The 114,422-nt window shown below is 73.1% G+C and carries 93 protein-coding genes, 1 pseudogene and 1 riboswitch (2 of these 95 only partly in view); of the genes and pseudogenes, 52 read left to right on the forward strand and 42 right to left on the reverse strand.

Annotation, left to right across the window (positions count from 1 at the left end; translation table 11 throughout):
* Window positions 1-97, forward strand: the final stretch of a protein-coding gene (locus tag ACFZBD_RS07840; protein ID WP_391137238.1) for a SpoIIE family protein phosphatase. The gene continues 1,424 nt to the left of window position 1, outside the view; only the last 97 of its 1,521 coding nucleotides appear in the window; the start codon falls outside the window, past its left edge; it ends in the stop codon at window positions 95-97.
* Between the two features lie 241 nt (window positions 98-338).
* On the opposite strand, the gene ACFZBD_RS07845 is transcribed toward ACFZBD_RS07840, so the two are convergent.
* On the reverse strand, window positions 339-1,832 hold the full coding sequence (locus ACFZBD_RS07845) for a hypothetical protein (protein WP_391137241.1): 1,494 nt from the start codon (window positions 1,830-1,832) through the stop codon (window positions 339-341).
* A gap of 234 nt (window positions 1,833-2,066) precedes the next feature.
* On the opposite strand from ACFZBD_RS07845, the gene ACFZBD_RS07850 reads away from it, so the two are divergent.
* The 3 genes from ACFZBD_RS07850 (at window position 2,067) to ACFZBD_RS07860 (ending at window position 7,838) form a co-directional block, all read left to right on the forward strand.
* Complete coding sequence (locus ACFZBD_RS07850; RefSeq protein WP_391137244.1) at window positions 2,067-3,191, forward strand: phosphotransferase; 1,125 nt, start codon at window positions 2,067-2,069, stop codon at window positions 3,189-3,191.
* A gap of 361 nt (window positions 3,192-3,552) precedes the next feature.
* Window positions 3,553-5,490 (forward strand): N-acetylmuramoyl-L-alanine amidase, encoded by a 1,938-nt coding sequence (locus ACFZBD_RS07855; protein WP_391137247.1) that lies wholly within the window; start codon window positions 3,553-3,555, stop codon window positions 5,488-5,490.
* Window positions 5,491-5,648: 158 nt separating this feature from the next.
* Window positions 5,649-7,838: a germacradienol/geosmin synthase gene (locus ACFZBD_RS07860; protein WP_391137249.1), complete on the forward strand. Its 2,190-nt coding sequence runs from the start codon at window positions 5,649-5,651 to the stop codon at window positions 7,836-7,838.
* 67 nt (window positions 7,839-7,905) lie between these two features.
* Here the strand turns inward: ACFZBD_RS07860 and ACFZBD_RS07865 are convergent, their stop codons facing one another.
* From ACFZBD_RS07865 to ACFZBD_RS07900, 8 genes are all read right to left on the reverse strand, one after another.
* Window positions 7,906-8,274, reverse strand: coding sequence for a S4 domain-containing protein (locus ACFZBD_RS07865; protein ID WP_391137252.1), 369 nt, complete (start codon window positions 8,272-8,274; stop codon window positions 7,906-7,908).
* A gap of 17 nt (window positions 8,275-8,291) precedes the next feature.
* Window positions 8,292-8,792, reverse strand: coding sequence for a hypothetical protein (locus ACFZBD_RS07870; RefSeq protein WP_391137255.1), 501 nt, complete (start codon window positions 8,790-8,792; stop codon window positions 8,292-8,294).
* Between the two features lie 718 nt (window positions 8,793-9,510).
* Entirely contained in the window at window positions 9,511-9,921 is a 411-nt protein-coding gene (locus ACFZBD_RS07875) for an ACT domain-containing protein (RefSeq protein ID WP_391137258.1), read from the reverse strand.
* Between the two features lie 48 nt (window positions 9,922-9,969).
* The gene (locus ACFZBD_RS07880; protein WP_391137261.1) at window positions 9,970-10,215 is read right to left on the reverse strand and encodes a DUF397 domain-containing protein; all 246 of its coding nucleotides are present in this window, start codon (window positions 10,213-10,215) and stop codon (window positions 9,970-9,972) included.
* A 73-nt stretch (window positions 10,216-10,288) separates the two neighbouring features.
* A complete protein-coding gene (locus ACFZBD_RS07885) occupies window positions 10,289-11,455 on the reverse strand; it encodes a thiolase domain-containing protein (RefSeq protein WP_391137264.1) in 1,167 nt (388 codons plus the stop codon).
* Window positions 11,448-12,521 (reverse strand): thiolase domain-containing protein, encoded by a 1,074-nt coding sequence (locus tag ACFZBD_RS07890; RefSeq protein WP_391137267.1) that lies wholly within the window; start codon window positions 12,519-12,521, stop codon window positions 11,448-11,450. The genes ACFZBD_RS07885 and ACFZBD_RS07890 overlap by 8 nt, the downstream gene beginning before the upstream one ends.
* On the reverse strand, window positions 12,518-13,558 hold the full coding sequence (locus tag ACFZBD_RS07895; RefSeq protein ID WP_391137270.1) for an OB-fold domain-containing protein: 1,041 nt from the start codon (window positions 13,556-13,558) through the stop codon (window positions 12,518-12,520). The genes ACFZBD_RS07890 and ACFZBD_RS07895 overlap by 4 nt, the downstream gene beginning before the upstream one ends.
* Before the next feature lie 67 nt (window positions 13,559-13,625).
* A complete protein-coding gene (locus tag ACFZBD_RS07900; protein ID WP_391137273.1) occupies window positions 13,626-14,426 on the reverse strand; it encodes a crotonase/enoyl-CoA hydratase family protein in 801 nt (266 codons plus the stop codon).
* A 350-nt stretch (window positions 14,427-14,776) separates the two neighbouring features.
* Between ACFZBD_RS07900 and ACFZBD_RS07905 the strand changes: the two genes are divergently transcribed.
* Window positions 14,777-16,411, forward strand: coding sequence for an AMP-binding protein (locus ACFZBD_RS07905; protein ID WP_391137276.1), 1,635 nt, complete (start codon window positions 14,777-14,779; stop codon window positions 16,409-16,411).
* A gap of 138 nt (window positions 16,412-16,549) precedes the next feature.
* Window positions 16,550-17,359: a pentapeptide repeat-containing protein gene (locus tag ACFZBD_RS07910; RefSeq protein ID WP_391137278.1), complete on the forward strand. Its 810-nt coding sequence runs from the start codon at window positions 16,550-16,552 to the stop codon at window positions 17,357-17,359.
* 30 nt (window positions 17,360-17,389) lie between these two features.
* On the opposite strand, the gene ACFZBD_RS07915 is transcribed toward ACFZBD_RS07910, so the two are convergent.
* Together ACFZBD_RS07915 and ACFZBD_RS07920 are read right to left on the reverse strand one after the other, a co-directional pair.
* Window positions 17,390-17,941: a cupin domain-containing protein gene (locus tag ACFZBD_RS07915; protein ID WP_391137281.1), complete on the reverse strand. Its 552-nt coding sequence runs from the start codon at window positions 17,939-17,941 to the stop codon at window positions 17,390-17,392.
* Window positions 17,942-18,005: 64 nt separating this feature from the next.
* On the reverse strand, window positions 18,006-19,229 hold the full coding sequence (locus ACFZBD_RS07920) for a cytochrome P450 (protein ID WP_391137284.1): 1,224 nt from the start codon (window positions 19,227-19,229) through the stop codon (window positions 18,006-18,008).
* A gap of 301 nt (window positions 19,230-19,530) precedes the next feature.
* On the opposite strand from ACFZBD_RS07920, the gene paaK reads away from it, so the two are divergent.
* Window positions 19,531-20,820, forward strand: coding sequence for a phenylacetate--CoA ligase PaaK (paaK, locus tag ACFZBD_RS07925; protein WP_391137287.1), 1,290 nt, complete (start codon window positions 19,531-19,533; stop codon window positions 20,818-20,820).
* Window positions 20,821-21,011: 191 nt separating this feature from the next.
* On the opposite strand, the gene ACFZBD_RS07930 is transcribed toward paaK, so the two are convergent.
* The 4 genes from ACFZBD_RS07930 to ACFZBD_RS07945 all read right to left on the reverse strand — a co-directional run bounded on the left by ACFZBD_RS07930 (window position 21,012) and on the right by ACFZBD_RS07945 (window position 26,473).
* The gene (locus ACFZBD_RS07930) at window positions 21,012-22,532 is read right to left on the reverse strand and encodes a fatty acyl-CoA synthetase (protein WP_391137290.1); all 1,521 of its coding nucleotides are present in this window, start codon (window positions 22,530-22,532) and stop codon (window positions 21,012-21,014) included.
* Between the two features lie 37 nt (window positions 22,533-22,569).
* Complete coding sequence (locus ACFZBD_RS07935) at window positions 22,570-23,676, reverse strand: calcium:proton antiporter (RefSeq protein WP_391137293.1); 1,107 nt, start codon at window positions 23,674-23,676, stop codon at window positions 22,570-22,572.
* A 140-nt stretch (window positions 23,677-23,816) separates the two neighbouring features.
* Window positions 23,817-25,367, reverse strand: a complete 1,551-nt coding sequence (locus tag ACFZBD_RS07940; RefSeq protein WP_391137296.1) for an AMP-binding protein — start codon at window positions 25,365-25,367, stop codon at window positions 23,817-23,819.
* Window positions 25,367-26,473: a nitronate monooxygenase gene (locus tag ACFZBD_RS07945; RefSeq protein ID WP_391137299.1), complete on the reverse strand. Its 1,107-nt coding sequence runs from the start codon at window positions 26,471-26,473 to the stop codon at window positions 25,367-25,369. The genes ACFZBD_RS07940 and ACFZBD_RS07945 overlap by 1 nt, the downstream gene beginning before the upstream one ends.
* A 171-nt stretch (window positions 26,474-26,644) precedes the next feature.
* On the opposite strand from ACFZBD_RS07945, the gene ACFZBD_RS07950 reads away from it, so the two are divergent.
* Window positions 26,645-28,456, forward strand: coding sequence for a serine hydrolase (locus ACFZBD_RS07950; RefSeq protein WP_391137302.1), 1,812 nt, complete (start codon window positions 26,645-26,647; stop codon window positions 28,454-28,456).
* 22 nt (window positions 28,457-28,478) lie between these two features.
* On the opposite strand, the gene ACFZBD_RS07955 is transcribed toward ACFZBD_RS07950, so the two are convergent.
* From ACFZBD_RS07955 to ACFZBD_RS07980, 6 genes are all read right to left on the reverse strand, one after another.
* Complete coding sequence (locus tag ACFZBD_RS07955; RefSeq protein WP_391137304.1) at window positions 28,479-29,513, reverse strand: proline iminopeptidase-family hydrolase; 1,035 nt, start codon at window positions 29,511-29,513, stop codon at window positions 28,479-28,481.
* A gap of 70 nt (window positions 29,514-29,583) precedes the next feature.
* Window positions 29,584-30,492, reverse strand: coding sequence for a LysR substrate-binding domain-containing protein (locus ACFZBD_RS07960; protein WP_391137308.1), 909 nt, complete (start codon window positions 30,490-30,492; stop codon window positions 29,584-29,586).
* 49 nt (window positions 30,493-30,541) lie between these two features.
* Window positions 30,542-31,741 carry a glycine C-acetyltransferase gene (locus ACFZBD_RS07965; RefSeq protein ID WP_391137309.1) on the reverse strand — a complete coding sequence of 400 codons (1,200 nt, stop codon included), beginning with the start codon at window positions 31,739-31,741 and terminating at the stop codon, window positions 30,542-30,544.
* Between the two features lie 55 nt (window positions 31,742-31,796).
* On the reverse strand, window positions 31,797-32,831 hold the full coding sequence (gene tdh, locus ACFZBD_RS07970; RefSeq protein WP_391137311.1) for an L-threonine 3-dehydrogenase: 1,035 nt from the start codon (window positions 32,829-32,831) through the stop codon (window positions 31,797-31,799).
* Window positions 32,832-33,014: 183 nt separating this feature from the next.
* Window positions 33,015-34,553, reverse strand: coding sequence for an FAD-dependent oxidoreductase (locus ACFZBD_RS07975; protein WP_391137314.1), 1,539 nt, complete (start codon window positions 34,551-34,553; stop codon window positions 33,015-33,017).
* Window positions 34,554-34,758: 205 nt separating this feature from the next.
* Window positions 34,759-37,116, reverse strand: a complete 2,358-nt coding sequence (locus tag ACFZBD_RS07980; RefSeq protein WP_391137317.1) for a tetratricopeptide repeat protein — start codon at window positions 37,114-37,116, stop codon at window positions 34,759-34,761.
* A gap of 325 nt (window positions 37,117-37,441) precedes the next feature.
* On the opposite strand from ACFZBD_RS07980, the gene ACFZBD_RS07985 reads away from it, so the two are divergent.
* Entirely contained in the window at window positions 37,442-37,987 is a 546-nt protein-coding gene (locus tag ACFZBD_RS07985; RefSeq protein WP_391137319.1) for a DUF1707 domain-containing protein, read from the forward strand.
* Window positions 37,988-38,037: 50 nt separating this feature from the next.
* Here ACFZBD_RS07985 and ACFZBD_RS07990 read toward each other — a convergent pair whose 3' ends face one another.
* Window positions 38,038-38,772 (reverse strand): translation initiation factor IF-2, encoded by a 735-nt coding sequence (locus tag ACFZBD_RS07990; RefSeq protein WP_391137322.1) that lies wholly within the window; start codon window positions 38,770-38,772, stop codon window positions 38,038-38,040.
* A 261-nt stretch (window positions 38,773-39,033) separates the two neighbouring features.
* Here ACFZBD_RS07990 and ACFZBD_RS07995 point away from each other — a divergent pair, with 261 nt between their 5' ends.
* From ACFZBD_RS07995 to ACFZBD_RS08005, 3 genes and pseudogenes are all read left to right on the forward strand, one after another.
* Window positions 39,034-39,384, forward strand: a complete 351-nt coding sequence (locus tag ACFZBD_RS07995; protein ID WP_391137325.1) for a hypothetical protein — start codon at window positions 39,034-39,036, stop codon at window positions 39,382-39,384.
* A gap of 437 nt (window positions 39,385-39,821) precedes the next feature.
* A complete protein-coding gene (locus tag ACFZBD_RS08000) occupies window positions 39,822-41,000 on the forward strand; it encodes a Cmx/CmrA family chloramphenicol efflux MFS transporter (RefSeq protein WP_391137328.1) in 1,179 nt (392 codons plus the stop codon).
* 161 nt (window positions 41,001-41,161) lie between these two features.
* Window positions 41,162-41,378: pseudogene (locus ACFZBD_RS08005) on the forward strand (DDE-type integrase/transposase/recombinase); the annotation flags it as partial.
* A gap of 95 nt (window positions 41,379-41,473) precedes the next feature.
* On the opposite strand, the gene ACFZBD_RS08010 reads toward ACFZBD_RS08005, so the two are convergent.
* Window positions 41,474-42,664, reverse strand: coding sequence for an acyl-CoA dehydrogenase family protein (locus ACFZBD_RS08010; RefSeq protein WP_391137331.1), 1,191 nt, complete (start codon window positions 42,662-42,664; stop codon window positions 41,474-41,476).
* Window positions 42,665-42,939: 275 nt separating this feature from the next.
* Window positions 42,940-44,025 (reverse strand): asparaginase domain-containing protein, encoded by a 1,086-nt coding sequence (locus ACFZBD_RS08015; protein WP_391137334.1) that lies wholly within the window; start codon window positions 44,023-44,025, stop codon window positions 42,940-42,942.
* 175 nt (window positions 44,026-44,200) lie between these two features.
* On the opposite strand from ACFZBD_RS08015, the gene ACFZBD_RS08020 reads away from it, so the two are divergent.
* Entirely contained in the window at window positions 44,201-44,656 is a 456-nt protein-coding gene (locus ACFZBD_RS08020) for a winged helix-turn-helix transcriptional regulator (RefSeq protein WP_391137337.1), read from the forward strand.
* Window positions 44,657-44,831: 175 nt separating this feature from the next.
* Here ACFZBD_RS08020 and ACFZBD_RS08025 read toward each other — a convergent pair whose 3' ends face one another.
* Window positions 44,832-45,032: a hypothetical protein gene (locus ACFZBD_RS08025; protein WP_391137340.1), complete on the reverse strand. Its 201-nt coding sequence runs from the start codon at window positions 45,030-45,032 to the stop codon at window positions 44,832-44,834.
* Between the two features lie 206 nt (window positions 45,033-45,238).
* Between ACFZBD_RS08025 and ACFZBD_RS08030 the strand changes: the two genes are divergently transcribed.
* The gene (locus ACFZBD_RS08030) at window positions 45,239-47,317 is read left to right on the forward strand and encodes a SpoIIE family protein phosphatase (protein WP_391137343.1); all 2,079 of its coding nucleotides are present in this window, start codon (window positions 45,239-45,241) and stop codon (window positions 47,315-47,317) included.
* Window positions 47,318-47,422: 105 nt separating this feature from the next.
* Complete coding sequence (locus ACFZBD_RS08035; RefSeq protein WP_391137345.1) at window positions 47,423-48,436, forward strand: PHP domain-containing protein; 1,014 nt, start codon at window positions 47,423-47,425, stop codon at window positions 48,434-48,436.
* Window positions 48,437-48,514: 78 nt separating this feature from the next.
* Here ACFZBD_RS08035 and ACFZBD_RS08040 read toward each other — a convergent pair whose 3' ends face one another.
* The 4 genes from ACFZBD_RS08040 to ACFZBD_RS08055 form a co-directional block, all read right to left on the reverse strand.
* Window positions 48,515-49,906, reverse strand: coding sequence for an NADP-dependent succinic semialdehyde dehydrogenase (locus ACFZBD_RS08040; protein ID WP_391137348.1), 1,392 nt, complete (start codon window positions 49,904-49,906; stop codon window positions 48,515-48,517).
* A gap of 127 nt (window positions 49,907-50,033) precedes the next feature.
* The gene (locus ACFZBD_RS08045) at window positions 50,034-50,702 is read right to left on the reverse strand and encodes a ThuA domain-containing protein (protein WP_391137350.1); all 669 of its coding nucleotides are present in this window, start codon (window positions 50,700-50,702) and stop codon (window positions 50,034-50,036) included.
* 197 nt (window positions 50,703-50,899) lie between these two features.
* Entirely contained in the window at window positions 50,900-51,544 is a 645-nt protein-coding gene (locus ACFZBD_RS08050) for a TetR family transcriptional regulator (RefSeq protein ID WP_391137354.1), read from the reverse strand.
* 409 nt (window positions 51,545-51,953) lie between these two features.
* Window positions 51,954-53,237: a streptophobe family protein gene (locus ACFZBD_RS08055; RefSeq protein ID WP_391137357.1), complete on the reverse strand. Its 1,284-nt coding sequence runs from the start codon at window positions 53,235-53,237 to the stop codon at window positions 51,954-51,956.
* A gap of 345 nt (window positions 53,238-53,582) precedes the next feature.
* Between ACFZBD_RS08055 and ACFZBD_RS08060 the strand changes: the two genes are divergently transcribed.
* The gene (locus tag ACFZBD_RS08060; RefSeq protein WP_391137360.1) at window positions 53,583-54,086 is read left to right on the forward strand and encodes an FBP domain-containing protein; all 504 of its coding nucleotides are present in this window, start codon (window positions 53,583-53,585) and stop codon (window positions 54,084-54,086) included.
* A gap of 37 nt (window positions 54,087-54,123) precedes the next feature.
* Here the strand turns inward: ACFZBD_RS08060 and ACFZBD_RS08065 are convergent, their stop codons facing one another.
* Complete coding sequence (locus ACFZBD_RS08065; RefSeq protein ID WP_391137363.1) at window positions 54,124-55,317, reverse strand: acyl-CoA dehydrogenase family protein; 1,194 nt, start codon at window positions 55,315-55,317, stop codon at window positions 54,124-54,126.
* A gap of 136 nt (window positions 55,318-55,453) precedes the next feature.
* On the opposite strand from ACFZBD_RS08065, the gene ACFZBD_RS08070 reads away from it, so the two are divergent.
* From ACFZBD_RS08070 to ACFZBD_RS08090, 5 genes are all read left to right on the forward strand, one after another.
* Complete coding sequence (locus tag ACFZBD_RS08070) at window positions 55,454-56,659, forward strand: CoA transferase (RefSeq protein ID WP_391137366.1); 1,206 nt, start codon at window positions 55,454-55,456, stop codon at window positions 56,657-56,659.
* A 61-nt stretch (window positions 56,660-56,720) separates the two neighbouring features.
* On the forward strand, window positions 56,721-57,416 hold the full coding sequence (locus ACFZBD_RS08075) for an FCD domain-containing protein (RefSeq protein ID WP_391137369.1): 696 nt from the start codon (window positions 56,721-56,723) through the stop codon (window positions 57,414-57,416).
* Window positions 57,417-57,584: 168 nt separating this feature from the next.
* Entirely contained in the window at window positions 57,585-58,181 is a 597-nt protein-coding gene (locus ACFZBD_RS08080) for an exonuclease domain-containing protein (RefSeq protein WP_391137373.1), read from the forward strand.
* A gap of 255 nt (window positions 58,182-58,436) precedes the next feature.
* Window positions 58,437-59,648, forward strand: a complete 1,212-nt coding sequence (locus ACFZBD_RS08085; RefSeq protein ID WP_391137376.1) for a beta-1,3-glucanase family protein — start codon at window positions 58,437-58,439, stop codon at window positions 59,646-59,648.
* A gap of 198 nt (window positions 59,649-59,846) precedes the next feature.
* Complete coding sequence (locus tag ACFZBD_RS08090; protein WP_391137379.1) at window positions 59,847-60,494, forward strand: CBS domain-containing protein; 648 nt, start codon at window positions 59,847-59,849, stop codon at window positions 60,492-60,494.
* A gap of 183 nt (window positions 60,495-60,677) precedes the next feature.
* Here ACFZBD_RS08090 and ACFZBD_RS08095 read toward each other — a convergent pair whose 3' ends face one another.
* Window positions 60,678-60,977 carry a dsRBD fold-containing protein gene (locus ACFZBD_RS08095; protein ID WP_391137382.1) on the reverse strand — a complete coding sequence of 100 codons (300 nt, stop codon included), beginning with the start codon at window positions 60,975-60,977 and terminating at the stop codon, window positions 60,678-60,680.
* Window positions 60,978-61,354: 377 nt separating this feature from the next.
* On the opposite strand from ACFZBD_RS08095, the gene ACFZBD_RS08100 reads away from it, so the two are divergent.
* Window positions 61,355-62,914: a hypothetical protein gene (locus ACFZBD_RS08100; protein ID WP_391137385.1), complete on the forward strand. Its 1,560-nt coding sequence runs from the start codon at window positions 61,355-61,357 to the stop codon at window positions 62,912-62,914.
* Window positions 62,915-63,038: 124 nt separating this feature from the next.
* Here the strand turns inward: ACFZBD_RS08100 and ACFZBD_RS08105 are convergent, their stop codons facing one another.
* Window positions 63,039-65,762 (reverse strand): FAD/NAD(P)-binding protein, encoded by a 2,724-nt coding sequence (locus ACFZBD_RS08105; protein ID WP_391137388.1) that lies wholly within the window; start codon window positions 65,760-65,762, stop codon window positions 63,039-63,041.
* Window positions 65,763-65,889: 127 nt separating this feature from the next.
* On the opposite strand from ACFZBD_RS08105, the gene ACFZBD_RS08110 reads away from it, so the two are divergent.
* The 7 genes from ACFZBD_RS08110 (at window position 65,890) to ACFZBD_RS08140 (ending at window position 76,746) form a co-directional block, all read left to right on the forward strand.
* On the forward strand, window positions 65,890-66,351 hold the full coding sequence (locus tag ACFZBD_RS08110) for an Rrf2 family transcriptional regulator (protein WP_391137391.1): 462 nt from the start codon (window positions 65,890-65,892) through the stop codon (window positions 66,349-66,351).
* A 534-nt stretch (window positions 66,352-66,885) separates the two neighbouring features.
* Window positions 66,886-67,116: a type A2 lantipeptide gene (locus ACFZBD_RS08115; RefSeq protein WP_391137394.1), complete on the forward strand. Its 231-nt coding sequence runs from the start codon at window positions 66,886-66,888 to the stop codon at window positions 67,114-67,116.
* A 143-nt stretch (window positions 67,117-67,259) separates the two neighbouring features.
* Entirely contained in the window at window positions 67,260-68,069 is an 810-nt protein-coding gene (locus ACFZBD_RS08120) for an HlyD family efflux transporter periplasmic adaptor subunit (protein ID WP_391137397.1), read from the forward strand.
* Window positions 68,066-70,396: an NHLP family bacteriocin export ABC transporter peptidase/permease/ATPase subunit gene (locus ACFZBD_RS08125; RefSeq protein ID WP_391137399.1), complete on the forward strand. Its 2,331-nt coding sequence runs from the start codon at window positions 68,066-68,068 to the stop codon at window positions 70,394-70,396. Before ACFZBD_RS08120 ends, ACFZBD_RS08125 begins: the two co-directional genes overlap by 4 nt.
* A gap of 1 nt (window position 70,397) precedes the next feature.
* Window positions 70,398-73,412 (forward strand): NHLP bacteriocin export ABC transporter permease/ATPase subunit, encoded by a 3,015-nt coding sequence (locus ACFZBD_RS08130; RefSeq protein ID WP_391137402.1) that lies wholly within the window; start codon window positions 70,398-70,400, stop codon window positions 73,410-73,412.
* Window positions 73,413-73,565: 153 nt separating this feature from the next.
* Window positions 73,566-74,816: a S8 family serine peptidase gene (locus ACFZBD_RS08135; protein WP_391137405.1), complete on the forward strand. Its 1,251-nt coding sequence runs from the start codon at window positions 73,566-73,568 to the stop codon at window positions 74,814-74,816.
* Window positions 74,817-74,925: 109 nt separating this feature from the next.
* On the forward strand, window positions 74,926-76,746 hold the full coding sequence (locus ACFZBD_RS08140) for an ATP-binding cassette domain-containing protein (protein WP_391137423.1): 1,821 nt from the start codon (window positions 74,926-74,928) through the stop codon (window positions 76,744-76,746).
* 85 nt (window positions 76,747-76,831) lie between these two features.
* Here ACFZBD_RS08140 and ACFZBD_RS08145 read toward each other — a convergent pair whose 3' ends face one another.
* Window positions 76,832-78,919, reverse strand: a complete 2,088-nt coding sequence (locus ACFZBD_RS08145) for a SpoIIE family protein phosphatase (RefSeq protein WP_391137426.1) — start codon at window positions 78,917-78,919, stop codon at window positions 76,832-76,834.
* A 398-nt stretch (window positions 78,920-79,317) separates the two neighbouring features.
* On the opposite strand from ACFZBD_RS08145, the gene ACFZBD_RS08150 reads away from it, so the two are divergent.
* A complete protein-coding gene (locus ACFZBD_RS08150) occupies window positions 79,318-79,935 on the forward strand; it encodes a LuxR C-terminal-related transcriptional regulator (protein ID WP_391137429.1) in 618 nt (205 codons plus the stop codon).
* Window positions 79,936-79,974: 39 nt separating this feature from the next.
* Here the strand turns inward: ACFZBD_RS08150 and ACFZBD_RS08155 are convergent, their stop codons facing one another.
* The 4 genes from ACFZBD_RS08155 to lanKC form a co-directional block, all read right to left on the reverse strand.
* Window positions 79,975-81,699, reverse strand: coding sequence for an ATP-binding cassette domain-containing protein (locus tag ACFZBD_RS08155; RefSeq protein ID WP_391138531.1), 1,725 nt, complete (start codon window positions 81,697-81,699; stop codon window positions 79,975-79,977).
* Window positions 81,700-81,923: 224 nt separating this feature from the next.
* On the reverse strand, window positions 81,924-83,792 hold the full coding sequence (locus ACFZBD_RS08160) for an ATP-binding cassette domain-containing protein (protein WP_391137432.1): 1,869 nt from the start codon (window positions 83,790-83,792) through the stop codon (window positions 81,924-81,926).
* Between the two features lie 162 nt (window positions 83,793-83,954).
* Window positions 83,955-84,083 (reverse strand): SapB/AmfS family lanthipeptide, encoded by a 129-nt coding sequence (locus ACFZBD_RS08165; protein ID WP_015037662.1) that lies wholly within the window; start codon window positions 84,081-84,083, stop codon window positions 83,955-83,957.
* Window positions 84,080-86,869: a class III lanthionine synthetase LanKC gene (gene lanKC / locus ACFZBD_RS08170; protein ID WP_391137436.1), complete on the reverse strand. Its 2,790-nt coding sequence runs from the start codon at window positions 86,867-86,869 to the stop codon at window positions 84,080-84,082. Before lanKC ends, ACFZBD_RS08165 begins: the two co-directional genes overlap by 4 nt.
* A gap of 343 nt (window positions 86,870-87,212) precedes the next feature.
* On the opposite strand from lanKC, the gene ACFZBD_RS08175 reads away from it, so the two are divergent.
* From ACFZBD_RS08175 to ACFZBD_RS08185, 3 genes are all read left to right on the forward strand, one after another.
* Window positions 87,213-88,031 carry an SDR family oxidoreductase gene (locus tag ACFZBD_RS08175; RefSeq protein WP_391137439.1) on the forward strand — a complete coding sequence of 273 codons (819 nt, stop codon included), beginning with the start codon at window positions 87,213-87,215 and terminating at the stop codon, window positions 88,029-88,031.
* Window positions 88,032-88,289: 258 nt separating this feature from the next.
* Complete coding sequence (locus ACFZBD_RS08180) at window positions 88,290-88,781, forward strand: DUF5709 domain-containing protein (RefSeq protein ID WP_391137442.1); 492 nt, start codon at window positions 88,290-88,292, stop codon at window positions 88,779-88,781.
* Between the two features lie 129 nt (window positions 88,782-88,910).
* A complete protein-coding gene (locus ACFZBD_RS08185) occupies window positions 88,911-89,216 on the forward strand; it encodes a hypothetical protein (RefSeq protein WP_391137445.1) in 306 nt (101 codons plus the stop codon).
* Window positions 89,217-89,234: 18 nt separating this feature from the next.
* On the opposite strand, the gene ACFZBD_RS08190 is transcribed toward ACFZBD_RS08185, so the two are convergent.
* Complete coding sequence (locus ACFZBD_RS08190) at window positions 89,235-89,570, reverse strand: hypothetical protein (protein ID WP_391137448.1); 336 nt, start codon at window positions 89,568-89,570, stop codon at window positions 89,235-89,237.
* A gap of 14 nt (window positions 89,571-89,584) precedes the next feature.
* A complete protein-coding gene (gene ctaD / locus ACFZBD_RS08195) occupies window positions 89,585-91,324 on the reverse strand; it encodes a cytochrome c oxidase subunit I (protein ID WP_391137451.1) in 1,740 nt (579 codons plus the stop codon).
* A gap of 297 nt (window positions 91,325-91,621) precedes the next feature.
* On the opposite strand from ctaD, the gene ACFZBD_RS08200 reads away from it, so the two are divergent.
* The 7 genes from ACFZBD_RS08200 to ACFZBD_RS08230 all read left to right on the forward strand — a co-directional run bounded on the left by ACFZBD_RS08200 (window position 91,622) and on the right by ACFZBD_RS08230 (window position 96,499).
* Entirely contained in the window at window positions 91,622-92,032 is a 411-nt protein-coding gene (locus ACFZBD_RS08200; protein WP_391137454.1) for a VOC family protein, read from the forward strand.
* 140 nt (window positions 92,033-92,172) lie between these two features.
* On the forward strand, window positions 92,173-92,598 hold the full coding sequence (locus tag ACFZBD_RS08205; protein WP_391137457.1) for a helix-turn-helix domain-containing protein: 426 nt from the start codon (window positions 92,173-92,175) through the stop codon (window positions 92,596-92,598).
* 5 nt (window positions 92,599-92,603) lie between these two features.
* Window positions 92,604-93,242, forward strand: a complete 639-nt coding sequence (locus ACFZBD_RS08210; RefSeq protein WP_391137460.1) for a glyoxalase — start codon at window positions 92,604-92,606, stop codon at window positions 93,240-93,242.
* A 57-nt stretch (window positions 93,243-93,299) separates the two neighbouring features.
* Window positions 93,300-93,662 carry a DUF952 domain-containing protein gene (locus tag ACFZBD_RS08215; RefSeq protein ID WP_391137463.1) on the forward strand — a complete coding sequence of 121 codons (363 nt, stop codon included), beginning with the start codon at window positions 93,300-93,302 and terminating at the stop codon, window positions 93,660-93,662.
* Window positions 93,663-93,769: 107 nt separating this feature from the next.
* Window positions 93,770-94,495, forward strand: a complete 726-nt coding sequence (locus ACFZBD_RS08220) for a hypothetical protein (RefSeq protein WP_391137467.1) — start codon at window positions 93,770-93,772, stop codon at window positions 94,493-94,495.
* Window positions 94,496-94,628: 133 nt separating this feature from the next.
* Entirely contained in the window at window positions 94,629-95,144 is a 516-nt protein-coding gene (locus ACFZBD_RS08225) for a toxin-antitoxin system, toxin component (protein ID WP_391137469.1), read from the forward strand.
* 2 nt (window positions 95,145-95,146) lie between these two features.
* On the forward strand, window positions 95,147-96,499 hold the full coding sequence (locus ACFZBD_RS08230; protein ID WP_391137471.1) for a DUF6545 domain-containing protein: 1,353 nt from the start codon (window positions 95,147-95,149) through the stop codon (window positions 96,497-96,499).
* A 43-nt stretch (window positions 96,500-96,542) separates the two neighbouring features.
* Here ACFZBD_RS08230 and ACFZBD_RS08235 read toward each other — a convergent pair whose 3' ends face one another.
* Window positions 96,543-98,372: a trypsin-like serine protease gene (locus tag ACFZBD_RS08235; RefSeq protein WP_391137474.1), complete on the reverse strand. Its 1,830-nt coding sequence runs from the start codon at window positions 98,370-98,372 to the stop codon at window positions 96,543-96,545.
* 115 nt (window positions 98,373-98,487) lie between these two features.
* Complete coding sequence (locus ACFZBD_RS08240; RefSeq protein WP_391137477.1) at window positions 98,488-99,024, reverse strand: hypothetical protein; 537 nt, start codon at window positions 99,022-99,024, stop codon at window positions 98,488-98,490.
* 612 nt (window positions 99,025-99,636) lie between these two features.
* Between ACFZBD_RS08240 and ACFZBD_RS08245 the strand changes: the two genes are divergently transcribed.
* From ACFZBD_RS08245 to ACFZBD_RS08255, 3 genes are all read left to right on the forward strand, one after another.
* Window positions 99,637-103,026, forward strand: coding sequence for an ALF repeat-containing protein (locus tag ACFZBD_RS08245; protein ID WP_391137481.1), 3,390 nt, complete (start codon window positions 99,637-99,639; stop codon window positions 103,024-103,026).
* A 578-nt stretch (window positions 103,027-103,604) separates the two neighbouring features.
* Window positions 103,605-104,783 carry a cytochrome P450 gene (locus tag ACFZBD_RS08250; RefSeq protein ID WP_391137484.1) on the forward strand — a complete coding sequence of 393 codons (1,179 nt, stop codon included), beginning with the start codon at window positions 103,605-103,607 and terminating at the stop codon, window positions 104,781-104,783.
* 292 nt (window positions 104,784-105,075) lie between these two features.
* Window positions 105,076-105,525 (forward strand): nuclear transport factor 2 family protein, encoded by a 450-nt coding sequence (locus tag ACFZBD_RS08255; RefSeq protein ID WP_391137487.1) that lies wholly within the window; start codon window positions 105,076-105,078, stop codon window positions 105,523-105,525.
* Between the two features lie 21 nt (window positions 105,526-105,546).
* Here ACFZBD_RS08255 and ACFZBD_RS08260 read toward each other — a convergent pair whose 3' ends face one another.
* Complete coding sequence (locus ACFZBD_RS08260; RefSeq protein ID WP_391137491.1) at window positions 105,547-106,209, reverse strand: transposase; 663 nt, start codon at window positions 106,207-106,209, stop codon at window positions 105,547-105,549.
* A gap of 245 nt (window positions 106,210-106,454) precedes the next feature.
* Between ACFZBD_RS08260 and dhaK the strand changes: the two genes are divergently transcribed.
* The 9 genes from dhaK to ACFZBD_RS08305 all read left to right on the forward strand — a co-directional run.
* On the forward strand, window positions 106,455-107,447 hold the full coding sequence (gene dhaK, locus ACFZBD_RS08265; protein WP_391137494.1) for a dihydroxyacetone kinase subunit DhaK: 993 nt from the start codon (window positions 106,455-106,457) through the stop codon (window positions 107,445-107,447).
* 158 nt (window positions 107,448-107,605) lie between these two features.
* Complete coding sequence (dhaL, locus tag ACFZBD_RS08270; RefSeq protein ID WP_391138533.1) at window positions 107,606-108,247, forward strand: dihydroxyacetone kinase subunit DhaL; 642 nt, start codon at window positions 107,606-107,608, stop codon at window positions 108,245-108,247.
* A 40-nt stretch (window positions 108,248-108,287) separates the two neighbouring features.
* Entirely contained in the window at window positions 108,288-108,695 is a 408-nt protein-coding gene (locus ACFZBD_RS08275) for a PTS-dependent dihydroxyacetone kinase phosphotransferase subunit DhaM (protein ID WP_391137497.1), read from the forward strand.
* A gap of 72 nt (window positions 108,696-108,767) precedes the next feature.
* Window positions 108,768-108,977: riboswitch (cobalamin riboswitch) on the forward strand.
* A gap of 28 nt (window positions 108,978-109,005) precedes the next feature.
* Window positions 109,006-109,704 (forward strand): energy-coupling factor ABC transporter permease, encoded by a 699-nt coding sequence (locus ACFZBD_RS08280; RefSeq protein WP_391137500.1) that lies wholly within the window; start codon window positions 109,006-109,008, stop codon window positions 109,702-109,704.
* Window positions 109,704-110,054 carry an energy-coupling factor ABC transporter substrate-binding protein gene (locus tag ACFZBD_RS08285; RefSeq protein WP_391137503.1) on the forward strand — a complete coding sequence of 117 codons (351 nt, stop codon included), beginning with the start codon at window positions 109,704-109,706 and terminating at the stop codon, window positions 110,052-110,054. The genes ACFZBD_RS08280 and ACFZBD_RS08285 overlap by 1 nt, the downstream gene beginning before the upstream one ends.
* A gap of 6 nt (window positions 110,055-110,060) precedes the next feature.
* Window positions 110,061-110,810, forward strand: coding sequence for a cobalt ECF transporter T component CbiQ (gene cbiQ, locus ACFZBD_RS08290; RefSeq protein ID WP_391137506.1), 750 nt, complete (start codon window positions 110,061-110,063; stop codon window positions 110,808-110,810).
* Window positions 110,807-111,652 (forward strand): ATP-binding cassette domain-containing protein, encoded by an 846-nt coding sequence (locus ACFZBD_RS08295; RefSeq protein ID WP_391137509.1) that lies wholly within the window; start codon window positions 110,807-110,809, stop codon window positions 111,650-111,652. Before cbiQ ends, ACFZBD_RS08295 begins: the two co-directional genes overlap by 4 nt.
* Window positions 111,653-111,836: 184 nt before the next feature.
* Window positions 111,837-113,861 (forward strand): FAD-dependent oxidoreductase, encoded by a 2,025-nt coding sequence (locus tag ACFZBD_RS08300; RefSeq protein ID WP_391137512.1) that lies wholly within the window; start codon window positions 111,837-111,839, stop codon window positions 113,859-113,861.
* Between the two features lie 30 nt (window positions 113,862-113,891).
* On the forward strand, window positions 113,892-114,422 hold the 5' portion of the coding sequence (locus ACFZBD_RS08305) for a helix-turn-helix transcriptional regulator (protein WP_391137515.1). The gene runs 9 nt beyond the window's last position; 531 of the gene's 540 nt are visible here — the first part of the coding sequence; it begins with the start codon at window positions 113,892-113,894; the stop codon falls past the right edge of the window.

A 114,422-nucleotide genomic window follows, 5' to 3' on the forward strand; every position in this document is an offset into this window, starting at 1 on the left:
GGACGCGCAGGACTGTGTACGGGCGGTGGTCGAGGAGTTCGGCGAGGCGCCTCGCGAGGACGACGCCTGCGTGATGGTGGTCCACGTCGGACGGTAGGACACGGAGGGGGGCGGCCCGGGCCGGCAGGCTCGGTCCGGGTCGGCCGGTGGACCGTATCGGCGGCGTGCGGTCGGTCTCGGTCAGGGGCGCGTGACGGCGCCCTGGAGGGCATACCGGCAGGTCCGGTGTGCCCCTTCTCGTACGTACGGGAAACAGCGAGCGCCGCGGGCGGTGCCCCCGCCCGGTGCGGACGGCCGCCGGTCCTCTGGCGTCGTCGGTCCTCTGGCGTCGTCGGTCCTCAGATGCCGCCGACCCTCGGGCGCCTCGCCGCGGGCTTGGGCAGGGCGAGGGCGATCTCCTCGCGGAGGTCCTCGATCCTGGCGTAGCCCGCGTACTGCCCGGTCAGCCGGTACATCTCGCGCAGCCGGTCCCAGGTGCGGTGCGAGGACGTGTCCCCCATCGACACCAGCGCCAACCGTGCGTAGCGGTCGGCCTGTTCGGGATCGTCGGCGATGAAGCAGGCCGAGGCGAGCGAGATGTAGTCGAAGAGCTTCGAACGGTTGTGGCCACTGCGGCGGAGCTCCAGCGCCAGCTTGGCGTGACGCTGGGCCGGGACCGCGGCGGCCGGATCGTGTTCGGCGAGCGTGCGGTAGGCGAGGGCCTGCATGCCGTGCATGTCCGCCTCGTCGAAGTTCTGCATCCAGCTCGGCGGCTCGACGTTCCTCCGGTCCGAGACGAACAGCTCCTCCGCCTCGCCGAGGGTCCGCCGCATGGCCTGGCCCTTGCCCATCGACGCCTGCGCCCAGGCCTCGATGGTGTGCAGCATCGCCTGGGTGCGGGGCAAGACCTCCTCACCGGAGCCGGACCTGGCGAGCTTCATCAGGTCCAGGGCGTCGTCCGGCCGGCCCAGGTGGACCATCTGCCGGGCGGCGCGGGAGAGCGCCTCGCCGGCGCGGGGCCGGTCGCCGCCCTCGCGCGCCGCGTGCGCGGCGATCACGAAGTACTTCTGCGCGGTGGGTTCCAGGCCCACGTCGTGGGACATCCAGCCGGCGAGGACCGCCAGGTTGGCGGCGACGCCCCACAGGCGCCGCTGAAGGTGGTCGGGGTGGTGGTAGGCGAGCATGCCGCCCACTTCGTTGAGCTGTCCCACCACGGCCTTGCGCTGGAGGCCGCCGCCACGGGAGGCGTCCCAGGCGCGGAACACCTCCACCGAGCGTTCCAGCGCCTCGATCTCCTCCGACCCGATGGGGGCCGCTTCGTAGCGGTCGAACCCGGCGGGTTCGGCGTGGAGGGGATCGGCGGCCCGGGCGGGCCCTTGGTTCCGTGAGGGGTCGGTGTGCAGCCAGTCGTGCATGGCGTTGCTGAGTGCGGAGCCTGCCGCGAGCGCGGCGCCCGCGCCCACCAGGCCGCGTCGGTTGAGCATGAGGTCCATTCCCGTGAATTCGGTGAGGACCGCCGCCGTACGTTCGGGCGCCCAGGGCAGCGCGTCAGGGTTGTCGGTGTTCCTGACGTTCTGCCGTTTCCCGGCACGCCCGCGTCGTACGAACCCGAGGTCCTCGATGGTCACGACACGGCCGAGTCGCTCGGTGAACAGTGCAGCCAGCACCCGGGGGACGGGATCGCGCGGGGTCTCCCCCATGTCGATCCAGCGCCGCACCCGCGAGGTGTCGGTCGCCAGTTGGGGGTGGCCCATGGCCGCCGCCTGCCGGTTCACGAGTCTCGCGAGTTCGCCCTTGGACCAGCCGGTCAGGCCGAAGAGGTCTGCCAGGCGGGTGTTGGTCTGTCCGGTCACGTCAAAGCCCCCAGGTTCTCGGCTGAGTTGACACTAACCCCGTGTCATAGGGCTGGCGACTATTCGCCAGGGTTCGCCAGGGTGCGCCCGATGTTCCGCCACCCGCGCCCCGGTGTCAGGTAGGAAAGCGCCACCCCGCCCCGGCAGCCGGCCCTCATTCCCCAGGGTGCGGCCCGGAGGTCGGGCGGGGCGACGCACGCAACTCGTCGGCGCACGAAGGGATCTGTCTCCTCCATGTACACAGCATCGTCCTCCGTGTCCGCCCCGCCCCGGCCGCAGCACCGCTCCTTGCCGACCGGTGGCGGACCGTACCTCGCCCCCGCGGCCCCGGCGGTCCGGCCACGGCGCTGGGCCGGGGGCGTGACCCCCGCGCCCAGCGGAAGAATCGATCTGTCCGGCCCCCAGGGGGCCCAGGTGCGGATGGCCATCGCCTCCGTCCACCGGATCTGCCCGGAGTTCAACCCCGTGCAGGTGCTGCGGCGCAGCGGCCGTTCGGTCCTCATCGTCGGGACGACGGGACGGACGACGGCGGTCGCGAAGTGTTTACTGGACCACTCCCCGGCCTGGGTCGAGCGGTTCCAGCACGAGATAGCGTCCTACCGCGCCTTCGTCCGGCACCGGCCACCGGTGCGCGCCCCGCGGCTGATCGCCGCGGATCCGGAGAACTGCACGCTGGTCATCGAGCGGACGCCCGGTCGGGCGGCGGCGCTGACCCGCCACCCCGTGGAGGCCCCGCCCCGCGCCGACGTCCGGGCGGCGCTCGGGGCGATCGCCCGGCTGAACGCCTGGCGTCCACCGGCCGGTACCTTCGACGCCCCGCTCGACTACGCCTCGCGGATAGCGCGCTATCACGAACTCGGGCTGTTCACCGACCGTGACCGCGACGACCTGCAGAAGTTGCTCCACGGCCTCGCCCACGCGGGCGGCCGGCAGGGCATGGGCCAGTTCTGCCACGGCGACGCCCTGCTCTCGAACATCCTCCTCTCCCCCACGGGTCCGGTCCTGGTCGACTGGGAGCACGCGGGCTGGTACCTCCCGGGGTACGACCTGGCGACGATGTGGGCGGTGCTCGGGGACGCTCCGCTGGCGCGCCGCCAGATCAGTCAGCTCGCGCAGCAGGCCGGGCCGGCGTCCCGGGACGCCTTCCTGGTGAACCTGATGATCGTGCTGACGCGGGAGATCCGTACGTACGAGACGGCGGTGCAGCGCACCATCAAGGAGGCGCCGCCCGCCGGTTCGGTCCCCGTTCCCTCCGGCGCGGTCTCGCCGGGTGAGGAGCAGCGGCTGCTGCTGCGGCGGCTGCACGACGACTGCGCCATGGCCCGGCGGGCCGTGCGCGCCGCGGTCGGCACGCGCTGAGACGCGCGAGGCCGATCGACGAAACGGGGGAACGCCCCGCCCGCCCGGTGCCGACACACCGGGGCGGGCGGGGCGTCGCCCGTTCCCGGAGCGAGGCCCGCGGGGTGGAGATACGTCGGGGCGCGGGCGCCGCGGGCGACATTGGTCCATTCCACTGACGCGCCGCAGGCCCGCGGCCCGGCGGGACGAAAGCGCGCGGCAGGGCTGCTGACATGGGAAATCCCGTGTCGAGGGGCGTCATTGACGGATCGTCCGGGAGCCGATACCCCTGTACGGGTTCGGCTCCGCACGCACCCTCGTCACCCCGTTCCCGGAGGCTGCCTTGCACCGTTCCGCATCGCGCAGGAGGGTCCCGAGGGCGGTGGGCGCCGTGGCGTCCGCCGCTCTGCTGTTCCCGCTCCTCGGCGCCGTCCCGCCGGCGACCGCCGAAACCCCGGAGGCGGTGGCCGGCGGGGCGGGCGCGCTCCAGCGCCAGTTCGCGGCGGCCGCCGCACGCCACGAGGTGCCGGAGAGCGTGCTGCTCGCCGTGGCGTACCTCCAGTCGCGGTGGGACACGCACGGCGGTGCCCCGAGCGTGACCGGCGGCTACGGCCCCCTGCACCTGACGGACGCGGTGACCGCGCTCGCCGAGGCCCCGCACCACGCGCACGGCACGGAGGACGCGCGCGGCGACGGCTCCCGTAGCCGCAGGACCGCCACGGCCGCGGCCCGTGCGCTGCCGAAGGCGGCCGATCTGCCGGCGCGGCTGCGGACGCTGGACCGGGCGGCCGCGCTGTCCGGGATCTCGGCCGAGGAGCTGCGGACGAGCACGGCGGCGAACATCGAGGGCGGGGCGGCGCTGCTCGCCGCGGCCCAACGCACCTCGGGGCGGCCCGCGAGCGCCGACCCGGCGGACTGGTTCGGGGCGGTGGCGCGCTACTCCGGCGCGGACGACGTCGCGACGGCCAGGACGTACGCCGCCGACGTGTACGACGTCATCCGCGGCGGTGAGAGCCGTACGACGGACAGCGGGCAGGTGGTCAGGCTCCCGGCCGACCCGGACATCGCGCCCGCCACCGAGCAGGTGGAGTCGCTGGGCCTGCGGACCGCGGACCGCGGGCAGACCGAGTGCCCGCGGACCGTGGCCTGCGAGTGGATCCCCGCTCCCTACGAGGAGTTCGGGGACGGCGACTACGGCAACCACGACAAGGCCCAGCGGCCCGCGTCCCAGTCGATCGACTACATCGTCGTGCACGACACCGAGGCCACGTGGGACGTCACGCTGAAGCTGGTCCAGGACCCCACCTACGTCTCCTGGCAGTACTCGCTGCGCTCCTCGGACGGTCACATCGCGCAGCATCTGCCGCTGAAGGACGTCGGCTGGCACGCGGGCAACTGGTTCGTGAACGCCAAGTCGGTCGGTCTGGAGCACGAGGGCTTCCTCGCGGCCCCGGACTCCTGGTACACGGAGGCGATGTACCGGGCGTCGGCGCGTCTGGTGCGCCATCTCGCCCGGCGGTACGGCATCCCGCTGGACCGGCAGCACATCCTCGGCCACGACAACGTCCCGGGAACGCTCGCCTCGACCATCGCGGGGATGCACACGGATCCGGGTCCGTACTGGGACTGGGCGCACTACTTCCGGCTGCTCGGCAGCCCGTTCACACCGACCGCCGGGCCGGACGCGGCGGTGGTGACGATCCGGCCGGACTATCCCGTACACCGGCCGGTGTACACGGGCTGCACGGCGGCAGGTCAGGCGTGCGCCCCGCACGGCAGCGGCGCGGTACGGCTCCACACGGCGCCGGACGACGCGTCCCCCCTGGTGCGGGACATCGGTCTGCGGCCGGGCGGGCAGGACTCGACGACCGGTGTGAACGACACCGGCGCGCGGGCCTCGACGGGCCAGCAGTACGCGGTGGCGGAGCGCCGCGGGGAGTGGACGGCCATCTGGTACCTGGGGCAGAAGGCCTGGTTCCACAACCCGAAGGCGCGGCCCACAGCGGTGAACGCGCGCGGCTGGGTGCTGACCCCGAAGGCGGGAGTCGCGGAGGTCCCGGTGTACGGACGCGCCTATCCGGAGGCATCGGCATACCCGGCCGGCGTACCCGTCCAGGCGGTGTCGCCGCTGCCGTACAGGCTCCTGGCCGGGCAGCGGTACGTGGTGGGGGACCGTACACCGGGCGAGTACTACTTCGCCCCGGTGTTCGATACCACGGGACATCGGGTCGTGCGCGGCCAGGAGGAGTACTACGAGATCCAGTTCGGGCACCGGGTCGCCTTCGTGCGCGCCGCTGACGTGCGGGTTTCCCGCGCCTGAGCGGAGTGGCACGGGAACGGCCGGGGGTGTCGCCGGACAGGAGCTCCGGCGACACCTCTCGGCGTTCATATGACTATTCCGGGCTCTGTGTGGGTCGTACGGGTGAGGGGTAATGCTGGGCCGGATATCGACCGCTTTCACCGAGAGGCCCCGCACGCATGGCTCAGCCCTTCGTTCTGCCGGATTTCTACGTCCCGTATCCGGCGCGGCTCAATCCCCATGTGGAGGTGGCCCGTTCGCACACCCGGGAGTGGGCGCGGGCCATGGGGATGCTGGAGGGCTCCGGCGTCTGGGAGGAGCACGACCTCGAGTCCCACGACTACGCGCTGCTGTGCTCGTACACCCACCCGGACTGCGACGCCGAGGCGCTGTCGCTGGTCACCGACTGGTACACGTGGGTCTTCTTCTTCGACGACCACTTCCTCGAGGTCTTCAAGCGCACCCAGGACCGGCCCGGCGGCAAGGCGTATCTGGACCGTCTGCCGCTGTTCATGCCGATGGACGCGGCGGCTCCGATGCCCGAGCCGACCAACCCCGTCGAGGCCGGCCTCGCGGACCTGTGGACCCGAACGGTCCCGTCCATGTCGACAGCGTGGAGGGAACGGTTCGCCGAGGCCACCGAGCACCTGCTGTACGAATCGTTGTGGGAGCTCGACAACATCAACGAGGGGCGGATCGCCAACCCCGTCGAATACATCGAGATGCGCCGCAAGGTCGGCGGGGCGCCGTGGTCGGCGGGTCTCGTCGAGTACGCGGCGGGCGCCGAGGTGCCGGAGCAGGTGGCGCACTCCCGGCCGCTCTGCGTGCTGCGGGACACGTTCTCGGACGCGGTGCACCTGCGTAACGACCTGTTCTCCTACCAGCGCGAGGTCGAGGACGAGGGGGAGAACAGCAACGGCGTCCTGGTCCTGGAGAAGTTCCTCGGGTGTACGACCCAGGAAGCCGCCGAGGCCGTCAACGACCTGCTGACCTCGCGGCTCCAGCAGTTCGAGAACACGGCGCTCACCGAAGTACCGGGGCTCGCCCTGGAGAAGGGCCTCACACCGGCGGAGTGCGCGGCGGTGGCGGCTTATACGAAGGGCTTGCAGGACTGGCAGTCGGGCGGCCACGAGTGGCACATGCGGTCCAGCCGGTACATGAACGAGGGCGCGGAGACCGGACCGTCGCGGCTCTCGGGGGTGCTCGGCACCTCGGCGCTGGACATCAGGAACGTCTTCGGCCGCCCGGCGGCCGCCCGGCTGCGGAGCCTCACCCATGTCCCCCACCAGAAGGTCGGCCCGTCGATCCTTCCCGCGTTCGACCTGCCCTTTCCCCTGACGCTGAGCCCGCACCACGCGGAGGCGAAGCGGCGGTCCGTGGACTGGGCCGAGCGGATGGGGCTCCTGGGCGACATCTGGGACCGCCCCATGCTGGAGGGGTTCGACCTCGCACTCTGCTCGGCGGGGCTGGATCCGGACGCGACCCTGGAGGAGCTGGAGCTCAACGCGGAGTGGCTGACCTGGGGCACGTTCGGCGACGACTACTACCCGGCGGTGTTCGGCCGGCCGCGTGACCTGCTGGGGGCGAAGGAGTGCACCGAGCGGCTCAAGGCGTGCATGCCGGTGGACGACCCGGCCGCGGGAGCGGCGATCGCCCTCACGACGATGGAGCGGTCCCTCGCCGATCTGTGGATCCGTACGACCGCGCCGATGGGGCCGGGCGCGCGGGCGCAGCTGCGGGAAGCGCTGGACCGGATGCTCGACAGCTGGATGTGGGAGCTGCACAACCAGGCTCAGCACCGAGTCCCCGATCCGGTGGACTACCTGGAGATGCGGCACAACACGTTCGGCTCCGACCTGACGATGATGCTGTGCCGCCTGCGGCACGCCCATGAACTCCCGCGCGGGATCTTCCGGTCGGGGACCGTCAACCGGCTGGAGAAGTCGGCATCGACCTACGCCTGCCTCGTCAACGACCTGTTCTCGTACCAGAAGGAGATCGAGGTCGAGGGAGAGATCCACAACGGCGTCCTCGTGGTGCAGAAGTTCTTCGACATCGACTATCCGACCGCCGTGGGCATGATCGACGACCTCATGCGCGGGCGGCTGAACGAGTTCCTGCACGCCAAGGAGCACGAACTGCCGGTGCTCTACGAGGACTTCGGGCTCGGTGCGCAGGGGCGGGCCGCGATGGAGGCGTACGTACGGGAGCTGGAGGACTGGCTGGCGGGGATCCTCCATTGGCACCGGGAAGTGCGGCGTTACGCCGCGGAGGACGTGCACGCGGGCAGCGGGACGCCGTTGCTGGGCCGGGGCCCGACGGGCATCGGGACCTCGGCCGCGCGGCTGGCGTCGCAGTTCACGCCGTAGGCCGGTGAAGGGGCGCCGGGGAGACCCGGGGCCCCACCCGGGGCCGGACGGTTTCAGGCCGGACGGTTCAGGCCGGGCGGTGGCCGCGCAGCTGGTCGAGCTCGCGGCGTTCGCGCTTGGTCGGACGTCCGGCGCCCCGGTCGCGGACGCCCGCGAGGGCGACGTGCTCGCGCGGGGGCGGCGGCGGGCTGTTGTCGACGTAGGCCGTGGCGGCGACGGGCGGACCGACGCGCTTGGTGAGCAGCTCCTTCACCTCGACGATCCGCTCCCGGCCGCCGTGGAAGAGGCGGACCTCGTCGCCCGGCTTCACCGGCTGGGCGGGCTTGGCCCGCTCGCCGTTCACCTTGACGTGGCCGGCCCGGCAGGCCGCGGCGGCCTGCGAGCGGGTCTTGGTGAGGCGGACCGCCCAGATCCAGCTGTCGACGCGTGCGCTCATCGGCCCCCGCCCCTCCCTCAGCCCTGCTGGAACAGTTCGGCCGGCAGCGGCTTGAGCAGAGCGTACAGGTCGTCCGTGATCGGCCGGTCCCAACTGGCGATCGTGACGAGGACGTTGTCGCTGCGGTCGAACTGCACGCAGGAGATGCGGCTCTCCGAGAGCTTGACGCGGCGGACGATGAGCAGGTTGTCACCCTGCATGACCGGCATGTCCTCGGTCTCCACGACCTCGACCGGCTCGTCGTTCTCCAGCGCCGCGAGGAGCTGGGCGACCTCGAAGGGGATCTGCCCGTCGGCCAGCTCGCGCGCCGGGGAGCCCGCGGGGAGGTTCCCGATGATCATCGCGGGGCCGCGGCCGCCGAAGAGGTCGTAGCGCAGGAAGACGCCCTGGCAGGTGCCGTCGGGGGCGGGGAGCAGACCGGCGCCGAGGTTGCCGGGCCAGTCGCCCGGGTCCATGGCCAGGACATCGAAGTCCGGGCCCGCGGGGGTGGCGGCGCTGCGGCGGCGGAGGAAGGACATACGGCCATGGTACGTGCCCGGGCGCCGGACACGGCGCGCCGGGGCGGGGCCACACCGCAAGCCGACGCGCCCGCTCCCGAGGGGGTCCGGGGGCCTCTCGGGGCGGGCGGGGCGACACGGGTCCGGGGGCTCGGGGGCGGGGTCCCGCGGGGCGACGCGGGTCCGGATGGGCCTCGGCGCGGGGCCGGATGAGGGGCAGGGTCCGGCGGGGCGACGCGGGTCCGGATGGCCTCGGCGCGAGCGGGCGGGACGGGTGGGGGCTGGGGGACACCATGCCCGGCGGGGCCCTGAGCGGCCTCGGCGAGAGGCGGTACTGGGCCGTCCGGGACGGGTCGGGTCAGGTCGGGGAGGTCGCTCGCCCGGCGGAGGAGGGAGCCAGGGGTGGGACATCGCCCCAGCGGCGAACCCGCTCGCTCGGGTCCCGGGCAGGGCCGGACCAGGGCGCGGCCGGACCAGGGCGCGCACGCCGAGCACCGCGCCGGAGGGCCGAACCGAACGCGGGCCGCGCGCACCTCGCCGTACGCCCCCCGGCGGGGCGGCCACCCCCGGCCACGCCGCCGTACGCCCCCCCTCGCCGTCGGGTAGCGCGGCCGCTCCCGGTCTCCCTTCCGGTCCTGCCGGCCCCGCCGGAGACGGGCGCCTGCCCGGGGAAGGCGACCCACACCGGCCACCCGCCGCCGCGCCGCCCTCCGGCTCCCACCGGGCGCCGTACCGCCCCTCAGGCCGCAGAGCGGGACGCGCGTTCCGACAGGGTGTGGAGGACCATCAAGGCCTCCTCCGCGCGGGCGTGTTCGACGAAGAGGTGGTCGTGGTGGAAGCCCGCGACCACGTTGCAGCTCAGGCCCGCCTCGGCGAGTTCGCGGGCGACCGCCGCCGTCAGGCCGACGGCGTCCAGGGCGGAGTGGACCCGCAGGGTGATCCAGCCCGCCACATAGTCGTACGCCAGCGCGGCCGCGTCGGCCTCCTCCTGGCGTACGACCAGGGTGAGCCCTTCCCTCTCGGCGACGGTGGCGACCGGGGCGACGCCCGCCGGAACGGGGCCGGCCACGGTGGCGAAGACGAAGCGGCCGGGGTTCAGCTCCGGCCGCATCCCGGCGACGAGCCGGGTCAGATCACGCTCTGCACTCATGATCACCACCCTAGGCCGGGCGGGACCTCCCGCAGACGTGACGGCGCGTCACGTCAGGTCGAACTCGCCGTCGCGCGCGTTGCCCACGAACGCCCGCCACTCCGCCGGGCTGAAGATCAGCGACGGAGCTTCGGGCCGTCCGCCGTTGCGCATCGCGATGAAGCCTTCGACGAAGGCGATCTGGACGTCTCCCGCGCCCTGGCTCCCCGAGCGCCAGTCGGCGTTGCTGAGGTCGAGTTCCGGCTTGTCCCAGGCCGCGAAGGCGTGCTGGGTGGTGGTGGTGCTGTCCGTCACGTCCGTGCTCCTCCCGCATCCCGCGTCGTCGTCCGGCCTCAGCGTAGCGAGCGGTACGGGCGCCCGACAGACCTCAGGAGGCCGGCGGCCGGTCCCCCACGAGCCACATCGAGAAGAACTGCGCGCCCCCTCCGTACGCGTGTCCGAGCGCCCTGCGCGCGCCTTCCACCTGGTGCTCTCCCGCCTGCCCCCGGACCTGCAGCGCGGCCTCGGCGAAGCGGATCATGCCCGAGGCGCCGATCGGGTTGGTGGAGAGGACTCCGCCGGAGGGGTTCACGGGCAGGTCCCCGTCGAGCTCGGTGACGCCGGCCTCGGTGAGCTTCCAGCCCTCGCCCTCCTCCGCGAAGCCCAGGTTCTCCAGCCACATCGGCTCGTACCAGGAGAAGGGGACGTACATCTCGACCGCGTCGATCTCCCGGCGCGGGTCGGTGACGCCCGCCTGCCGGTAGACGTCGGCGGCGCAGTCCCGGCCCGCCCGCGGCGAGACGAAGTCCTTGCCGGCGAAGAGGGTGGGTTCGCTGCGCATCGCGCCGCCGTGGACCCAGGCGGGCGGATGGGGCGCGCGCTCGGCGCCGGCCCGGTCGGTGAGGATCATCGCGCAGGCGCCGTCGGAGGACGGGCAGGTCTCGGAGTAGCGGATCGGGTCCCAGAGCATCGGGGAGGCCTGGACCTTCTCCAGGGTGATGTCGTGTTCGTGGAGGTGGGCGTAGGGGTTCTTCAGCGCGTTGCGGCGGTCCTTGTACGCGACGAGGGAGCCGACGGTGTCCGGCGCGCCGGTGCGGCGCATGTAGGCGCGCACGTGCGGGGCGAAGAATCCGCCGGCGCCGGCGAGCAGCGGCTGCTGGAAGGGGACGGGCAGGGACAGGCCCCACATGGCGTTGGACTCGGACTGTTTCTCGAAGGCGAGGGTGAGGACCGTGCGGTGGACCCGGGCGGCCACGAGGTTCGCGGCGACGAGGGCGGTGGAGCCGCCGACCGAGCCGGCGGTGTGGACGCGGAGCATGGGCTTGCCGACGGCGCCGAGGGCGTCGGCGAGGTACAGCTCCGGCATCATCACGCCCTCGAAGAAGTCGGGGGCCTTGCCGATGACCACGGCGTCGACGTCCGCCCAGGTCAGCCCGGCGTCCTCCAGGGCGCGGACGGCGGCTTCGCGAACGAGTCCGGCGATCGAGACGTCGCGGCGGGCGGCGACGTGTTTGGTCTGGCCGATCCCGACGACGGCCACGGGCTCCTTAGGCACGTGATTCCCCTTCCAGGACGGCGACCAGGTTCTGCTGCAGGCAGGGGCCGGAGGTGGCGTGGGCGAGGGCGCGGTCGGAGGCGCCGCGGTGGATGCGGGCGGCGGCCTCGCCCAGGCGGACGAGTCCGGCGGCCATGACCGGGTTGGCGGCGAGGGCCCCGCCGGACGGGTTGACCCTGACGCTCTCGTCGAGGTCGAGGGCCTTGCGCAGGACGACCTCCTGCGCGCTGAAGGGCGCGTGGAGTTCGGCGGTGTCGACGGGCCGTTCGAAGGCTCCGGCGCGTTCGGCGGCCAGTCGGGTGGAGGGCGAGTCGGTCAGGTCGCGTACGCCGAGGGAGTGGGCCTCGATGCGGTGGTCCATGCCGCGGATCCAGGCGGGGCGGGCGCACAGTTCGCGGGCCCGGTCCCCGGCGGCCAGGATCACGGCGGCGGCGCCGTCGCCGACGGGCGGGCAGTCGCCGGTGCGCAGGGGCCGGACGAGGTAGTCGCCCTGGGGGCGGGCGCCGGGCAGTTGGGCGTGCGGGTTGGCGGCCGCGTCCTGGCGGTTGCGGGCGGCGATGCCCGCGAGGGCCGGTTCGTCGGTGTCGCCGGCGTCGATGAGCGCCTGGGCCTGGAGGGCGGCGAGGGCGACGGAGTCGGGCCAGAGGGGGGCGAGGTAGTAGGGGTCGAGCTGGCGGGTCAGGACCTCGCGTACGTTGCCGGCCGAGGACTTGCCGTAGGCGTAGACGAGCGCGGTGTCGGCCTCGCCGGTCAGGAGCTTCACCCAGGCCTCGTAGAGGGCCCAGGCGCCGTCCGTCTCGACGTGGGACTCGGAGATCGGCGGCCAGGCGCCGACGCCGTCGAGGGCCATGGTGAAGGAGAAGGCGCGTCCGGCGAGGTAGTCGGAGGAGCCGGAGCAGGTGAAGCCGATGTCGGCGGTCGTCAGGCCGGTCTGGCGCAGCACGTCGTGGAGGACGGGCATGACCATCTCGACCTCGGAGAGTTCGTCCGTGTGCCGCCGGTGGTCGGTCTGGGCGAAGGCGACGATCGCCACCTGCCGCTCGGGCGTGGCTCGCTCGGCGCTCACAGCAGCTCCTTGTACGTCTCGTAGTCGGCGTCGGGTTCGCCGCAGGGGCGGTAGTGGTCGGGGTAGCGGCTGTCGTCGCTCCAGACGGGCTCGACGCGCAGGCCCATGCGGACCTGGTCGTAGGGGATGCCGCCGATCCGGCCGTGCAGGGCGAGCCCGGCGCCGTCGAGGGCGATGTGGGCGTAGACGTAGGGGACTTCGATGTCGAGGTTCTTCGCCTTGATGTTGACGATGCAGAAGGTGGTGACGGTGCCGCGCGGGCCGACCTCGGTCCGGTCGGTGGTGGCGACGCCGCAGGTGGGGCAGGCGCCGCGGGGCGGGACGTAGACCTTGGTGCAGGAGGGGCAGCGTTCGCCGACGGTCCTGCGTTCGGTGAGGGCGTGGAGGTAGCCGGTCTGGGCGCGTCCGGGGCTGTACGTGTAGTCCAGTCGGGCGGGGGCGACGATGCCGGTGACGGGGTCGGGGAAATGCCCGTCGTGGTCACGGACTGCGGTGGCGGGGCGGTCGGCTTCGGTGCCGGGGCGGCCGGCTTCGGTGGCCGAGTGGCCGGCTGCGGTGCCGCGGCGATCGGCTTGCGTGGTGTCGTCCGCGCACGGTTCGAAGCAGGCGATGTCGGTGATGGCGCCGTGCCGGTCCTCCGCCCAGCGGATCCGGACCCGCATGCCGGTGTGGACGGCCTCGGGGCCGGGTGCGTCCAGGGCGTGCAGCAGGGCGGTGTCGGCGCCGTCGAGGCGGACGAGGACCCAGGCGAAGGGAGTCGTCAGCGGCTGTCCGCGGCTCGGTTCGTGGTTCCAGGCCCAGGTGGTGACGGTCCCGGTGGGGGCGACCTCGACGAGAGCGCGCAGTTCGGCGGCGGTCACGGGGTCGTACTCGACGGGCGGAACCAGCACGCGACCGTCACCGGCCCGCACCCCGAGCACGGTCCGCTCGCGCAGCCCGGTCAGGAAGGCGGACTGGACCGGCCCGAGGGAGCGGGTGAAGGGGAACTCGACGACGAGGGGTGCGCGGAGGATGTCCGGTGCGGGGGCGGCGGTCATGGATCGGGGTTCCTTCCGTGAGGTGGGCGGTGCCGCGGGGCAGCGGCCGCTGCTCGGGTCCCGCCGGTCACTCGCGGCGGTACACCGGATCGCGCTTCTCGGCGAAGGCGCGGGCGCCTTCCTTCGCGTCCGCCGTCTCGAAGACCGGCCAGCCCCGCCGGAGTTCGGCCGCGAGTCCTTCGGTCTCGGTCATCTCGGCCGTCTCGTAGACCGACGCCTTGACGGCCTCGACGGCGAGGGGGCCGCAGGCGTTGATCCGCTCGGCGATGTCGAGAGCGGTCTCCAAGGCCCGGCCGTCGGGGACGACCCGGCCGACCAGGCCGATCCGGGCGGCTTCCTCGGCGCTGTAGGGGCGGCCGGTCAGCAGCATTTCCAGGGCGTGGGTGCGGGGGATCTGGCGGGGCAGCCGGACGGTGGACCCGCCGATGGGGAAGAGTCCGCGCCGCACCTCGAAGAGGCCGAAGGTGGCGGAGGCGCCGGCGACCCGGATGTCGGTGCCCTGGAGGATCTCCGTGCCGCCTGCCACGCAGTGGCCCTCGACGGCGGCGATCACCGGTTTGCGGGGGCGGTGGTGGCGCAGCATCGCCTTCCAGTGCAGGTCGGGGTCGGCCTTCATCCGGTCCCGGTACTGCTCGCCTTCCATGCCTTTCCCGGCGAGCGCCTTGAGGTCCATGCCGGCGCAGAACGCTCCCCCGGAGCCGGTCAGGACGACGGAGCGGATGCTGTCGTCGGCGTCGGCCTCCAGCCAGCCGTCGTACAGCCCGACCAGCATGGGAAGTGAGAGCGCGTTCTTGGCCTCCGGCCGGTCGAGTGTGAGCACGAGTGTGGCGCCTTCGCGCCGCACGGTGAGGTGTTCGGTCCCACCCATGACGTCTCCCGTCTCCAGACCTAGGGCGTGTTTCGAAAGTCCCGTCTGGCCGGGAACGCCTGGCACGCGCGCTCGCTGCGTTGTCGGTCGTCGGCGCAGCCCGCTGCGCTCTCCTTCCTCCGCCTTGCGATCGCACGCACCAGACGCCCCCGGCCCCGCCCTGCGGGCGGACGACGCTACTTCCGAAGCACGCCCTAGAACAGGTTGCAGTAGGAGGGGGCCCAGTTCAATAGTTTTCTGACAGTCAGTCAGTTTCTTCTGCGGGACCCCTTCCGCCCTCCGCCGGTCGGCGCTCTAATGACCGCCCGGGTCGGTTCCGGCCGTGACGATCAGCGGGGTCAGGAGGAACGGTGGAGTACAACCTTGCCGACCTGTTCGAGTCGGTCGTCGACGTGGTCCCGGACCGCGAGGCGCTCGTCTACGTCGACCACCCCGGCACCGGCTCCGAGCGCCGGCTCACCTACGCGCAGCTCGACGCGGCCGCCAACCGCGTCGCGCACCATCTGCTCGACTCCGGCATCCGGCCGGGCGAGCACCTGGGTCTGCACCTCTACAACGGGGTCGAGTACCTGCAGACGGTGCTGGCCTGCCTCAAGGCGCGGATCGTCCCGGTCAACGTCAACTACCGCTACGTGGAGGAGGAGCTGGTCTATCTCTACCGGGACGCCGATCTGGCCGCGCTCGTCTTCGACGCGGAGTTCACCGGGCGGGTCGCCGCCGCGCTGCCGCGGACGGAGAAGCTGCGGCACCTCGTGCGGGTGGGGACCCGGCCCGAGGACGAGGCGGCGGCCCCGGCCCTGCGGTGCACGGCCTTCACCGACGCCGAGGCGGCGGGATCTCCGGAGCGGGGCTTTCCCGAGCGGTCGGGCGACGACCTCTTCATCATCTACACCGGTGGGACGACCGGGATGCCGAAGGGGGTCATGTGGCGCCAGGAGGACCTCTTCTTCGCGGGTCTCTTCGGCGGCGAACCGGCGGGCGAGCCGGTGAAGCGACCCGAGGAGCTGGCCGAGCGGGTGGCGGCGCGCGGCTCCGGACTGACCTTCTTCCCGACTCCCCCGCTGATGCACGGAACGTCGACGCTGACCTCGTTCGTCGCCTTCAACTACGGCCAGCGGCTCGTCGTCCACCGCAAGTACGTCCCCGAGGAAGTGCTCCGCACGATCGAGAAGGAGAAGGTCTCCAGCGTGTCCCTGGTGGGCGACGCGATGCTCCGGCCGCTCGTGGACGCGCTGCACGGGCCGCTGAAGGGCACGGACCTCTCGTCGCTGTTCAGCGTCTCCTCGTCCGGGGCGATCATGTCGGACACGGTGCGGGCGCAGTTCCAGGAGCTGGTGCCGAACGTGCTGCTCCTGAACAACTTCGGCTCCTCCGAGTCCGGCTCCAACGGCAAGGCGACGGACGACTCCGGCCCGGAGAAGGGCTTCCGACTGGAGGTCAACGAGCGCACCCGGGTGGTGGACCCGGCCACCTACGAGCCGGTGCCGGTGGGCGGGATCGGGCGCCTGGCCCAGCGGGGGCACGTGCCGCTCGGCTACTACAACGACCCGGCGAAGACGGCGGAGACCTTCTTCCGGAAGGGCGACGAACGCTGGGTCCTCCTGGGGGACATGGCGACCGTGGACGAGGAGGGCATCGTGACCGTCCTCGGCCGGGGCTCGCAGTGCATCAACACCGGCGGCGAGAAGGTCTATCCGGAAGAGGTCGAGCAGGCGCTCAAGTCCCACCCGGACGTCTACGACGCCCTCGTCGCGGGCGTGCCGGACGCGACGTGGGGCAACCGCGTGGCCGCGGTGGTCCAACTGCGCGCCGGGGCGGAGCGGCTCGACCTGGACGCGGTCCAGTCGCACTGCCGCACCCGGCTGGCCGGCTACAAGATCCCCCGGCAGCTGGTGATCACCGACATCATTCAGCGCTCCCCGAGCGGCAAGGCGGACTACCGCTGGGCCCGATCGGTGGCGACGGCCGAGGACGCGAAGAGCTGAGGGGGGCGGGGGCGGCGCAGCTCGCGGGCCCGGGGGTGAGGCCCGCTCCGGCGGGGCGCGATACGGTGGGATGTCCGTCCGGCGGGGCCGCGTGCCCGTGTGGACGTCCGGCCCCCCGTAAGAAGGAAGCGCACCACCATGCCCGAGACCCTGCGCGGTGACTGCGCGAACTGCTTCGGGCTGTGCTGTGTGGCGCTTCCCTTCGCCCGGTCGGCGGACTTCGCGGTGGACAAGGCGCCCGGCGATCCGTGCCGGAACCTGGGGGACGACTTCCGCTGCGGGATCCACACCAGGCTGCGGCCGAGCGGCTTCTCGGGCTGCACGGTGTACGACTGCTTCGGCGCCGGCCAGAAGGTCTCCCAGGTCACCTTCGGCGGCGTCTCCTGGCGAGAGGCGCCGGAGACGGCGGGGCAGATGTACGAGGTCTTTCCCGTGATGCGGCAGCTCCACGAACTGCTGCGCTATCTCACCGAGGTCCTCGCACGGCCCGCCGCCCGCCCCTTGCACGCCGAGGCGCGGAGCCTGCTGGCCCGGGTGGAGGGGCTTACCGAGGGCTCCGCGGACGCGCTGGAGAAGTTGGACGTGGCCGGCGTCCGCGCCGAGGTGAACCCGCTGCTGCTGAAGGCCGGCGCGCTGGTCCGGGCCACGGCCGGCGGCAAGCCGAAGAACCGGCGGGGCGCCGACCTGATCGGCGCCCGGCTCCGCGGGGCGAAGCTGCGGGGCGCGGATCTGCGCGGGGCGCTGCTGATCGCCGCCGACCTGAGCGGCGCCGACCTCTCCCTCGCGGACCTGATCGGTGCCGACCTGCGGGACGCCGACCTCTCCGGCGCGGACCTGACCGGCGCGCTCTTCCTGACCCAGCCCCAGCTGAACGCCGCCCGCGGCGACGCGGCCACGCTCCTCCCCGAGGGCTTCGAGCGCCCCTCGCACTGGGCGGGCCGCTGCTAGGTCGTGTTGCGGTAGCCCCCCCCCCCCCGCTCAGTCCGTCGGCGTCACGTCATGGGCGTGGCGCAGGGGGGTGAGCTGTTCGATGTCGTAGCGGCGGCGCAGTGCCTCCACCGCCGCGTGGTCGACGTCTCCGCCCGAGCCGAGGATGTCCAGCAGCTCCTCGAAGTACCTCTCGTGGTCCGGTGGCGGGGACGCCTGGAACAGCATCCTCGCCGGGTCTCCCGTCGGGTTGGCGAAGGCGTGCGGGCAGCCCGGCGGGACGAGGATGAGGGTGCCGGGCGTGGCCCGGACGACCCGGTCGCCGGCGGCGGACTCCCAGTCCCGCCAGCGGTCGGGGGTGCGCACCAGGGGCTCGAAGGCGAGGACGTCCAGCTCGCCTTCGAGGACGTAGAACAGCTCCTCGCTGTGGCCGTGGGTGTGGGCGCCGACGTCGAAGCCGGGCGGGACCTCGACCTCGAAGGTGGAGGCGGTCGCGCTGTGCTCGCCGGTGACCTTGAAGGTGACCCGCTGCGCCGCGGTGGTGAGGGTCCTGCCGTGGCCGGGCGGCACCACGAGCCCGTCGCGTGTCCGGATCGCCGTCATCGCGCCGTACGTCCTCTCGTGGCCGTCCTGTCGCCGTGCGGCCGGGCCGGGCGGGCCGACCGGGTCACCATGTGACCGGAAGGGTCTCGGGACCCCGGATCAGGGCACCGCGCTGCCACGGGATCTCGTCCTCCGGCACGGCGAGGCGGAGCCCGGGGAAGCGCGTCCAGAGCGAGTCGAGCAGGATCTCGGACTCGATGCGGGCGAGGGCGGAGCCCGGGCAGTAATGGGGTCCGTGACCGAAGGCGACGTGGGGGTTGGGGTCGCGGTCGAAGTCCAGGCGCTCGGGGTCGGGGAAGACCTCCGGGTCGCGGTTGGCCGTCAGGTAGGAGACGTAGACGGGGTCGCCGCGCGGGATGAGGACGCCGCCGACCTCCACGTCCTCCATGGCGATCCGGGAGAGTCCGACGGCGTTGCGGTGCGGGATGTACCGCAGCAGTTCGTCGACGGCGCGGGGCAGCAGAGCGGGTTCGGCCCGCAGCCGGGCGAGGTGCTCGGGGTGGGTGAGGAGGGCGTAGACCATGTTGGCGCTGTTGTTGCGCACGGCGTGCGCGCCGCCGATCTGGATGAGGACGGCGAGGCCGACGGCCTCGTGCTCCTCGAGGGTGGTGTCGTCCACGGCGTCCGCGAGGACGGCGACGAGCGTCTCTTCGCCCGTGCCGTGGCTGCGGGCGATGAGGTCGGTGAAGTACTTCCCCATCTCGTCCTTGGCCTGCTCGCTGGCCTCGCGGCCGGCCGCGGCGGAGATGATCGTGTCGGACCAGTGGGCCGTCAGGGGCTGCTCGTCCTCGGGCACGCCCATCAGTTCGCTGACCATGGCGAGCGGGAAGGGGCGGTTGACCATCGCCATGAGGTCGGCGGGGGCGCCGTGTCGCTCCACCTCGTCGAGGAGGCGGTCCATGGTGGCCTGGGCGTGGTCCCGCAGGGACCCCAGGGCGCGGGCGCTGAAGGCGCGGGCGACGACGCGGCGCATCCGGGTGTGGTCGGGCGGGTCGGCGAAGCCGACGGCACCGTCCATGGGGATGAAGTGGGGGGCGAGCCGGGTCACCTGGCGTCCCCAGACGGCCTGCCGGCTGAAGCGGGGGTCGACGGAGACGAACTTCACGTCCTCGTGGCGGGTGACCAGCCAGGCGTGGCCCTCGCCGTGGGGAAGCCGGACGCGGGTGACCGGGTCCTCGTGGAGCAGCCGAGCGAGCAGGGGATCGAAGTCGAGACCGGTGAGGTCGGGCACGGCCCAGAAGTGGACCTGGGGGGCGTCGGTGGGCTGGGGGATGACGGTCGTGGTCATGGGGCGGCCTTCGAGGGTGCGGGTGCGGGTCCGGTGCTCTCCCTGTCCCCTCCCCCGCTGTCGCACGAAATCGCACGGATGCGGTCAAACACACTCCATCGCGTGATCCCGGCCCCTCTGCCGACACGACCTTCCCCGCGGACCCCCGCACGCGCCCGAATCCGGAAAACCGCGCCCGCCCCCTTGCCAAGGACCGGGTCCCGGCGGATTTACTGAACCGAACGGATCAACCGAATGATCGGTCGCCCGATTTACGTGGGTGGCGGACGGCGGGACGGACGGCGGGACGGGAGTACGGCGCATGACGGACCTGTGGGACAGCGGCGAGCGGCTCGGGCGCGCGGAGCTGGAGACCCTGCAGCTGGAGCGGCTGCGCTCCACCCTGCGGCACGCGTACGAGAACGTGGACTTCTACCGCCGCTCCTTCGACAAGGCCGGAGTGCGCCCCGAGGGCTGCCGCTCGCTCGCCGACCTCGCCCGCTTCCCCTTCACCGCCAAGACCGATCTGCGCGTGCAGTACCCCTTCGGCATGTTCGCCGTCGACCGCTCCCGCGTCCGACGGATCCACGCCTCCAGCGGGACCACCGGCCGGCCGACGGTCGTCGGCTACACCGACCGCGACCTCGACACCTGGGCGGACGTCGTCGCCCGCTCGATCCGCGCGGCCGGCGGACGCCCCGGCCACCGGGTCCACGTGGCGTACGGCTACGGCCTCTTCACCGGGGGGCTCGGCGCGCACTACGGCGCGGAGCGCCTCGGCTGTACGGTCATCCCCGCGTCCGGCGGCATGACGGCCCGCCAGGTCCAGCTGATCCAGGACTTCGAGCCCGAGATCATCATGGTCACGCCCTCGTACATGCTCACGCTGCTCGACGAGTTCGAGCGCCAGGGCGTCGACCCCCGCACCACCTCGCTCAAGGTGGGGATATTCGGCGCGGAGCCGTGGACGGAGGCCATGCGGCGGGAGATCGAGGAACGGTTCGCCATCGACGCCGTGGACATCTACGGACTCTCGGAGGTCATGGGCCCGGGGGTGGCGCAGGAGTGCGTGGAGACCAAGGACGGTCTGCACATCTGGGAGGACCACTTCTACCCCGAGATCGTGGACCCGGTCACGGGTGAGGTGCTGCCGGACGGGGAGGAGGGCGAGCTGGTGTTCACCTCGCTCACCAAGGAGGCCATGCCCGTCGTCCGCTACCGCACGCGGGACCTGACCCGGCTGCTGCCGGGCACGGCGCGGGTGTTCCGGCGGATGGAGAAGGTGACCGGCCGCAGCGACGACATGGTGATCCTGCGCGGAGTGAACCTCTTCCCCACCCAGGTCGAGGAGATCGTGCTGCGGACGGCGGGGGTCGCCCCGCACTTCCAGCTGCGGCTGACCCGCGAAGGGCGGCTCGACGCCCTGACCGTACGGGCCGAGGCGCGCCCGGAGGCGACGCCCGAGCAGCGCTCGGAGGCGGCCCGGTCGATCGCGCAGGCGGTCAAGGACGGGATCGGGGTGTCGGTCGGGGTCGAGGTGGTCGACCCCGAGACGCTGGAGCGGTCCGTGGGCAAGATCAAGCGGATCGTGGACCTGCGCGACGAGCGCTGACCACGGCGACGCGGGGGTCGGGCGCCTGACCGGCCACAGGGGCACCGGGCCGGGGCGGGCGCCTGAGCAGCGTCAGGAGGAGGCGCCGGCCTGGTCGGGCGCCGGAGCGTCAGGAGGGGAAGCCGGCCCGGGCGGGCGCCGGGCCCGCCGGGAAGGCGACGCGGGTGCGGTCCCGGGCGACCCCCGCGGCCTCAGGACGCCGCGAAGCGGTCCCGTAGCTCCCGCTTCAGGATCTTCCCGCTCGCGTTGCGCGGCAGCTCGTCCACGAAGACGACCTTCTTGGGCGCCTTGAAGTGGGGCAGCCTCGCGCGGGCGTGGTCGAGGAGTTCCGCCTCGGTGGCCCCGCCGCGCGGCACGACGATCGCCGTCACCGCCTCGATCCACCGCTCGTCGGGGAGCCCGACGACGGCGACCTCCGCGACGTCCGGATGGGTGTAGAGGACGTCCTCGACCTGCCGGGATGCGATCAGCACGCCGCCGGAGTTGATGACGTCCTTCACCCGGTCCACGATCGTGAAGTAGCCCTCGGCGTCCCGGACGGCGAGGTCACCCGAGCGGAACCAGCCGTGACGGAAGGCCTCCTCGGTCTCCCGCGGCCGGTCCCAGTAGCCGTCGCACAGCTGCGGCGAGCGGTAGACGATCTCGCCGGGCGTGCCGTCGGGGACGTCCCTGCCGTCCTCGTCGACGACCTTGGCCTCGACGAAGCGGACGGGCCGGCCGCAGGAGTCCATCCGCCCCTCGTGCTCGTCGGGGCCGAGCACGGTGGCGAGCGGCCCGATCTCGCTCTGTCCGAAGCAGTTGTAGAAGCGCAGGTCCGGCAGTCGCTGCCGCAGCCGCTCCAGGACGGGGACGGGCATGATCGAGGCGCCGTAGTACGCCTTGCGGAGGGCCGAGAGGTCGCGGGCGGCGAAGTCCGGGTGGTTGCCCAGGCCGATCCAGACGGTCGGCGGGGCGAAGAGGCTGTCGGCGCGCCCGGCTTCGATCAGGTCGAAGAGGACCGCCGGATCGGGTGCGTCGACGAGGGTGTTCTCGGCGCCGACCGCCAGATACGGCAGCAGGAAGACGTGCGTCTGCGCGGAGTGGTAGAGCGGCAGCGCGTGGACGGGCTTGTCGTCCTCGTGGAGGTCCAGCGCCTCGATCGCGCTGGCGTACTCGTGGACCAGCGCGCGGTGGGTCATCGTCGCGCCCTTCGGCAGGGCGGTCGTTCCCGAGGTGTAGAGGAGCTGGACGTACGCGCGGGAGTCGCGGCCGACGTCGTCCGTGACCGGCTGCGTGTCGTACGTGTCCGGCTCGGCGAGGGCCGCGAGGAAGGAGTCGTCCGTGTCCCGGAGCGCCGTCACGGCGAAGCCCTCGGGGATCCGGCCGGCGAGCCCCGGATCGGCGAGGACCAGGGAACTCCCGGACTGCTCCAGGATGTACGCCAGGTCGTCGCCGGTGAGGTGGTGGTTGACGGGCACGTGGATCAGACCGGCGCGCGAGCAGGCCAGGAAGGCGATCAGATAGGCGTCGGAGTTGTGCCCGTAGGTCGCGACGCGGGCGGACTCCGCCAGGCCGTACCGCTCCCGCAGGACGGCGGCGGCGGTGCTCACGGCCGCGTCCAGCTCCGCGTAGGTCCAGGAGCGGTCGGCGTACCGGACGGCGGTCCGTTCGGGGACGCGCCGCGCGCTCGTCCGCAGGACGCCGTCGACGGTGCTGCTCAGGAGTCGTTCCATGGCGCGATCCTCGGCGGGTGCGGGGGGCGGGTCAAGGTCAGGGGCTGAACGAGAGGAAGACGAACGCGGCGAAGATGGAGAGGTGGACGCCGCCCTGGAGGAGCGTGGCCCGGCCGGGCACCACGGTCAGGGCGCTCACCACCGCGGTGAGGACCAGCAGCACCATGTGGAGCGGGCCGAGCCCGAGCACCAGGGGGCCGGACAGCCAGATCGAGGCGAGCGCGATCGCCGGGATCGTCAGGCCGATGCTGGCGATGGCGGAGCCGTACGCGAGGTTGAGGCTGGTCTGCATCCGGTCGCGGCGGGCCGCCCGTACCGCCGCGAGGGTCTCGGGGAGCAGGACCATCAGGGCGATGACCACGCCGACGACGGCCTTGGGCAGGCCCGCGGACTGCACGGCGTCCTCGATGGTCGGCGAGACGAGCTTGGCGTTGCCGACGACGGCGATCAGGGCGAGGACCAGCAGGCCGAGGCTGATCCAGGTCAGCCGGGCGGTCGGCGGTGCGGCGTGGTCGTCCTCCGACAGCGGGGCCTCCCGGCCGTCGGGGGTGACGGGCAGGAAGTAGTCGCGGTGCCGGAAGGTCTGGACGGCGACGAACACGCCGTAGAGGCAGAGGGAGGCGACGGCGGCGAAGGCGAGTTGGGCGCTGGAGAACTCGGGGCCGGGGTGGCTGGTGGTGAACGAGGGCAGGACCAGCGTCATGGTCGCGAGGGTGCAGACGGTGGCGAGCGCGCCGCCGGAGCCCTCGGCGTTGAAGACGGCGACGCGGTTGCGCAGGGCGCCGACGAGGACGGAGAGGCCGACGATGCCGTTGCAGGTGATCATGACGGCCGCGAAGACCGTGTCGCGGGCGTACGTGGAGGTCTTCTCGCCGCCGCCCACCATGAGGCTGACGATCAGTCCGACCTCGATGACCGTGACGGCGACCGCGAGGACGAGCGAGCCGAAGGGTTCGCCGACGCGGTGGGCGACGACCTCGGCGTGGTGCACGGCCGCGAGGACGGCGGCGATCAGGCAGACCGCGATGAGCGCGACGGCGAAGCCGGGTAGGTCCCTGCCCCACGCGAGGCCGAGGGCGACGGCCGCCACGACCGGTCCCCAGGTGGTCCACTGCCGTGCCAGCCCTGCCGCGCTCGAACTCATGATCAGCATACTGCCACAAAGGGTGTGCACACCGGCCATAAGGGTCGGGGGGCCGGGGCGCACGCCCCGGCCCGGCTCACCCGCCCGGCCCGACTGACCGCCCGGCCCGGCTCACCCGCCCGGCCCGGCTCGTCCGCCCGCTACACCGACCGGTCGCGGCCCTCCCAGTACGGCTCGCGCAGCCGTCGCTTGTAGAGCTTGCCGTTGGGGTCGCGGGGCATCGACAGGATGAAGTCCACGGATTTGGGGCGTTTGTAGCCGGCCAGCCGCCGGGCGCAGTGGTCGAGGATGTCGGCGGCGAGGGCGTCGCCGGGCTCGTGTCCTTCGGCCGTCTCGACGACGGCCTTGACCTCCTCGCCCCACTCGGCGTGCGGGATGCCGAAGGCGGCGGCGTCGGCGACCGCGGGGTGGGCGAGGAGGGCGGCCTCGATCTCGGCCGGGTAGATGTTGACCCCGCCCGAGATGATCATGTCGATCTTGCGGTCGCGGAGGAAGAGGTAGCCGTCCTCGTCGAGGACCCCGAGGTCGCCGACGGTGAAGAAGTCGCCGATGCGGCTCTTCGCGGTCTTCGACGCGTCCTTGTGGTAGGTGAATCCGCCGGTGGTCATCTTCATGTAGACGGTGCCGAGTTCGCCGGCGGGGAGGCGGTTGCCGTCGTCGTCGAAGACGGCGAGTTCGCTGATGGGCCAGGCCTTGCCGACCGTGCCCGGCTTCTTGAGCCACTCCTCGGCGGTGGCGAAGGCTCCGCCGCCCTCGCTCGCCGCGTAGTACTCCTCGACGCAGCCGCCCCACCAGTCGATCATGTCCCGTTTCACGTGTTCGGGGCAGGGCGCGGCGCCGTGGATAGCGTGGCGCATGGAGGAGACGTCATAGCGGCCGCGCACCTCCTCGGGGAGGGCGAGCAGGCGGTGGAACTGGGTGGGGACCATGTGGGTGTGGGTGCAGCGGTGGGTGTCGATCAGCCGCAGCATCTCCTCCGGCGTCCACTTGTCCATGAGGACCAGGGGGTGACCGATGTGCAGGGCCGCCGCGGCGAACTGGAGGACGGCGGTGTGGTAGAGCGGTGAGCAGACGAGGTGGGTGTTGCCGTCGAAGGGCCGGATGCCGAAGATGCCGAGGAAGCCGCCGAGATGGGTCTCCTCGGGGAGCTTGCCGGGCAGCGGGCGGCGGATGCCGCGGGGGCGGCCGGTGGTGCCGGAGGTGTAGTTCATGACCCAGCCGAGGGTGCGGTCCTCGGGCGCCGTCGCGGGGAAGCCCGCGAGGAGCTCGCCGTACGGGCGGAAGCCGGGGATCGCGCCGACCGCGTGGCGGCGGCCGGCGGGCAGTCCGGCCTCGTCGGCGGCGGCGGTCGCGGCGGAGGCGAAGCGTTCGTGGGCGATGAGCACCTTGGCGCCGGAGTCGGCGACGATCCAGGCGATCTCCGGGCCCACCAGGTGGTGGTTGACGGGGACGAGGTAGAAACCGGCCTGGGTGGCGGCGAGGTGGGCGGTGAGGAACTCGACGCCGTTGGGGAGGACCACGGCGAAGGCGTCGCCCCGCTCCAGGCCGGCCGCGCGCAGTCCGTGGACGAGCCGGTTGGCGTCGGCGTGGAGGCGTCCGGCGGTCCACTCCGTGCCGTCCGGTGCGACCAGGACGGTACGGGAGGGGTCGGCGGCGGCCTGGGACCAGAATCCGTTGGGCGGCTGGCTCATCACTCGCTCCGTCCTGCGATGCGGTTGACGCGGTCGACGGCCCGCTCGAAGCCGCGGGTGAGCTCGTCGAAGACCTGCTGGACGCTCCGTTCGGAGTTCATCCGGCCGACGATCTGCCCGACGGGTGTGCCGAGCAGGGGGCCGACCTCGTACTTCTGGATACGGGAGACGGCCTCGGCGACGAGGAGGCCCTGGAGGGGCATGGGGAGGGTGCCGGGCCCGTCGGGGTCGTCCCAGGCGTCGGTCCATTCGGTGCGCAGCTGGCGGGCGGGCTTGCCGGTGAGCGCGCGGGAGCGGACGGTGTCCCCTGAGCCGGCGGCGAGGAGCTTGGCGGTCAGGGCTCGGGAGTGGAGTTCGGCCTCGGTGGTGGTGAGCCAGAGCGAGCCGAGCCAGACGCCCTGGGCGCCGAGGGCGAGGCCGGCGGCGATCTGTTCGCCGCTGCCGATGCCGCCCGCGGCGAGGACGGGCAGCGGGGAGACGGCGTCGACGACCTCGGGGGTCAGGACCATGGAGGCGATCTCGCCCGTGTGGCCGCCCGCCTCGTACCCCTGGGCGACGACGATGTCGATCCCGGCGTCGGCGTGGTGGCGGGCGTGCCGTGCGCTGCCGGCGAGGGCGGCGACGAGGACGTCCCGGTCGTGGGCGCGGGCGACGACGTCGGCGGGCGGGGAGCCGAGCGCGTTGGCGAGGAGCTTGATGGGGTAGTCGAAGGCGACGTCGAGCTGGTCGCGGGCGACCTGTTCCATCCAGCCGGTGATGCGCCACCCGGAGGCCTCGCCCTCGGCGAGTTCGGGGACGCCGTGCTTGGCGAGGGTCGTACGGACGAACTTCCGGTGCCCCTCGGGGATCATCGCCTCCACCTCCGCCTCGCTCACCCCCTCGACCTTCTTGGCCGGCATGACGACGTCGAGGCCGTACGGCAGCCCGTCGGTGTGCTCCTGCATCCAGTCGAGGTCGCGGGCGAGCTCGTCGGGGGCGGTGTAGCGGACCGCGCCGAGGACGCCGAATCCGCCGGCTCTGGTGAGGGCGGCGGCCACCGCGGGGAAGGGCGTGAACCCGAAGATGGCGTGCTCGATCCCCAGCTTTTGGCTCAGCTCCGTCTTCATGGGCGGCAGGATGCCGCAGCGGAGCGGACGAGGGAAGAGAGATTCTGATGCCACGTCAGATTCTTTGCGGCACCGACCGCTTCCTTGACGCCCTCCCACCCCGGTAAGAAAGTTTCAGATGTGATGGGTGTTCCCGAAGGATTCTTTCAGTGGCGTGGGAGAGGGTAGGGGATGACGGAGGAAGCGACAGCGGGCGCGCCGGGCCGGGGCGTCGGCCGCCGGGTGTTCGGCGGCGGGCTGCTGGCCCTGGGAGGTGCGGTGATGGTCGGCTCGATTCCGGGGGCCGCCGCCGCCTCCGGGGCCGCCCGTGCGGGGCGGCCCGGCCCGGCCGGCAGGACCACGCTGCGGTACGGCTCCGCGGCACGCGCCGGGCTGCTTCCCGGGCCGCTCGACCGGCTCGTCGCCGAAGCCGAGACGTACCTCGGCCCCTCCCCCGTCCACCCCTGGTACGCGGGCGCGGTGCTGCTCGCCGGGCGGGGCGGAACGGTCGCGCTGCACCGGGCCATCGGCTCGGCCGTACGGTACGCGCGCTACGACGAGAAGACGGACACCGGCGTCGAACTCCCCGAGGAGCGGCGGATCGCGATGGCCGAGGACACGGTCTTCGACCTCGCGTCCGTCTCCAAGCTGTTCACCTCGCTCCTCGCGGTCCAGCAGATCGAGCGCGGGGCGCTGGGGCTGGAGGCGAAGGTCACGACGTACCTCCCGCTGTTCGGCGGGGGCGGCAAGCAGGACGTCACGGTCCGTCAGCTGCTCACCCACACCTCGGGGTTCCGGGCCTGGATCCCGCTCTACAAGGAGCCGACGCGGGAGGGGCGGCTGAGGCTGCTGTGGAACGAGGTGCTCGCCGCCCCGCCGGGAACGGCGTACCTCTACTCCGACCTGAACCTGATCACGCTCCAGCTGGTCCTGGAGGAGATCACCGGCCGCCCGCTGGACGTCCTACTCCGCGAGGAGATCACCGACCCCCTCGGCATGCGCCGCACACGGTTCAACCCGCCGCCCTCCTGGCGGCCGCGGATCGCGGCGACGGAGGACGCCCGGCTTCCCTGGTCCGGTCTCGACCGGGGCATGGTGTGGGGCGAGGTCCACGACGAGAACGCCTACGGCATGGGCGGGGTGGCCGGGCACGCCGGGGTCTTCTCCTGCGCATGGGACCTGGCGGTGCTGGCCCGCACGCTCCTCAACGGCGGGGCGTACGGCCGCGCCCGGATCCTCGCCCCGGAGTCCGTGGAGCTGATGTTCACCGACTTCAACACCGCGTTCCCGGGCGACGAGCACGGCCTCGGCTTCGAGCTCCACCAGCACTGGTACATGGGCGCGATGGCCACCCCGCGTACGGCCGGCCACACCGGTTTCACCGGCACCAGCCTGGTCCTGGACCCGACCACCGACGCGTTCCTCGTCATCCTCGGCAACTCCGTCCACCCCGTGCGGACCTGGCGCTCCGGCTCGGCGCCCCGGGTCGCGGCGGCCGACGCGCTGGCCCGCGCCGTGCCGGTCCGCCCGGCTCACGGCCGGACGGCCTGGTTCTCGGGGATGGCGAGCGCCACGACCGCCACGCTCGCCCTTCCCGCACTGCCGCCGGGCGCCGCGCGGCTGCGGTGCGCCGTGTGGTGGGACACCGAACCCGGCGCGGACGCCGCCTTCCTGGAGGCGTCCCGGGACGACGGCGCGACCTGGGGGCCGGTGCCGTTCACCACCGTACGCAGGGGCGAGGAGCCCCGGCCCCGGCCGTCCGGCTCGGTGGGCGGCTGGTCCGGACGGGTCTGGTACGAAGCGGCCGCCGACCTCACGACCTGGGGTGCCGCCTCCGTGCGCCTGCGCTGGCGGTACACGACGGACGGGCGCTACGTCGGGCGTGGGGTGTACGTGGACGGGCTGCGGGTCCTCGACGGCGCGGGGCGGCCCCTTTTCGACGAGACGCGGGCGGCGGACGCGGCCCGTATCGACGCGGTGGGGTGGACCAGGTCGGCCGACTGAGCAGGGCGGGGACGGGCGCCGCTCAGCGGTGCCCGGTATCGGTAACGGTATCGGTCGCGGCCTCGGCCTCCGCCTCCGCCTCCGCCTCGGTGAGGAACTCCTCCACGACGCGGCGGTAGCGCTCCGGCTCCTCGACGGAGGCGAGGTGGGCGCTGTCCTCGAAGAGGACCCACGCGGCGCCCGGGATGGCGTCCGCCAGGGGCCGGACGAGGTCGGGCACCACCACGTCGTGGCGTCCGGAGGTCAGCAGGACGGGCAGGTCGAGCTCGCCCAGCCGGGCGCTGACGTCCCAGTCCTTCAGGCTTCCGGTGACGTTCCACTCCGGGCCCCACAGCGCCGCGTTCACCTCCTCCCGCAGGGTGAGGACGGAGCGCACGACGTGCTCGGGCCAGGGGTCCAGACGGCACAGCCACCGCTGGTAGAAGGCCATGGCCGCGCCGAGATAGGCGTCGTCGTCGGTGGTGCCCTCCGCCTCGCAGCGGTCGATCACCTCGCGCACCTCCGGAGGAAGGGAGTCCTTCAGCCGCCGCGCCTCGGCGGCGTAGGCGGGGGCGTCGGCGATGGGGCCCGCCAGCACGAGGGAGACCACGCCGGAGGGTTTGCCGAGCATGTACTCCAGGAGCACCTGGGTGCCCCAGGAGTGGCCGAGGAGGTGGACCCGGTCCAGTCCGAGGGCGCCGCGGACGGCGTCGATCTCGGCGACGAAGGTCTCCATCGTCCACAGGGCGGGGTCCTCGGCCGTCTCGGACCGGCCGCAGCCGAGCTGGTCGTAGAAGACGACGGTCCGGCCGCCCCCGGGAGGACCTCCGTCGGGGTGGGCGCCCGCGTCCTCATCGCCCTTTCCGGGGCCCGCGTCCTCGCCGCCGCTCCCGAGCCGGCCGGGGCCCGCGTCCTCGCCGGCGAGGGCGGCGAGGTCCTCCAGATAGTCGTGCGGCAGCCCGGGCCCTCCGTGGACCACGAGGAGCGGCACCTTCTCCCCCGCCGACGGCAGCGGGCCCACGGCCTGGTACCAGGTGTGGAACCCGCGGAACGGCACGGTCCCTTCGGTCACGGCCATGGCGCCTCCTGAGAAGATCCGGCAGCCCTTCCATGATGGGCGGGCCGGCGGCGGGGGCGCACGCCGTGGATCAGCCGGCGGGCTCCGCCGCCGCGCGCAGCGCGGCCAGGACCGGGCTGATCAGCGGATGCTCCTCGGCCCCGCGCCGGACGGCGGCGAAGACCCGGCGGGTGGGGGCGACGCCGTCGACCGGCCGGATGACGACATCGGCGAGTTCCATGCCGCGGAGGGCCGAACGCGGGACGAGGGCCACGCCCGCCCCGGCCGAGGCGAGCGCGACGACGGCGCGGAAATCGTCGGAGGAGTGCTCCAGACGGGGGGCGAAGCCCGCGTACTCGCAGGCGAGGACAGTCACGTCGTGACAGGGGTTGCCGGCGGACTGGCCGATCCAGGCGTCCCGGGCGAGGTCGGCCAGCGCGACCCGCTCGCCGTCGGCGAGGCCGTGGCCGGGGGGCAGGACGGCGTCGAAGGGCTCCGCGTACAGCGGGACGCGGGTGAGCCGGGCGTCGTCCTCGCCGGGGGCGCCGCGGTACTCGACGGCGACCGCCACGTCGACCTGCCGGTCCAGGACCATCAGCAGGCTCTCGTCGCCCTCCGCGTCCCGCACCCGCACCCGGATGCCGGGCGAGGTGCGGGCGAGTCCGGTGATGGCCGGGGCGACGACCAGGCCGATGCCGGTGGCGAACGCGGCCACCGTGACCGTACCGGCCTCTCCGGAGCCGTAGGCCGCGAGTTCGGACTCGGCCCGCTCCAGCTGGGCCAGGACGGCGTTGGCGTGATCCAGCAGGATCTCGCCGGCCGGGGTGAGACGCGCCCCGCGGGCGTTGCGCTCGACCAGCCGGTGACCGGTCTCCTGCTCCAGGGCCGCGAGCTGCTGGGAGACCGCGGACGGCGTGAGGTAGAGCGCGGCGGCCGCCGCCGTGACCGTACGGTGGTCGGCCACCGCACGGAGGATGTGCAGCCGCCGCGCTTCGATCATTGACTCGGTCCCGTCCGGTCGGTCCTGCCGGCTCGTGACCGGTCGGGACCTAGTCTCGCAGGGCGGCGCGGGCGTCGACGAACGCGTCGACCGCGCGGTTGACGTCCTCGGTGGAGTGGGCCGCCGACAGCTGGACACGGATGCGCGCCTGGCCCTGCGGGACGACGGGGTACGAGAAGCCGATCACGTACACCCCGCGCTCCAGGAGCTGCTCCGCCATCCGCCCGGCCTCCGCCGCGTCGCCGATCATGACGGGGGCGATGGCGTGGTCGCCGGGGAGGACGTCGAAGCCCTCCTCGGTCATCCGCGAGCGGAAGAGCGCGGTGTTGGCGCGCAGGCGCTCGCGCAGCTCGCCGGCCGACTCCAGCAGGTCGATGACCTTCAGGGAGGCGGCGGCGATGACCGGGGCGAGGGTGTTGGAGAAGAGGTACGGGCGGGAGCGCTGGCGCAGCAGGGCGACGATCTCGGCGCGGGCGGCGACGTAACCGCCGGAGGCTCCTCCGAGGGCCTTGCCGAGCGTGCCGGTGATGATGTCGACGCGGTCCATCACGCCGTGCAGCTCGGGCGTTCCCCGGCCGCCGGGGCCGACGAAGCCGACGGCGTGCGAGTCGTCGACCATCACCATGGCGTCGTGGCGCTCGGCCAGGTCGCAGATCTCGTCGAGCGGGGCGACGTAGCCGTCCATGGAGAAGACGCCGTCGGTGACGATCAGCTTGCGCCGGGCGCCGCCCTCGGTGGCCTCCTTGAGCTGGCGCTCCAGGTCGGCCATGTCACGGTTGGCGTAGCGGAAGCGGCGCGCCTTGGAGAGGCGGATGCCGTCGATGATGCTGGCGTGGTTGAGGGCGTCGGAGATGACGGCGTCCTCGGGGCCGAGGATCGTCTCGAAGACTCCGCCGTTGGCGTCGAAGCAGGAGGAGTAGAGGATCGTGTCCTCCTGGCCGAGGAACGACGACAGCCGCGCCTCCAGCTCCTTGTGGACCTCCTGCGTGCCGCAGATGAAGCGCACGGAAGCCATGCCGTAGCCCCAGCGGTCGAGCGCCTCGTGGGCGGCGGCGATCACCTCGGGGTGGTCGGCGAGCCCGAGGTAGTTGTTGGCGCAGAAGTTGAGCACCTCGCCGGGCCGCCCGCCGGAGGTGACGGCGACGGTGGCGGACTGCGGGGTGCCGATGACCCGCTCGGGCTTGTGCAGGCCGGCGGCGCGGATCTCGTCGAGGGTGGTGCGGAGATCGTCGCGGACGGAGGAGAACATCGGAGGGCTCCTGGGAGGTGGAGAGGCGGGAGGGGGCGGGGACGGCGACCGGCTTCTAGTCCGTACCGCTCCAGTCGAGGATGATCTTGCCGCCCTTGCCGGAGGCGGCGTCGTCGAAGGCCGCCTCGAAGTCGCGGTAGTCGTACCGGCCGGTGATCACCGGGGAGAGGTCGAGGCCGCCCTCCAGGAGCACCGACATCGCGTACCAGGTCTCGTACATCTCGCGGCCGTAGATGCCCTTGATGGTGATCATCGAGGTGACGATCTTCGCCCAGTCGACGGAGAAGTCCTCGGCGGGCAGGCCGAGCATCGCGATCTTGCCGCCGTTGGTCATGTTCGCGACCATGTCGCGCATCGCGCGCGGGTTGCCGGACATCTCCAGGCCGACGTCGAAGCCCTCCTTGAGGCCGAGCGTGCGCTGTCCGTCGGCGATCGTCTGCTCGGCGACGTTCAGGGCCAGCGACACGCCCGCCTTGCGGGCGAGGTCGAGGCGCTCCTCGCTCACGTCGGTGATGACGACGTGGCGGGCGCCGGCGTGCTTGGCGACGGCGGCGGCCATGATGCCGATCGGGCCCGCGCCGGTGACCAGCACGTCCTCGCCGACGAGCGGGAAGGAGAGGGCGGTGTGCACGGCGTTGCCGAAGGGGTCGAAGATCGCGGCGATGTCGAGGTCGACGGGGACGCGGTGCACCCACACGTTGGACGCGGGCAGGGCGACGTACTCCGCGAACGCGCCGTCGCGGCCGACGCCGAGGCCGACGGTGGCGCGGCAGAGGTGGCGGCGGCCGGCCAGACAGTTGCGGCACTTGCCGCAGACGAGGTGACCTTCGCCGCTGACCAGGTCGCCGATCCGGATGTCCGCGACGTCACGGCCGGTCTCGACGACCTCGCCGACGAACTCGTGGCCGAGGGTGAGCGGGGTGGCGATGGTCTTCTGGGCCCATCCGTCCCAGGAGCGGATGTGGAGGTCCGTCCCGCAGATCCCGGTCCGCTTGACCTTGATCAGTACGTCCGCGGCGCCGATCTCCGGCTCCGGCACGTCCGTGAGCCAGAGTCCCGGCTCCGCCTTCTGCTTGACCAGTGCCTTCAATGCCGTGGCTCCCGACGTACGAGTCCTGTGAGTGAGGGGGTCCGGGCGCGGTTTCACGCCAAGATCCCCACAGGAGAATCTTCCGTACGCCGGGCCCGAGGTCCATCGAGGTTTTCTTAAGCACGGTCGCAGATCAGCTTCACGTCCTCGGCGGGGGCGCGCCGACGGGCGGTCGCCGGGGTGTCACCGCCCCAGCGCCGCCATCGCCGCGTTGTGTCCGGGGATGCCGCTGACCCCGCCGCCCCGGACGGCTCCGGCGCCGCACAGCAGCACGTTGGGGTGGGCGGTCTCGACGCCCCATCGTCCGGAGCCGTCCTCGCCGTAGGGGAAGGAGAGGTCGCGGTGGAAGATGTGGCCGCCGGGGAGCCGCAGATCGCGTTCCAGGTCGAGGGGGGTCTTCGCCTCGATGCACGGGCGGCCGTCCGCGTCGAGGGCGAGGCAGTCGGTGATCGGCTCGTCCAGGACCGCGTCGAGCTCCGCCAGGGTCGCCTTGAGCAGGTCGGCGCGGGCGGTGTCGTGGTCGGCGGCGAAGAGGCGTGCGGGGGTGTGCAGTCCGAAGAGGGTGAGGGTCTGGTAGCCGCGCGCGGCGAGGTCACGGCCGAGGATCGTGGGGTCGGTCAGGGAGTGGCAGTAGATCTCGGAGGGCGGGGTGCTCGGCAGCCGGCCGGCCGCCGCTTCGGCGTAGGCGGTCGCCAACTGCCCGTACCCCTCGGCGATGTGGAACGTCCCGGCGAACGCCTCGCGCGGGTCGACGGACCGGTCCCGGAGCCGGGGCAGCCGGGTGAGCAGCATGTTGACCTTGAGCTGGGCTCCTTCGGCGGGCGTCGGGGCCGTCTCGCCGAGGAGGGCGGCGAGGGTCTGCGGGGAGGCGTTCACCAGCGCGTGCGTGGCCTCGACCGCCCCTTCGCCCTCCGCCGTGCGGTAACCGATCGCGGCACGGCGGCCGTCCGTCTCGATGCGGGTGACCTCGTGCCCGGTGCGGATCTCGGCGCCCGCCGTGCGGGCGGCGTCCGCGAGGGCGTCGGTGAGCGCGCCCATGCCGCCGACGGGGACGTCCCAGTCCCCGGTGCCGCCGCCGATCACGTGGTAGAGGAAGCAGCGGTTCTGGAGCAGGGTCGGGTCGTGGGCGTCGGCGAACGTGCCGATCAGGGCGTCGGTGAGGACGACGCCCCGGACGAGGTCGTCGGCGAAGGTCTCCTCGACCGCGGCTCCGATGGGCCGCTCGAACAGCATGCGCCAGGCGGTCTCGTCGTCGACGCGGGCGCGCAGTTCGTCCCGGGTGGGCAGCGGTTCGGTAAGGGTGGGGAAGACGCGCTCGGCGACCTGGGCGGTGCGGCCGTAGAACGCCTGCCACGCCTCGTACTCGCGGTCCGATCCGGTGAGGGCGGCGAAGGAGGCGCGGGTCCGGTCGGGTCCGCCGCCGACGAGGAGCCCGCCGTCGCCCTTCGGGGTGTACGAGGAGACGGACCGTTTCCGCACGGCGAACCGCAGTCCCAGTTCGCGCACGATCTTCTGCGGCAGGAGCGAGACCAGGTAGGAGTACCGGGAGAGGCGGGCGTCGATCCCGGCGAAGGGCCGGGTGGAGACGGCGGCGCCGCCGGTCGAGCCGAGGCGTTCCAGGACGAGGACGGTGCGTCCGGCGCGGGCCAGGTAGGCGGCGGCGACCAGTCCGTTGTGGCCACCGCCGACGATGACGGCGTCGTACGAGCGCTGTGCGGTCATGTCCCTTGCTAACACGCGGCACTCCCGGCGCGGAACCCCGCCCTCCGCCCGGGGAACCGGGCGTGGGAGGGGCCGAAATCGATTGGCGAGGGACGTCGGGGACGGGGGTGAGGTGGCCACAGCGGGGTCGGGGTGAGGTGGCCACACGGATGGCGGGGCGGTAGCGGCCGGGGGGTCAGGGGGCGGGGCGGCGGCGGCCGTGGGGTCAGGGGGCCGGGTGGCGCAGGGCCGCGACCCTGCGGTACAGCTCCACGGCCTCCGCGTGGCGGCCGAGCCGTTCCAGGCAGTGCGCCTCGTCGTGACGCCCGGTGAGGGTTTCGGGGTGTTCGGCACCCAGCGCCCGCTCGCGGACCTCGGCGACCTGCCGGTAGGCGGTCAGGGCCTCTTCCCAGCGGTCCAGCCAGCCGAGACAGACGGCCACCTCGCGGCGGCTGAGCAGCGCGTCGGGGTGCTCGGCGCCGAGGACCCGCTCGCGGACGGCGCACACGTCCCGCGCCTCCGCCAGGGCCTCCTCCCAGCGGGCGAGGCGACCGAGGTTGACGCCGAGGCCGTGCCGGGCGCGCAGCGTCTCGGGGTCCTCGGGGCCGTGGATCCGGGTGCGGTCGGCCACCAGGTCGCGGTAGAGCTCCAGGGCCTCGGCGCCGCGGCCGAGCCGGCCCAGGCAGATGCCGACTTCGTAGCGGGCGGCGAGCGTGGCCGGGTGGTCGGGGCCGAGGACGGAGCCGCGGGCCGTGGCGACCTCGCGGTAGCCGTTCAGCGCCTCGGACCAGCGGCCCAGCCGGCCCAGGGTGGAGGCGACCTCGTAGCGGGTGACCAGGGTGTCGGGGTGGTCGGCGCCGAGCAGCCGGGCCCGCGCCTCGGCGACCTCCTTGGCCAGTCGGTACGACTCCTCCGTCCGGCCGAGACGGCCCAGGTTGAAGGCCAGGTTGTGACGGCAGCGCAGGGTGTCGGGGTGGTCGGGGCCCATGGTGCGTTCGCGGGAGGCGAGCACGGAGGCGTAGACGTCGTGCGCCTCGAAGTGCCGCCCGAGGCGGCCCAGGACGTACGCCGTCTCCTGGCGCGCGGCGAGGGTCTCGGGATGGTCCGGCCCGAGCGCGCGGGCCCGCCCCTCGGCGACCCGGGCGAACTCGCGCAGGGCGTCGGCCGGGCGGGAGAGCCTGCTGAGCGTGAAGGCGAACTCGTACCGGCTGGCGAGGGTGTCGGTGTGGTCGGGCCCGAGGACCCGCTCGCGGTCGTGCGCCACGGAGCGGTGGACGTCGCTCGCCTCCTCCCAGCGGCCGAGCCGGCCCAGGCCGAGACCGGCCCGGTGCCGCCCGTCGAGCACGGCGATCAGCTCCGGTGGGGCGGCGGGGTGGGCGGGCTGGGGGCCGGAGGGGGTCGGCGGCAGGGCCGGGGGCACGGCGGGGGACGCGGTGGTCCACTCCCCCGTGAGCCCGACGGCCGGGTCGTAGACCGGTTGCCGCAGCGCGGCGGAGCCGGCGGTCGCCTTGTGGCCGACGGTCATGCCCCGCGTCCAGGAGGGCAGGAGGGAGGAGCCGAGCGGGGTCGCCGTCGCGGTGGCCGTGGCGCTGGTGGTCGCGTCCGGCGTGGCCGACGCCGTCGTCGTGGGCCCGGGGTGCGGGAGGGTCCGCGTGGTCGTCCCGGTGGCGGCCCGGGCGGCCGGTGTCGGGTGGAACGCCGTGGCGGGCCCGTGAACGGCGGTCGGGACGGGGCCCGTTCGGGCGGTGAGGATCCGGCGGCGCAGATCACCGGCGTCGGTGGGCCGCCCGTCAGGCGTCTTCGCCAGCAGGTCGAGGACGATCCGGTCCAGATAGTCGGGCAGTTCCGCGCGGTGGGTCCGCAGGGGGCGCGGCGGGGTGTCCCGGTGGCCGACGAGGACGGCCCAGGCGTCGTCGAGGTCGAACGGCGGTGCGCCCGTGGCGATCTCGTACAGCACACAGCCCAGCGAGTAGAGATCGCTGCGGTGGTCGACCTCGCCGCCGCTGATCTGCTCGGGTGACATGTAGTGCGGCGTCCCCATGGCGATGCCGGTGCCGGTGAGGCGTGAGGTGAAGCCGATGTCGGCGCCGAGGCGCGCGATCCCGAAGTCGCAGATCTTCACGGCGCCGTCGCCGAGCCGCATGATGTTGGCCGGCTTGAGGTCCCGGTGCACGATGCCCTGGCGGTGGGTGTACGCCAGGGCGTCGGCGACCTGTTCGGCGATGTCCACGACGTCGGGGACGGGCAGCGGATGCTGCGCGTTCTCCTCCAGGAGCTGGCTGAGGTTCCGGCCCTCCAGCAGCTCCATCACCAGGAAGAGCACGCCCTCGGACTCGCCGAAGTCGTGGACGACCGTCACGCCGCGGTGCTGGAGGGAGGCGGCGACCCGTGCCTCGCGCCGGAAGCGTTCGCGGAGGACCCGTGTGAAGTCGGGATCCCGCTGGGGCCCCAGCGGCTTGAGGCACTTGACCGCGACGCGGCGGCCGAGCGACTCGTCGGTCGCGCGCCACACCTCGCCCATGCCGCCGCGCCCGATCACGTCGTGCAGCCGGTAGCGGCCCTGGATCAGCCTGGTTTCCGCCATCTCGTGGTGTCGCCCCCGTCGATTCGTCGCACCCTCCCCGGCCCGTCCAGTATGGCGGCCGGTCTGCGGAGTTTGTACGGGGCGGGGGCGCACGGCCGTCGGCACGGGCCGGCCCGGGCCGCGCCGTCCAGGACACGGACCGGAGGCGACACGCGAGGGGCGGGCCGACGGCCGGACACGACACGCCGGGCCGGGCGGAGCCCTGTCCGCGTGGCGAGCGGCGGCGCGGGCCCGGGCGGGAGGGGCCGTCGAAGGTTCGCTCAGTCTCCGATCGCCGTGCGCGCTCGCCATGTTCGTACCGTCCGCTCGGTCCTAGAGTGAGACGGTGACCTCTCTCCCGGACTCCCCGTCGTCGCCGATCGGCGAGGACGCGCGTGACGCGGCCGTCCAGCGACTGCAGGAGGCGTACGCCCAAGGGCACCTCTCGCACGAGGAGATGGACGAAGGCCTCGACCGCGTGCTCACCGCCACCACGCGCGGCGACCTCGTCGCGGCCACGGCCTCCCTTCCTCCGGAGAGCGCGGGCACGACGTCCACGATCGCCGTCGCGGCCGGACGGATCCGTCGCCGCGGCGCCTGGCGGGTGCCGCGGACGCTCAAGGTCGAGTCGGCGTTCGGGAGGGTGCGCCTCGACCTGTCCCGGGCGGTGTTCGAGCACCCGGCGGTCGACATCGAGCTGCTTCTCGGCACCGGCAAGGCCAGGATCACGGTGCCGCGCGACGCCGTCGTCGACCTCGACGACCTGCACACGGGGTGGAAGGACTCTCGTTACACGCCGCCTCGCCGCCCCGGCCCCGGCGGTGGGCCCAGGATCCGGATCTCGGGGACGCTGGGGTTCGGCCGCCTGAAGGTCCGCCACGCCCGCCGCTGACGGCGCGCGGCCGACGCGGGAGGCGCTTCGCCCGGAGTCACCTGGCCCGCTCAGTGCGGGGGCCCTAGCCGGTTCAGGGCGCTGGTGACGCTGCAGCCGCCCTCGCCGGGCATCCGCTGGATCCGGGTCGGCGACCACACCGCCGTCTCGCCGGGGGCCACGCGGGCGAGAAGGCAGTCCTGCGGGTCGAAGCCGTTGCCCGGCAGCGACAGGAGCACACCGACCCGTCCGCCGATCGCCTTCACCTCGGTACGGATCGCCGGATGCAGGTCCAGGGCGGCGAGCGTACGGCGCACCGCGGCCTCGTCGGCCCGGCCGCCCTCCGGCACCCGGGGAAGCTTCGCGTCCAGCTCCTCGTAAGGCAGCGGGGGCGGTTCGGGCAGCGGGGCGAAGACCAGCGGAGGGCCGTCCGGGCAGTCGGCGTCCCGGGGCTCCTCACGCCACTCCGTCCTGGGCGACACCCGCACCGAGAAACAGCGCTCCACGACGACCTCCTCGGCGTCGCGCCACTCCGCGTACGCCGAGCCGGACGTGCGGACGACCACGTCGACACCGTCCCCGTCGTGCGTCGAGGTACCCGTCAGCCGCAGGACCTCCACCCCGTCGATACCGGAAGCGGAACGCCCGACCTCCTCCGCCGTGCGCGGACGCTGGCCGTAGAGCCGCTCACCCGCCTTCCGGGCCACCTCCCGCGCGGCGTCCGTCGCCTCGTCCTCGGCGGTCGGCACCACGCCACAACCGACGGCGAACAGCAACAGCGGTGCGAGCAGCAGTAGTCGGTGCATACGTCCACCCTCCCGGCGCCCCGCGCGGCGGGCGACCGCTCGCGTACTCAGACCGGCGTGGGTGATCGTACTCAGCCGGGACGCCGCCCGGGCGTGCGGGCCGCGCTCGGCGGCCGAGTCGGCGGGCGGATGACTCATCGCGCGGATCCCATGACGCCGCAGGTGACTGCGGATCGAGCTGCTGCAGGCGACCTAGGCCGTTCCTTCGGATCACGGAGAATCGGCTTGCGTGAGGTGAGGCGCGGGAGGAAGGAGACACGGATGGCACTCGTCATGGAACTTCGTCGAGGACGCTCGGTGTCCCGGGCCGGGCGAAGGCCTGGGCCCCGGCCGCCGACAGGGATGCTGGAGCGGCTGGTTGATGACAACGACGAGTTGGGGAGGGTCGTTGAGCGGCTCGGCCGGCACCGACTGTCCAGTCTGGCCCGCATCGATCCGTACGGGGACACCACGCTGCATGGTGAGGCGGTGGACCGGATGGTGCGGGAACTGGAAGGTACGGATCTCGCTCGGCTGGGGAGTGACGAGCGTGAGGTCGTGGCGACGCTGCTGGCATGGGGCCGGCGGTGCAGTGCTGACCGAGACCTGCGGATCGCCTTCTCGGGCGACTAGAACGTGAGGACGTCCGCAGCCGCGGCAGGAAGGCTGCGTCCTAGGGGCCCGCGGCCTGGCCCGTCGCGGAGATCATGCCTCTGACGCTACGGCCTCCCACTGACAGGACCGTCCTGGGCGGTCTCCTTCGATCAAGCCGGAGCTGCGAAAGTCCCGCAAGACACGACCTAGCTGTTGCGGGACATGACGTTGGTGACTCAGGCCGATGTCAGTGAAACCAAGATGCTTCGACGGGCATCGGTCCGGTAGCGTGCGGGCCATGTCGAGTCCTGAGTCAGACAGGGTGGGGGCTTTCGGTCACGCCGTCAGCCCCCTGAACCACTGAGCTCGTAGCCCTGTCGTCGCGCCGCATTCCGCGGCCGGGCGAGTGTGCCCTTGGGGCCGGCCGCGGTGACGAGATGACCTTCTCGTGCTTCTCCTCACCTCGGAGCCACTCGATGCCTCTCCCGCTGTACCTGCTTGCCATGGCGGTTTTCGCCATGGGCACCTCGGAATTCATGCTCGCCGGCCTCTTGCCGGACATCGCCTCAGACCTCGACGTCACAGCGGGGACAGCCGGCACGCTCACCTCGGCCTTCGCGGTCGGCATGATCGTCGGTGCCCCCCTTGTGGCCGCGCTTGCCCGCAACTGGCCCAGGCGCTCCAGCCTTCTCGGGTTCATCCTCACTTTCGCGGCAGCTCACGCCGTGGGGGCCATCACCACCAGCTTCCCCGTCCTGTTCGCCACCCGGGTCGTCGCCGCGCTCGCGAACGCAGGGTTCCTTGCCGTCGCTCTGACGGCTGCCGCCACGCTGGTCTCACCCGACAAGAAGGGACGTGCGCTGGCCGTGCTGCTGTCAGGCACGACGGTGGCCAGGATCGCCGGTGTCCCTGGCGGCTCGGTGCTCGGCACGTTGCTCGGCTGGCGGGCCACATTCTGGGCTGTCGCCGCTCTCTGCCTGCCGGCAGCTCTCGGCATCCTGAAGGGAATCCCAGCAGGACGTGATGAAGAGGAGGCGACTGGCAGGCCGGCGTTGCGAGCGGAGCTCGCCCAGCTCACACGGCCGCGGTTGATTCTGGTGATGCTGCTCGGCGCGCTGGTGAACGCGGCAACCTTCGGAAGCCTCACCTTCCTCGCCCCCGTGGTGACCGACAGCGCCGGGCTGGGCGAGTTGTGGATCTCTGTCGCCCTGGTGCTCTTCGGCGCCGGTTCCTTCGTGGGCGTCACCGTCGCCGGCCGACTGTCCGACCGGCGCCCCGGTCCGGTCATCGCAGTCGGCGGCCCGCTGCTGCTCATCGGCTGGCTGGCCCTCGCGATGCTGGCCAACGAGCCGGTCGCCCCGTTCATTCTCGTGTTCGTGCAGGGCGCACTGTCGTTCGCGCTGGGCAGCACGCTGATCACGCGGGTCCTCTACGAGGCCGCGGGAGCCCCCACCATGGCCGGCTCGTATGCGACGGCGGCGCTCAACGTGGGCGCCGCCGTCGGCCCCGTCATCGCTGCGGCCACCCTCGGCACCGAAGCCGGCGGCCTTGGGCCGCTCTGGGCAAGCGGACTCCTCGTCGCGGTCGCGCTGCTCATCGCGTTCCCCCTCCTCACCGCCCTCACGGCCGGCCGGAGCACCGAGGTCCTCCGGTGACACACGCGAACGCCCCCTTGAACCTCGAGGGACGCCGAAGGCTCGTGGAGCGCTGCCGCACCCGTCCGATCGCGCACGTCGCCGCCGAGGCCGGTGTCTCCCGCGCCTGTCTGTCCAAGTGGAAGAACCGGTACGACACGCACGGCGAACCCGGGCTGGGCGCGAAGACCGGTGGCGCCAAGGGCGGGTACGTCTACCTGCACTCTGCCGTCGACGGATTCTCCCGCTTGGCCTACACCGAATCCCTTCCCGATGAGAAGGCCGCCACCACCGTGGCGTTCCTCAGCCGCGCCCGCGCGTTCTTCGCCGCCCACGGCATTCACCGGGTCGTGCGCGTGGTCACCGACAACGGCGCAAACTACCGCGCCGCAGTCTTCGTGCGCTCCCTGATCTCGTGGGCCTCCCGCCACCGGCAACCGTCCTCCAGCCTCACGGCTCCACGCGAGCGTCACCAACGTCATGGCCGGCAACAGCTAGCGGCGGACGCGGGGCATGCCCAGGCCGATCCAGGAGATGATCTCGCGCTGGATCTCGTTGTTGCCGCCGCCGAAGGTGAAGATGACGGCGGAGCGGTAGCCGCGCTCGAGTTCGCCGTGGAGGACCGCGCCGGCCGAGCCCTCCTTGAGCGGGCCCGCCGAGCCGACGACCTCCATGAGCCAGGCGTAGGCGTCGCGGCGGGCCTCGGAGCCGTAGACCTTCACGGCGGAGGCGTCCTGGGGGGTGAGGGTGCCGTGTTCGACGGCGTGCACCATCTGCCAGTTGAGGAGCTTCATCGCGTCGAGCCGGGTGTGGGTACGGGCCAGGCAGCGGCGGACCCAGCCGAGGTCGATCACCCGGCGGCCGTCGGCGAGTTCGGTGTCGGCGGCCCAGCGCTGGACGTCGTGGAGGGCACGGATCGCCATGGTGCCGTGGGCGGCGAGGGTGACGCGTTCGTGGTTGAGCTGGTTGGTGATCAGGCGCCAGCCCTTGTTCTCCTCGCCGACGCGGCGGGAGGCGGGGACGCGGACGTCGTCGTAGTAGCTCGCGGTGGTGTCGTGGGAGGCGAGGGTGTTGATGAGGGTGCAGGAGTAGCCGGGGTCGGACGTCGGTACGAGCAGCATGGTGATGCCCTTGTGCGGCGGGGCGTCCGGGTCGGTGCGGACGGCGAGCCAGACCCAGTCCGCGGTGTCGCCGTTCGTCGTCCAGATCTTCTGGCCGTTCACGGTGTAGTGACCGGTGGTCTCGTCGCCCTCCCTGGCCGCGCGGGTCTTCAGGGCGGCGAGGTCGGTGCCCGCGTCGGGCTCGCTGTAGCCGATCGCGAAGTCGATCTCCCCGGAGAGGATCCGGGGCAGGAAGTACGCCTTCTGTTCGTCCGTACCGAACTGCATGATCGTCGGCCCGACCGTGTTCAGGGCCATCAGCGGCAGCGGCACCCCGGCCTGCGCGGCCTCGTCGAAGAAGATGAACTGCTCCATCGCGCCGAGACCCCGCCCGCCGTACGCGCCGGGCCAGCCGACCCCGAGCCATCCGTCGGAGCCGAGCCGGCGCACGGTCTCGCGGTAGAAGCGCTTCTGGGCGGCCGGGTCGGCGTAGCGGGCGTAGACGTTGTCCGGGACGAGTTCGGCGAAGTACGCACGCAGCTCCGCGCGCAGGCGGTGCTGGGCGGGCGTGTACTCGAGGTGCATGGGGCCTCCCGGGGCAGCGTCCTGGGTGCGGTGCGCGCGACGGCGGCCACGGTAGAACGTGTTCCATTAATGGGGAAGCCCCCGGGCGGGCCTATCTGGGGGGCCGGGTGCGGCGGAGGTGTGGGGCCGGCGTACGGCGAGGGGGCCCGAGATGGCGTACGGCGGGGTCCGGCGTTGGGGGCCGGGGAGGGGCGCCGAGACACGGCACCAGGGGTCGTTCGCGGCGGCGGCCGGGTGTCGGCCGGCGCCGCGCGGTCGCCGGGACCGGCGAGGCCTCAGCCCGCCGAGAAGCGGGAGCCGGCCGCCGTCAGGGCGGGCTCCGGGCGCACGGGGCCGTTCAGCAGAGGGCCCAGGACCTCCGCGCGGCGCGCGGGGTCCGATGCGGCGAGGACCGCGGCGAGCACGGCGATACGGGCCTGGCCGGCCCGGAGCGTACCGGTGAGAACGGCCCCGGCCTGGACGAGGTCGACCGCTCCGCCGCCGGTGTAGATCTCGGCGACGGGCCCGGCGGGGACCCGGGTCGTCACGGCGACGAGGACGCCCCGGGCGACCGCGTCGGCGACGGCGACGGCTATCTCGGGCGTGGCATTGCCCGCGCCGGTCGCCACCAGGACGATCCCCTGGGCGCCGGCCGCCACCGCGGCGTTCAGCAGCACCGGGTCGCCGTCGGAGTGGTGGGTGACGATGTCGACCCGCGGCAGGGGCTCGATCGCGGCCTCGGGTGCGTCCTCGGCGATGTACGCGGCCGGGGGCAGCGGCAGGGGCGCGGACCGGTCCGGTCGGCGCTGGACGTGGACCTGGCTGAAGCCGACCTTGCCGAGCGCCCGCTCGGAGGGGTCGGAGAAGGCGTCGACGGCGAGGGTCTTGGTCTTCACCGTGCCGCGCGCCGCGTGCACGAGACCGTCGAAGACGATGAGGACGCCCAGGTCGCGCACGCTGGCGGCCACCTGGAGCGCGTCGCAGAGGTTGCCGGGCCCGTCCCCGTCGGCGGTGCCCAGCGGCCGCTGCGCGCCGGTCAGCACGACCGGGCGCGGGTCGTCGTGGTGGAGGTCCAGCAGGAAGGCCGTCTCCTCCAGGGTGTCGGTGCCGTGGGTGATCACGATGCCGTCGACGCCCGGGTCCGCCAGCGTCTCCCGGACCGTGCGGAGCAGCGTGAGCTGGCGCCGGGTGGTCATACGGGAGCTGTTGACGTTGAACAGGTCGACGACCTCGACGGCGATGCCCTCCGGCAGCGCGGCGGTGGCCAGGACGTCGTCGCCCGGCGCGTCGGCGGCGTAACCCGTGCCTTGCCAGCGGCTGGCTATGGTGCCGCCGGTGCTGAGGAGAACGATCCGCCGGGTCCGGTCGTCGTCGCGAGTCATCTGCGTCTGCCTTGGGGGTGGGGGGTGGGGGCGCCTTGGGTCGCGCTGGGCCGAGTCGAACAGACGGTCCACACCGCACGGTCCGCCATCGTCGCCGAAACAATAGGGCAGCTCCCGCGCAACGCGATTGCGAAGTCGGTTTCCTTCGCGCGCTTCCGCGCTGCATCATTGCGTGATGGACCGAATCGACCGAAGCATCTTGCGCGAGCTCCAGGCCGACGGCCGTCTGACGAACCTGGAGCTCGCCCAGCGGATCGGGCTGAGCGCCTCCGCGTGCATGCGCCGGGTCCGCCAGCTGGAACAGGACGGGGTGATCCAGGGGTACCGCGCCGTCATCGCCCCCGAGGCCGTGGGGCGGAGCTTCGAGGTCCTGGTCTCCATCGAGGTGCGCCGGGACCGGGACACCGTCAAGGCGTTCGAGGAGGCGCTGCAGGACATCCCGGACGTCATCGAGGCGTACCGCCTCTTCGGCAGCCCCGGCTGTCTGCTGCGCATCGCGGTGGCCGACCTGGCGGCGTACGAGCAGCTGTGGATCGAACGGCTGACGTCCCTGGCGGGCGTCACCGAGGTGAACTCGCAGATCATCATGAAGCGCGTCAAAGAGGATCACGGCCTGCCGATCGGCCGGTGAAGGCCCCGGGCCCCGGGTGTGACGGCGGGGTCGCGGCGTAGGACTCCCGCGCACCTGCGTACGTACGCACCCGTCGGCGTCTCGTCCGCCTCTTCCCGGCGCGCCCGCACCACGCGGCCCCGGCCCCGCCCGGCGAAGCGTCCGTGTTCCGGGGCGGGGCCGAGGGTGGCACGGCCTAGGGAAGGAGCTCGTCCAGGGAAGCGCGGCCCTTCTCCGCCATGCGGCGTTCCGCCCAGGCCAGGTTCTTCGGACTCATGTCACGGCCGGAGGCGAGGACCAGGTCCTCCGCCGTGAACTCGCCTTCGGACCCGGCATGCAGCAGGCTGTCGGGCGTCGGGCTTTCCCCCCGGAATGTCTTCTCGGGCTCAGCGTTCATGCCGCCTCCTCGTTCTTCCGGCACTGGCCATTCTCGCGGCCCGCATCCTCCGCCGCATCCGGGCGACCGGCGGTGACACCCCGCCCCCGCTCCGCCACCCGGACCGGAGCCCGGCAACCCGGAATCCCGCGCCGCGCACAAAACTCCCCCGGCGCGCCGTGTCGCCGCCATGGCGTCGGGGGGAGGCGGGTTCGACAATAGGGGGGATGACCGATGACGACCGGCGCACCCGCAGTGGCGAGATCGGGCCCACCGAGCGGCTCGCCATGAATCGCACCGGCAGCTTCGACTGGGATCTCGACACAGGCACCATCGATGTCGACGAGGCCGGGCTGCTGGTCTTCGGGATGGGGCCGAACGGGTTCGACGGGCGGCCGGCCACGCTGGTCCAGGCGCTGCCGCCCGAGGAGCGCGCCGATCTCGACGCGGTGATCCGTCATGCGATCATCAGCGGCCAGACCTCGTACAGCGCGCACTTCCGGCTCGACCGGGAGGACGGGACACCCCAGTGGACGCACGTGCAGGCGCGGATCCTGCGCCAGCCCGACGGCATGGCGCATCGGATCGTCGGCATCGTCCGCGACACCACCGCCGAGGTCACGCACTCCGACTTCGTCCTGGAGCTGGAGCGCCGCCGCGAGCTGCAGACCAGCATCGTCGAGCGCACCACGCACGCCCTCTCCCGCGCGGTGACCGTCGACGACGTCACCGCCGCCCTCACCGGCCCCGGTGGCCTCGCCCGCCTCGGTGCGGACGGTCTGGCGCTCGGCCTGGTGGAGAACGGCTCGCTCAACATCATCGCGCTCAGCGGGGAGTCCATGGAGGTCCTGAACGACTTCCGGTCCCGCCGGCTCGACCGGGGGCTGCCGCTCGCCGAGACCGTGCTGAGCGGGCGGCCGCGGTTCGTCCCCTCCTTCCCCGGCCTCGGGCGGGACTTCCCGGAGCTCGCGCCGTACGTGGCCCGGATGCGGTTCCGGGCCGCCTGCTATCTGCCACTGGTCGCCCAGGCCCGGTCCCTCGGCGGCATGGCGCTGTTCTACCGGGGCCGTACCACCTTCAGCGCCGACGAGCGCAACCTCGCCCTCGGTCTCGCCGCGATCGTCGCCCAGTCCCTCCAGCGCGCCCTCCTCTTCGACGAGGAACGGGAACTCGCCACCGGCCTCCAGGAGACGATGCTGCCCCGCCGCATCCCGGAGATCACGGGCGGCGAGATCGCCGTCCGCTACCACGCGGCGTGGAGCGGGCGGCAGGTCGGCGGCGACTGGTACGACGTCATCCCGCTCCCCCGCGGCCGGGTCGGCATCGTCGTCGGCGACGTCCAAGGCCACGACACCCACGCCGCCGCGATCATGGGTCAGCTGCGGATCGCGCTGCGGGCGTACGCGGGCGAGGGCCACGCACCCTCCACCGTGCTGGCCCGCGCCTCGCGCTTCCTCGCCGAGCTCGACACCAATCGCTTCGCGACCTGCACCTACGCCCAGGTGGACCTCTCCGGGGGCACGGTGCGCGCCGTACGCGCCGGGCATCTGGACCCGATGATCCGGCACACCGACGGCCGGGTGGGCCGGCCCAAGCTCCGCGGGGGCATGCCGCTGGGCCTGGCCACCGTCTTCGGGCAGGAGGAGTTCCCGGAGACCCGGCTCGACCTGGTGCCCGGCGAGACGCTCGTCCTGCACACGGACGGGCTGGTGGAACAGCCCGGAGCGGACATCGACACCGGCCTCGCGGCGCTCGCCGAGGCGATGCGGACCGGACCCCCGCAGGCGGAGGCGCTCGCCGACCACCTCTCCGAGCGGCTGTGGGAACGGTGGGGCGCGGGCGACGACGTGGCACTGCTCGTGCTGCGACGAAGCCCGGACCCCGGCACTCCGCGCGCGCCGCGCATCCACCAGTACATCCATCAGGCGGACCCGCAGGGGCTCTCGGACGCCCGCGCGGCGGTCGGGCAGGCGCTGCGGGACTGGGACATGGACGCGCTCGCGGACGACGCCGAGCTGCTGACCGGCGAGCTGTTGGTGAACGTCCTGCTGCACACCGAGGGGGGCGCGGTGCTCACCCTCGAGGTGCTGCCGGAACCGGTGCGGCGGGTGCGTCTGTCGGTGCAGGACCGGTCGAGCGCCTGGCCGCGCCGGCGGACGCCCGGCGAGGCGGCGACCTCGGGGCGCGGGCTGCTCCTCCTGGACGCGCTGGCCTCGCGGTGGGGAGTCGAACCGCGCGGCGAGGGCAAGGCGGTGTGGTGCGAGATCGGGCCCGTACCCGCGACGGTCGCGAAGTCCACGACCTGACCGCCGATCGCGCCGAGGACACGCAGACGACGCACGCGGGCACGGCCGGAGCGACGGACGCGGCGAGGGCCGCATGGCCGCAGGAGTCACGGAAGGGAGTCGCACATGGATCCGGTGGCGGCGCTGGACCGCATCGCCTTTCTGCTTGAGCGCTCGCAGGCGCCGACCTACCGCGTACGCGCGTTCCGTACCGCGTCGGCGGCCGTCGCCGCGATGGCCGACGGCGAGCTGGAGAGCCGCGCCGCCGGCGGAACGCTGGAGTCGGTCAAGGGCATCGGCCCGAAGACCGCGGCGGTGGTACGCGAGGCGTTGGCGGGCCGGGTGCCCGCCTACCTGGCCCGCTTGGAGGAGGAGATCGACGTGCCGCGCGCCGAGGGCGGCGAGACGCTCCGGGCGGCGCTGCGCGGCGACTGCCATCTGCACTCCGACTGGTCGGACGGCGGCAGCACGATCGAGGACATGGGGCGTACGGCGGCGGCGATCGGCCACGAGTGGGCCGTCCTGACCGACCACTCCCCCCGGCTCACGGTCGCCCGGGGCCTGTCGCCGGATCGGCTGCGCGAACAGCTGGACGTGGTGGCCGAGCTGAACAAGGGGTGGGCGCCGTTCCGGCTGTTGACCGGGATCGAGTGCGACATCCTGGAGGACGGCTCCCTGGACCAGGAGCCGGAGCTGCTCGAACGCCTCGACCTGGTGGTCGCCTCCGTTCACTCCAAGCTGCGGATGAACGCGGCGGCGATGACGCGGAGGATGGAGAAGGCCGTACGCAATCCGCTGATGGACGTCCTCGGCCACTGCACGGGACGGCTGGTGAGCGGCGGACGGCAGCGCCCCGAGTCGGAGTTCGACGCCGAGCGGATCTTCGCCGCCTGCGCCGAGGCGGGCACGGCCGTGGAGATCAACAGCCGCCCGGAACGCCTCGACCCGCCTCGCCGACTGCTGCGCCAAGCGGTGGAGGCGGGCGTGTACTTCGCCGTCGACACCGACGCCCACGCGCCCGGGCAGCTGGAATGGCAGATCTACGGGTGCGCGCGGGCGGAGGAGTGCGAGGTGCCGGTGGAGCGCGTGATCAACACCTGGTCGGCGGACGAACTGCTGGCCTGGACGCGCGAAGGCTGAGCGAGGGAGGGCGAGCGGGAGGCCGGACGCGGAGGCGCGCGGTCGCGCGCGGGCAGCCGCCCGCCCCTCCCCCGCCCCTCAGCCGCGCTGCCAGATCGTCGTCGCGTTGCAGAACTCACGGATGCCGTGGCCCGCGAGCTCGCGACCGTACCCGGAGCGCTTGATGCCGCCGAAGGGGAGCGCCGGGTGGGAAGCGGTCATGCCGTTGACGAAGACCCCGCCGGCCTGGAGGTCGCGTACGAAGAAGGCGATGTCCTCGTCGTCGCGGGTCCACACATTCGAACTCAGGCCGAACGGCGAGTCGTTGGCGACGGCGACGGCCTCCTCGATGTCGGTCACCGGATAGAGGGTGGCGACCGGGCCGAAGGTCTCCTCCTGATGGATGCGCATCGCGGGCGTGATGCCGGTGAGCACGGTCGGCCGGTAGAACCAGCCGCGCGGCCGGTCCTCCGGGCGGCCGCCGCCGCACAGGACCGTGGCGCCCTTCCCCACGGCGTCGTCGACCAGCTCCTCCAGGTCGGCACGGCCCTGCTCGGTGGCGAGGGGGCCCACGTCGGTGGACTCGTCGAGGGGGTCGCCGACGGTCAGGGCGCTCATCGCAGCGGTGAAGCGCTCGGCGAAGTCGTCGTAGACGTCCTGGTGGACGATGAAGCGCTTGGCGGCGATACAGGACTGGCCGTTGTTCTGCACGCGCGCGGTGACGGCCGTCTTCACCGCCCGGGGAAGGTCGGCCGAGGGCATCACGATGTACGGGTCGCTGCCGCCGAGCTCCAGGACGGTCTTCTTCACCTCGTCGCCGGCGATCGCGGCGACCGAGCGGCCGGCCGGCTCGCTGCCGGTCAGCGTGGCCGCGGCGACCCGGCGGTCCCGGAGGACGGCCTCCACGGCGCCGGACCCGATGAGGAGCGTCTGGAAGCAGCCCTCCGGGAACCCGGCGCGGCGGAAGAGGTCACCGAGGTAGAGGGCGGTCCTGGGGACGTTGGAGGCGTGCTTCAGGAGACCGGTGTTGCCGGCCATCAGCGCGGGCGCGGCGAACCGGATGACCTGCCAGAGCGGGAAGTTCCAGGGCATGACGGCGAGGATGGTGCCGAGCGGCCGGTAGTGGACGCGGGCGGTGTCGGCCCCGGAGTCGCGGACGTCGGCCTCGGCGGGGTGCTCGTCGGCGAGCAGCTCCTCGGCGTGATCGGCGTACCAGCGCATGGCCTTGGCGCACTTGGCCGCCTCGGCCCGGGCCGCGGCGATCGGCTTGCCCATCTCGGTGGTCATTGTGCGGGCGACGTCCTCCGCGTCCTCGTCGAGCAGATCGGCGGCGTGGCGCATCAGCCGGGCGCGCTCGGCGAAGGAGGTGGTGCGGTAGTGCCGGAAGGTGTCGTGCGCGGCCGCAACGCGCCGCTCGATCTCCTCGTCCCCGTGGGTGTCGTACGTGCGCAGCGTCTCGCCGGTCGCCGGATTCACGGTGGCGATACCCATGTCGTCTCCTCCTGCAGGCTCCCAGGGAACCCTCCCGCGCCGGGGCCCGCGGCGCAATCGGAGGCGGTACGCGGGGGTGACGGTGGGCCGGGGGCAAGGGCTCCGGGCGCACCGTCCGTTCACGCCGTCAGGACGTCGCTCCGGTCACCCATGCCAGCGCTCCCCCGAGATGGGCGCGGAAGGCGGTGTCCTCGTACGCCTCGGCCGCATGGCCCAGGGCGGTGAAAAGGACGCGGCCGCGGTCCACCTCCCGGCACCAGACCAGGGGGTGGTCCGGGCCCAGGGTGCCGCCCTCGTAGGTGGATTCGTCGGCCGTCGCCAGGACGCGTACGCCCGTCCCCCGGGGGTTGGACGTGAAGTCGTACCACTCGTCGGTCCACGCCCACCGGGCCGGCAGCCCGGCCGTGGCGGGGTGGTCGGGGGCTCCCACGCGGACGACGCCCGGCTGGATCTCCGGGTGGCCGGCGAAGCGGGTGCCGAGTAGGTCGCCGTAGAAGGGCCAGTCCGGTTCGGCGTTGGCCGCCGCGTGGATTGCGAGGAAGCCCCCGCCGCCCCTGACGTACGCCTCGAAGGCCGTACGGCCCTCAGGATCGAGCACCGCCCCCGTCGTCGACAGGAAGATCACCGCCGCGCACCGGCCCAGCCGGTGGGGCCTGAACGCCGTCGGGTCCTCCGTCGTCTCGGTGGCGTGGCCCGCCGCGCCGGCCAGTGCGGCGAGGGCGGCCGCGCCCGCCGGGATGGAGTCGTGGCGGTAGCCCGCCGTACGGGTGTAGATGAGGATGTCCGATGTCGGCACGAGGCGGGCTCCCGGTGAGTAAGCGCTTTCTAGGGGCGTTCGGAGGAACGTAGCCAGCACCCCTCCCCTTGCGCAAGACAGAACGGGTCGCCGAGGCGTGGAACGCTCCTGCCGGGCATCACGGCCTCGGACCCGGACCTCTTCGGCTGACCGCCGCAAGCGCCGGGACCGCCGTCGGGCCGGCGTCAGGGGCGGTGTCAGGGGCGGGGCTGGCCAGTCCCGTGGTCCGAGGGGTTCAGGGGGCGGGTGGACGCCTCTAGGAGGCGGGCCAGGAAGTCGCGTTCGAGGCTTCCCGGGGGCAGCTCGTCCGGCTCCACATAGCTCTGGGCCAGTCCACCCTCGCGCAGGGCGATCAGGACGCGCGCGAACCGGTCGGCGTCCACGGTCAGTTCGCGTCCCGCCCGGTGCAGTACGGTCCGCAGCCCGCGGGCGATCTCCGCGCGGAGCCGCGCGTCGTGGCGGGCGAGGACCCAGGCCGCCTGCCGGTCGCGGATGGCGTGCAGGGTGAACTCGGTGGTGACCAGGTACCAGTCCCGCTCGTCGGGGTCGACGCGGGAGGCGAGGTCGGCCAGCCGCTCCAGCGTGTACTCCTCGGCGGTGAGCGAGTCGACCGCCTCGGCGAGGCGGCGCACGATCCGCTCGCTGTGCTCGTCGAAGAGGGCGAGGAAGAGTTCTTCCTTGCTCGCGAAGTTGGAGTAGTAAGCCCCTCGGGTGTAGCCGGCGCGTTCGCAGATCTGCTCGATGGACGCGGCGTGGAAGCCGTGCTCGGCGAACGTCTCGAGCGCCGCCTTGAGCAGGGCCGCGCGCGTACGCGGCCGGCGCTTGGTGACACCCTTCGGCACGGCTCGGCCCCCTTCGTCCACGATCGGCCCCGATCCACCCTCGGTCGAGCGGGCCACCCACGATACCGGCCCCTCTCACCGGCGCGGATCGGCTTCGGACGGTAAAATTCCGGCATGGGAGAGCGGCCCGTCGCACCCGCCGCACCCGTCGTGTCCGAGGTGATCCTCGCGGTCGGCGGGGCGCCGCGGGCGGCCGTACGCACGGACGCGGCCGGGCCCCGCGTACGGGCCTCGGAGCCCGTGCCCCCTCCCGCACCGCCGTCCCCCGCGCCGCACCCGACGCCCGTACCACCGCCCGTACCGGCACCCGGGCCGCCGGCTCCCGCCCCGCCGCGGACTCCGCCGCGACCGTCCGACCCTGGCCGGTCCGACCCGTGTGGCCGGTCTGGCCGGTCTGGCTAGTGACTCGTCACCGTGGGGCGGGGGCCTCGGCGTCGGTCGCGTCGGAGCGGGGGACGCGGGCGGCGAGCAGGCCGCCGATGAGGCCGGCGACCAGGCCCCACAGGAAGGCGAGGCCGGCCGTCTTCCAGACGTGCGGACGGAGCAGGACCTCGCCGCCGAGGGCGCCGATGTCGCCGATCCCGATGACGGAGAGCCCCAGCCGTGCGTCGACGAGGGTGACCGGTGCGACCACCAGCATGGTGAGCGCGAAGGCGATCGCGAGGTACAGCGCGTGCTGCCAGAGGCGGACCCGGGCGGGCGAGCGGACGGCGGCGACGAAGGCCACCGCGAGGAGCAGGACGGCGGCGACGGGAAGCAGCCACCAGGCCCGTGAGTCGTACGAGGTCAGCGAGGAGAGGTCGACCGTCGAGAGGTCGTCGCCTTCCGGTGCCCGCAGCACCGCGTCGAGGATCGGCGGCATCGGCAGGCCGAACGGCCCGTCGGCCCTGCCCTCCCAGGATCCTCCGATGCCGACGCCCAGGCCGAGCCACGCGACGTTGGGCAGACCGAGCAGCAGGACGGCGAAGGTGTCGGCCGGGTGGCCCTTCGTGCCGGCCACGACGAGGCCGATGCCCAGGCCGAGCACGACGTACGCCAGGATCAGCAGGAGCATCGCGGAGGCGACAGGGTGGACGACCGCGTGGTAGCGGGCCGCCCCCGGCGGGAGCCCGACGCGGCGCGACACCAGCAGGGCGATGAGGAGCACGCCGAGGATCCACAGCAGCCCGAAACCGAGGGTCGGTCCGAGGTCGGCGCGGAATCCGACGGTGGGCTCGACCACGTCGAGGAGTTCGCCGAAGAGATCGGCCAAGGGGTCACCCTGCTCCTCGCCGCCGAGGGAGATGGGGAAGTCGTGCCGGGCGAGGGCGGACAGTCCCGCGAGCACGGCGAGCCAGAGCAGGACGACCCCTCCCGCCCGGGCGAGGATGTCGCCGGTGCGGTGGACGGTGGGCCCGCGCAGGGGACGCAGGAAGCAGGCCCCGGCGACCAGGGCGCCCACGAGCGTGACGGTGAGCGGCATCGCGGTCAGTGCGGCGTCGGTGCCGGCGAGGGCGCCGGCGTCACCGGAGAGGTCGACCTCGCCTCCGGCCGCCATGACGACGACCGCGGCGACGAGGGGGACGAAACCCCCTGGCAGGTCGGCGGCTCCGGCGGTCCACAGGCCGAGTGCGGCCATGACGGCCATCGCGAGGAACCCTGCCAGCACCGCGGCCAGGGCCTCCGCCCAGGATCGAGCGAGGTGACTGCTCACCCGGCTCACGCTAGTACCGGCGCCGTCGGACCGCTTGCGGGCGCGCGCGTTCGGCACAGCGGACGGACACCCGCCCCGAGCCGGGGCCGGGGCGGCGGGCCGGCCTCCCGGGCTGCTTCGGCCCTGGCTTCCCGCTTCGACCTGACGCGGGCTCGGCTTCGGCGCAGGCCCCGGCTTCGACCTGACGCGGGCTTCGGCCCCGGCCTCGGCTTCGACCTGACGCGGGCTCGGCTCCGGCGCAGGCCCAGGCCCCCGGCACCGGCACCGGCACCGGCACCGGTTCACCGTCCGTGTCGGTCCGAAATTCGGGTGCCGGGCTCCGGAGGTCCGTGTACGGTCCAACGAGTGGAACCTCTTACCGACCGACAGATCCGTGCGTCCTTCGTGAACTGTACGAAGGGCGAGGCGAGCCGGCTCCGACTGCCTCTCGACTTCGCCGAACTTCCCTGGCAGGACCTCGATTTCCTCGGCTGGGTGGACCCCGGTGCGCCGCTGCGCGCCCATGTGGTCGTGCCCCGCGAGGACGGCCCGCTCGGCATCTCCCTGCGCGTGCCGGCCACGAGCCGGAGCAGCGCGGTGAAGTCCAGCCTGTGCCAGGTCTGCCTGACGGGTCACGCCTCCTCGGGGGTCACCCTGCTGGCCGCCCCGCTGGCGGGCAGCCGCGGACGCGAGGGGAACACGGTCGGCATCTACGTCTGCGCCGACCTGGCCTGTTCCCTGTACGTCCGCGGCAAGCGGCAGCCCAAGCTCCGGGCGGGCCGTCAGGAGGAGTCCCTGGGTGCGGAGGAGCGGATCGACCGGATGATGACCAACCTGGACGCGTTCCTCGCCAAGGTGACCGCCGGCTGAGGGAGGCCGGCCCGCGCCGGAGGGGGTGGACCGGCGGTCAGCGGAAGGCGCCCTCGCCCGTGAGCGCCTTGCCGACGACGAGTGCGTGCACCTCGCTGGTGCCCTCGTAGGTGAGCACCGACTCGAGGTTGTTCGCGTGGCGCATCACCGGATACTCCAGGGTGATGCCGTTGGCGCCGAGGATCGTGCGGCACTCGCGGGCGATCGCGATCGCCTCCCGTACGTTGTTCAGCTTGCCGACGCTCACCTGCTCCGGGGTGAGCCGCCCCGCGTCCTTGAGCCGTCCGAGGTGCAGCGCCAGCAGCATGCCCTTGCCGAGTTCGAGGGCCATGTCGGCGAGCTTCTGCTGCGTGAGCTGGTAGGAGGCGAGGGACCGTTCGAAGACGATGCGGTCGCCCGCGTAGGAGATCGCCGTCTCCAGGCAGTCGCGGGCCGCGCCGAGGGCCCCGAAGACGATGCCGAAGCGGGCTTCGTTGAGGCAGCCGAGCGGGCCGGACAGGCCGCGGGCGTCCGGGAGCATCGCGTCGGCCGGCAGCCGCACGTCCTGGAGGACCAGCTCGCTGGTCACGCTCGCGCGCAGCGACAGCTTCCGCTTGATCTCCGGGGCGCTGAACCCGGGCGTGCCGGACGGCACCAGGAAGCCGCGCACGCCGTCGTCGGTCCGGGCCCAGACGACGGCGACGTCGGCGACCGAACCGTTGGTGATCCACATCTTGGTGCCGTTGAGGATCCAGTCCCCGCCGTCGCGCTTGGCGTGCGTCCGCATCGCACCGGGGTCCGAACCGGCGTCCGGCTCGGTGAGCCCGAAGCAGCCGATGTACTCCCCCGCCGCCATGCCGGGCAGCCACCGCTGCTTCTGCTCCTCGGAGCCGTACTTCCAGATCGCGTACATCGCCAGCGAGCCCTGCACGGACACCAGGCTGCGCAGGCCCGAGTCGACGGCCTCCAGCTCCAGGCAGGCGAGGCCGTACGCGACGGAGCCGGTGCCCGCGCAGCCGTAACCCTCCAGGTGCATCCCGAGCACCCCGACGCCGCCCAGCTCGCGGGCCAGTTCCCGGGCCGGGACGGCACCCCGCTCGAACCACTCGGCGACGTGGGGGCGCAGCTCGCGGTCCGCCATGGCTCGGACGGTCCCGCGGATCTCGCGCTCCTCGTCGGTCAACAGACCGTCGACGGCGAGCAGATCGAAGGGGTGGACGGGTGCGGACTTCGACGCGGCGGGCGACTTCACGGACGGCCTCCAGGCGGCTGCGGCAACACGGCGTGGCGAAGCCTAGCCGGATATCGGATTTTGGATCCAGTATTGAATATCCCTTCTCCGCTGCGTACGTTCGCCTGGATCCGATCACCGGGCGGAGGAGAGCGGCATGTGCGCAGATCGACCAGGGACGACGCCCGGGGAGCCCGGGGCACCGACGCCGGGCGGCGCCCTGTCCGGCATCGTCGTCGCCGACTTCGGCCGGGTGCTCGCCGGGCCGTACATGACGATGCTCCTGGCCGACCTCGGCGCCGATGTGATCAAGATCGAGCGCCCGGGCTCCGGGGACGACACCCGGGCGTGGGGCCCGCCCTTCGCCGACGGCGAGGCGACGTACTTCCTCGGGGTGAACCGGAACAAGCGCTCCGTCGCCCTCGATCTGACGAGCCCCGACGACCTGGCGACGGCCCGGGCCATCGTCGGCCGCGCCGATGTCCTGGTCGAGAACTTCCGCCCCGGCACGATGGAGAAGCTGGGCCTCGGCCACGAGGAGGTACGGGCGTCCAACCCCGGCCTCGTCTACTGCTCGGTGACCGGCTTCGGCTCCGCCGAGGGCGCGCACCTGCCCGGTTACGACCTGCTGGTGCAGGCCATGGGCGGGCTGATGAGCGTCACGGGCGAGCCCGGCGGTCCGGGTACGAAGGCGGGCGTCGCGCTGGTCGACGTCATCACCGGCCTCCACGCGGGCCTCGGCATCCTCGCGGCGCTGCGCCACCGGGAGCGTACCGGCGAGGGTCAGCGCGTGGAGGTCTCGCTCCTCGGCTCGCTCCTCTCCGCCCTCACCAACCAGTCGGCGGCCTTCCTCGGCGCCGGCGTGGTGCCGCGGGCCATGGGCAACCGGCACCCGAGCATCGCTCCGTACGAGGTCTTCGCGGCGCGGGACCGGCCGCTGGTGCTCGCCGTGGGCAACGACCGGCAGTTCCGGACGCTGTGCGAACGGCTCGGCACGCCCGGCCTCGCCGACGACCCGCGGTTCGTCACCAACTCCGACCGGGTCGCCCACCGCGAGGAGCTGGTCGAGGCGTTGGCGGGCCCGCTCGCCGGGCGGGCGGCCGAGGAGTGGTGCGAGGAGTTGACGGCGGCCGGGGTGCCCTGCGGCCCGATCAACGATCTGGCCGAGGCGTTCGCGCTCGCCGACCGCCTCGGCCTGGGGCCGCGCGTCCCGGCCGACCTCGCGGGGCCTGGCCAGGTCGCCCATCCCATCGCGCTCGACGCCACCCCGGCCGCCTACCACGGCCCTCCCCCGCGCCTCGGCGAGCACACCGACGCCCTGCTCACGGAGCTGGGGCTGGGGCCGCCCCCGCGTACTTCATAGGAAGATGTACGGCACCGGCAGCGCGGGTCCGCCGGTAAGCGATCGAAGGAAGGCACAGGCGATGAGCAGCGCGGTACAGAAGCGGCGGCCGCCGACCGCCCAGCAGTTCGTCCTGGCGGAACTGCGGCGCGCCATCACCAGCGGCGAACTGCGGCCGGGCGGCCAGATCCGCCAGGACGCGCTGGCCGCCCGGCTCGACGTGAGCCGGGTCCCGTTGCGCGAGGCCCTGAAGACCCTGGAGGCCGAGGGCCTCGTCGTGCACCACGTCCACCGCGGCTACTTCGTCGCCGAACTCTCGCTCGCCGACCTGGAGGAGATCTACCGCATCCGGGAGCTGCTGGAGACCGAGGCCGTCCGGCTCGCCGTCGCCCGGGCCGAGGACGGCCTGACCGCCACGCTCGAACGGATCCAGCACGAGGTGGAACGGGCCGCCGACGCCGGGGACGTGACGGAGATGGCCGCGGCCAACCGCCGCTTCCACTTCACGCTGGTCGAGGCGTCCGGGATGCCCCGGCTGATCCGGCTGATCGCGACCCTGTGGGACGCCACTGACGCGTACCGTTCGCTCTACTACACCGAGATCGCCAACCGGGAACGAGCCGTCCGCGAGCACCGGGCGGTCATCTCGGCGGTGCGGCACGGCGACACGGACGCCGCCCTGCGGTGGCTCCACGACCACCGGGCCCACGCGGTCGCGGCGCTCCGCGAGGTCCTGGACCTCGACCCGGACGACCGCGTGGACCTCGAAGGGGCGTGACGCGCGCCAGGCCGGAACCCGCGCCACGACCGCGTGGACCTCGAAGGGGCGTGACGCGCGGCGGGCCGGAACCGGGCGCCCCGCGCCGGGGTCCCACCCCGGCCGGCCCCTTGCCGCGGGGACGTAATCCGCGTGCGGCACCGGGCACCGGCTCTCTACCCTCGGCGGATGGATCACGGAGAGCTGCACGGAGGGGCCCGTCACGGAGGTCTTGGAAGGCTGGTGAACGTCGTCGACGTCGAGGCGACCTGCTGGGAGGGCAAGCGGCCCCCCGGAGCGGTGAGCGAGATCATCGAGATCGGTCTCACCGTCGTCGATCTGGAGGCGGGCGAGCGGGTCGGCCGGCACCGCGTCCTGGTCAGGCCCGCCCGCTCGACGGTGAGTCCGTTCTGCACCGAACTGACCGGGCTCACCCAGGACGAGGTGGACACCGGCCTGGACTTCGCCGCCGCGTGCCGCCTTCTCGCCTCCGAGCACGCCGCCGGGGCGCGGCCGTGGGCGAGTTGGGGCGACTACGACCGTCACCAGTTCACCCACCAGTGCCGAGTGAGCGGTACGGAGTACCCCTTCGGTCGGCGGCACACCAACGCCAAGGCGGTGTTCACCGAGGCGAACGGACTCCCGAGGCGGCCGGGCATGGCCCAGGCCCTGGAGTTCGCCGGGTTGCCCTTGGAGGGGCGGCACCACAGCGGTGAGGACGACGCCTGGAACATCGCGGCGCTCGTCCTCCAGCTGCACGAACGCGGCGCCTGGCCCTGCCCGTAGGCGCCGTACGGGTGACGCGCGGGACGGCGCCGGAGCTTGGAGGGGACGACCCGGGAGGCCCTGGCGGGACCTTAGCGGGGCCTTAAGGACGCGCGGGGAGCGCCGCAACCATTGACAGGCTCACCTCACGCTCACCATTCTGAGAGCGCTCTCAAGACGCGTTCGCGGGTCGCCCGAGCCACCCCTGCGGTGACGCGGTCGACGCGCCGAACAGCGCCGTCCCCATGGATCCCCCCCACTCCCGAGGAGCCCCACGTGCGCTCTCGCCGCCGCCGCAGGCTCAGCCTGCTCGCCCCCCTCGCCGCCGCCGCGCTGATCGGCACCGCCGTCACCGTCGCCGGCCCCTCGCCCACCGTCCAGGCCGCCGCCGTCCCCGCCACGATCCCGCTCACCTTCACGAACAACTCCGGCCGCAGCGAGCCGGTCTACGTCTACAACCTCGGCACCGAGCTCTCCACCGGCCGTCAGGGCTGGGCCGACGCGAACGGCACCTTCCACCCCTGGCCGGCCGGTGGTTCCGTCCCCGTGCCCGCCCCCGACGCCGCCATCGCGGGACCCGGGAACGGCGGGTCCATGACGATCCGGCTGCCGAAGTTCTCGGGACGGATCTACTTCAGCTACGGACAGAAGCTCGTCTTCAAGCTCGCGACCGGCGGCCTGGTCCAGCCCGCCGTCCAGAACCCGAGTGACCCGAACCGGAATATCCTCTTCAACTGGTCGGAGTACACGCTCAACGACTCCGGCCTGTGGCTCAACAGCACCCAGGTCGACATGGTCTCCGCGCCGTACGCCGTCGGCGTCAAGCGCCCCGACGGCAGCGTCGCGACCACGGGCCGCCTCAAGCCGGGTGGGTACCGGGGCTTCTTCGACGCGCTGCGCGGCCAGCCCGGTGGCTGGGCGAACCTCGTCCACACCCGCGCCGACGGCACGGTCCTGCGCGCACTGGCGCCCGGACACGGCATCGAGGCAGGTGCGCTGCCCGCCGGCGTCATGAACGACTACATCAACCGCGTCTGGAGCAAGTACGCCACGTCCACCCTGACGGTGACGCCCTTCGCGAACCAGCCCTCGGTGAAGTACTTCGGGCGGGTCTCGGGCAACGTCATGAACTTCACCAACGGCTCCGGCGCGCTCGTCACCTCCTTCCAGAAGCCGGACTCCGACAGCGTCTTCGGCTGCTACAAGCTGCTCGACGCCCCCAACGACATGGTGCGCGGCCCCATCTCCCGTACGCTCTGTGCCGGTTACAACCGCTCCACCCTCCTGACCAACCCGAACCAGCCGGACACCTCGTCCGCCGGCTTCTACCGGGACGCGGTGACCAACCACTACTCGCGCAAGATCCACGCGCAGATGGTGGACGGCAAGGCCTACGGCTTCGCCTTCGACGATGTCGGCGCGCACGAGTCGCTGGTGCACGACGGCAACCCGCAGCAGGCGTACGTGACCCTCGACCCGTTCAACTAGGGCCTTTCGTTCGGACCGGCCCCTGGCCGGCGGTGGGGCCACCCCGCCGCCGGCCTGCCGCGCTTCCTCCGCGCCGCCTCTGGAGCGTCTCGCGCCCCGCCCCGCCGAGCGAGCGGGCTCAAACGGATCCGGGGCGTCCGCCATCCGCGTCCGCGTGAGGGATCATGGGCGCAGGAGCGGAGAAGGGACGGACCGACCATGAGGCACCGCAGTGTCGCGGATCTGATGACGCCGACCGCGGTGGCGGTGCAGCCCGGGACGCCGTTCAAGGAGATCGCGCGGCTTCTCGACGAGTACGGCATCACCGCGGTGCCGGTGGTCGACGAGGCGAACCGGCCGATCGGGGTCGTGTCGGAAGCGGACCTGCTGCGTCGGCACACCACGAAGGACGGCCCCAGTACGGCCGAGGCCATGATGACCAGCCCGGTCGTGGTGGCACGGCCCTCGTGGGCGGCGGTCGAGGCGGCGCGGGTCATGGAGCGGCACCGGGTCAAGCGCCTGCCGGTGGTGGACGCGGACGGTCGGCTCATCGGCGTGCTCAGCCGCAGCGACCTGCTGCAGCTCTTCCTCCGGCGGGACCGGGCGATCCAGGAGGAGATCCTCGAGGATGTCGTCACGCGCATCCTCCGGCTCTCGCCGGCCGCGCTCCACATCGACGTGGAGGAGGGTCGGGTGACCCTCACCGGCACCCTGCCGAACAAGAGCCTCGCGCCGGCCTTCCTGCGGCTCTGCGAGGACGTGGACGGGGTGGTGGAGGTCGTGGACCGTCTCGCGTACGAGGACGAGGGTGAGGGCGGGAGCGGGGGCGACGACGAGGCCGCCGAGGGTGCGGCGGCCGGGGCGTAGGCGAGGCGGGACCGAGGGACGCGGATCTCCGGCGCCTCGCCGGGACGGGCCCCGGCCCTCCCCGCTTCACGGCGCACACGCCGCCGACGGGCGCCGCCGCCCGGCCGGGACGCCCGCCCGGCCCCTCGCCACCGTCCGCACCGCCCCGGGCCCTGGGACGCGGCTGAAGCCCGCGGCCGCGCGTCAGGAGACCGCTTCGGGCCAGCCGTAGCCGGGGCCGGTGTGCTGCGGGACCGTGCCCGCGCCCGCCGCCTCCATCTCGCGGTTGGCCTCCCGCATCAGCTGGCCGGCCAGGTCCTTCATCGCGCGGCTCGCGGCGAGCTCGTCGCCGATCGCCGGCACGTCCACATCGGCCGGGTTGCACCGCGCGCTGCCCCGGCCCGTGAGGTGCGACGTACCGGTGTCCAGGTATGCCTCGGCCTTGGTCCTGCCGCCCTCCTCGACCAGTTCCAGTCCGACCTTCCACTCGAAGTGCCGTGACATGGTCCGCCTCCTCGCGACTCGGACGGCGCACACCGGCCCGCGCCGCCCCCTTCCCTTCCAGGATCCATCCACGCGCGCGTGGCCGCTCGGCGACGGCCCTCCGGCAAGGGGAGGCGGCCCGCGGTTCCAGGGCCGGCCACCCCCGGCGCCGTCCCCGTCGAGTCGCCGGCGGTCCGGCCCGGCCGGAGGGAAGCACCTCGGGCCGCGCCGGCCGGCCCCACGTCTCGAAGACATCCTCCGCCGATGACACGACCCGTTTCGGGCCGCCGTATGCGCTGGTCGGCTTGTTAACGTGTGAGGCCCGCCCTGGCTGATGGCCCATCAGTTGTCGGCTGCGCGGCGCGTTCAGGGCGCGATCCCCCACGAAAGGCCTCCCCATGACACTACGGCCGCGCCTCGTCCGGCTGGCCGTCGGAGCCGCGCTCGCCGGGGCGCTGCTCTCCGGGACCGTCCCCGCCGCCGGTACGCGCGCGGCGGCGGCCGCGTCCACGGCGGCGGCCGGAGCGTCGGCGCGGGCGCTCGCGGAGCCCCTGCCCGGGCGGCCCGGCGACTTCCGGCTGGAGGCGGGGCCGTCGCTCACGGCTCTCGTGGACCGTCTGGCGGCCGCGCTGCCGAAGCAGGGGCTCAGCGCGCTGATGCAGCGGGCCGACCGGGAGGCCGGCTGGGAGAGCGCCTGCGGCACCACCGGGATCTACGGCCCCGACCTCGCGCCCCGGCACCGCGTCTGCTGGGACGCCGAGGACGCCGCCTCCTCCGAGTGGATCCCGCAGTCCCTCACGGGTGTCTCCGACGCGCAGGAGGACGAGGACTGGGGCACCTCCGACGCCGATCCGCTCGTCGTCGGCTCCTACGACGCGGAGAACCCGGGCCGCAGCGACTACGTCTGGGGCCGTGGCAACTGCGCCCTGGCCGCCGCCTCCGTCGCCTGCGAGGAGAAGGGCGTCCGCGTCAGCTTCTTCCACCGGGTCACCCGGAAGTACCGGCACGTCCTCCTGGTCTGGCCGTACGCGGACACCGCCGGCCGCATCACCTTCGACGCCCTCCACGCGCGCGAGGGCATGTGCACGAACACCGTCACGGAGGACTGCAAGGCACAGAACGGCACCCACGCCGGCGGCATGGTCTGGTACGGCAACCATCTGTACGTCGCCGACACCGCGAACGGGCTGCGCGTGTTCGACCTGCGCACGATCCTCGACCTCGACCCCGATGGCGACCCCTCCGTCGACGACCCGACGCCCGACGGCCTGGTGAGCAACGCCCGGGACCCGAAGCGGGTGGGACGCCTGGGCCGCGTCTGGTACGGCTTCGGCTACCGGTACGTGATGCCCCAGGTGGCCACCCTGAACTTCACCGCGCCCCCTCCTTCCGGCCCCACCGACGCGTACCAGTGCTATGCCACCGCCCGCCCCAAGGCGTCGTACGTCTCCCTCGACCGCACCGGCGCGGACCACCTCCTCCTCGGCGAGTACTGCAGCACCGACGGGGGCACCAGCCCCGGCCGGGTCGGCGCGTACCCGATGGCGTCGCTGACCGCGGCGGTCGGGGGCGCGGCCGGTACGGTCGCGGACGCGGACCTCGCGTACGGCCTGCCGACCGGCCCGACGCTGGGCGGGGAGGCGTTGTGGCAGAAGATCCAGGGCGTCACGCGGTACGAAGGCACCTGGTACTTCCACCGCGGCAACGGCACGGATCACGGCCGGCTGCTCCAGGCCGTCCCGGAGACGGTCGACGGGACGAGCAGGCTCGTCGGGAACCCGACGGCGCTGTGGTCCTCGATCGGGCCCGAGGACCTGTACCTGGCGCACGGGCGCGGCGACGGTCTCGCCCCGACGCTGTGGTCCCTGAGCGAGCACGCGCCCAGCACGTGCGCCCTCTGCGAACGCGAGTTGTACGGCTACGACCTGGCGGAGGTCACCCGCGCGTTCGGCACCTGACGGCCCTTCCGTAGGAGCGATCGGACCGTGGTGGTCCGGCGTCTCGCCGCGGCGGCTCCCACCGTCCGGCCGGCGAGCCGGGCCGGGGGCGGCCGCACGGCTGCCCCCGGCCGCCCCGCGGCTCTCACCCCGGCAGGTCCGCCAGGCGGCGGCTGTCCAGCGGCGAGGAACGGCGGTCGAGGCGCTCCTGGAGGAGGTGGCGGGCGGCGTCGCTGTGGCCCGCCTCCATCAGGGCGTACAGCAGCGTCTCCTCCACCACCTCGCGCTGTGCGGCGCTCCCGCCCACCCGGCGCAGCGACGGCAGCAGCTCGCGCAGGACGCGCACCGCCGTCGGCCACTGCTCCTCCAGGACGGCCTCCAGCGCCCGGCACAGCGGCTCCACGACCTCCCGCTGGACGGCGTCGGCCTGGGCCGCGTGCCTCCGCAGCCGCCTGAGCGCCGGAAGGTCACCGGCCGCGGTGAGGGCGACGGCGCTGTGCAGCGCCGTGAACGCCGTCGCCGGCCGCTCGACCAGGTCGACGGCGACCGCGTCGAGGACCCCGTCAACGGGCATGCGGCCCGACCAGCTCCGGGACATCCGGGCCCGCCACAGCAGGGACCCCGAGTCGACGAGGGCGCGTACGCCGTTGACCCGACACGGGGCGAGCTGGGCGAACCAGCGTCGGCGGACCGCGGCGGCGTCGTCGAGGGCGAGTTCGTGCAGGGCCACGTGCCAGGAGAAGTGCGCCCGGTGGACGGCGCCCCGCCCCTGGCCGCCGATCCAGTCGTCCAGCCAGTCGCGGCCGGTCCGGTGGTCGCCGGACTCGTAGTGGACGTGGGCGAGGGCGTGGACCGCGTGGCCGGAGGCGGGTTCCGCGGCCAGGGCGACCCGGGCGAGGGCGCCCGCCTCGTCGATGTGCCCTTCCTCCTGGCGGAGGAAGGCGAGGAGCGACGTGTGGAACCAGTGGCCGTCGTAGACGGGCGCGGTGCGGTCCACCAGCCGCCGGGCCAGCGAGCCGTCGAGGTCGCCGATGCCGGAGAAGGCGATGGTGGGGACCGCGATGCTCAGCGCGAGTGCGTCCCCGGGGAACCGGTCGAGATGGTCGATGAGGGCCGTGTCCCCGTCCGAGGCCCGCCGGCCCCGGTCCGCCGCGTCCGGGCCCTGCCCCGCCTCGATCCGGCGGGTCACGACGTCGACGAAGGAGCGTTCCCGCTCGTCGCCCCGCTCCCGCACGCCGCGTTGGGAGTCGGCGAGCCGGCGGGCGACGTCCACCTCCGCTCCGCACTCGTGCCCCAGCAGCGCGAGGGAGGCGTGGGCGAGGGCGAACCCGGGGTCGAGTTCGGTGGCGCGGGTGAACGCCTCGGCGGCCTTGGCCCGTACGGTGACGACCCGGGCGAGTCCGGTGCGGAAGGACGCCGCCGCTGCCGCGTGGGTGGTGAGGGGGAGGCCGAACTGGTCGGTGGGGCGCCGCCGGTTGGCGCGCGGGGCGGGGGTGAGGGGGGCGAGGACCGCTTCGGCGACGTCCCTGGCCTGGGTACGGATCTCCGGGATCGCGGTCGTCTCCCACAGCTCGCCGCGGCGGGGCGCGCCCAGGGTGAAGAGCGCCCGCCCGGTCTCCCCTTCGGTGTCGCGGAGCCGGCCCGCGTCGGTGGCGACGCCGATGCCCAGCGGTCCCGGCACGGCGAGCCCGGCCGCGAGGAGCCCGCCCCACAGCGGGTCGGCGGCCGCGTCGAGCCGGAGTCCGGGGCCCGTGCAGTCCACCACCCACCCGACGGTGAGGTCCTGTCCGTCGGCCAAGGTCACGGTCAGCCGGCCGTCCTCGCGGGGCGCGGCGGACACGATCCGGCCGGCCCGCACCCGCAGGCGCCGGGCGGAGCGGGCGCGGGCGACCGTCTCGGCGGTGACGGGAGCCATCCGGTGCCGGTGGACGTTCCACCGGGTGGCGTCGCGGCCGAGGAAGGCGGCCTTGTCGTCCTCGGACAGGCCCTGCCACAGGGCGGCGATACGCGGGCGCAGCCCGTCGAGGGCCGGTCGCCAGTCGCCGTGGTCGCGGAACGCCGAGGCCAGATGCCGGCGTACGGCCGTACGGAGCAGGCGGAGGGGCATGCCGTCGAGGTCCGGGGGCGGCGGGAGCGGCGGCAGGGGGGAGACGGCGTGCGGCTGGGGCAGCAGGCCGGTGCGGGACAGGGCGTGGACGGTACGGCCGGGGCGGTCGAGGACGAGGGCGAGGTCGATGGCGGTCAGTCCGGTGCCGACCAGCAGGACGTCGTCCCGCTCCCCCACCGCGTCGAGGGCGCCCGGTGCCCAGGGGTGCGCGAGGAACCGGTCGGAGGCGCGCAGTTCGGCGGGTGCCCAGCCCGCCCCGCCGGCGGCGGGCCCGGTGGCGAGGACGACGCTGTCGGCCGTCAGCGTCGCACCGTCGTCACATCGCAGGACGAGGCGCCCGTCGGCCGTGTCGGCGCAGCTCGTGGCCCGCGTCCGCAGACGGCGTACGGCGACCGTGCCGTGCGCCGTGATGATGGCGCGGCCGAGGGTGTCGGCGAGGTAGGAGCCGAAGCGGTAGCGGGAGGCGAAGTCGCCGTGGGTGACGGTGGGTTCGCCGTGGTGACAGAGCCAGCGCTGGAAGTGGCCGGGGTCGTCGGGGTAGCAGCTCATCCCGCCGACCGGCACGTTGAGCCGGTGTTCGGGCACGTCGGTGGCGTAGGCCGTGCCGCGGCCCGCCTCCGCCGCCGGGTCGATCAGGACCAGGTCGAGCGGGATGCGCCGGCGCGCGGCGGTCTCGCACAGCTGGACGGCGACGAGCGCCCCGGCCGCGCCTGCTCCGACGACGGCGACGGTGGATCGCGAGCGCGGTTCAGCGGACACCACAAGTACCTCCGGCTGCGGGCGGGGCTGGGAAGTTCACTATGTCGATGAACAATGTGCAGTGACAAGGCCGCCGTGCGCCATCGGAGGAGCCGGATCGATTTCGCGCCAGGCGTGAGACATTGAGTCGGTGAGGATCTCAGCAAGAACGGACTACGCGGTCCGGGCCATGGCGGAGCTGGCCTGCTCGACGGACCGGCCGCTGAAGGCGGAGGACATCGCCGGCCGGCAGGACATCCCGGTCCGCTTCCTCTTCGTCGTCCTCAGCGAGCTGCGGCAGGCGCGGCTGGTGCGGAGCGTGCGGGGGCCCGAGGGCGGCTATGTGCTCGCCCGGCCTCCCGAGGAGGTCACCCTCGCCGATGTGATCCGCGCGATGGACGGTCCCCTCGTCAGCGTGCGGGACCTGAAGTTGACGGGTCTGGAGTACCAGGGCGCGGCGGCGCCGATGCCGGACGTGTGGCGGGCCGTGCGCGCCAGCCTGCGCCATGTCCTGGAGGGGACGACGCTCGCGGACCTGGCGTCGGGGACCCTGCCCGAGCTGGTGCGGGAGCGGGCCCGGGAGTACAACGACGACGTACGGACCTATCCGTAACCCCGTTCACCGGCCTCATTTCGTATCGGCTGCTCGTTCCGCGGCCGGTGGTTCCTTTCCCCGCGACGGCTCCCCGCGACGGCACGGAACTCCGGCAAGTCCCGCAACTGCGGGAACTCCGGTGATTCCGGGTAGAAAAGCGACGTCCCGCGGCGGTCGCCCGATCTGCACACCGAATACGCAGGGAACACATCTTCTGCCGACGCCCCGCTCCGAAAGCGGGCCGCGCGGACGGCTCTCGGTCCAGGTGATCCGGAATGTCGCATTCCGGAGCCCTGTCGCAGGTCACCGGTGACGATGGAGTCGGGCGATCTCGTGAAGAAGGTGCCACCGACTGATGGACGGGCATGCACGCCACGGCAATTCGGAACACATTTACGCAGGTTGAGGCCATCGTTCGATTGGCTGGCCGTCAGGCTGACGTGCTTTGATCCAGCACATCGCGGAAGTTTCCCCTCCGGATCGGCGCCACCGATCCGGCAATGACCTCCGCGGCCGTTTCGATACGTCCCCATGTGAAGGGAAACCCACCTCATGAACTTCGTCCCCCAGGTCGAGACCCAGGAAATCTCCGACGCGGACCTGGACAACGTGTCCGGCGGTCTCCTCGGCGGCGTGGTCGCCAACTCGACCATCGCCCTGGACGGCCTCGCCCCGGCCGTCGCCCCCCTGGTCGGCACCGTCGTCGGCACCGTCGAGGGTGCGACCGGTCTGAACACCGCGCCGATCACGGGCATCGCGACCTCCTCGATCGCCGGCGTCTGATCCTCGGACGCCCGCTTCGCCGTATGCCCCGGATCCGCCCAGGATCCGGGGCATACGCCGCGTCACCGCCGCCGGGCGACCGGTTCCGAGCGGCGACGAACAGCAACGAACGGCAGCACCATCGCAGTTGAGGGAAGAGTGTCGTGCAGTTCCGCCAACAAGCCCTTTCCAAGCTGCAGTCGGGCGACGAGATCGACCTGCCGGTCCGCTTCGCCCGCCCCCAGGGCTGGCTCGTTCTCACCGTCACCGTCGTCGTCATGATCGCGGCGAGCGTCTGGGCGGTCACCGGCAGCGTCTCCACGACCGTCGACGCCCCCGGCATCCTGACCCACGCTCAGGGCAGTTACGTCCTGCAGAGCCCCGTCGCCGGCCAGGTCACCGACGTCCTCGCCGCGGAGGGCGCGCGGGTCCCCGCCGACGCGCCCCTGCTGAAGGTCCGCACCCCGCAGGGCACCGGCGTCGTCGTCCGCAGCCTCGCCGCCGGCCGGGTGACGGCCCTCGCCACCGGGATCGGCTCCGTGGTCACCGTCGGGGCCGACGTGGCGGCGGTCGAGCGCGTCGCCCGCCCGGACGACCCCCTCATGGCCGTGGTGTACGTACCGGCCGACAGCGGCTCGACCGTCCCCGTCGGCGCGGCCGTCGACCTGACCGTCCAGTCGGTGGCCTCCGGGCAGTACGGAGTGCTGCGCGGCCGCGTGAAGTCCGTCGGCCGCACCGCGCAGTCCGCCCAGCAGATCGCCGCCTTCCTGGGCAGTGCCCAGCTGGGCGAGCAACTCGCGGGGCAGGGCAGGCCCGTACCCGTCCTCGTACGCCTCCTCACCGCACCGGACACCGCCTCCGGTCTCGCCTGGTCGTCCGCCGGAGGCCCGCCGTTCCGGCTCTCGTCGATGACGCCGGCCGGCGGCGCCGTGCACCTCGCCGAACAGCACCCGATCGATTGGCTGCTCCCATGACCACCCCCCAGCAGCAGCTCCCCCCGGCGGGCCGGCGCCGGAGCGGCGCGCCCCCGCAGGGGACGCCCGGCGGGCGGCGCGCCCAGCGCGGGGCGCCCGCCCGGTCCGCACGAGCCGCCCGCTCCTCGCGACGAGCGGGCGGGGCGGGAACGCCGAAGGCCGGGGCGAAGCGGCAGAAGGCCGTGCGCACCCCCACGGTCCTCCAGATGGAGGCCGTCGAGTGCGGCGCCGCGGCGCTCGCCATGGTGCTCGCCCACTACGGCCGGCACGTGCCGCTGGAGGAGCTGCGGATCGCCTGCGGGGTGTCCCGTGACGGCTCCCGGGCCAGCAACGTCCTGAAGGCGGCGCGCGGATACGGCCTGCAGGCCAAGGGCATGCAGATGGAGCCGTCCGCGCTGGCCGGAGTACGGCCGCCCGCCATCCTCTTCTGGGAGTTCAACCACTACGTCGTGTACGACGGCATGGGGCGCGGCCTGCGACGGCGGCGCGGCGTGCACATCAACGACCCCGGCAAGGGCCGCCGCTTCGTGCCGGCGGAGGACTTCGACACCAGCTTCACGGGCGTCGCGCTGGTCTTCGAGCCGACCGCCGCCTTCCGCCCCGGGGGCCGCAAACCGGGGATCCTGCGCGCCCTGCCGGCCCGGCTGCGCGGCACCACGGGCACCCTCCTGGCGACGCTGCTCGCCTCCCTCCTGCTCGTCGCCGTCGGTGCCGCGCTGCCCGCACTGAGCCGTACGTACATCGATCTCTTCCTGGTCGGCGGGCGGACCTCCCTCCTCGGCCCCCTCTTCGCGTCGATGGCCACGCTCGTGGCCCTCACCGCCGTCCTGACGGGACTTCAGCAGGCGAACCTGCTGCGCGGGCGCATCATCTCCTCCACCCTGGGCAGCGCCCGGTTCCTGCGCCATCTGATGCGGCTGCCGGTCACCTTCTTCTCCCAGCGCAGCCCCGCCGACCTCGTCCAGCGCCTCCAGTCCAACGACGCCGTCGCCGAGACCCTGGCCAGGGACCTCGCCGCCGCGGGCGTGGACGGGGTGGTGGTCGTCCTCTACGCCGTCCTGCTGTGGACCTACGACCCCCAGCTCACCGTCATCGGGGTGCTCATCGCGCTCCTCAACGTGGTCGCCATGCGGATCGTGATCCGACTGCGCGCCAACGACACCCAGAAGCTGCGCGCCGACAACGCCCGGCTGACCACCACCTCGTACACCGGGCTGCAGCTCATCGAGACGATGAAGGCGACCGGCGGCGAGAACGGTTTCTTCCGTCGCTGGGCGGGTCAGCACGCCACCACCCTGGAGGTGCAGCAGCGCCTGGGCGTGCCGAGTTCGGTCCTCGCCGTCGTCGCGCCCACGCTCGCCACCCTGAACAGCGCCCTGATCCTGTGGATCGGCGGCCTCCGGGCGGTGGAGGGCCATATCTCGATCGGTCTGCTCGTCGCCTTCCAGGCGCTCGTGACCCGCTTCACCGCGCCGATCACCAGGCTCAACGGCGTGGCGGGCAGGATCCAGGACTTCGCCGCCGACGTGGCCCGGCTGAAGGACGTCGAGAACTTCCCGGTCGACTCCGTCTACTGGGGCCGCGAGACGGGGACCGGCACGCGCCGGCTCCGGGGTCACGTGGAGCTGGAGAACATCACCTTCGGGTACAGCCCGCTCGACAAACCGCTCCTGACCGGCTTCTCGCTGACCGTGGGCCCGGGGCAGCAGATCGCGCTCGTCGGCGGCTCGGGCAGCGGCAAGTCCACCGTCTCGCGGCTGATCTCCGGCCTCTACAGCCCGTGGGAGGGAACCATCCGCATCGACGACCGCCGCCTGGAGGACATCCCCCGCGGCGCGCTGGCGGCCTCGGTCTCCTTCGTCGACCAGGACGTCTTCCTCTTCGAGGGCACGGTCCGCGACAACGTGGCGCTGTGGGACCCGTCGATCCCGGACGAGGCGGTCGTCACCGCCCTGAAGGACGCGGCGCTGTACGACGTGATCGCGCGGCGCCCGGAGGGCATCCACAGCCGGGTCGAGCAGGACGGGCGCAACTTCTCCGGCGGGCAACGGCAGCGGCTGGAGATCGCCCGGGCGCTGGTGCGGCGGCCCAGCATCCTCGTCCTCGACGAGGTCACGAGCGCCCTGGACGCGGAGACGGAACGCGTCATCATCGACAACCTGCGGCGGCGCGGCTGCGCGTGCGTCGTCATCGCCCACCGGCTGAGCACGGTCCGCGACAGCGACGAGATCCTGGTGCTCGACCACGGCCAGGTCGTCGAACGGGGCCGGCACGAGGAGCTGGTGGCGGCCGGAGGGCCGTACGCCGAGCTGGTCAGGGAGCACTGAGGTGACCTTCCCGCACCAGCAGCGGACCGTCGGGTTCGACGGCGCCGGGGAGTCCGAGGGTACGGATGCGGTGATCCACGCCCTGGGCGGTCTCGGCACCTTCGTCGACTGCGCCGGCCACAGGACGCTCCCGCTGGAGGGCCCTCAGGTGCTCTGGCTGGTGACGGTCGGGGCCCTGGACCTGTTCGCCGTCGACCCCGTCCAGCAGGGGCAGTGGCACTTCCTCGGCCGCCTGGAGGCGGGGAGCCTGCTGCTGGGCCCGGTGGACGGACCGCAGCACACCCTGCTGGGCAGGCCGTCGCAGGACTGCCTGATGCGGCGGATCGCCCTGCGGGAGCTGTACCGGCCGGAGGCGGAGGGGACGTACGACAGCGGGTACGGCGGGTACGGCGGCCAGGGCGGGTACGACGGTCACGGCGGGTTCAGCGGGTACGACTCGGGCGGGTACGGCGCCCACGGGGAGCACGGGCCGTACGGGGAGCACCACCCGTACGCGCCCTACGGCGTCCCGCCGACCCCGCTGGAGCACGCCTTCGCCCTCGGGATGGGCCGCGGCCTGGGCGTGCTGTTCGAGGCGCCTCTCGACGGGCGCCCGGCGGGCGAGGAGACCATGGCCGACGACGACGTCCTGTGGATGTCGGTCGAGCCGGGCAGCGTCCGGTACGGCGCGTCCTGCGGGGCGGAGACGGCGGCCGACCTGCTGGTGGACGGTGCGATGTGGCAGGGCATGGTGAACCAGCAGCACCGGCTGCTCTCCGCCGTGGACCGCTGGATCGAGAGCCTCGAACGCGCCCACGAGGACAGGACGGCCGAGGGCATCAAGGCCGGCGCGGCCGTCCGGGCCCGCGCGGACGAGGCGTTGCTGGCCTCGATCGGCAGGCCGGAACGGGCACGGCGTGGAGCCGCGGCGGCCGGCACCGGCGCGGGAGCGGGCTCCGGTGGCGGCTCGGGGGCGGCCGACGAGGCGGTGTACGCGGTCTGCCGGCTGGTCGCCGCCGAGTCCGGGATCACTCTGGGCGATCCCCCGAGGGGCGCGGCCGCGAACGAGCGCGTCACCCCGGTCGAGCGGATCGCGTCGGCGGCCCGGATCCGTACGCGCGCCGTCCGGCTCGACGGTGAGTGGTGGCGCACGGACAGCGGCCCCCTGGTGGGGCATCGCGCCTCGTCGGGGGCGCCGGTCGCGCTGCTGTGGCGACGCGGACGGTACGAGGCGGTCAACGCGTCCACCGGCCGGCGTCAGCGCGTCGACCGGGAGAACGCCGACGCCTTCGAGCCGCGGGCGGTCATGTTCTACCGGCCCCTGCCCGACCGTCCGATGACGCCCTGGCGGCTGCTCCGCTTCAGCATGCGCGGCACCCGGACGGACCTGCGGAACCTGCTGCTCGCCGGTCTGGTGACGGTGGGCCTCGGCGCGCTGGTGCCGATCGCCACCGGCCGGGTGCTCGGCGAGTACGTGCCGAAGGCCGAGAGCGGGCTCATCGTCCAGGTCTCGGTCGCCCTCATGGTCACCAGCGTGGTCACGGCGGCGTTCACGCTGCTGCAGAACCTGACCATCCTCCGCCTGGAGGGTCGGGTGGAGAGCATCCTGCAGCCCGCTGTCTGGGACCGGCTGCTGCGGCTGCCGACCTCCTTCTTCGCCGAGCGGTCCACCGGCGAACTGGCGAGCGCGGCGATGGGCATCAGCGCCATCCGCCGGGTGCTGACGGGCATCGGCCCGGTGGTCGTGCAGGCCGGGACGGTCGGTGTGATGAACCTCGTCCTGCTGTTCTGCTACAGCGTGCCGCTCGCGCTGGTCGCGGTCGCGATGCTGTTCGTCGTGGGGGCGGTGTTCCTCGGGATGGGTCTGTGGCAGTTGCGCTGGCAGCGGCAGCTCGTCGAGCTCGGCAACAAGCTGAACAACCAGGCGTACCAGACCCTGCGCGGTCTGCCCAAGCTGCGGGTCGCGGCGGCGGAGAGCTTCGCGTACGCGGCCTGGGCGCGCGAGTTCGCCCGCTCCCGGGAGCTCCAGCAGCGGGCCGGCCGCGTCCGGAACCTGACGACGGTGCTCGACGCCGTCTGCCTGCCGCTCTGCTCGCTCATCATGTTCATGCTGCTCGCGGGCCCGGCGCGGGGCAGCATGTCGGCCGGCGCGTTCCTGACGTTCAGCACCGCTCTGACGATGCTGCTGACCTCCGTCACCCAGGTCACCGGGGCGATGGTGTCGGCCGCTGCCGTGACCCCGCTCTTCGAGCAGGTCAAGCCGCTGCTGGACGAGGAACCGGAGGTGCGCGGCGCCGGCGCGCAGCCCGGCACGCTGTCCGGGGCGATCGAGGCGCGCCGGCTGTCCTTCCGCTACGCGGACGACGGCCCGCTGGTGCTCGACGACGTGTCCCTGGAGGTGAAGCCGGGCGAGTTCGTGGCGATCGTCGGGCCCAGCGGCTGCGGGAAGTCGACGCTGCTGCGCCTGCTCATCGGTTTCGACCGGCCGACCTCCGGCAGCGTGTTGTACGACGGGCAGGACCTGGCCGCGCTCGACCAGGCCGCCGTGCGCCGGCAGTGCGGGGTGGTCCTGCAGAACGCGCAGCCGCTGACCGGCTCGATCCTGGACTGCATCTGCGGGGCGGAGTCGTTCACGCAGGAGGAGGTGTGGGAGGCGGCGGCGATGGCGGGTCTCGCCGAGGACATCCAGCGGATGCCGATGGGGCTGCACACCCTCATCGCGGGCGGCGGCGCCGTCTCGGGCGGTCAGCGGCAACGGCTGATGATCGCTCAGGCCCTCGTCCGGCGCCCCCGGATCCTGTTCTTCGACGAGGCGACGAGCGCGCTGGACAACGAGACGCAACGCACCGTGATCGAGAGCACCCGCGGTCTCGAGTCCAGCCGCCTCGTCATCGCGCACCGGCTGTCCACGGTCATGGACGCCGACCGGGTGCTCGTCATGGCGGAGGGCCGGATCGTGGAACAGGGCACGCCCGCCGCGCTGCTGGCCACGCCGGGCGGGTTCCTGCACGGGCTGGTCCGGAGGCAGCTGGCCTGACGGGGCGGCAGGGCGCGGCTCGGGGTGGACGGGCGCCGACAGCCCGGGCCCTCTTCCGGGGAGCGCGCGTGTGGCGGTGCTCCCTCCCACCGACGTGTGAACCACCGGGCGGGGTCCTGGACGGTGATCCGCGGGCGTGATGGCCTGCGCCGCATGATCATTCGCACCAGGTTCGCCACGGCGACCGCCGTCGCCGCCGCGCTCGCCCTCGCCGCCCCTCAGGCCGCCCCCTCCGCCGCCGCCGTCCCGGCCGCGCCGGGCGCCCGGTCCGCACCGTCCGACGGATCCGGGCCCGGCGTGCCCGCCGCGTCGCGGCCGGCTCCGCTGCGGACCTCGCCCCGCGCCGTACCGGGCCGGTACATCGTCACCCTCGACAAGCGGCTGGACGCGGGGACGTTCGCCGAGGAGCTGGACCTGAAGCCGTCGTTCGTCTACGGCAGGGCGCTGAACGGGTTCGCCGTACCGCTCACCCTGGCCCAGCTGAAGACCGTCCGCAACGCCCTCGGGGTCGCGGCGGTGGAGGAGGACTCGGTGGTGTCGGTGGCCTCGCCGGCGGGAGCGGCCGGGGCGCTGAGCGCACCGGCCGCGTCGTGGGGCCTGGACCGGATCGACCAGAGGACGCTCCCCCTGGACGGCGGCTTCACCACCGCCGGGGACGGCACCGGAGTCGACGCGTACATCCTCGACACCGGCATCGAGTACGGACACGCGGAGTTCGGCGGCCGCGCCTCCCTCGGCTACGACGCCGTCGGTGACGGCCGGGCCGGGGCGGACTGCCAGGGGCACGGCACGCATGTCGCCGGGACCGTCGCCGGCGCGACGTACGGTGTCGCCCGCGGCGCCCGCCTGTTCAGCGTGCGCGTGCTGGGCTGCGACGGGAACGGCAGCTGGTCGGGTGTCCTCGCGGGCATGGACTGGATCGCGCGGAACGCCCGGCGGCCGGCCGTCATGAACGCCTCCCTCGGCGGCCCCTCGTCCGAAGCCGTGGACCGCGCGGCCACCTCGGTCGCCGCGGCAGGCGTCCTGCCGGTGGTGGCCGCGGGGAACTCCGCGGTCGACGCCTGCGACGTCTCCCCCGCCCGGGCCGAAGGCGTGGTGACGGTCGGCGCCACCGACCGTCAGGACCAGGAGACGAGCTTCTCCAACTTCGGCGCCTGCCTCCGGCTCTACGCCCCCGGCCAGGCGATCGTCTCGGCGAAGCTCGGCGGCGGCGGTGTCGCCCGGAACGGTACGTCCATGGCCGCCCCGCACGTGGCGGGCGTGGCCGCGCTCCACCTCCAGGCGCACCCGGAGGCCGGCGTCGCGGAGGTCACGGCCTGGCTCGACGAGACGTCGACCAAGGGCGTCCTGAAGAACGTCAGCCCGTCCAGCCCCGACAAACTCCTCTTCACCGACGCCTCCTGACCCCACCGGCCCTCGCTGTCGAAGCCCGCGAAAAACCCGTGGACCGCCCCGGGCCCCGCACGGGAGACTCCCCTTTGCTCACCTTTCGGTCCGAGATCATAGGGTTGGGATGGAAACAGCACCATTGCGCGACGGCTTGCCGAGCAAGGGGTCGGTAAGCCTCGCCCTGCGCCACTACGGGCGCGAACTCCTCAGACTCCGGTGGCTGACCGCCCCGGCGATGCTGCTCCCGGCGCTGGGCAACATCGGCATCTTCTACATCGCGCCGCTCATCGTGGCGAAGCTCGTCGGCCGGATCGCCGGGGACTCCGGTCCGTCCGCCGGCATCGGGCCGATGCTCCCGTACGTCCTCGGATTCGCCGGTGTCCTGCTGCTCTCCGAAGCCCTCTGGCGCGTCGGACTGCACTGTCTGAACCGCCTCGACGCCCGGGGCATCGAGAGCCTGTACGTCATCGGCATGGACGAGCTGTACGCCAAGGACGCCGCCTTCTTCCACGACAACTTCGCCGGGTCGCTGACCAAGCGGGTCCTGAGCTTCGCCTCCCGCTTCGAGGAGTTCGTCGACACGCTGACGTTCTCGGTGATGGGCAGCTTCGTCCCCCTGGTGTTCGCCTCGGTGGTGCTGTGGCAGTACGACCCGCTGCTCGTGGTCGGCCTCCTGACGCTGATCGCGTTCACCGCGCTCTGCGTCACGCCGCTGATCCGGCGCCGGCAGAGGCTCGTCGCCCGACGCGAGCAGGCGATCGCCCGGGTCGCCGGGCACGTCGCCGACAGTCTGATGAACATGGACACGGTCCGGTCGTTCGCCGCCGAGAAACGCGAGGCCGAGGAGCACCGGTCCCGCGTGGCCGAGTCGCGGAAGCTCACGCTCCGGTCGTGGGACTACGGCAACCTGCGCATCGACACCCTGGTCGCGCCGTTGTCCGTCCTGACCAACGTGCTGGGCCTGTTGCTCGCCGTCGTCCTCGGCGGCGGACAGCACGGCGTGGAGGCGGTCGTCGTCGCGTTCACCTACTACGCCAACGCGACGCGGATCATGTTCGAGTTCAACCAGATCTACCGCCGTCTGGAAAGCGCCATGACGGAGGCCGCGCAGTTCACCGAACTGCTCCTGGAGAAGCCCACGGTGGTCGACCCGGCGACGCCGGAACCGCTGCTGCAGCAGGGATCCGACGTGCGCTTCGAACGGGTCGAGTTCGCCCACGCGGGCGCCGGTCCCCTCTTCGAGGGCCTGGACCTCGCCGTGCCCGGCGGCTCGAAGATCGGTCTCGTGGGCCGGTCCGGCGGTGGCAAGACCACGCTCTCCCGGCTGCTGCTGCGGATGACCGACATCGACGGCGGACGGATCCTGATCGGCGGCCAGGACATCAGCCGGCTCCGCCAGGCCGACCTGCGCAGCCTCATCGCCTACGTACCGCAGGACCCGGCGATGTTCCACCGCACCCTGCGGGAGAACATCGCGTTCGCCAGGCCGGGCGCCACGGAGGCCGAGATCCGGCGCGCCGCCGAGGCGGCCCACGTCACCGAGTTCGCCGACGCGCTGCCCGACGGCTTCGACACGATGGTGGGCGAGCGCGGGGTGAAGCTGTCCGGCGGGCAGCGCCAGCGGGTCGCCCTGGCACGGGCCATCCTGCGCGACGCGCCGATCCTGCTGCTCGACGAGGCGACCAGCGCGCTGGACTCGGAGAGCGAGATCCTCGTCCAGGACGCCCTGTGGCGGCTGATGGAGGGGCGGACCGCGCTGGTGGTGGCCCACCGCCTGAGCACCGTCGCCACCATGGACCGGCTGGTCGTCCTCGACCGGGGCCGGATCGTCGAACAGGGCACGCACCAGGAGCTCCTGACCGCCGAGGGGGCCTACGCGAAGCTGTGGCAGCACCAGTCGGGCGGCTTCCTCGACGACTCCACGGCGCGGGCGGACGTGCGGTGAAGGGTGGGGCCGCGGGCGTTCCGGCCGGCGGCGTCGCGCACGGCACGGTGGCGGGAGCCGGGATCACGGTGTCGCGGGCCCGGGTTCACGTCGGCGGCGGCCCCTCGGGCGTCGAGCGGCCGACCCGGGCCAGGACCAGCACGGTGTCGTCGGCGGGCGGGCCGGGAAGGAGGTCGGCCAGGAGGCGGTCCACCGTCTCCTCCAGCGTGCCCGCGTCGCCCGCCAGCCCCCTCCGCAAGGCTTCGATGCCGACACCGAGGTCCCGGTCGCGGGTCTCGACGAGGCCGTCGGTGTAGAGGGCCAGCGTGTCGCCGTCGCGCAGTTCGATCTCGGCCGTACGGAAGGGGAATCCGCCGACGCCGAGGGGGACTCCCAGGACGTCGTCCAGGATCCGCACCGTGCCGTCCGCCCGGCGGACCAGGGGCGGAGGGTGACCCGCGTTGGCGATGCGGGCCTCGCCCGTGCGGGGGTCGTACCGGATGTAGAGGCAGGTCGCCAGCTCGATCCCGGCCTCCTGGGCGCAGACGTCCAGCTCCGCGAGGACGGCGTCGGGTGCGAGGTTCTGGCGGGCCAGCGCCTTGGTGGTGATGCGCAGTCTGCCCATCGCGGCGGCCGCAGGGACGCCGTGCCCCATCACGTCCCCCACCACCAGGGCCAGCCGCCCGCCGGGCAGCTCCATGACGTCGTACCAGTCGCCGCCGACCTCGCTGATGTGGCTGCCGGGGAGGTACCGGTGCGCGACACGGACGTACGGGCCGGTGACCAGGGCCGAGGGCAGCAGGGCGCGCTGGAGGGTGAGCGCGATGTCCCGGACCCGGTTGTAGAGGCGCGCGTTGTCCAGGCACAGCGCCGCCCGCGAGGCGAGTTCACCGGCCAGGCTGACGTCCTGCCCGGCGAAGGCGGGACGGGAGGCGGAGCGCCCGAACATGGCGATGCCCTGGACGGTCCCCCGGGCGATGAGCGGGGCGATGAGCAGACTCGTCAGGCCGCTGTCGAGGAGCAGCCGCACCCGGTCCTGATGGGTGACGGTGCTGGTCACGAAAGCCTCGTCGACGTCCACGGCGAGGGGGCGGCCGGTGAGGAGGACCCGGTGGATGGAGGAGCCGGGAGGGTAGTGCACCGTCCGCAGCCCGGCGACGAGGTCGGTGGCGGGCGGGGGCAGGCTGGTGCCCGAGGCGATCCGACGGGTGTTCAGCGGCAGGGCGGGGTGGAACACCTCCGGCTCGTCCGCCCACTCCACCAGCTCCACGACGGACGCGTCGCAGAAGTCGGGGACCGCCGCGTCGACCAGCTCGCGGGCGGTGCGGTCCACCTCCAGGGTGGTGCCGATCCGGGCGGCGGCCCGGTCCAGGAGCGCGAGGCGTTGCCGGGCGGCCGTCGCTTCCACGATCGCCTGTTCCCGGTCGGTGACGTCGATCATCAGCCCGCCCACGCCCGGCCGGGTGTCGCCGGAGCCGCTCAGCGGGAAGAAGCTCACCGACCGCGCCTGGGCGCGGTCGGGGTGGCCGGGCGTGCGGAGGCCGACGAGGGCGCTCACGACGGGCCGGCCTTCCAGGGCGACGGCCCGCACCATGCGGAGGTACTCGCCGCCGTCCGTGGTCATCATGATCTCGTCCATCGTCCGCCCGATGTGGTCCTCGACCGGGACGCCGTCCATGTCGGCGAGCGCCTGGTTGAGGTGGACGTAGCGCAGGTCCTGGTCGAGCATGACGAGGCCGATGGGGCAGGTGTCGAACAGCGCGTCGAGGAACGCCAGGTTCGTCTTGACGCGGTCGAGTTCGTCTCCCCTGCTCGCCAGGCCGAGGACGACCGAGTCGCCGTCCGCCCCGGTGACCGGGAAGACCCGGAAGCCGCAGTCGAAGACGGAGCCGTCGCGGTGCAGCGCCGGCAGGCGGACCCGCCAGTAGCCGAGGGCCCGGCCGCGCTCCGCGAGCCGTCGGGCCACGCTCGCACCGTCGTGCCGGGCGGCGGCGGGGAAGAGGGCGGCGGCGGGGCGGCCCAGCACCTCGGCGGCCTCGTAACCGAAGAGCTTGCGGGCTCCCGGGCCCCAGTAGCAGACCCGGTCGTCGTCATCCATGCCCATCACGGCCACGGCCACGTGCTCCAGCAGCGTGCCGGGCTCGGACCACAGCGGACCGGGCTCCCGCTGCCCTGCCTTCCGCTCGGATGGCATCACGCCCCCTCTTCGCACCGGAGGACGGTGACCGAGCGCAGCCGGCCGCCGGGGGTCCCACTAGGGCAATTCTGCACGGCCCCGGCGATTCGGACATCACGGCAGCCGGGTCGGCCCCGTCCACCGCGGGATCCGGCGGCCGGCCTCACCGGTGGCACGTAGCGGAGGAGGCCACTCGGGGGAGACGGAATCCGGACATTCCCGTACGGCCTCCTTCGGCCCCGCACCTCGTCGGCCTGCGCACCGGCCGGGCGCGGCGAACGGTTCCGGCCCCGGCACTCCCGAGTGCGCCCCCTGTGCGCCCGATGCCGCGTTCTCACGCGGGAGGCAGGGGCAGAGGGGTGTGGGGCTGATCGCGTCATGCCCCTGAGGCATGACGCAGAAACGAAGGGGTGGGAATGATAAGAGTGACGGTGGTCTACGAGGCGCAGCTGCTGCGGGCCGCGCTGGTGGACCTGCTGCGGTCGGACGACGGGGTCGTGGTCGTCTCCTCGCTCTCCCACTGGCCGCAGGGGTCGGAGTCCGCCGCCCCGGCTCCGGACGTGTACGTCGCCGACGCCGAGTGTCTGCCGCCCTCCGCGGCGGAGTCGGACCCGGCCGCCCCGTCGGTGGCGGCGTCGCCGACGGCGGGCGGCGCGGCCCTGCTGGCGCTGATCCCCGCGCAGCGGCCCGGCGTCCTGCGCCGGGCGCATGCGGCGGGGGCGACCGGCTTCGTCGACAAGAACGGTTCGAAGGTCCGATTACTCCAGGCCGTGCACCGGGTCGCGCAGGGCGAGCGTTTCATCGACGACACGCTCGCGCTCGGTTTCCTGCAGGCCGCGGAGATGCCCCTCACCCGGCGTGAGCTGAGCGTTCTCTCGCTCGCCGCCGAAGGAGCGCCCGTCGGCGAGATCGCCGCGACGCTGTACCTCTCCAAGGGGACCGTACGGAACTACATGGCGAGCGTCATCCGCAAGGTCGGCGCCCGCAACCGGGTGGACGCCATCCGGATCGCCCAAGGGGCCGGGTGGACCTGACCGCCACCGCGTGACGTCTCCGCGGACGCGGTCCCCCCTCTAGGGGGTGTCGTTCCAGTGCCCCACCAGATCACGGTAGAGAACCGACCGTTCGAGCAGGTCGTCGTGGGTGCCGTACTGGGCGCGGGTGCCGTCGAGGACGAGGATCCGGTCCGCGCGCAGCGCCGACGACAGCCGGTGGGCGACGACGACCAAGGTCCCGGGCCGGGCGCGCAGGGCGCGTTCGGCCGTGGCCTCCGCGACGGGGTCCAGGTGGCAGGTCGCCTCGTCGAGCAGCAGCAGGGGGGCCGGGGAGAGGTGGGCGCGCCCGAGGGCGATCAGCTGGCGCTCGCCGAGGGACAGGGCTTCCGGCCGCAGCGGACGGTCGAGCCCGCCCACGCGGTCGACGAGCGGTCCCAGCGCGAGGGCCCGTACGGCGGCGTCGACGTCGCGGCGGCCGGCGTCGGGCCGCAGATATCGGAGGTTGTCCCGCAGGGTGCCGGTGAAGACGTACGCCTCCTGCGGGATCAGCACGCGCAGGGCGGCGAGTGCGGGCGGCGGGCAGTGGCCGACGGGGCGGCCGGAGAGGCGTACGTCCCCCCGGTCCGGGGTCAGCAGGCCTGCCGCGACCTGCAGGAGGGTCGACTTGCCGATACCGCTCGGACCGACGACCGCGATGTGCTCGCCGTCCTCGACGGTCAGGTCCAGGGCGTCGAGGACGGCACGGGCCCCGGGGCCGTACGTGGCCCGGACACGGCGCAGTTCCAGCGCCGCCGTCGCCGGTGCGGCCGTAGTCGAACGCCCGGGAAGCCGGGGGGCGGGGTGCGCGGAGGGGGCGACGGGGGCGGGCGCGGGGAGCGGGCCGGTGAGACGGTCGAGGATGACGAAGAGGCGCGCGCCCGCGGCGCCGAGGACGGTCATCAGCGTGTGCAGGGCCGGCAGCAGTGCCTGGAGGACGTAGGTGAGCGCGCCCACGAGGGCGCCCGCCGTGACGCCCTGGCGAAGGAGCCACGGGGTCGCGGCGAGGAGGAGGAACACCGGCAACTGGCCCGCCGTCGCCACGGAGAGCGTACGGACCGCCGCCCAGCGGGCCATGGCGCGCTGGGCGGCGGCGGCCTCCTCGATCGCACGGCGGTTCCGGTCGGCGGTCGGTTCCTGGGTGCCGCAGGCGACGATGTCGCGCAGGGCGGTACGGGTGAGCTCCGCGCGCCGTCCGACGGCCTCGTCCGCGTCGAGGTAGCGGTGCTGGGCTCGCGCCATCGGTCGCAGCGACGCGGTGAACAGGACGATGCCGAGGACGAGCGGCGGGAGGACGACGAGGAGGAACTGCGGCGCGAGGGACACGAGGCCGACCAGAGCCCCGGCGGCGACGAAGACGAAGGAGCGGGCGGCGAGCACCAGCCCGGCGAAGCTGTCCCGGGCGATCTCGGTCTGGCTCGTGAGCCGGGACACGGCGGTCGTGTCCACGCTTCCGCCCCCGGTGGTGGCCGCGCGCAGTGCGCGTACCACCGACCGCCGTACGAGGTGGTCGCGCAACGGCTCCGTGAGGTGCGGGAGTTGGGCGAAGACGCCTCGGACGACCGGTGCGCCGAGAAGGATGACCACGGCGGCGCCCGCGAGCCAGAGCAGGCCGGTGGCGGTGGCGCCGCGCAGGAATCCGTCGTCCAGGGACCGGGCCACGCAGTAGCCGCCGAGGAAGGTCTGCGCCGATTCGGCGGCGGACCACGCCGCCAATCTGGCCAGCACGCGCTTGCGCCGGCCGAGGAACCGGCGCGCCGGAGCCATGAGGCGCCGGGTCGTGCCTCCGACGGCGGGCACGCGCGCGGCGGGGGTGGTGGCCCGGACAGGGCCGGGGGTGGTCGGGCCGGATGCGGGGGTCGGGCCGGGCTCGGGGGTGGTCGGGCCGGATGCGGCGGGGCGCGGCTCGGGGGCGTCCGGGCCCGGCACCGGCCGGCCGGTGGCCGGCCGGGGCTTCGGATCGGTCGTCCGGCCCGTCTCCGTCACCGGCTTCACTCGCCGCTCCCGCCGTCGTGACGAGCGGGCCCGCGGGGGACGGCAGGGCCGGCCCCCGCCCCCGCCTCCGCCCCCGGTGGCACCGCGGAGGCCTCGGCCAGGAACACCGCGCGGTAGTCCAGGTCCTCCCACAGCAGGTGGTGCGGTGCGCATCGCCGCACCCGTCCGGCCTCCAGCCAGACCACGCGGTCCGCGCGGGCGGCCGTGGAGACCCGGTGGGCCACAATGAGCTTGGTGCACGGCCGCAGGGACGAGGCGAGGGCGAGCTCCACCTGGCGTTCGGTGGCCGTGTCGAGACTCGACGTCGCGTCGTCCAGGATCATCAGTCGCCCGGCACCGATGAACGCCCGCGCCAGGCCGAGGCGTTGGCTCTCGCCGCCGGAGAACGGGGCGTCGTCCAAGGGAGTGTCGTACCCCAGCGGCAGCAGTCGGATGAAGACATCGGCGCTCGCGGCCCTCGCGGCCTCCAGGACCTTCTCCGCGACCCGCTCCGCGTCCTCGTGCGCCACGGCATCGGCGGGCGGCGGGATCGCCGCCGTCGCCGGAGGACCGGCCTGCGCCGGCCCGAGCCCGGTGGCGATCGCGGCGCGGACCGTGGCGGCGGCTCCGCTGTCGAAGGCGGGACGCGCGAAGGCGTAGGCCGTCGCCCGGCGCAGTTCCGCGCGGGTCGGCTCGGTCAGGTCGACCCCGTCCAGGAGAACTCGGCCCTCGTCGGGGTCGGTCAGCCGGCCCGCGACGGCGGCCAGCGTGGACTTGCCGGCGCCCGAGCGGCCCACGACGGCGACCGTCGAGCCGCCTTCGATCACCAGGGTCACGTCCGTGAGCAGCGGGACCCCGCCGCGTACCACCCCCACTCCCCGCAGTTCCACGGTGCCTGGTCCGTCGGCCGGGAGGACGGCGGAGCCGTGGGGCATCGGCGGGAGATCGGCCAGTGCGGCGGTGCGGCGGCCGGCGCTGCGCGCGCGGACCAGCGTGCCGAGGGGCGCCGCGATGCCTCCGATGCCGGCGGCGAGGGCGGCATACCGCGAGGCGGCGAGCAGGTCGCCGACGCTGAGGTCCCCGGCGGCGAGCCGGGCCCCGGCCACCGCCACGACGGCCGTGGTCAGCAGGGGGAGCAGGACGCCGCTGCGGGCCACGGCGCGGCCGTGGACCAGCCACATGCGCGTTCCGTACCGCGTCATGTCGTCCAGGGGGGCGAGGATGCGTTCCTCCTCCCGGCGTGCCGTGTGCGCGGCGGCGATGGTGCGCGCGCCGCCCAGCGCCTCGGTCAGCCGTGCGGCGACGGCGCCCTGCGCCTGCTGGTACCGGCCGACCGAGTCGGACGACTGGTGCGCGAACGTCCGCAGCAGCAGGAGGAGCAGCGGCAGGCCGGCCACGAAGACGGCGGCGGTCCAGGGGTCGATGAGGGCCAGCGCGACGAGGGCGCCGGCCGGGACGAGGACGGAGGACACCGAGGTCGCGAGAGCCGCCGGTGCGGCGCCGCTGTCCGTGGCGTTGACGCACAGCCGGGCGGCGACGTCGCCTCCGGAATGGGGCGCGGCCCGGTGGGGGGCGGTGCCGAGCAGACCGGTCAGGGCGCGGAGGCGGATCCAGGCGGTGGCGCGGGCGGTGGTGAGCTGGGTCAGCAGGACCCCGGCGGCCTCCAGCAGGACTTCCGCGGCGAGCAGTACGGCGGTCCAGGCCAGCCAGGTGGTCGCGCCGGGGCGGTGGTGCAGGAGCAGGTCCAGCGTGCGGCCGGCGACCGCGGGGACGGCGAGCGCGCAGGCCGCGCCGGCGACCGAGCAGACGAGCAGGAGCGCGGTGCTGCCCGCGGTGTGGCGTACGGCGCCGCGCAGCAGCCCGTCGGACCCGGTCGGCGAGGCCATCCGATGCCCTTTCTCCTGGCGGTACGGCGGGTACGGCGGTGCGGCGGGTGGGGGGCACGGCGGGTGGGACGGGAGGAACGGCGGACGGCCGGTGCCCCGGGAGCCGTGCTCCCGGGGCACCGTGACCTCGCGCCGGCGCCTCGGCGCCGTGCGCGGAGCGGGTCAGTTACAGGTCGTCACGCTGAGGCTGCTGTCCCCGCAGAGCAGCAGGCTCGCGCGGCTGCCGGTCTCGACGTCGCCGATGGCCTCGTCCTTGGGGGTCTCCAGCGACTGCAGGTCGAACAGGTTCATGATCGTTTCCTTTCGAATGGGGACGGTGGTGCTGTGCGACCCCGAAGCGGGGCCGGTTCGTGGGGCCGCGGGAGCGGCGGGAGGAACGGCAGGTGTGCCGGGCGGTCGCCCAGGGCTGCCGAGAGGGCCAGCAGGATGCCCGCCGTTCCGGTGGCGAGGTCCATGGAGAGCCGCATCATCTGTTCGCCGGGGAAGGCGAGATGGCCTTGGTAGGACATCGCGTGCCAGGTCAGGCAGTCGACCTGGCGGCGTACGTCCTCGGGCGCCGTGCCGGGCCCGTCGGCGTGCGTTCGGGCGAGGTGGAGGACCATCCCGGCGACGCCGCGGAAGAGGCCCGGCTGGGCGTAGAAGGTGGCCTGTGCCGCCTGCACGATGTCGCGCCGGGCCCGGACGAGGGCCTCGTCGTGGCGGTGGAGGAGGAAGTCGTCGATCACCATGCCGATGCCCACGCTGCCGGCGCCCAGGTACGGCATCGTGCGCCAGCCCTCGTCCACTTGCAGGGTGCCGGAGACTCCGCGCACACAGCGGGTGAGGTCGTCGTGGAGCGCTTCGGCGGCGAGGTCGAGCAGCGCGGTGTCCCCGGTGCGTTCGTAGAGCCGTACGAACAGCAGGGCCCTGCCGGCCGCCCCGTGCAGCAGTCCGGTCCGCACCCGGCCCGTCGTCGGTTCCGCGGCCGGGGTGGACGCGGCCGGCGGGCGGGCCGTCAGTTCGGCGCACCGCAGGGCCGCCGCGTGCAGTCCGGTCTCGCCGGTGGCCGTGGCGAGGGCGTCGAGGGCGAGGCCGATCCCGGCCGTACCGCCGTGCAGGTCAGGCGCGAGACCGTCGTGGTCCTGGGCGAGGACGAGCTCCGCCAACTCCAGCGCGGACGCGGTGTGTCCGAGTCCCTGGAGGGTCCACGCGATGCCGGTGAGCCCGTCGTAGAAGCCGAGCGGCGTGCCGGACTCGGGCTGCTTGGCGTAGCGCAGGAGCTTCTCCTCCGCCGCCGGACATCGCGCGGCGCCGCTCTCGCGCAGGGCGTGGAGGACTCCCGCGGTGCCATAGCCGACGGTCATGCCGCCACCGGCCGTGGCGAACTGGGCGATGTCACCGGGGAAGAAACGGTCCTCCCGGTCGGGTGTCGCCGACGCCAGGATCGCGTTGACCATCGAGTCACGGCTGTGCGGCCACTCCCCCGGCTCCGCGGGCAGGAACGCGGCGCGGCCGCCAGGGGGCCGGCCGGGTGCCGTGACACCGTCGGACGCCGTCACGTTCTCGACGGCCGGTGCGCCGGCGCGCGGCGGAGTGCCGACGCGCGGCGGGTCGCTGTCGCGGGGCGAGGCACTGTCGCGGGGCGGGTCGCTGTCGCGGGGCGAGGTGCCGACCGGCTGCCGTGTGATCTCCATTACCGCCGTGTCCAGGAAACCCGGAGGCACGGGGAATCGCGCCGCCGCGACCTCCGCCAGGTGGGCGGCCTTGGCCCGGTCCACGGCGAACAGGCTGGTGAGCGGGACGAACAGGGCGATCCGCAGACAGGCGAGGGCGTAGCGGTCCACGTCGAAGCCGCGCCGGTCGGCGGGTGCGACGAACGCCGGGTTGGCGACGGTCTGCCGCCCGCCCTCCGCGGCCGGCTGGGCCGCCTCGAAGTCCAGGAGCACCACGGAGGACTCGTCCTCGGCCACCATGATGTTGAAGAGGTGCAGGTCGTTGAAGACGATCCCCCGGGCGTGCACCTCGGCGACGGCCCGCTCGACGAGGCCGTGGATCCGCAGGGCCCACTCCGTGTACTCGGCGAGCCGCTCCGCCTCCGGTTCGGCCTCCATCAGGGGATGCCGGCGTGCGAAGAAGGTGTTGAGGGGCCTGCCCTCGACGAACTCGAGGGCCAGGAAGTGGTGGTCGCCGACGGTGAAGCTGTCGAGGACCTCCGGGGTGCAGGCGAGCCCGGAGAGCCGTTCCAGCGCGGCGCGTTCGCGGTGCAGCCGGGTGACGGCGTCGGCCTCGTCGGCGGCCAGCCCGGCGAACGGGCGCGCCTCCTTCAGGACGACCCGCCGCCCGGTCGCGCGGTGCCGCGCCTCGTACACGCCGCCGCCGTTGGAGAAGTGCAGGGCCTTGACGATCTCGTACGGCATCTCCTGCACCGTCACCGCGGCTCTCGCGTCGAGGTGCGGGCGCAGGAACGGCGGCGGTGCGACCCAGTCGGGCACGCGGAAGACGGGCCCGCGCCGGTCGGGTACGAGGGTGCCGGAGCCGTCCTCCATGGCCGGCCGCAGCTCGCCGTGCTCGTCGTAGCAGTGGCGGCGGGTGAAGCTGCCGTACCGCAGGTGGACGGGGCCCTTCCCCCAGCGCAGGTCGCTGAGGATGTAGGGGCCGGGCTCGCCGTCGAGCAGGCGCGCCAGGTCGGTGGCGACGCGCTCGCACTGCTCGTCGTCGGCCGGGTACACGGTGATGAACTTGCCGCTGGCCGCGCGGTCCGCGTATTTGGCGTTGCGCTGGTGCAGCAGGTAGCGGCTCGGCACGAACTTGAACGCCACCTCGTGCCGCAGGCAGTGCTCCCGGACCGTGTCGAGGACGCGCTCGGCGTTGTCGAGACAGGCGGAGACGTGGATCTTCCAGCCCTGCGAGGGGAGCGTACGGCTCAGCGGCCGGAGGGCGAGCCAGTCGCCCGTCCGGTGGCTGGTCCATCCCTCGGGGACGGGGAGGGTGGCGGCGCGGTAGAGGGAGTCACCCGCTCCGTCGGCGAAGACGAGACGGTGCGGCGCGTCGTAGAAGTGACGGTCGGCGTCGCAGAAGACCGCGTACCCCTTGTTCACAACGCACTCCCTCGGTCGGTGACGGACATGACGTTGTCACGCATGCCGAGGGCCCCGACAGTCGCCGCTGTCACGTCTCGCATGTGCAGTACGCATGGGTAACCGGGGTACTCCGCTTGCCTCTTGAGGGGTACGGGCCGGAACACCTGCCGTACACGGGCCGCTTGCGTGGCGCGCGCGGAGTGTGCCGTGCACTCCCGTGGGCCCCGCCGATCCCCCGCCCGCTTCCGGCGCTCGCCGCCGGCCCCGCCGCGCCGGGAGGCCGGCCCCGCTACGGCCCCCGGGCCGCTCCCTATGATCATCGGGACGGACGGCGGAGACGGACGACGGAGGCTCGACGACCATGGCGGACCAGCGCGTGTACCTCGTGACCGGTGGCGGGACGGGCATCGGCGCCGCGACCGCTCGGCTGTTGCGGGAGGCCGGGCACCGGGTGGTGGTCTCCGGGCGGCGGCCCGAGCCCCTGCGGCTCGTCGCCGAGGAGACCGGCGCCCTGGCCGTCCCTTCCGACATCGGTGATCCCGAGGCCGTACGCGCCCTCGTCGACACGGCCGTCGAGGCGTACGGGCGGCTCGACGGGCTCGTCCTCAACGCCGGCATCGGGCGCGGCGGCGGGGTGGGCGAGGTGACCCTGGAGGACTGGGAGGCGGTGATGCGGACCAACCTCACGGGCCCCTTCCATCTCCTGCGCGCCGCGCTGCCGCATCTGCTGGACGCGCGCGGGGCGGTGGTCGCGGTCGCCTCCGTGTCCGCGCTGCGCAACGGCGTGGGCAGCGCCGCCTACGGCACCTCCAAGGCGGCGCTGCTCCAGCTCTGCCGCTCCCTCGCGGTCGACTACGGGCCCGCGGGGCTGCGCGCCAACACAGTGTGTCCGAGCTGGGTGCGCACCGACATGGCGGACCGCAGGATGAGCCGGTTCGCCGACGAGGCGGGGCTGGGGGACGGCGGCGTCGACGCGGCGTACGAGGAGGTCACCCGCGTCCTGCCCGCCGGGCGGCCGGGCGAGCCGCGCGAGGTGGCCGAGGCCGTCGCCTGGCTGCTCTCGCCCGCCTCCTCCTTCGTCAACGGCGCCGTGCTCACCGTCGACGGCGGCGTGACCGCCCTCGACCCGGGCACCCTCGCCTTCGACTACCGCATCGAACGCCGGGCCGAAAGATCCTAGGCCGCGTTTCGAAACTCCCGTCCGGCCGCGGGGCCGCTTCGGCCGTACGGAGGATTGCGCCGGTCCCGTCCCGGGCACCCGCACGCCGTACGCCGCCCGGTCCGTCGGCGGCCGAGCGGCCTCGCACCGGTCGGCGCAGGTCACCGGGCGGGTGACAGGGCTTTTCGACGCGGAGGGACCGGGTAGACGCCCAGGCCGGAAGGGGACGTGCCTCGCCGCGGAACAGGGGCGGGGCGGCACCGAGGAAAGGCGGGACCCATGACGGACGAGAACATGGCGGACGACGTCTACCAGCCCACGGGCGGCAACGAGGAGCAGGAGGACGCCGCGCCGCTGGACCTTCAGGACGCGGTGGACGAGCGCGACTACGACGACGTCCTGGACGAGGGGTACTCGCCGCCGGAGAAGCCGCTCGGCGTGACCAAGGTGGGCACCACCGCGGCGGAGCAGCGGGACGGCGAGACGCTCGACCAGCGCCTGGCGCAGGAGGTGCCGGACGCGGGAGCGCCGGTGGCGTCGGACGGCATCGGCGACCTGCCCGACGGCGAGGGCGAACCGGTCGACCCGGAGGCCGGCGCCGAGCGCGCGGGGCGGCTCGTGGCACCGGACGAGGGCGTGCACGAGGACACCGACAAGGAGCTCGTCGCCTCCGACGTGGGCATCGACGCGGGTGCGGCCGGCGCCGAGGAGGCGGCCATGCACGTCGTACCGGAGGAAGAGCTCGACGACCCTGACGGGCGGGCCCTGTGACCCGGGAGCCTTCGTGGGACGTGGCCCCGCCGGCGGCGGCCGGGCCGGGCGGCGGGAGGCCGCCGTGGACGTGATCCCGGGCCACCGCGTGCCCCTCCGCCCTCACGCCCGGTCGGCTGTGCGGTCGCCATGGCCGTGACACGGCACTACGCCGTGGCGGCCTCCGGGCAGTGGTGGGACGAGGAGGCGAACCAGCGGCAGCCCGCCGGGGAGGTCCATGCCTGGGAGCAGGGCAGGAACGCGACCGTCTGCGGTCTGTCCCTCAGCCGCTCCCATCTCGGGCGCTTCCCCCATGTGGCGTGGCCGGAGACGTTCCCGGAGTCGGGCGGCGCGGCCGACCGTGTGCGGCGCGTGTGTCCCCGCTGCAGCGCGGCGGTGGGCGGTCGGGCCCGCGGCGGCCACCCGCAGTGGGATCGCGTCGACCCGAGGCCCTGAAGCACCCCACGCCGTCGGTCAGACGAGCGTCGCGAGCCATCCCGCGGCCGCGCTCGCGACGGCCACGGCGGTCAGCGCGAGGGCGAGGGTGCGGCGCCGGAGCCGCTCGTACCGGGCGCCGTACTCGGTGCGGAGTTCGGCGATCCGGGCGGCGACGGCCCGCAGCATCTCCCTGCGGAGCGCGAGGTGTTCGTCGGCGAAGCGGCCGGCGATCTCGTCGCGTTCGAGGGGGCCGAGCCAGGTCAGGCCGCGGGCGAACTCCTCGCCCGCCCGGCGCGCTTCCTGACGGGCGGCCTGGCTCAGGAGGTACCCCTCGAGCCGGGCGAGGCCCGCGGCCGTCTCTTCGCGGTCCATCGCGCCTGCTCGTCTCAGCGCGGCGCCTGGCCGTCACGGCCGGCGTCGGGCCCCTGGTGGGTGGCGGCGGAGGGGTCGTCGAACACGTCGCGCTTGCCGTCCTTGCCCGCGTCCAGCGCGGCCATCTCGGGGAAGGAGAGGTCGAAGGCCGGCGACTCGGACCGGATCCGGGGCAGGGTGACGAAGTTGTGCCGCGGGGGCGGGCAGGAGGTCGCCCACTCCAGCGAGCGCCCGAAGCCCCAGGGGTCGTCGACCCCGACCTTCTTCCCGTACTTGGCGGTCCGCCAGACGTTGTACAGGAACGGCAGGGTGGAGAGTCCCAGCAGAAAGGCCCCGATGCTGGAGACGGTGTTGAGGGCGGTGAATCCGTCGGCGTCCAGATAGTCGGCGTAGCGGCGGGGCATTCCCTCGGCGCCCAGCCAGTGCTGGACGAGGAACGTGGTGTGGAATCCGATGAAAAGGGTCCAGAAATGGATCTTGCCGAGGCGTTCGTCGAGCATCTTGCCGGTCATCTTCGGCCACCAGAAGTAGAAGCCGGCGAATGTCGCGAAGACGACGGTCCCGAAGACGACGTAGTGGAAGTGCGCCACGACGAAGTACGAGTCGGTGACGTGGAAGTCCATCGGCGGCGAGGCGAGGATGATGCCGGTCAGACCGCCGAAGAGGAAGGTCACGAGGAATCCGACCGACCACAGCATCGGTGTCTCGAAGGACAGGGATCCCTTCCACATGGTGCCGATCCAGTTGAAGAACTTCACGCCCGTCGGCACGGCGATCAGGAACGTCATGAACGAGAAGAACGGCAGCAGCACCGCGCCGGTCGCGAACATGTGGTGGGCCCACACCGTGACCGAGAGGCCCGCGATGGCGATCGTCGCGCCGATGAGGCCGACGTAACCGAAGATCGGCTTGCGGGAGAAGACCGGGAAGATCTCGGTGACGATGCCGAAGAACGGCAGCGCGATGATGTAGACCTCGGGGTGGCCGAAGAACCAGAAGAGGTGCTGCCACAGCAGCGCGCCGCCGTTGGCCGCGTCGAAGACCTGCGAACCGAACCGCCGGTCCGCCTCCAGGACCAGTAGCGCCGCGGCGAGCACCGGGAAGGCCAGCAGCACCAGGACGGACGTCAGCAGGATGTTCCAGGTGAAGATCGGCATCCGGAACATCGTCATGCCCGGCGCCCGCATGCAGATGATCGTCGTGATGAAGTTGACGGCACCCAGGATCGTGCCGAACCCGGCGAACGCCAGCCCCATGATCCACAGGTCGCCGCCCACGAACGGTGTGTGCTCGGCGTTGTTGAGCGGCGCGTAGGCGGTCCATCCGAAATCGGCCGTGCCCTGGGGGGTGAGGATGCCGCCGAAGGCGATGAGGCCGCCGAAGAGGAAGAGCCAGTAGGAGAACATGTTCAGACGCGGGAACGCGACATCGGGAGAGCCGATCTGCAGCGGCATGATCGCGTTGGCGAATCCCGCGAAGGTCGGCGTCGCGAACAGGAGCAGCATCACCGTGCCGTGCAGCGTGAACGCCTGGTTGTACTGCTCCGGCGAAAGGATCTGGATTCCCGGCCGCGCCAGCTCGGCCCGCATGAACAGGGCCAGCACCCCGCCCGCCAGGAAGAACACGAACGACGTGATCAGATAAAGGTGCCCGATCTGCTTGTGATCGGTGGTGGTCGCCCAGGAGATGACGACCGTACCCATGCGGCGACGCCGCACGGGAGGAGCGGTTACCGGCTCGGTCGTCGTCGCCATGGAGACCTCTCGCAGAAGCGGGCACCTGATATGCGCGGGGGTGACCCACCACTTCTACGACACATTCCCCCGGCCCGCCCGCGCGCGAGACCCGTGCGTACGGGTGAATTCGCCGATCGGTCGACGGGCCGTCACGCTCGGCGCGGCCACAACCCTTCCCCGCGCGCCGGCGCCCTTCCTTCCCGGCGACGCGGGCCGGACACCCGGGAGAAGAGGGCCGGACACGCGGGCGAAGAGGGCCGGACCGGTCAGGAATCGAGAAGCGCCGGCCGGTGAGCCGCGCCTAACGTGAGGGCCATGGACCTCACCATTCACACCACCGCCCTCCCGCACGTCGACCCGGACGCCTCCCTCGTCTTCTACCGCGACGCCCTCGGCTTCGAGGTACGCAACGACGTCGGCCAGGGCAAGATGCGCTGGATCACGGTCGGCCCCGCCGACCAGCCAGACACCTCCATCCTCCTGGCGCCCCCGGCCGTCGACCCCGGGATCACGGAGGCCGAGCGCCACACCATCGCCGAGATGATGGCCAAGGGGACCTACGGCTGGATCCTGCTGGCCACCCGGGACCTCGACGCCACCTTCGAGAAGGTGCGGACCGCAGGCGCGGAGCTCGTCCAGGAGCCGACCGAGCAGCCGTACGGCATCCGCGACTGCGCCTTCCGCGACCCCGCCGGCAACCTGATCCGCATCCAGGAGCTGACCTGAGCCGAGCGGCCCGGGCCCGTGACCTGATCGGGCGCCGCTCCCCTCCATGCGAGCCCGGTGGCCGTCGCCGCACAGAGCGGTCGGTCGGCCACCGGGCCGCGCCCTTCCCCGCCCTGACCGTGGACGACAGGAGTCCCCTCATGTGCCACCCCGCGTGGGCGCGCGCCCGCGTCACCGCGCACCATCTGGCCGAACTCGCACGGCTGCGCCGCGTCCGCGACCGGATCGACCGGGAGTACGCGCGGCCGCTGGACATCGAGGCGCTCGCCCGGGACATCGGCATGCCGGCCGGACAGCTCGGCAGGCTCTTCCGGGCGGCGTACGGCGACTCGCCGTACGGCTATCTGACGAGGCGTCGCATCGAGCGCGCGGCGGCGCTGCTGCGGTGCGGCGGTCTCGACGTCGTCCCGAGCGACGGCCCGGGCTCCACGGCGCTCCTTGCGGCACGCACGGAGACGAGTCGGGCGACGGGCCTCGCGGGAGCGGGCGCACGCGACGTCCCGGAAGGCGCACCGGAACCGGTCAGGATTCGAGAAGCCCCGGCGACCGCCCCACAACTAGCGTGAAGGACATGAACTCCCTCGCCTTCATCACCCTCGAGACGGCCGACACCGCGGCCGCCGACCGCTTCTACACCACCGCCTTCGGACTGGACGCGCGGCTGCGGCTGCGCGCCACCGAGGCCCCGACGGCCGGCTTCCGCGGCTTCGTCATGTCGCTCACGGCGTCCCAGCCGGCCGACGTCAGAAGCCTCGTCGACGCCGCGCTCGACGCGGGCGCCACCTCCCTGAAGCCCGTCACGAAGTCGTTCTGGGGCTACGGCGGTGTCGTCCGGGCCCCGGACGGCACGATCTGGAAGATCGCCACCTCGGCGCGGAAGGACACCGGCCCGGCCACCCGGCGCGTCGACGACGTCGTGCTCCTGCTGGGGGCCGCGGACGTGGCCGCGAGCAAGGAGTTCTACGTCGGGCGCGGGCTGACGGTGACCCGGAGCTTCGGCCGGAAGTACGTCGAGTTCGCGTCCGGGCCGGGCTCCGTGAAGCTGGCGCTGTACGGGCGTCGTGCGCTGGCGAAGGACGTCGGTGTCCCCGTGGACGGCACGGGGTCGCACCGGATCGTGCTGGGCGGCGCCGGCGGTGAGTCCGCCGGGTCGTTCGTCGACCCGGACGGCTTCGCCTGGGAGGCGGTTTCGCTCACCCCCGCCCCCTGAACGCCCCGCCCCGGCGGCGCCGCCGGGGCCCTCGGCCCTCTGCGGTATAACCGCAGCATGATCTACCACGTGGTCCCCCACCCCGAGTGGGCGGCTTCTCCCGACGCGCCCTACGCCCCCGCCTCCCTCGCCGAGGAGGGCTTCGTCCACTGCTCGCCCGACGAGGCGACCACCCTCGCCGTCGTGAACGCCTTCTACCGGTCGGCGCCGCGCCCCCTCCTCGTGCTCGTCCTCGACGAAAGCCGTCTCACCGCCAGGACGGAGTGGGAGGAAGCCGTTCCGGCGCCGCCGCCGGGCGTCGCCGAAGGCACGCGGTTCCCCCATGTGTTCGGCCCGGTGGACCGCGACGCCGTCGCGCGGATCCTGCACATCACCTGGGACGGGGAAGGCCGGGCCACGGGGACTCGGCAGGCCGGCTGACGCTCCTCCCGCCTCCGGCCCTCAGGTGAGAACGGCCGAGCGTTGATCGCGGATCAGCGGCGGTTGCTAGCCTGGGACGGCCCCGTTCGATGACCGATGGAGTTCGCGTGAGTGATGTACCGGCTCGGGACCTGGTGGGTACGGTGCGTCGTATCGACTCGCTGCTGGACCGCATGGGGTTGGACCGCGAGGACGTGCTGCGGGTGGAGGGCGAGGGCGGGCTCTCGTACGCCTCCGGTGTCCCGGCACAGGAGGTGCGGGAGCTGCTGAGCGGCGAGCCGCCCCTCGTGCCCGCCCAGGGCGGGGATGTCGTCGAGGCGCGCCATCGGCGCGTGGTCGAGCGGATCCTGTTTCTGCGGGCGACCCGGCTGCGGGCGGCGGCGGACGGCAGCCGACGGCCGTACACACTCGCGGAGATCGCGGTGGGCGCGGGAACCAGCGCGCAGTGGCTCGACAAGATGATCAAAACGGGCCGGGCGCCGAACCTCGATCACGCCGCGGGGATCGCCGGATTCTTCGGGGAGAAGATCGAGTTCCTGGTCGCCGAGCCCGCCGAGGCCCTGGACCGGGTCCTGCAGCAGATCCACAAGGACCTGCTGGAGCGGACCGTGGAGCGCCAGGACCAGGATCTGCGGCGGCTGCGGAACGCGGGTTCGGCCGACGAGGTGGACCCCTCGCTCGGCGTCGTCGCGTACGCCGCCCGGGCTCTGGCCGACGTGCCGGACGACACCGCTCAGCCGCTGATCGCCCTCATCGAGTCGGTCGCCCGGCGCTCGCGGGAGGAGCGTGCCAGGGAGGCGCGCGCCGCTCTGGAGACCGGTGGTGCACAATGACGTCGGGCGGGACGCGCCGGGCCGAGACCACGGCCCACCAGCGGTAACGCACAACGGGCGATGCATGGGGGGCTGTGCATCCGGGATGAGGGACGGGTGGCAGGTCGTGGGGTTCGTGGGGGTCTCGCGTCGCATGAAGCGGCACCGTGACGAGCTGATCGGGGGTCTGCCGCAACCGGTTCCGAACGATCCGGCAGAACTGCTGAAGGCCGTGTGCGCCTCCGCGAGGAAGAGCAGCGGGCGTGAAGTGAGCCTGATGCTGGAGGAGTTCCCGCCGGACACGGTGACGGGCCTCTGGCTGGACATGGGCGACTACGACCTGGTCGCCGTCGAGGCGAACACCTCGCCCCTGCACCAGCTCGTGATCCTGGGACACGAGTTGTGGCACCTCAAGGAGGGGCGCTGCGGCCACGGCGGCGCGACCGGTGCGGTGGTGGCGGCCCGCATGCTGGGCGAGCGGTGGAGCCTGGACGACGCCGTCGCCCATGTCGTCGCCGCCCGCACGGAGCCGGACCACGAAGAGGAGCGGCGCGCCGAGAAGTTCGGCCGGATGCTGGCCGACCGGTGCAGGCCCTTCCTGGAGGTCCGGCGTACCGCGTCGCCCTCCGCCGGGGTGGCCGGCCGTATCTGGACGTCGTTCCGAGGATGAGCATGCAGCAGGGTGTGAACCTCTACGTCCCCGCCGCCGCACTCGGACTCGTCCTGATCGCCAAGTTCCCTTCACTGGTCCGGCGTCGGCACAATCCCGTGGTCCGCAGCGTCAACGCGGTGATCTTCTTCCAGGCGGCGGCGTTCTTCTTCTCGGCGCCGCCCACCATCGCGTTCGTCAACCGCTTCACCGGCATCGACAACTTCTCGGCGCTGATGGTGTACTGCCTGCTCTCGGGGTACGCGTGCGCGTGCCGGGTGCTCATGGAGAACTGGCGCGAGGACGCGCGGGTCCAGCCCCGCACCCGACGCCGGGTCAGACGGTGGATCTGGGGCCATGTCGTGGTGACGGTCCTGCTGGTGGTCTGTTTCGTCCTGGGCGAGGCGCCGGTCGAACGGCAGCGGGACTTCGAGACCTACTACGCCGACACTCCGTTCATCCGCGAGATGGTGCTGCTCTGCCTGCTCGCCTGCACCGCCGCCACGGGCGCGGCGGCGGTCGCCTGCCGGAGCTGGGCGTACGACATCCGACGGCGTTGCCCCGAGCGGAAGACCCCGGCCGGAGGTTCGCTGCGCATCGGACTCACCGTCCTGACGGTCGGTTTCCTGACCCATCTGACCTACGGGGTGGCGAAGCTCGTCTCCGTGGCGGGGGTCTGGTTCGGCCGCGACTGGGGAGCGGTCAACCAGACGGCCATCACCTTCGCCGGCCTCGGTACGGTCCTCGTCGCCGCCGGTTTCCTCATTCCCCTTGTCGGACCCTGGCTCGTCGAGCGGCTGTTCGCACCGCTGTGCGCACTCCGCGCCCTGCGTCCGCTGCGGCGGGCCGTCCGTGCCGACGGCGGTGACGGTGGCCGGATGCGTCTGGTCACTCCTTGGTACGCCGGGCCCGGCCGTCGCCTCACGGACCGGATGACCGACATCCACGACCGGATGCTGGAGCTCGGGTGGTACTGCTCGGAGGAGGAGCGGGTGCGGGCCCACGGCCGGGCGCGGCGGGCCGGGAGGTCGGAGAGCGAGAGCGTGGCGATCGGGCTGGCCGTCATGTTCACGGCCGCGGCCGAGGCGCGTGCCCGTGGCGTGCGCGCCGACCCGGTGCACGGTGCCGCCGCGGTACGGGCTCTGCGGTCCGCCGAGGCGGACCACGACAACCTGCTGGTCGGCATCGCGCGGGCCCTCGGCGATCCGGCCGCCGCTCCGGCTCCCGCGGCGGGCCGGCCCCGGGGCCGGTGGGCGGATCCGTCTCCGCCCCGGAGTGTGGACGCTCCGGGGCCGGAGGGGCACTCCCTCGGGCGCTCCCCCGCGGGGCCCGATGGCAGGGAGTCCGTGGAACCGCCGGTCATGGGGCCGGCGTGAGGGGGCGGCCCGGCGACCGGGCCGCCCCTTCGTCATCGAGCCGTCACGGGCGGGCCCACTTGGTGTTGGCGCCGCCGTTGCACTGCCACAGGCCCAGGCCGGAGCCGTTGGCCGAGGCCTGACCCCAGACGTTCAGGCACTGGCCGGGGTTGAGGACGGGGGTGATGGTGGCGTCGGCGTTGACGTTCCACTTCTGCTCGGGCCTGCCGTCACACGCCTGGACCGAGATGCCCGTACCGGCGTTGGCACCGGCAGGGGCGGTCAGGCACTTGTCGGCGACGCGCAGTTCCTTGGCCGCGGTGGCGTCCCACTGCTGGTTGGCTCCGCCCCAGCAGTCCCAGATCATCACGCCGGTGACGCCGTCGAAGTCGAGGCAGCGGCCGGACTGGGCGCCGCGCAGGGTGGCGTTGGACCAGCGGATGCCGCCGTCCTGGGCGTGGACGACGAAGGCGTTGCCCTCGACGGCGGCGTACGCGCCGGCGCCGTTCCAGGTCTCGGTGACCCAGAGGTTGCCGCCCCGGCCCTGGCCGCCGTCGGCCTTGTAGAGGACGAGGTTGCCGTCGTCCTGCATGTGGAGGTAGGAGTTCCAGCTCCAGGAGTACTTGCCCCACAGCTCACGGCCTGAGGCGGCTTCGCGGACGAGGACGTTGCCCTGGATGTCCATCACGACCACGGTCTGGCCGTTGGTGAGCCAGGAGCCGGGCAGGAGCTTGGCGCCGGGGTTCAGCCTGTCCCCCTGGGACGCGGTGTGCGTGGCCCACAGGAGCTTGCCGACGCCGGTGCCGCCGCCGGTCGTGAGGAAGGAGGCGATGGTGACGTCTCCGTCGGACTGCAGGGCCAGGCGGGCGCCGGGGTTGTTGTGCGTCCGCGACGACCACAGCGCACTGGTCGGGTCGGTCTCCTGGGCGTCCTTCTTGTAGACGACGAAGTTGCCGTCCGCCTGCATCTTGGCGTAAGCGCCGGGGTTGCCGCTGGTGCCGGAGACCCACAGGGCGCTGCCCTGGTTCTCGCCGCCGGTGCGGTGGTACACGACGAGGTCGCCGTTGGTCTGCATGACGAGCTTGGCGTTGTCCGACGAGATGGTCGCACCGGACCGGAGGATGTCCCCGGCCTTGAGGGTCACGGGGCGCTTCTTGACGGTGTCGATCCAGGAGGCGAGGTCGTCGGCGCGTGCGGCGACGGCTCCCTTGCGGGTCTCCGTGGTCGGCATGCCGAGGCATCCGCCCTGCCAGGAGCGGCTGTTGACGCCGATCAGCTTGCCGGCGGCGTCGAGCACCGGGCCGCCGGTGTCGCCCTTGCACAGGACGTCGGTGCCGTTGGCGGAGTCGATGCCCAGGTCGCCCGCGGTGACGTTCTTGATGGTGAAGGCGCCGGTGTGGAGCTTGTCCGGGACCCATTCGGTCTTGGTGCGGCCGAAGCCGGAGGCGGACACCTGGGCGCCGGCGACGGGTGCCGCCGCGGCGAGCTTGACCGGCGCGATGTCCCGCACGGAGCGGTCCAGACGGGCCAGGACCAGGTCCCGGTCCGTACGCGGGACCAGATCGACGATCTCGCGTACGGTGCCGCCGTTCAGGGTGGCGGTGGTGGGGCGGGCGGGCTTGCCCGCGGGCACCGCCTCGCCGGGCCGCTCGGCGAAACAGCTGGCGGCGGTGGCCAGCCACAGCTCGTCCACGAGCGTGGCGGTGCAGGCGCGGTTCTCGGGCCACGCGCCGACCGAGAGCTGGGCGGTGTGGGTGAGCGTCCCGGCCGCGGCGGGGGCGCCGGCGGCGGCCTGCGCGGTGCCGGTGAGGCCCGCGAGCGCGAGGGGAGCGGAGAGCAGAGCCACGCCGAGGGCGGCGCGTATGGAGGGTCTTGCGGTGTGCTGACGCTTCATGTCACTTCCTGGAAGCAGGGCGGGAGCCGGAGGGCGGGGACGTCGGGCGTCCCTGTGCGGGTGGGCGGTGGGCCCGGCGAAGGGGCCGGGTCCGGAGGACCGGTCGTCACGGCGCCTACGCGCCGGTGCGGATCTCCATGAGCACGTGCTCGCGGCCCTCGGGGTCGACGCTCTCGCCGACCGGGGTCCACGTGTTCTTCTTGATGGTGAAGGTCTTCTCCTCGTCACCGACGGTCATGTCGACCTCGGCGGGCTGGCCGCTGCCACGGATCGAGAAGACGGCCGGGACCTCCAGGGCCAGGTAGCCGCGGGTGCCGGTGACCTTGAAGCAGAACCGCTCCTCGTTCGCCCGCGTCCAGACCTCCATCAGGCCCGGGGCGCTGTCGCAGGCGGCGAGGACGATGTGGCCGTCGCCGCGCTTGAGGGTGAGCTTCCGCTCGGCGAGGATCTTGTCGGCGTCGGGATAGCCGAAGTCCTCGACGGCGAAGCCCGGGCCCTCCTCGGCGACGGCCTTCATGGCGACGGCGCCGGCGGCCCGCGTGTTCGCGTCCGTCGGTCCGGCGGACGTTCCGCCCGCGGTCGCCAGCCATGCCAGGGCGCCCGCCGCCGTGGCGACGGCCACGGTGCGGACGAGTGTTCTGAGTGCCTTCATGCCTGTTCCAGTCGTCGGTTCCGGTCCTGCCCGGAAGAGATGTGCCGTACGGATGTGAAGGCTCTTGTCAGCCAACAGGAGATGCGGCAAAGGCATCTCACTGGGGAAGCCCCCAACTTCGTGCCGGATCCTAACCGACCGACCGGCACATAAATCAAGTCCACAGAAACGAGCATGACGTTTCATCAATGAAATTCCGCTGCCCGACGGGCGACCGGACATCGCGGTGACGTCGCGCGAACAGGGGCCGTACGGGGGCGGTTTCCCGTCATCACAGGGGCACACCCGGGCCTCCGCAGGCGTGAGGTGCCTCACAAGCCCCTGGGGTTTCAACTGGCGTAATGCACCGCTTTGCTCCCCTTCCGTCCGGTTTCTTGGGTCAGTTTCAGTCACCTCCTGACCGATTCAAGTTCGTTGGATAAACGGAAGTTGATTCCTCATCAACTAGCGTCTGGTCATCGTCGTGCAGGCCACGTATGGTCATGCCGCGCACCCCTCGGGTCCTCCATGTCTGCCATGGCCCGACGAATAGGAACCCGATTCACACCTGCAGTCCTGGCTCGGGCCGCATTGTTTTGCGGGTGTGCCAGGCGTCGAAAGCGAAGGACCGTTTTGGACACCACCTACTGGAGTAGACGGCGCATTATCGGCGCCATCGCGGCCACCACGGCCGTGGTCACCACTTCCAGCCTCGTACTCAATCCCGTGGCCGCCTGGGCCGATACGCCGACGCCGGGTGACGGCGACGGCGATCCGTTCCTGCTGCCCGACACCGAGCGGGCGAAGGTCGTCAAGGAGTGGATGCTCGGGGGCCCGGCCGTGCGCGCGGCGGCCGCGGTCGCCCTGGCCGGCTCCGACGCCGACGTACGGAACTTCCTCGACGTCAGGCTCGCCATCGAGACGGCCGAGGACAACCGCGCCGCCGTCCTGAGCGGCCTCGCGGTCGGCGGCAAGGGCACCCGCCGAGCGGCGACGGCGGCGATCAACGGCGGCGACGCCACCATCTCCGCATACCTCGACGGCGGTTTCCGGGCGGCCTTCCTGGAAGACCTCCGCGTGGCCACCGCCACGGTGATGGGCCAGGGCGGCAAGGCCGTCAACCGCTCCGGCAGCGCGGCCCTCGACGACGGCTCCCAGGCGGCGCTCGAGGCGTTCCTGACCGCCGGTCAGTACAGCGCCCGGCTGCAGGACATGCGCTTCGACGTCTCGAAGATGCTGGTGCAGGCCGGTCCGGAGGTGCAGAAGTACGCCGACCGGGCCCTGTCCGGCACGGAGTCCGACGTCGAGTGGTTCCTCGACACCGGCCAGCACATCGCCCGCGCCCGTGACCAGGAGCGGGCGACGATCGAGGAGCTCGTCGCCGTCGTCACCCGCGAGGGCAAGAAGGCCGACGCGAAGACCAAGGAGGCCGAGGAGGCCTCCGCCCGCGCCGTCGAGGCGGCGGGCAAGGCCAAGGAGGCCGCCGAGAAGGCCGCCGCCGAGGCGCAACTGGCCCAGGACGACGTGGTGAAGGCCGGCAAGGCAGCCCGCAAGGCCGGGGACGCCGCCCGGGGCGCGGCCGACGCGGCCCGCGTCGCGATCAACGCGTCCCACGCCGCCGTCCAGGCGTCCCGCCGTGCCTCGTACGCCGCGGCCGCCGCCGGTCAGGCCGCCGCCAACGCCGGTTCCGCCGCCGCCCGCGCCTACCACGCCGCCATCGCCGCCTCCAAGGACGCGCGCCATTCCGGCCTGGCCAGGGACGCCGCCATCGCCGCCCGCAACGCCGCGGCCCGGGCACGGGACGCGGCTGCCGCCGCCGACCAGGCCGTCCTCGCCTCGCAGGCCTCGGCCGGCGCCGGCGCCGCTGCCGCCTCCGCCGCCCGCAACGCGACCGCGGCCGCCAACGCCTCGGCGGACGCCGCCGCGGCCTCGGGCGTCGCGCAGGCGCAGGCCGCCGAGGCCCGGCGGCAGGCGCAGATCGCCGGCAGCAACGCCGCGATCGCCACCAACGCCGCCGGGACCGCGCAGGCGCTGGCCAACGCGTCGGCGGCCGCCGCCCGTACCGCCCGCGACGCCGCCAACAGCGCCGCCGCGCACGCGGAGAAGGCCGCGGACGCCGCCGAGTGGGCGGTGCGGTACGCCGGCCAGGCGGTGGAGTACGCCAACAAGTCCACCGAGTTCGCCAACGAGGCCACGACCGCCGCCAACGCCGCCGCCGAGGCGGTCGTCAAGGCGGTCGACGTGGAGAAGGCCGCCCGCGAGGCCGAGTGGCAGCGCCTGGACGAGGACACGCAGCGGGCGATCGAGGAGGTGCGCCAGCTCGCGCGGATCGAGACACAGGAGCGGGCCGAGACCGAGCGCAAGCGGTCGCAGGCCGAACAGACCGACCAGGCGACGAAGGACCTCATCGCCCAGGCCGAGGCCGCGCTGCGGGCGGGGGACGCCGCGAAGGCCGCTGCCGTCGGGCGCAAGGCTGCCCTCGCCCTGATGGAGTCCAAGGGCAGCTGGTCCCAGGAGGCCGCGCGGTTCGCCCTGGCCGGCACGGACTCCGAGGTCCACGCCTGGATCGAGGTCGACCGGCAGATCGCGCAGCGCCAGGACGACCGAGAGACCACCCTCTACATCGCGCGGACCTCGCCGCCGGCCGTCGCCCTCGCCGCGGCCGCGGCGCTGGAGAGCACGAATCCGGACGCCGTCACGACGTTCCTCGCCACGGGCGCGGTGCAGGCCGCCGCGATGGACAACCGTGTCGCGGTCAACCGGGTGCTGGCCGAGAACCCCGGCCGCGCGGTCACGGCGGCTGCCAACGCGGCCCTGGACGCGGGGACCGCCCAGGCGCTGTACGAGTTCCTCACCGTCACCCTCGAGAAGGCGCTGCGCGAGGACGACGCGGTCGCCACCGCGAGCCTCCTCCACACCGGGGGCCGCTACACCCAGGCCCACGCCCAGGTGGCGATGGAGGGCCCGTCGTGGATGCGTCGCAACTTCATCGCCACGGCGCAGTACGACTCGGCGCAGCTCGACCACGACTCCGCCACCCACATCGCCGCGATGCAGGGCGCGATCGCCGCGGCCGCGAAGATCGCGCACAAGGCGCAGGAGGACGCGGCCCGCGCGCAGGAGGCCGCGGCCACCGCCCGCAACGCGGCGAACGAGGCCCGGCAGTGGGCCGACAAGGCCGTGGCATCGGCTGCGCAGGCGGCCACCGCGGCGGACAAGGCGAACGGTCTGGCGAACGACGCCGAGCAGTCGGCGAAGAACGCCCAGGCCTCCGCCGAGCAGGCCAAGAACGCGGCCTCCAACGCCCGTGTCGTGGCGCGGTCGGCGAACTTCGCCGCCACCCGTGCGCTGGCGTCGGCGCGCAGCGCGATCGCCTCCGCCAACTCCGCCCAGGCTTCGGCCGCCCGGGCCCGGGCCTCGGAGTTCGAGGCCAACCAGAACCGGGACACGGCCGCCGCCGCGGCGAGCCAGGCCTGGCAGATCGAGGGCGAGAAGCGGCGCGCCGAGGTCGCGGCCAGGGCCCGGGAGGCCGCCCAGGAAGCGCAGGCGGCCAAGGCGGCCGGCATCAACCCGTGCAACGTCGCCGACTACGACACCGTCAAGACCGACATCGAGCCGGGCAGCGCGAAATGGTGGGCGGAGTACACCCACTCGGCCGCCGTGGTCGCCGGGTGGACGGGAGTGGGTGTGGGGGTCGTCGGGATCGGCGTCGGCCTCTTCTTCCCTCCCGCCGGTGCGCTCATCCTGGCCGCGGGCTTCGGGATCGGCGTCGGCGCGGCCATCCTCGACGCGACCAGCGCGGTCTTCTACGGGGTCGGATACGGCTGGCGGAGCAAGGAGTTCAAGAAGCAGGCCGCGATCGCGGGCCTCAGCGTCCTGATGCTCGGCCAGTCCCGCTGGATCCACGGCGCGGCACACCTCTCCAAGAGGGGCGCCCACGCGGCGCACGAGCTCTCCCAGGTGGCGCAGGAAGCGGTGTCGCCGATCGTCAGCTGGCTCAGCGGAAAGAAGAAGAAGCACTGACGCGCACGCCGCGGCGGGCCGTGCGTGACACGGCCGGCGCGGGAGCGCGATAGACGCGGCGGCGTGCCGCGCGTAAGGCGCCTGGTCCGGGCATGTGCCCGGACCAGGCGCTTCCGCATGGCCGCGCGGAGCGGTCCGGCGGTGCTGGCGGGGTGCTCGCTGCCGTGGTCGGCAGCCGCCCCGGACGGCTCGACGGCGCTGCCCGCGGGCCGCCGGCTCGATGGCGGTCCCCTGGAAACGGCGGGATCCGCGCCGGGGCCAGGCGGGCCGCCCGCCGCGGGGCGAGGCGTCCTGGTCGGGCTCCTGGCGGGGCAGATCGCGGCGCGGATGGCCCGGGTCAACGGCTTGTAGCCCCAGGGGCGACGACTCCCCCGGCGACGGCCTGCACGAACTCGCGCCGGTCGGCCTGAAGACCGGCCGGTTCGCCGACGAAGTCGCTCCACCGCCGACGGAGGCCGCCTCGCGAAAAAATCTGCGTGCGGACACGGAATGGCTCATCCTGATGGCGCACGCCTACGCCGACCGTGGCGGGCATGTCGCCACAAACGACCGACCCGAGCCCGTTGGAGCCTGAGCGCATGACCGACCCGACTCAGGATCCCCGCTTCCTCCAGGACCCCTATCCGGCCTACGCAGCCATGCGGTCCACATGTCCGGTCCAGCCCATGTCCGGCTCCGGTGGACGTCTCAGCTATCTGGTCACCGGCTACACGGAAGCCAGAGAAGCCCTCGGCGACGCTCGACTTTCCAAGGACACGGCCGTCTTCTTCGCTGACAAGCAGTCACGGCGCCGCCTGCACCCTGCGGTCGCCCACAACATGCTGGCCGGCGACCCGCCCCAGCACACCCGGCTGCGCACGTTGGTGACCAAGGCGTTCACGACAGGAGCCGTGGCGGGGCTGCGTCCGTTCATCGCCCGGGTCGCTGACGAGTTGCTGGACCGGTGGCCCATCGGAGAGCCGTTCGACTTCGTGGCCGGCCTGGCGGTACCACTGCCGGTCATCGTGATCTGCGAACTGCTCGGAGTTCCGCAGGCGGACCGGTCCGATGTCCAGCGCTGGTCCGCGCAGCTCTTCGCGGCTGGAGAGCCCGATGTCATCGACTCGGCCTCCCACTCCATGGCTGACTACATGACGGGGCTCATCGCCGCCAAGCGCCGGGACCCAGGCAGCTCTCTTCTCGACCGGCTCATCTCCGCTCGCGACGGAGACGACCACCTGAGCGAGGAGGAACTGGTCTCCCTGGCCGTGCTGCTGCTCGTGGCCGGACACGAGACCACCACCAACGCCTTGGGCAACGTCCTCCTGGCACTGTTCCAACACCCAGGTGAGCTGAATCGTCTTCGGACACACCCGAACGAGATCCCTGCCGCGCTGGACGAACTCCTCCGCTTCGACTCCGCGGTGAGTACGGCCACCTTCCGGTTCACCACGGAAGCCATCACGCTCGGCGGTACCGACATCCCGGTCGGCGTTCCGGTACAAGTCGTTCTCGGGGCGGCCAATCGAGACCCGAAGCGGTTCCCGGAGCCGGACCGGCTCGACCTGGGCCGGGACGCGACGGCTCACCTCGTTTTCGGCCACGGCATTCACCGCTGTGTGGGTGCTCCCCTGGCCAAGGCCGAGGTGGAGATCGCCCTGCGAGCGGTGCTGACTCGCTTCCCCGGAATCCGCCTTGCCGTACCGGCGAGTCAACTGCAATGGCGACGGACCCGATTGGTACGCGGGCTGGAATCGTTGCCTGTCCTACCTTCTTGATGGGGTCGGACCGGCCATGCGTAGGAGCGGCGGAGCCCAGGGGCTCTGAGGGCCGCTGCCCCCTCTGGTCGGCCTTGCCCTTAGCTCGACCAGGTACGGCCCCCACACCGCCCCGGCCGCCAGCGACGTGGTGCCCGCCACCTGCTCAGCGATCACGTCCTCGTGACTGCGGCATCGGTGAAGTCGACGAGATGGCGGACGGCTAGGGCGTGTTGCCAAAGTGCTGACCGTGGCGCACAACGATGTCTGATTTCCGCGAGCAGGATGCGCCTTTGCTGATCATGCTGGCGCCATGACGATGTCATCCACTACAGACTCAGTGACAGTCCTCACCGGCATGTATGCGGCTGAGGCCGAGTACCTGGCGGCCGGAGGCCCTGGCGAGGCTTCGTTCGACGTGCTCGCCCCCTTCTTCGCGTCGAATGTCGAGCTGCACCAGGCGGATGCTCTGCCATACGGAGGTACTTGGCGTGGGCACAAAGGAATGACGCAGTTCTTCCTCACGATGGGACAGGTGTGGGAGACGTTCGACATGGTGGAGCAGGAGTTTCTTGCCACCGGTGAGACTGCGGTCGTGCTCACTCAGATCCGTGCTCGCGCTCGTGCGACCGGCCGTGAACTCAGCTTCCCAATCCTGCAAACGATCACGGTCAAGGACGGGCAGATCACCGAGGGCCGTCCGTTCTATTGGGACACTCAGGCCATCGCCGACGCCTGTGCCGGGACCGCGCCGACAGACTGAGACCGACTGCAAATCCGCTGGTCACAGCCGCTCGTTGAGGACTGCGACCCATACAGTCGCCTCGTAGCGGACGGCAGGTTTGTCGTACCTTTTCGCCACGGCACGTTGGCGCTTGCGACGGTTGATTCCGCACTCGACGGGATACCGCTGCTTGTAGTCGGTCTTTTCGAACGTCGGCGGCCAACCGCCCCGGGAGCCGAGCTTCTGGCGGTTTCGGAACTGGTCCGAGGGCACTGGGATCGTCGCCTTGATCCCGCGTCTGCGCAGGTAGGCCCGGTTGCTACGGGAGTCGTACGCCTTATCGGCACGCACTCGGTCCGGGCGCTTGCGCGGCCACCCGAGGCCCAGCCGGGGGGCCCGGATCGCTTCCAGGACCGATTCGAACTGCGGGGAAATACCCCGCTGACCGGCCGTGATCCCCACCGCCAGCAGCTTCTGCCCCTGCTCGACTGCCAGGTGGATTCTGCTGGTCAGCCCGCCGCGGGACCGACCGAGACCGTGGTCGGCCGGCTCGACGGCAACGCCACCGGGCGGCTCCTTCTGGAGATCCCCTTTTCGCCGCCCCGGCGGCGTGCTGGGGGGGGTCCGGCAGACCGTGGAGTCGACGTTCACCTCCCAGGTGATCAGGCCGCCCTTCGCGTCCGCCTCGACCTGGAGCGTGGAGGTCGCCGTGGCGCCACACATGGGCCACCAGTGCGCTACCCCACGCCCCGGACCGATGATTGCGCCATATGCACCCATGCGCAGAGCGCGCAGTACGAGCCCACCCTGACGGGTAGCCAGGAAAGGCGGCAACAGGTCAGCATCAGTACCGCACCAAACCGCCGCCAGGCGCCATGAATCGCAGAGATCAATAACCCGCCTCAACTGGCCTGACCTGCAAAAATCCAATTCAGACACATGCCTGCCAGTCTCACCAGGAGGTATCCATGAGGATGCTGATCAACGTCCCGGAGACCGTGGTCCCCGACGCGCTGCGGGGAATGGCGGCCGCTCATCCCGAGCTGACCGTCGACGTGGAGAACCGTGTCGTCCTGCGGCGGGACGCGCCCGTCGAGGGCAAGGTGGCGTTGGTGTCCGGGGGTGGGTCGGGGCATGAGCCGTTGCATGCCGGGTTCGTGGGGCCCGGGATGCTCGCGGCCGCTTGTGCCGGGGAGGTGTTCACCTCTCCGGTGCCCGACCAGATGGTGCGGGCCGCCGCCGCGGTCGACAGCGGGGCGGGTGTGCTGTTCGTCGTGAAGAACTACACCGGCGACGTGCTCAACTTCGAGATGGCCGCCGAGCTGGCCGAGGACGAGGGCGTCCAGGTCGCCAAGGTGCTCGTCGACGACGACGTGGCCGTGACGGACAGCCTCTACACCGCCGGTCGGCGCGGCACCGGTGCCACGCTGTTCGTGGAGAAGATCGCGGGTGCCGCCGCCGAGGAGGGCGCGCCCCTGGAGCGGGTCGAGGCGATCGCCCGGCGGGTGAACGAGCGGTCGCGCTCCTTCGGCGTGGCGCTGAGCGCCTGTACGACGCCCGCCAAGGGCAGCCCCACCTTCGCCCTGCCGGAGGGCGAGCTGGAGTTGGGGATCGGCATCCACGGCGAGCCGGGGCGCGAGCGGCGCGCGATGATGACCTCGCGGGAGATCGCGGACTTCGCCGTCGACGCCGTCCTGGACGACCTGCGGCCCTCGGGCCCCGTCCTCGCGCTGGTCAACGGCATGGGGGCGACGCCGCTGCTGGAGCTGTACGGGTTCAACGCCGAGGTCCAGCGGGTCCTCGGCGAGCGGCGGATCCCGGTCGCCCGCACGCTCGTCGGGAACTACGTGACCTCCCTCGACATGGCCGGCTGTTCGGTGACGCTCTGCGCGGCCGACGAGGAACTGCTACGCCTGTGGGACGCACCCGTACAGACGCCCGCCCTGCGCTGGGGCCGCTGAGAAGGAGAGTGCCCGACGTGAACGAACCGACCGCAGCCGACGGACCGGCCGCGACTGAGGGACCGACCGGAGCGAACGCGCCCGGCGGGCCGGCCGGAGCAGACGTGCCCGGTGGGCCGACCGGAGCGAACGCGCCCGGCGGGCAGGCCGGAGCGAACGTGCCCGGTGGGCCGGCCGGAGCGGAGGCGCCCGGTCCCGACGACGGGCTCGATGCCGCGTTCTTCCGGGCCTGGCTGGCCGCCGTCGCCGCCGCCGTCGACCGCGAGGCCGACCGCCTCACCGAACTGGACTCCGCCATCGGCGACGCCGACCACGGCTCCAACCTCAAGCGGGGCTTCGCCGCCGTCACGGAGGTTCTGGAGAAGGAGCCTCCCCCGACACCGGGCGGGGTGCTCACCACCGCCGGGCGCCGGCTGATCTCCACCGTCGGCGGGGCCTCCGGACCGCTGTACGGAACCCTTTTGCGCCGCACCGGAAAGGCGCTCGGCGACGCCGGGACGGTCACCCGCGAGACCTTCGCCGAGGCCCTGGCCGCCGGGGTCGCCGCCGTCGCCCAGCTGGGCGGTGCGCAGGTCGGCGACAAGACGATGCTGGACGCGCTCGTCCCGGCGGCCGACGCGCTGTGCGAGTCCTTCGAGGCGGCCGCGGCGGCCGCCGAACAGGGCGCGCTGGCGACCGTCCCGCTGCGGGCCCGCAAGGGCCGCGCCAGCTACCTGGGCGAACGCTCCATCGGGCATCAGGACCCCGGCGCCACCTCGTCCGCCCTGCTGATCGCCGCCCTCGCGGAGGTGGCCGCATGACCCGCCGTCGCAACGGCACCACCCGTACGGAGGTGGCCCCGTGACCGGCGGCCCGGTCGGCATCGTCCTCGTCTCGCACAGCGCCGCCGTGGCCTCCGCCGTCGCCGAACTCGCCCGGGGACTCGCGGGCGGCGGCCCCTCCGCGCCGATCGTCGCCGCGGGCGGTGACCCCGGCGGCGGCCTCGGTACGAGCTCCGAGCTGATCGCCGAGGCGGCGCGGGAAGCCGACCGGGGGGCCGGTGTCGCCCTCCTCGTCGACCTGGGCAGCGCCGTGCTGACGGTCAAGGCGCTCCTCGCCGAGGGCGACGAGCTGCCCGAGGGGTCCCGGCTTGTGGACGCCCCCTTCGTGGAGGGGGCGATCGCCGCCCTCGTCACGGCGAGCGCGGGCGGCGACCTGGACGCCGTGGAGGCGGCGGCAGCGGAGGCGTACACGTACCGAAAGGAGTGAGCGGGGGGCGCGAGAGACCCGTCACACACCGTCCGCGGAAGCCTCCGTGTTGTGATGCGCCTGGTCAACCCACTAATGTCACACCGCCTTGGTGTACGGGAAACCGGTGTGGAACCGGTGCGGCCCTCGCCACTGTGATCGGGAAGTCCGGCTCCACCCCTCGGGGAGAACCCTTCGAGGGAGCCACTGCACCGCCTCGGGAGACCGTCGCGGTGTGGGAAGGCGGAGCCGCGACGGCATGACCCGTCAGCCAGGAGACCGGCCAAGGTGCGTTGTCCATCCACGAGGTGCTGGAGAGGGTCTCCCGATCATGCATATAGCCGAGGGCTATCTACCGCCCGTGCACGCCGTCGCCTGGGGCGTCGCGTCCGCTCCCTTCGTCGTCCACGGCGTCCGTGCCCTGACCCGCGAGGTCAAGGCCAACCCCGAGTCCACCCTGCTGCTGGGCGCGTCCGGCGCGTTCACCTTCGTCCTGTCCGCCCTCAAGATTCCTTCGGTGACGGGCAGTTGCTCGCACCCCACCGGCACGGGGCTGGGGGCGATCCTGTTCCGGCCGCCGGTGATGGCGGTGCTCGGCACGATCACCCTGCTGTTCCAGGCGCTGCTCCTCGCCCACGGCGGGCTCACCACGCTCGGCGCCAACGCCTTCTCGATGGCGATCGTCGGGCCCTGGGCCGGATACGGGATCTACCGCCTGCTGCGGCGGTTCGACCTCCCGCTGATGGTGAGCGTCTTCTTCGGCGCCTTCGTCGCCGACCTCTCCACGTACTGCGTCACCAGCGTGCAGCTCGCGCTAGCCTTCCCCGACCCGGGCAGCGGTGTCATGGGCGCGCTCGCCAAGTTCGGCTCCATCTTCGCCGTCACGCAGCTGCCGCTCGCGGTCAGCGAGGGCCTGCTGACGGTGCTCGTGATGCGGCTGCTGACGCAGTCCAGCAAGGGCGATCTGACCCGTCTCGGGATTCTCCTCCCGGGCGCCCGGAAGACCGAGAAGGCGGAGGCGAACGTCTGATGAGCCGTAACGCGAAGATCAACACGTTGCTGCTGCTCGTCGTCGCGGCACTGGCCGTGTTCCCGCTGGTGCTGGGTCTCGGCGACCACAAGGAGGAGCCGTTCGCCGGCGCCGACGCCGAGGCGGAGGTGGCGATCACGGAGATCGCGCCCGACTACGAGCCGTGGTTCAGCCCGCTCTACGAGCCGCCGTCAGGCGAGGTCGAGTCGGCGCTGTTCGCGCTGCAGGCGGCCCTCGGCGCCGGTGTCCTCGCCTACTACTTCGGTCTGCGCAAGGGCCGCAAGCAGGGTGAGGCCCGCGCCGGGGCTCCCGGAGCCCCGTCGACGGCGGCAGCGACCGGCGACGAGTAGTCGCCGATGCTGCCGATCGACGCGGCGGCGCACAGCAGTCGCTGGCGCCGCCGTCATCCGTGCGAGAAGGCGGCTCTGGGCTTCGGTCTGACGCTGTGCGCGGTCTGCCTGCCGCCGTGGCCGGGGGCGGTCCTGGTCGTGGCGGCCACCCTGGCCGTGCTCCTCGGTCCGGCCGGGGTACCGGGCCGTCAGCTGTGGCGGGCGTTCCGGATTCCGCTGGGCTTCTGTGTGACGGGCGCGGTCCCGCTGCTCTTCGAGGTGGGCGGGGCGCGCGGCCTCGTCGCCCTGGCGCCCGACGGGCCGGTCCACGCCGGCGAACTGCTGCTGCGGACCTCGGCCGCGTCCCTCGGGGTGCTGCTGTTCGCCTTCACCACGCCCGTCTCGGACGTGCTGCCGCGGCTGGTACGGGCGGGGGTCCCGGCGCCCGTCGTGGACGTCGCCCTCGTGATGTACCGGATCAGCTTTCTGCTCCTCGACTCCATGGCGAAGATCCGCCAGGCTCAGGCGGCCCGGCTGGGTCTGACGACCCGGGCGGCGACCTGGCGCTCGCTCGCCGGGCTCGGGGCGACCGCCTTCGTCCGCGCCTTCGACCGGGCGCAGCGGCTGCAGTCCGGCCTCGCGGGGCGCGGCTACGACGGGACCCTGCGGGTCCTGGTGCCCGGCGCCGTCGTCTCGCGCCGGTTCCTGGCGGCGACGGCCGGCCTGCTCGGCGGTCTCGTCGCGCTCATTCTCGTACTGGAAAGGTCCCTCCCGTGAGTCTTCGTTCCCCCGTGGTGGAACTGGTCAGGGCGGGCTTCGCCTACGAGGACGGGCCCGCGGTCCTCGACGGGATCGACTTCGCCGTGCCCGAGGGGCGGGCGCTGGCCCTGCTGGGCAGGAACGGCAGCGGCAAGACGACGCTGCTGCGGCTGCTGAGCGGCGGGCTGCGGTGCGGGAGCGGCGCGCTCCTGCTGGACGGCGAGGAGGTGTCGTACGACCGCAAGGGGCTGACCCGGCTGCGGACGACGGTCCAGCTGGTCGTGCAGGATCCGGACGACCAGCTGTTCGCGGCCTCGGTGGGCCAGGACGTGTCGTTCGGGCCGATGAACCTGGGGCTGCCCGAGGAGGAGGTACGGCTCCGGGTGCGGGAGGCGCTGGAGGCGCTGGACATCGTGGCCCTGGAGGACCGGCCGACGCATCTGCTGTCGTACGGGCAGCGCAAGCGGGCGGCGATCGCGGGGGCGGTGGCGATGCGGCCGCGTGTCCTGATCATGGACGAGCCGACGGCCGGCCTCGACCCGCACGGGCAGGAGCGGCTCCTGGAGGTGCTGGGGCGGCTGCGGGACGCGGGGACGACGGTGGTCATGGCGACCCACGACGTCGACCTGGCGCTGCGCTGGGCGGACGAGGCGGCGGTGCTCTCCCCGCAGGGCCTGCGGACCGGGCCGATCACGGAGCTCCTCGCCGACGACGCACTGCTCACGGCGGCGCGGCTGCGCCGGCCCTGGGGCATGGCGGTCTCCCGGCTGCTGCGGGCCCACGGTCTGCTGGCGCCGGATGCGGACGGTCCCCGCACGGCGGAGGAGCTGGACGCGTGGGCGGAAGTGGGCCGCCGGTAGGGACCGACAGGTCGGGGGCCGGGCGGGGAGGGGGCTGGGGGACGCGGCCCCGGAAAGCCCATCCGCGGCCCTCGCCCCGCCGACGTAGCGCAGATCACGCCCTCACCCTTATGCAACTTGTTGCACAAGTCGCCTCGGGTCGTCTACAACAGGGCGTGACGTTCCTGCGCGAGGAGGCGCCCCGATGGCCCCGACCACCCCGTACCCGCACCTGCTGAGCCCCCTGGACCTCGGGTTCACCACCCTGCCCAACCGGGTGCTCATGGGCTCCATGCACGTCGGCCTCGAAGAGACCGAGAACGGCTTCGCGCGGATGGCCGCGTTCTACGCCGAGCGGGCGCGCGGCGGCGTCGGCCTCATCGTGACCGGCGGCATCGCCCCGAACGAGGCCGGCCGCCCCTGGGACGGCGGCGCCAAGCTCAGCACCGAGGAAGAGGTCACCGAGCACCGTCTCATCACCGACGCCGTGCACGAGGCGGGCGGCCGGATCGCGATGCAGATCCTGCACTTCGGGCGGTACGCCTACCACCCCGCGCTCGTCGCGCCCAGCGCGATCCAGGCCCCGATCAGCCCCTTCGTACCGAACGAGCTGACCGACGCCGAGGTCGAGCAGACGATCGAGGACTACGCCCGCTGCGCCGAACTGGCCAAGGCCGCCGGATACGACGGCGTCGAGGTCATGGGCTCCGAGGGCTATCTGATCAACGAGTTCATCGCGGCCGCCACCAACCGGCGCACCGACCGGTGGGGTGGCGCGTACGAGAACCGGGTCCGCTTCCCGCTGGAGATCGTCCGCCGGATCCGCGAGCGCGTCGGCGAGGAGTTCATCCTCGTCTACCGGCTCTCGATGCTCGACCTGGTCCCGGGGGGATCCACGCTGGAGGAGGTCGTCGCGCTCGCCAAGGAGATCGAGGCGGCCGGCGCCACCATCATCAACACCGGCATCGGCTGGCACGAGGCCCGGATCCCGACCATCGCCACCTCCGTGCCCCGCGGCGCCTACACCTGGGTCACCGAGAAGCTGATGGGCGCGGTGAGCGTCCCGCTGGTCACCAGCAACCGCATCAACACCCCCGAGGTCGCCGAGCGGATCCTCGCCGAGGGCCGCGCGGACATCGTCTCCATGGCCCGGCCGTTCCTCGCCGACCCCGACTTCGTGGCCAAGGCCGCCGCCGACCGCGCCGACACCATCAACACCTGCATCGGCTGCAACCAGGCCTGTCTCGACCACACCTTCAGCCTGAAGATCACCTCCTGCCTGGTGAACCCGCGCGCCTGCCACGAGACCGAACTGGTCCTCTCCCCCACCCGCCGCGCCAAGCGGATCGCCGTCGTCGGCGCCGGCCCCGCCGGGCTCTCGTGCGCGGTCTCGGCCGCCGAGCGCGGCCACACGGTCACGCTGTTCGACACCGCGGACGAGATCGGCGGCCAGCTCAACGTCGCCAAGCGGGTGCCGGGCAAGGAGGAGTTCAACGAGACCCTCCGCTACTTCCGCGTCCAGCTGGACGCCCGGGGCGTCGAGGTCCGGCTGAACACCACGGCCACCACCGAACTCCTCGCCGACTACGACGAGGTGGTCGTCGCCACCGGCGTCACCCCCCGCACCCCCGAGATCCCGGGCATCGACCACCCCAGCGTCGTCAGCTACCTCGACGTCCTGCGCGACGGCGCGCCCGTCGGCGACCGGGTCGCGATCATCGGCGCGGGCGGCATCGGCTTCGACGTCGCCGAGTTCCTCACCGACGGCGGTGAGGGCGCGAGCCAGGACCCCGAGACGTACTTCCGCCAGTGGGGCGTCGACACGTCCTACGAAGGACGCGGCGGACTGCGCGTCCCCGAGCGTCCCCGGCCGCCGCGCCAGGTCCACCTCCTCCAGCGCAAGGCCACCAAGGTCGGCGCCGGCCTGGGCAAGACGACCGGCTGGATCCACCGCGCCGAGATGAAGCACCGCGGTGTGAGCATGGTCGCGGGCGCCACCTACGAGCGGATCGACGACGAGGGCCTGCACCTCACCGTCGACGGCGAGCCGCGGACCGTCCCCGTCGACACCGTCGTCCTGTGCACCGGCCAGGAACCGCGCCGGGGCCTGTACGAGGAGCTGATCGCCGCGGGCCGTACCGCGCACCTGATCGGCGGCGCCGACGTCGCCGCCGAGCTGGACGCCAAGCGCGCCATCGACCAGGGCACCCGCCTGGCGGCGGCTCTGTGAGCCGCACGGCCCGAATCTAGGATTGCGCGCATGTCCCTCCCGCACGCGATCCTGACGGCGCTGCTCGAGAAGCCGTCCTCCGGCCTCGAACTGACGCGCCGCTTCGACCGGTCGATCGGCTACTTCTGGTCGGCCACGCACCAGCAGATCTACCGCGAGCTGGGCAAGCTGGAGCAGGCGGGGCACATCCGTGCCCTGCCCGCCCGGACCCCGGCCCGCGGGCAGAAGAAGGAGTACGAAGTCCTGCCCGCGGGCAGCGCCGAGCTGACCGAGTGGGTGGCCAGGACCGAGGACCCCAAACCGCTGCGTTCCGCCCTGCTGCTGCGGATGCGGGCCGCCGCGGTGGTGGGGGCGCCCGGGATGACCGCCGAGCTGCGGCGCCATCTCGACCTGCACCGGCGGCAGTTGGACGAATACCTGGAGATCGAGGTACGGGACTTCCCGCCGGAGCGCCGGGAGGGCGAGCCCGACCGCCTGCGGCATCTCGTGCTGCGCGGCGGGATCGACCTGGAGCGGTTCTGGGTGGAGTGGCTGACCCACGCCCTGAAGGAGCTGGAGGGG

Origin of the sequence: Streptomyces sp. NPDC008121, from assembly GCF_042957155.1 — a bacterium.
Lineage (GTDB): Bacteria > Actinomycetota > Actinomycetes > Streptomycetales > Streptomycetaceae > Streptomyces.

Coding starts and splice junctions, on each gene's coding strand:
- ACFZBD_RS07850 (WP_391137244.1), top strand. CDS start 2,067: ATGTACACAGCATCGTCCTCCGTGTCCGCCCCGCCCCGGCCGCAGCAC.
- ACFZBD_RS07860 (WP_391137249.1), top strand. CDS start 5,649: ATGGCTCAGCCCTTCGTTCTGCCGGATTTCTACGTCCCGTATCCGGCG.
- ACFZBD_RS07865 (WP_391137252.1), bottom strand. CDS start 8,274: ATGAGCGCACGCGTCGACAGCTGGATCTGGGCGGTCCGCCTCACCAAG.
- ACFZBD_RS07870 (WP_391137255.1), bottom strand. CDS start 8,792: ATGTCCTTCCTCCGCCGCCGCAGCGCCGCCACCCCCGCGGGCCCGGAC.
- ACFZBD_RS07875 (WP_391137258.1), bottom strand. CDS start 9,921: ATGAGTGCAGAGCGTGATCTGACCCGGCTCGTCGCCGGGATGCGGCCG.
- ACFZBD_RS07895 (WP_391137270.1), bottom strand. CDS start 13,558: ATGACCGCCGCCCCCGCACCGGACATCCTCCGCGCACCCCTCGTCGTC.
- ACFZBD_RS07900 (WP_391137273.1), bottom strand. CDS start 14,426: ATGGGTGGGACCGAACACCTCACCGTGCGGCGCGAAGGCGCCACACTC.
- ACFZBD_RS07910 (WP_391137278.1), top strand. CDS start 16,550: ATGCCCGAGACCCTGCGCGGTGACTGCGCGAACTGCTTCGGGCTGTGC.
- ACFZBD_RS07915 (WP_391137281.1), bottom strand. CDS start 17,941: ATGACGGCGATCCGGACACGCGACGGGCTCGTGGTGCCGCCCGGCCAC.
- ACFZBD_RS07920 (WP_391137284.1), bottom strand. CDS start 19,229: ATGACCACGACCGTCATCCCCCAGCCCACCGACGCCCCCCAGGTCCAC.
- paaK (WP_391137287.1), top strand. CDS start 19,531: ATGACGGACCTGTGGGACAGCGGCGAGCGGCTCGGGCGCGCGGAGCTG.
- ACFZBD_RS07930 (WP_391137290.1), bottom strand. CDS start 22,532: ATGGAACGACTCCTGAGCAGCACCGTCGACGGCGTCCTGCGGACGAGC.
- ACFZBD_RS07935 (WP_391137293.1), bottom strand. CDS start 23,676: ATGAGTTCGAGCGCGGCAGGGCTGGCACGGCAGTGGACCACCTGGGGA.
- ACFZBD_RS07940 (WP_391137296.1), bottom strand. CDS start 25,367: ATGAGCCAGCCGCCCAACGGATTCTGGTCCCAGGCCGCCGCCGACCCC.
- ACFZBD_RS07945 (WP_391137299.1), bottom strand. CDS start 26,473: ATGAAGACGGAGCTGAGCCAAAAGCTGGGGATCGAGCACGCCATCTTC.
- ACFZBD_RS07950 (WP_391137302.1), top strand. CDS start 26,645: ATGACGGAGGAAGCGACAGCGGGCGCGCCGGGCCGGGGCGTCGGCCGC.
- ACFZBD_RS07955 (WP_391137304.1), bottom strand. CDS start 29,513: ATGGCCGTGACCGAAGGGACCGTGCCGTTCCGCGGGTTCCACACCTGG.
- ACFZBD_RS07960 (WP_391137308.1), bottom strand. CDS start 30,492: ATGATCGAAGCGCGGCGGCTGCACATCCTCCGTGCGGTGGCCGACCAC.
- ACFZBD_RS07965 (WP_391137309.1), bottom strand. CDS start 31,741: ATGTTCTCCTCCGTCCGCGACGATCTCCGCACCACCCTCGACGAGATC.
- ACFZBD_RS07975 (WP_391137314.1), bottom strand. CDS start 34,553: ATGACCGCACAGCGCTCGTACGACGCCGTCATCGTCGGCGGTGGCCAC.
- ACFZBD_RS07980 (WP_391137317.1), bottom strand. CDS start 37,116: ATGGCGGAAACCAGGCTGATCCAGGGCCGCTACCGGCTGCACGACGTG.
- ACFZBD_RS07990 (WP_391137322.1), bottom strand. CDS start 38,772: ATGCACCGACTACTGCTGCTCGCACCGCTGTTGCTGTTCGCCGTCGGT.
- ACFZBD_RS07995 (WP_391137325.1), top strand. CDS start 39,034: ATGGCACTCGTCATGGAACTTCGTCGAGGACGCTCGGTGTCCCGGGCC.
- ACFZBD_RS08000 (WP_391137328.1), top strand. CDS start 39,822: ATGCCTCTCCCGCTGTACCTGCTTGCCATGGCGGTTTTCGCCATGGGC.
- ACFZBD_RS08010 (WP_391137331.1), bottom strand. CDS start 42,664: ATGCACCTCGAGTACACGCCCGCCCAGCACCGCCTGCGCGCGGAGCTG.
- ACFZBD_RS08015 (WP_391137334.1), bottom strand. CDS start 44,025: ATGACTCGCGACGACGACCGGACCCGGCGGATCGTTCTCCTCAGCACC.
- ACFZBD_RS08020 (WP_391137337.1), top strand. CDS start 44,201: ATGGACCGAATCGACCGAAGCATCTTGCGCGAGCTCCAGGCCGACGGC.
- ACFZBD_RS08025 (WP_391137340.1), bottom strand. CDS start 45,032: ATGAACGCTGAGCCCGAGAAGACATTCCGGGGGGAAAGCCCGACGCCC.
- ACFZBD_RS08030 (WP_391137343.1), top strand. CDS start 45,239: ATGACCGATGACGACCGGCGCACCCGCAGTGGCGAGATCGGGCCCACC.
- ACFZBD_RS08035 (WP_391137345.1), top strand. CDS start 47,423: ATGGATCCGGTGGCGGCGCTGGACCGCATCGCCTTTCTGCTTGAGCGC.
- ACFZBD_RS08040 (WP_391137348.1), bottom strand. CDS start 49,906: ATGGGTATCGCCACCGTGAATCCGGCGACCGGCGAGACGCTGCGCACG.
- ACFZBD_RS08070 (WP_391137366.1), top strand. CDS start 55,454: ATGTGCGCAGATCGACCAGGGACGACGCCCGGGGAGCCCGGGGCACCG.
- ACFZBD_RS08075 (WP_391137369.1), top strand. CDS start 56,721: ATGAGCAGCGCGGTACAGAAGCGGCGGCCGCCGACCGCCCAGCAGTTC.
- ACFZBD_RS08080 (WP_391137373.1), top strand. CDS start 57,585: ATGGATCACGGAGAGCTGCACGGAGGGGCCCGTCACGGAGGTCTTGGA.
- ACFZBD_RS08090 (WP_391137379.1), top strand. CDS start 59,847: ATGAGGCACCGCAGTGTCGCGGATCTGATGACGCCGACCGCGGTGGCG.
- ACFZBD_RS08095 (WP_391137382.1), bottom strand. CDS start 60,977: ATGTCACGGCACTTCGAGTGGAAGGTCGGACTGGAACTGGTCGAGGAG.
- ACFZBD_RS08100 (WP_391137385.1), top strand. CDS start 61,355: ATGACACTACGGCCGCGCCTCGTCCGGCTGGCCGTCGGAGCCGCGCTC.
- ACFZBD_RS08115 (WP_391137394.1), top strand. CDS start 66,886: ATGAACTTCGTCCCCCAGGTCGAGACCCAGGAAATCTCCGACGCGGAC.
- ACFZBD_RS08125 (WP_391137399.1), top strand. CDS start 68,066: ATGACCACCCCCCAGCAGCAGCTCCCCCCGGCGGGCCGGCGCCGGAGC.
- ACFZBD_RS08135 (WP_391137405.1), top strand. CDS start 73,566: ATGATCATTCGCACCAGGTTCGCCACGGCGACCGCCGTCGCCGCCGCG.
- ACFZBD_RS08140 (WP_391137423.1), top strand. CDS start 74,926: ATGGAAACAGCACCATTGCGCGACGGCTTGCCGAGCAAGGGGTCGGTA.
- ACFZBD_RS08145 (WP_391137426.1), bottom strand. CDS start 78,919: ATGCCATCCGAGCGGAAGGCAGGGCAGCGGGAGCCCGGTCCGCTGTGG.
- ACFZBD_RS08150 (WP_391137429.1), top strand. CDS start 79,318: ATGATAAGAGTGACGGTGGTCTACGAGGCGCAGCTGCTGCGGGCCGCG.
- ACFZBD_RS08155 (WP_391138531.1), bottom strand. CDS start 81,699: ATGGCTCCGGCGCGCCGGTTCCTCGGCCGGCGCAAGCGCGTGCTGGCC.
- ACFZBD_RS08160 (WP_391137432.1), bottom strand. CDS start 83,792: ATGGCCTCGCCGACCGGGTCCGACGGGCTGCTGCGCGGCGCCGTACGC.
- ACFZBD_RS08165 (WP_015037662.1), bottom strand. CDS start 84,083: ATGAACCTGTTCGACCTGCAGTCGCTGGAGACCCCCAAGGACGAGGCC.
- ACFZBD_RS08175 (WP_391137439.1), top strand. CDS start 87,213: ATGGCGGACCAGCGCGTGTACCTCGTGACCGGTGGCGGGACGGGCATC.
- ACFZBD_RS08180 (WP_391137442.1), top strand. CDS start 88,290: ATGACGGACGAGAACATGGCGGACGACGTCTACCAGCCCACGGGCGGC.
- ACFZBD_RS08185 (WP_391137445.1), top strand. CDS start 88,911: ATGGCCGTGACACGGCACTACGCCGTGGCGGCCTCCGGGCAGTGGTGG.
- ACFZBD_RS08190 (WP_391137448.1), bottom strand. CDS start 89,570: ATGGACCGCGAAGAGACGGCCGCGGGCCTCGCCCGGCTCGAGGGGTAC.
- ctaD (WP_391137451.1), bottom strand. CDS start 91,324: ATGGCGACGACGACCGAGCCGGTAACCGCTCCTCCCGTGCGGCGTCGC.
- ACFZBD_RS08200 (WP_391137454.1), top strand. CDS start 91,622: ATGGACCTCACCATTCACACCACCGCCCTCCCGCACGTCGACCCGGAC.
- ACFZBD_RS08205 (WP_391137457.1), top strand. CDS start 92,173: ATGTGCCACCCCGCGTGGGCGCGCGCCCGCGTCACCGCGCACCATCTG.
- ACFZBD_RS08210 (WP_391137460.1), top strand. CDS start 92,604: ATGAACTCCCTCGCCTTCATCACCCTCGAGACGGCCGACACCGCGGCC.
- ACFZBD_RS08215 (WP_391137463.1), top strand. CDS start 93,300: ATGATCTACCACGTGGTCCCCCACCCCGAGTGGGCGGCTTCTCCCGAC.
- ACFZBD_RS08225 (WP_391137469.1), top strand. CDS start 94,629: ATGAAGCGGCACCGTGACGAGCTGATCGGGGGTCTGCCGCAACCGGTT.
- ACFZBD_RS08230 (WP_391137471.1), top strand. CDS start 95,147: ATGCAGCAGGGTGTGAACCTCTACGTCCCCGCCGCCGCACTCGGACTC.
- ACFZBD_RS08235 (WP_391137474.1), bottom strand. CDS start 98,372: ATGAAGCGTCAGCACACCGCAAGACCCTCCATACGCGCCGCCCTCGGC.
- ACFZBD_RS08240 (WP_391137477.1), bottom strand. CDS start 99,024: ATGAAGGCACTCAGAACACTCGTCCGCACCGTGGCCGTCGCCACGGCG.
- ACFZBD_RS08250 (WP_391137484.1), top strand. CDS start 103,605: ATGACCGACCCGACTCAGGATCCCCGCTTCCTCCAGGACCCCTATCCG.
- ACFZBD_RS08255 (WP_391137487.1), top strand. CDS start 105,076: ATGACGATGTCATCCACTACAGACTCAGTGACAGTCCTCACCGGCATG.
- ACFZBD_RS08260 (WP_391137491.1), bottom strand. CDS start 106,209: ATGTGTGGCGCCACGGCGACCTCCACGCTCCAGGTCGAGGCGGACGCG.
- dhaK (WP_391137494.1), top strand. CDS start 106,455: ATGAGGATGCTGATCAACGTCCCGGAGACCGTGGTCCCCGACGCGCTG.
- ACFZBD_RS08280 (WP_391137500.1), top strand. CDS start 109,006: ATGCATATAGCCGAGGGCTATCTACCGCCCGTGCACGCCGTCGCCTGG.
- ACFZBD_RS08285 (WP_391137503.1), top strand. CDS start 109,704: ATGAGCCGTAACGCGAAGATCAACACGTTGCTGCTGCTCGTCGTCGCG.
- cbiQ (WP_391137506.1), top strand. CDS start 110,061: ATGCTGCCGATCGACGCGGCGGCGCACAGCAGTCGCTGGCGCCGCCGT.
- ACFZBD_RS08300 (WP_391137512.1), top strand. CDS start 111,837: ATGGCCCCGACCACCCCGTACCCGCACCTGCTGAGCCCCCTGGACCTC.